The sequence below is a fragment of the Enterobacter sp. Taxon_2 genome, from assembly GCF_058355295.1.
Map to the genome: position 1 here is coordinate 3835791 of NZ_CM178024.1, position 115343 is coordinate 3951133.

Genomic DNA, 115343 nt, shown 5'->3' on the forward strand with positions numbered 1-115343 from the left:
ATCACTTCAGAACCCCACGGCACGTCAAAGCCGGTCAGCGGTGCGGTGGCAATAGGATACGGGCTTTCACGCAGCGCACCGGCCATTTCATACTCGGACTGATCGTATTTCAGCGGCGTGGCGCCCATCAGGGTGATGATCGGGTCGTTGCCGAGGGTAATCGCAATCGGCAGGTCTTCGCCACGCTCTTCCGCTTTGTGCAGATGCAGAGCGATATCGTGCATCGGTACCGGCTGCAGGCCGAGCTTGCGCTTGCCCTTCACTTCCATGCGGTAGATGCCGACGTTCTGCTTGCCGAAGTTATCCGGGTCGAGCGGATCGCGCGAGACGACGCACGCTTTATCGAGATAATAACCCCCGTCCCCGTCGTTCAGGCGGAACAGCGGCAGGATATCGAACAGGTTAATGTCTTCACCGTCCACCGTATTCTGCGCCCAGGCCGGATTGGCGCGGCGCTCTGGCGCAATCGGGAATTTATCCCAGCGGCGAATAAACTCGTCGATCTGTTTTTTTACCGGAGTGTTCGCCGGCAGCCCCATCGAAATGGCGTGGTTCTGCCAGGAGCCGATGGTGTTCATCACCACGCGGGCATCGGTAAAGCCACGAATGTTGTCGAACCACAGCGCGGGCGCGCCGTCGCCAATGCGGCCGGTCGCGTTGGCTGCCGCTGCCAGATCGGGCTCAGCGTTTACCTCTTCCTCAATTTTCAGTAGTTGCCCTTGCTCATCGAGCGCCTGGAGGAAGCTTCTCAAATCATCAAATGCCATCTTTATTCTCCTGTGAAAAATGTTTCGCCTCCCGCAGCCCGTTCCAGCGTCGCGCCTTTTTATGCTCCAGACCGAACTGGTCGAGCACGCGGGTCACAATATGCTGGGTAATGTCATCTGCGGTCTGAGGGTGGTTGTAATACGCAGGCATAGGCGGCACCATCGCCACGCCCATGCGGGAGAGCGCAAGCATGTTCTCAAGATGAATGGTGCTGAGCGGCGTTTCACGGGGAACCAGCACCAGCTTGCGCCCCTCTTTCAACACCACATCCGCCGCACGTCCCACCAGCCCTTCGGCGTAACCCGCGCGGATACCCGCCAGCGTTTTCATGCTGCAGGGAATGACGATCATGCCGTCGGTGCGAAACGAGCCGGAAGAGATAGTGGCGGCCTGGTCAGCCGGGCTGTGGACAACGTCAGCCAGCGCAGCGACGTCCTGCGCGGTGTAAGGCGTTTCCAGCTCAATGGTGGTTTTTGCCCACTTAGACATCACCAGATGGGTTTCCACCTCCGGCATGTCACGCAGTGCCTGCAATAAAGCCACACCCAGCGGCGCGCCCGTTGCTCCCGTCATTCCTACTATCAATCTCATTCATCACCTCAATAATTTGTTCGTACACGAACATTATAAATAAGCTACTCCAGGATTGTTTTTCTGACAAGATCGTTCGCATACGATCACACGAATGGCTAAAAAATGCCGCGTTAAAATTGAGAGCAATAGCGGCTATCATAGGGGGAGATTTTTTCCGTCGGAGTGTTCATGGAACTAAGACAAGAGGCGTTCCACCTGTTACGTCAGCTTTTTCAACAGCATACCGCGCAGTGGCAACATGCCTTGCCGGAACTGACCAAGCCACAGTATGCGGTGATGCGCTCCATTGCCGAGCATCCGGGCATTGAACAGGTGGCATTGACTGAAGTCGCGGTCAGCACGAAAGCGACCCTGGCGGAGATGCTCAGCCGCATGGAGGCGCGTGGTCTGGTCAAACGCGAGCACGACCCTGCGGATAAGCGCCGTCGCTTTGTCTTCCTGACGCCAGAAGGGGAAGCCCTGCTTGCAGACTGCAAGCCGGTAGGCAATGGAGTTGATGAGGCCTTTTTAGGCCGTCTAAGCAAGGCCGAACGGGAGCAGTTCTCGGCGCTCATCAAAAAGATGATGCACGATTAATTCACGCTGGTGCGCATAAAATCGATAAAGGTGCGCACTTTCGCTGACACATGCCGGGCATCAGGATACACCGCATAGATACCCTGCCGCGCAAAGGTATATTCCGGTAATACCGGGGCCAGTTTTCCAGCATCAAGCGCACCGCGTACCAGCCATTCCGGCAGTAACGCCACCCCACCGCCTGCGAGCGCAAAAGCCATAAGGGCCTGAGCGCTGTCGGCAAACAGGCGCGGCGCTTGTTTTATCTCCAGTATTTCAGGCGCACCGCTGGCATCTCTCACCTGCCAGCGCAGCGGCGAGGCCAGGCGCTCGTGGATGATCCAGTCGGCTTGCGCCAGCTGCGCAAGCGTTTCTATCGGATGGTTAACGAGCCACCCGGGCGTCGCCACAGGGAGAATAGAAAAGTGCGAAATCAGCGCGGCGTGGTTGCGCGAATCGGCAAGCGTTCCCAGCCGGATGGCCACGTCAAAGCGCTCCGAGATAAGATCGGCGTGCAGGGACGACGAAGCATGTCGTACGCGAAGATCCGGGTGCTGCTGGCTAAACCTGGCCAGCAGCGGCACCACCACCTGTGAGCCATACTCGGGCGTAGTGGTGATCCGCAGTTCGCCAGTAAGCCCCGCATGATTCGCACGGACATCATCCTGCAGCCGTTCGGCATCCTTCAGAAGCGCCACGCTGCGCTGATGAAAAAGCGCGCCCGCCTCGGTTAACGTCAGTCGACGGGTGGAGCGCAGCAGCAGCGTAACGCCCAGCTCATCTTCAAGCTGGCGAATATTGAAGCTGACGACCGCTTTTGTCAGCCCCATCGCCTCGGCGGCCGCCGTAAAACTGCCGGTGTCGGCCACCGCGACAAACATCTGCGTCCGCTGCAGGTTAATCATCATCACGCCCTTTACTGTCAAAATATTTTTGACAGTATATCGCGCTTTGTCAGGTTTATCCGTGCTTCCCGGATCGATACGATACGCCACCTCACTGGAGGATCCACCATGACGTATCGCAGCAAAGTCGCCGTTGTTTATCTGCTGGGCTTTTTTCTTGATTTGATCAACATGTTCATTGCCAGCGTCGCGTTCCCGGCAATGGCTCACGCCTTTAACGCCACGCCTTCGGCCCTTACCTGGGTTAGTAACGGGTACATTGCCGGCCTGACGCTGGTGATCCCGTTTAGCAGCGTGCTCACGCGCCGCATCGGGCCCAAGCGCGTCATTCTGCTCTCACTTTTTCTGTTCAGCGCAGCCTCCGCAGCGGCGGGCCTGTCTGCAACGCTTGAAAGTCTGATCGCCTGGCGAATGATCCAGGGCGTGGGAGGAGGCTTACTGATCCCCGTCGGACAGGCGCTGACCTGGCAACAGTATAACCCTCACGAGCGTGCCAGACTCTCCTCGGTGGTGATGCTGGTCGCGCTGCTTGCCCCGGCCTGCTCCCCGGCTGTCGGCGGCGTGCTGGTGCAGACGCTGGGCTGGCGATGGATCTTTTTCGCTACGCTACCGGTCGCTATCGTGACCTTTGCTCTGGCGTGCCTGTGGCTTAAACACGAAAAACCCACGATGAAAGCGGCCAGACTGCTAAACCTGCCCTTGCTCGCGGACCCGCTTTTGCGTTTTTCCATGCTTGTTTATTTATGCGTTCCTGGCGTATTTATTGGGGTGAGCGTCACGGGCATGTTTTATCTTCAGCACGTGGCGAACATGAGCCCAGCCGCAACAGGGATGCTCATGCTGCCGTGGTCCGTGGCATCGTTTATCGCCATCACGGCAACGGGACGTTATTTTAACCGTATCGGCCCCCGGCCGCTGATCGTCATCGGCTGCCTGTTGCAGGCCACGGGGATCCTGCTTTTGATTAACGTCAGTTCGGCTACGCTGCTGCCTGCCGTTGCGTTTACCCTGATGGGCGCGGGAGGAAGCCTGTGCAGCAGTACGGCTCAGAGCAGCGCGTTTCTGACAACGCGCCGGGAAGAGATGCCCGATGCCAGCGCGCTGTGGAATCTCAATCGTCAGCTGAGCTTTTTTGCCGGTGCCCTGCTGCTTGCCCAAGTGCTGAACCTGGCTCAGGCGTGGCTGCCACCGCTCGCCGCCTGGCACGGGATGTTTATTTTTGCCGCAGGCATGACCTTGCTGCCTGTACTGTATGTTTTTCGTCTTAACAATTCGCAGGTGCTCACCCAGCTGCGACAGGAGAATTCATGACGCCTTTCGAACACGACATTATCGACCTCCACATTGCGCTTGAAGACTGGTTAGGCAAAGGTGAAGGTGATTCCGACGCCCTGCACGCCCGTTTTCGTCCCGATTTTCTGATGATCCCGCCGGGCGGCGTTCATATCGACTATGACGGCCTTGTCAGCTTTCTGGAAAAACAGCGCGGAAGCCGTCCCGGACTGAAGATCGTCATTGATGAATTAACTACGCGCCAGGCGTGGTCTCACGGCGCGGTACTCCATTACCGGGAGACGCAAACCCGGCCGGACCAGCCCGTTAACGTGCGCTGGTCAACCGCGGTGCTCAATCAGGAAGGCGATCGGATAGTGTGGCGTCTGCTGCACGAGACGGCGACGCAACCGTAACACAAAAGAAAAAGGCCCGTCTCACGACGGGCCTTTTTTGACGAAAGGTTGCTTATTCGCGGAACAGCGCTTCGATATTCAGACCTTGCCCCTGCAGGATTTCACGCAGGCGGCGCAGACCTTCAACCTGAATCTGACGAACACGTTCACGGGTCAAGCCAATTTCGCGGCCGACGTCTTCCAGTGTCGCAGCTTCATACCCCAGTAAACCGAAACGACGTGCCAGCACTTCACGCTGTTTGGCGTTCAGTTCGAACAGCCATTTGACGATGCTCTGCTTCATGTCATCGTCCTGCGTGGTGTCTTCCGGGCCGTTGTCTTTTTCATCGGCCAGGATGTCCAACAGCGCTTTTTCGGAGTCGCCACCCAGCGGGGTGTCAACGGAGGTAATGCGCTCGTTGAGACGCAGCATACGGCTTACGTCATCAACCGGTTTATCGAGTTGTTCGGCAATTTCTTCTGCGCTTGGCTCGTGGTCCAGCTTATGGGACAACTCGCGCGCGGTGCGCAGATAAACGTTCAACTCTTTGACGATGTGAATCGGCAGGCGGATCGTACGGGTCTGGTTCATAATAGCCCGTTCGATGGTCTGACGAATCCACCAGGTCGCGTAGGTTGAGAAACGGAACCCGCGTTCCGGGTCAAACTTCTCAACTGCGCGGATGAGACCTAAGTTGCCCTCTTCAATCAGATCCAGCAGAGCCAGACCACGATTGCCGTAACGGCGGGCAATTTTCACGACCAGTCGCAGGTTACTTTCAATCATGCGACGACGCGAGGCCACATCACCACGCAAAGCACGACGTGCGAAATAGACTTCTTCTTCGGCCGTTAGCAGTGGGGAGTAACCAATCTCCCCAAGGTAAAGCTGAGTCGCGTCCAGTACACGCTGTGTGGCACCCTGCGATAACAGCTCTTCTTCAGCCAAATCGTTATCACTGGGTTCCTCTTCTACTAAGGCTTTTTCGTCAAAAGCCTCTACTCCGTTCTCATCAAATTCCGCGTCTTCATTTAAATCATGAACTTTCAGCGTATTCTGACTCATAAGGTGGCTCCTACCCGTGATCCCTGAACGAGACACCCTGGCTGGCATGCCCCGTCAAATTATCGCTGCGGCAAGTACTGCAGCGGGTTTACGGATTTCCCCTTGTAACGAATTTCAAAATGCAAGCGTGTAGAACTGGTTCCGGTGCTACCCATGGTAGCGATTTTTTGCCCCGCCTTAACTTCTTGTTGTTCCCGGACCAGCATTGTGTCGTTATGGGCGTAGGCACTCAGGTAATCATCGTTATGTTTGATGATAATAAGATTACCGTAACCGCGCAGAGCGTTACCGGCATACACAACGCGTCCGTCTGCGGTCGCGATGATAGCCTGTCCTTTACTCCCTGCGATATCGATCCCTTTATTTCCCCCTTCGGAGGAAGAGAAGTTTTCGATAACCTTGCCGTCAGTTGGCCAGCGCCATGCAGAAATCGGCGAACTGGAGGTCATACTGCTGGCAGTCGGTTCAGTAGAGCTAACCACAGGTGCCGTAACCGGTGCTGTGACAGCAGTCGCAGTCCCTTTATTATTCGGCAACATTTTGTTAGCAGTCTGATCACCTGAATCCTCAGAATACGTAATTACAGGTTGTGAAGCAACCACCGTGGTGGATTTTTGTGCAGGCTTAACGCTGTTATTCTGCGCCGTCACATCGGCCGCGGAAACGGTGTTGCCAGGGGTCAGCGGCGTGCCCGTCGCGTTACCGACCTGGAGCGTTCGCCCGACTTCCAGACCGTATGGGGCCTGGACGTTATTGCGCTGCGCGAGGTCACGGAAATCGTTCCCGGTGATCCACGCAATGTAGAACAGCGTATCGCCGCGTTTCACGGTATAGGTGCTGCCACCGGTGTAGCTGCCTTTCGGAATGTTCCCATACTGGCGGTTATAGACTATGCGGCCATTTTGGGTCTGAACAGGCTGTTCAACTGGCTGAACCTGCATTGGCTGTGTAACAGGATGTTGCACAGGCTGAATTTGTGGTGTTTTCTGCGGCGCAGCCGTCCCCATTTTAGGTGGCGGCGTGATTAACATTCCGCTGGACGTGTTACCGGAGCCGCTGTTTCCGCCGACGGAACTGACGGGCGCAGGCGCGTTGTTAGAACTTGTACAACCTGCCAGCCAGAGCGAAACCAGTGATAATGCCGCAACACGGCTGATGGTGAATTTAGGGCTTCCCGCGCTCATTTATCCCCCAGGAATGTTTTAACTACCAGTGACTTAAAATTTACCGTGATGGCACGAATCTTTCGCGCCACACCATACGCTGAATTTGCCTTAATAACCCTGGATAATTCCGAGTCTCAGGCCAACTCCCCCTTCACCAGAGGCACAAAGCGCACGGCTTCCACGGTGTCGATAATAAACTCGCCGCCGCGCCGACGAACGCGCTTCAACAGCTGCTGCTCGTCCCCGACAGGCAGAACCAGAATGCCCCCCTCATCCAGCTGCGATAACAGGGCAGCAGGAATTTCAGGCGGGGCCGCCGTCACGATGATGGCGTCAAACGGGGCGCGAGCTTTCCAACCCTGCCATCCATCACCGTGTCGTGTCGAAACATTATGTAAATCAAGTTGTTTCAGGCGACGACGCGCCTGCCACTGTAAACCTTTAATCCGCTCAACGGAGCATACATGGTGCACCAGATGCGCCAGGATCGCAGTCTGATACCCCGACCCGGTGCCAATCTCCAGCACGCGGGAGTCGGGCGTCAGCTCCAGCAGCTCCGTCATCCGCGCTACCATATAAGGCTGCGAAATCGTCTGGCCCTGCCCGATGGGCAGCGCCACGTTTTCCCACGCTTTGTGTTCAAACGCCTCGTCTACAAATTTCTCACGCGGAACCTGAGCAAGTGCTTCAAGCACGTGCTCGTCGCGGATCCCCTGCGCGCGGAGTTGTTCCAGAAGAGTTTGTACACGTTTGTTTACCATTGCGCGTTCACTCCTGCGCGATCCAGCCAGCCCGACACCACATCATGCGCGCTATACGCGGTTAAATCTACGTGCAGCGGGGTAACCGAAACATAGCCTTCTTCTACGGCGGCAAAGTCGGTATCCGGACCCGCATCGCACTTATCGCCAGGAGGGCCAATCCAGTAAAGCGTGTTGCCGCGCGGATCCTGCTGCGGGATCACCTGATCGGCCGGATGTCGGCTTCCACAACGGGTGACGCGAATGCCTTTAATTTCATCGAGAGGAAGATCCGGCACGTTGATGTTGAGGATGCGCCCGGTACGCAACGGCTCGCGGCCGAGCGCCCGCAGGATCGAACAGGTCACCGCAGCGGCGGTGTCGTAGTGCGTGTAGCCGTTCAACGAGACCGCCAGCGCCGGGAATCCCAGATGGCGCCCTTCCATTGCGGCCGCCACGGTACCGGAGTAAATCACGTCATCGCCGAGGTTAGGACCGGCGTTAATGCCGGAGACGACGATATCCGGACGCGGACGCATCAGCGCGTTCACGCCCAGAAAAACACAGTCGGTTGGCGTGCCCATCTGCACGGCAATATCGCCATTTTCAAAGGTAAAGGTGCGAAGCGACGACTCCAGCGTCAGCGAGTTAGACGCTCCACTGCGGTTACGATCGGGTGCCACGACCTGCACATCCGCAAATTCGCGGAGGTGTTTCGCCAGGGTCTGAATGCCCGGCGCGTGGATCCCGTCATCGTTACTCAGCAATATTCGCATAATCACCCGAGGTGTTGATAAGTTCCCTGACAACACTGGTGGCAAAGCTACCTGCCGGTAGCCAGAAGCGTAACTCGACGGTTACGTCATCCCACCAGTTCCAGCTTAACTGCTGCGGATAGAGCAGCATTGCGCGGCGTGCCGCGTCGACTTTTTCCCGCACCAGCAAGGATTGCAGTTCTGGCGCATCCGCTACAGCTGCTTGCTCGGCGGCCAGCGCGTCGCCCTGTGTTCCCCAGTCGCCCGTACCGGGCAGCGCGGCGGTAATCATCAGCGCTTTTGCGTCCACGCGCGACTGCACATCGGCCATTTCTTCGGCCGTTGCCACAAACCAGCTTCCGCGTCCCGCTAATTGTAGCGCATCGCCAACAACAACTTGATTCGCGTCCGGTTTTTTCAGCCTTTCGCTCACAATCTGATTAAACAACGCACTGCGGGCCGCCGACAACCAAAAACTGCGTTTATTCCTGTCCCGCACCGGTGCATCGCTTTGCGCCCAGCGCAGCGCGCCCTGCAGGTTGCTGCCGCCAATGCCAAAGCGCTGCGCGCCAAAGTAGTTCGGCACGCCGAGTTCACTGATAGCGTTCAGACGTTTTTCAACGTCTTCGCGGTGGGTCACTTCCCGCAGCACCAGCGTAAAGTCGTTACCCTTCAACGCACCCAGACGCAGTTTGCGCTTGTGGCGGGCGAATTCCAGTACCTTACAGCCTTCAAGCTCAAATTTGCTTAAATCAGGCATCGTATTACCGGGAACGCGCGCGCAGAGCCACTGTTCAGTGACGGCGTGTTTATCTTTCTGCCCGGCAAAGCTCACTTCGCGGGCATGAATTTTAAGGAATTTTGCCAGCGCGTCGGCCACAAAGCGGGTATTGCAGCCATTTTTCAGAATACGCACCAGGATATGTTCGCCTTCGCCATCCGGCTCAAAGCCCAGATCCTCTACCACGAGGAAGTCTTCAGGGCTGGCTTTCAGCACCCCGTTCCCCTGCGGTTTACCGTGCAGGTATGTCAGGTTGTCGAAGTCTGTCATTTGCTCGCCTTCACCAGCAGCGCCACGGCTTCACAGGCAATCCCTTCGCCGCGCCCGGTAAAGCCCAGCTTCTCGGTCGTCGTCGCTTTGACGTTCACGTCGTCCATGTGGCAGCCCAGATCTTCTGCAATAAACACGCGCATCTGCGGAATGTGCGGCAGCATTTTCGGGGCCTGGGCAATAATCGTCACGTCGACGTTGCCGAGGGTGTAGCCTTTCGCCTGAATGCGACGCCACGCTTCGCGCAGCAGTTCGCGGCTGTCCGCGCCTTTAAATGCCGGGTCGGTGTCCGGGAACAGCTTGCCGATATCACCCAGCGCGGCAGCGCCCAGCAGCGCGTCGGTCAGCGCATGCAGCGCCACGTCGCCATCAGAATGTGCCAGCAGTCCTTTTTCATAAGGAATGCGCACGCCGCCAATGATAATTGGGCCTTCTCCGCCAAAGGCGTGTACATCAAAACCGTGTCCAATTCGCATTATGCCTTCTCCTGATGGGTCGAACGGGTAAGATAGAATTCCGCAAGCTGTAAATCTTCCGGACGCGTCACTTTAATATTATCAGCGCGTCCTTCAACAAGCTCAGGGTGGAAACCGCAATATTCCAGCGCAGAGGCTTCGTCCGTGATGGTCGCACCTTCTCTAAGCGCACGCGTTAAGCAGTCGTGGAGTAATTCGCGGGGGAAAAATTGTGGCGTCAGCGCGTGCCATAAATCGACGCGATCGACGGTGTGGGCGATAGCCTGTTTACCCGGCTCGGCGCGCTTCATGGTGTCGCGCACCGGCGCGGCCAGAATCCCGCCAACCTTGCTTGTTTCGCTCAGGGCCAGCAGACGCGCAAGGTCGTCCTGATGCAGACACGGACGCGCCGCGTCATGCACCAGCACCCACGGCGCGTTTCCGGCGGCCTGAATGCCCGCCAGCACGGAATCGGCGCGCTCGGCGCCACCGTCAACGACGGTAATCTGTGGATGATTTGCCAGCGGCAGCTGCGCAAAGCGCGCATCGCCAGGGCTGATAGCGATGATCACCCGCGTCACCCGTGGGTGCGCCAGCAGCGCCGCCACGGCGTGCTCGAGGATCGTTTTATCGCCAATAGAGAGGTACTGCTTGGGACATTCTGTCTGCATGCGCCGGCCAAAACCTGCGGCCGGCACCACGGCGCATACGTCCGAAAAAGTTACTGCCATGTCGTAATCCTGGGCCTGATTATCGATTGTTTTGTGCTGAGCCCTGATTGCGTTTAGACGCATCCGGAACCAGACGATAAAAGGTTTCGCCCGGCTTAGTCATACTGAGTTCATTGCGTGCGCGTTCCTCAATCGCCTCTTGCCCGCCATTGAGGTCATCAATTTCAGCAAAGAGTTGATCGTTTCGCGCCTTAAGTTTGGCGTTTGTTGCCTGCTGAGCCGCGACGTCATCGCTCACCCGGCTATAGTCGTGCAGTCCGTTCTTACCGAACCACAGCGAATATTGCAGCCAGATTAGCAAAGCCAGCAACAGCAGCGTTAGTTTACCCATCCTGCCCCCTGAAAAACGGCATCATCATCCCAAGACTTCCCCAGAGCACTACGCCGGGGTAACAGAGATGCCGCAACATCGCGGGCAAATGTACCACATTTTTTCCGCAGAATCGTCCTGCACAATATCGTTACACAGTTGGTTACGGTTTGAATTATGGCTGAAGTTAGCCCATGAGCCACAAAAATAACAGACCAAACATCAGAACCACCGTCACAATCGTGACCACGGTGCTGTACAGGAGCTTGCCATTGAGCAACGAGTGCAGCGCAATGCCGACGACAACCGCCACGGGCATCAGCGCCAGAAAGAAAGGCCAGGTGTAGAGAAAGAAGAACAGCGTGTTACCGCCGTAGATGAGAAACGGGATACCCAGCGCCAGCAACCATGAGACGAAGCCGATGATGGCCCCAGGAAATGACCAGGTCGTTTCGTCGTCGGTCGCGAGCGGCTCCGACCCGGTGGTGGTGATGTAATGTTCACTGTTGCGCATAGCTAATCCTGTGACCGTGACTCATCGTTCGGGAAGACAGCTCCCGAACGATACCGTCTCAGGATCTGATAATATCGTCCCGTCTGAGCAGGTCTAATAATTGGCTTACTAAATTTGTTACCAATTGTTGACCCTCCAGGTGAATTTCAGGCGATTCAGGCGCTTCGTATACCGCGTCAATTCCGGTGAAGTTTCGCAGTTCTCCGGCACGCGCTTTTTTGTACAGCCCTTTCGGGTCGCGCGCTTCGCAAATCTCCAGCGGCGTATCAACAAACACCTCGATAAAGCGATCCTGGCCCACGCGTTCACGCACCATTTGGCGCTCGGCGCGGTGCGGAGAGATAAACGCGGTCAGCACCACCAGCCCGGCGTCAGCCATCAGGCTGGCGACTTCGCCCACCCGGCGGATGTTCTCTTTACGGTCGTCGTCGCTAAACCCTAAATCGCTGCACAGGCCGTGACGCACGTTGTCACCATCCAGCAGGTACGTGCTTACGCCCTGCTGATACAGCGCCTCTTCCAGCGCACCCGCCACGGTTGATTTACCCGAACCGGACAGCCCGGTAAACCACAGCACAACCCCACAGTGACCGTGGAGCTGTTCGCGCTGGGCGACGGTCACCGGATGAGGATGCCAGACGACGTTCTCATCATGGGCGGCCATTACTTGCCTCCCAGCAGATCGCGCGCGCCCCAGTGCGGGAAGTGTTTACGCACCAGCGCATTCAGTTCCAGCTCAAAGGCGCTGAATTCAGAGGCCACAGCAGCCTGTTTAATCGGTTCGCGGACCATACCGGCCCCGACGGTAACGTTGGTCAACCTGTCGATAAAGATAAGCCCCCCCGTCACCGGGTTCTGCTGATACGGATCCAGCACCAGCGGTTCGTCGAAGGTCAGATCGACCAGACCGATGCCGTTCAGCGGCAGTTCGGTAACCTCACGCTGGGTCAGGTTGTTGATGTCCACCTGGAATTGAATACCGTCCACGCGGGCGCGGGTTTTCTTGCCGGCAATTTTGATGTCGTAGCTCTGGCCCGACGTCAGCGGTTGCTCCGCCATCCACACCACGTCCACGGAAGCCCCCTGTACGGCGGCCAGCGTTTCCTGTGCGTCGACCAGCAGGTCGCCCCGGCTGATATCAATTTCGTCTTTCAGCACCAGCGTTACGGCTTCACCGGCGCCCGCGTCCTGCAGGTCACCGTCGAAGGTGACGATGCGGGCGATGGTCGATTCCACGCCGGATGGCAGCACCTTAACGCGCTGGCCGACCTTCACGGAGCCTGACGCGAGGGTGCCTGAGAAACCGCGGAAATCGAGGTTTGGACGGTTCACGTACTGCACCGGGAAGCGCATCGGCTGGGTGTCGACCACGCGCTGGATTTCAACCGTTTCCAGCACCTCAAGCAGCGTCGGGCCGCTGTACCACGGCATGTTCGCGCTCTGGGACGCGACGTTATCCCCTTCCAGCGCCGAGAGCGGCACAAAGCGGATATCCAGGTTGCCCGGCAGCTGCTCGGCAAAGGTTAGGTAGCTCTGGCGGATCTCCTCGAACTTCTCTTCGCTGAAGTTCACCAGATCCATCTTGTTGACCGCCACCACCAGATGTTTGATCCCCAGCAGCGTGGAGATAAAGCTGTGACGACGGGTCTGATCCAGCACGCCTTTACGCGCGTCCATCAGCAGGATGGCCAGGTCGCAGGTCGACGCGCCGGTCGCCATATTGCGGGTGTACTGTTCGTGCCCCGGGGTGTCGGCGATAATAAATTTGCGCTTCTCGGTAGAGAAGTAGCGGTAGGCCACATCGATGGTGATGCCCTGCTCGCGCTCCGCCTGCAGGCCGTCCACCAGCAGGGCCAGATCGAGTTTTTCCCCCTGGGTACCGTGACGTTTACTGTCGTTATGCAGGGAAGAGAGCTGATCTTCGTAAATCTGGCGCGTATCGTGCAGCAGGCGGCCAATCAGGGTACTTTTCCCGTCATCCACGCTACCGCAGGTCAGAAAACGCAGCAGGCTTTTATGTTGCTGCGCGTGCAGATAGGCTTCCACGCCGCCTTCGTTGGCAATTTGTTGAGCAATAGAGGTGTTCATGGCGGCTCCTTAGAAATAACCCTGACGTTTCTTCAGCTCCATGGAGCCTGCCTGGTCGCGGTCAATCACGCGCCCCTGTCGCTCACTGGTGGTGGACACCAGCATCTCTTCAATGATCTCCGGCAGCGTCTGCGCGCTGGATTCCACCGCGCCGGTCAGCGGCCAGCAGCCGAGGGTGCGGAAACGGACCATCTGTTTCTTGATCACTTCACCCGGCTGCAGGTCGATGCGATCGTCGTCGATCATCATCAGCATGCCGTCGCGCTCCAGTACCGGGCGCTCGGCGGCCAGATACAGTGGAACGATCTCGATGTTTTCCAGATAGATGTACTGCCAGATATCCAGCTCGGTCCAGTTAGAGAGCGGGAAGACGCGAATGCTTTCGCCTTTGTTGATCTGACCATTGTAGTTGTGCCACAGCTCCGGGCGCTGGTTTTTGGGGTCCCAGCGGTGGAAGCGGTCGCGGAAGGAGTAGATACGCTCTTTGGCGCGGGATTTCTCTTCGTCACGGCGCGCGCCGCCAAAAGCAGCGTCAAAACCGTATTTATTCAGCGCCTGCTTCAGCCCTTCGGTTTTCATGATATCGGTATGCTTGGCGCTACCGTGCACGAACGGGTTAATGCCCATCGCCACCCCTTCCGGGTTTTTATGCACCAGCAGCTCGCAGCCGTAGGCTTTGGCGGTACGGTCGCGAAACTCATACATCTCGCGGAATTTCCAGCCGGTATCCACGTGCAGCAGCGGGAACGGCAGCGTGCCCGGATAAAACGCTTTACGCGCCAGATGCAGCATGACGCTGGAATCTTTACCGATGGAGTACATCATCACCGGGTTAGAAAACTCGGCGGCCACTTCGCGGATGATATGGATACTCTCCGCTTCGAGCTGCCGCAGGTGTGTAAGACGTTTTTGGTCCATAACCGTTCCTTAAGCCAAATTTACGACAGAAGAACCAAAGCCTTCTGTATCGGTTGTGTGTTGGAACCAGGCGAGCGTGCTGTGCAGCTGCACCACTTCTCCCACCACGATCAGGGCGGGCATCGGGGCGTCTTTCGCCAGGGTTGCAAGTTGTTCCAGGGTGCCCGTCGCAACGTGCTGATCGACGCGCGTGCCGCGAGAAATGACGGCAACGGGCGTCGTCGCCTCGCGACCGTGCTGAATAAGCTGTTCGCTGATATCCGCCGCCTTCATCGTACCCATGTAGATCGCCAGCGTCTGGCGGCTCTGGGCGAGATGGGACCAGTCGAACGGTGTGCTGTCGGCCTTGTAGTGGCCGGTCACAAAGGTCACGCTCTGGGCGTAATCGCGGTGGGTCAGCGGGATACCGGCGTAGGCCGTTACCGCAGAGGCCGCCGTAATGCCGGGCACCACCTGGAACGGTACGCCCGCTTCGGCTGCCGCCTGCAGCTCCTCGCCGCCGCGACCGAAGATAAACGGATCGCCCCCTTTCAGGCGCACCACGGTTTTACCGGCTTTGGCGGCGTCAATCAGCATCTGGTTGGTGTCGTGCTGCGGCACAGAGTGCTCGCCAGCCCGTTTGCCGACGCAGATTTGCTCCGCGTCGCGACGGATCAGCTCGCGCACGCCGTCGGTAACCAGATGGTCGTAAAACACCACGTCCGCGTCCTGCAGCACCTGCAGGCCGCGCAGCGTCAGGAGCCCGGCATCGCCCGGTCCTGCGCCTACCAGAATGATCTCCCCGCCGGTGCTGCCGGGGTTATCCAGTTCGTCTTCAAGAATTTTCTGCGCCGCCGTCTCATTGCCGGCATGCATCAGGCTGGCAAAGCGGCCGCGAAACACGCGTTCCCAGAAGCGACGGCGTTCCGTCACGCTGGTCAGGCGGGTTTTCAGATGGTTGCGCCAGTAGCTGGCTTTCTCAGCCATCCGCCCGAGGCTGGTCGGCAGCAGCGCTTCGATTTTTTCCCGCAGCACGCGCGCCAGCACCGGTGCGGTACCGCCGGAGGAGATCGCCACCAGCAGCGGCGAACGGTCAACGATCGACGGAAAGATAAACGAGCATAAAGGCTGGTCGTCCACCACGTTCACCAAGCGGTAGCGGGCCTGAGCGGCCTCGGAAATCCGCCGGTTGAGGTCGCGATCTTCGGTCGCCGCAATCACCAGCACGACGCTGTCGATTTGTGATTCGTCAAAATCCGCTTCTGCTACTACCCGCACCTGCGCCCCTGCGCGCTGCAGAAACGCAATTTTGCGATCGGCAATTTCACCCGTGCCAACAACCAGCACCGGCTTCTCTTTTATCGCGGCAAATAAGGGCAGATAGTCCACAAGCAACAACTCACTAACAACGAGGAATAGAGGGACTATAGGGGGCGGCTTAGACCGAATGAAATTACGAATTGGAATGAGTAGTTACTCAATGGAATAACGCCGTGAAAAAGCTAATACCAAAAAGTGCTTAACACGCGAAATTTCGGGCATTTAAGAGCAATTCAAATTGTGTATGGACGATCACAGTTTCATACTAAGCGGGTTATTATTTTGCTCAGTTTTTAAGGACTCACTATGTTCTCCGCAACGCGCCACCGTATTGCTGCCCTGGCGCTCGGCGTTTGCTTTATTCTTCCTGCCCAGGCAAAAAACCAACCTTATGGTGAAATCGCCACTATGCAGGCGCGGCATATTGCCACCGTCTTTCCTGGCCGTATGACCGGTTCGCCTGCGGAAATGCTCTCCGCGGACTATCTTCGCCAGCAGTTTGCCGGGATGGGCTACCAGAGCGATATCCGGTCGTTTCACAGCCGCTACGTCTATACCTCACGAAACAAAACGAAAAACTGGCATAACGTGACCGGCAGTACGGTTATCGCGGCGCATGAAGGTACCGCAAAAGAGCAAATTATTATTATGGCGCACCTTGATACCTACGCCCCGATGAGTGACGCCGATACGGATAACAACCTCGGCGGGCTGACGCTGCAGGGCATGGACGACAACGCAGCAGGCCTGGGCGTGATGCTCGAACTGGCCGAGCGGATGAAGGATATTCCAACCCAGTATGGTATCCGTTTCGTGGCCACCAGCGGTGAAGAAGAGGGCAAACTCGGCGCTGAGAATCTCCTTAAACGCATGAGCGCTGAGGAGAAGAAAAATACGCTGCTGGTGATCAACCTCGATAACCTGATCGTCGGCGACAAGCTCTATTTCAACAGCGGGCAAAGTACGCCGGGTACCGTGCGGAAACTGACGCGAGATCGTGCGCTGGCGATTGCCCGCAGCCACGGGGTTTATGCCACCAGCAACCCCGGCGGTAACCCGGATTACCCGCGAGGAACGGGCTGCTGCAACGACGGGGAAGTGTTCGATAAGGCGGGCATTCCGGTCCTATACGTGGAAGCGACAAACTGGGCGCTGGGCAAAAAAGATGGCTACCAGCAGCGGGCTAAATCGAAAGCCTTCCCGGACGGGACAAGCTGGCACAACGTGATGCTGGATAATCAGCAGCACATCGATCGCGCGCTGCCGCAGCGGATTGAGCACCGCAGTCGTGATGTGGTGAAGGTGATGCTGCCGCTGGTGAAGGAGCTGGCGAAAGCGGGGAAAGCCTGAGGCAGTTAAGCCCGGTGGCGGCTACGCCTTACCGGGCCTACATATGGAACGAGCCTTTGTAGGCCCGGTAAGCGCAGCGCCACCGGGCAAAAAGGTTATCACCCTTCGTGCAGCCCGCACTCGCGCTTCAGCCCGAAGAATCGCGTCTCTTCTTCCGCCATTCCCGGTTCCCACTTACGCGTGGTGTGGGTGTCTCCCACCGACAGATAGCCCTGGTCCCACAGCGGATGGTATTTCAGCCCGTGCTTTTGCAGATACTGATACACCGTCCGGTTATCCCAGTCGATAATCGGCAGCACTTTAAACACCCCGCGCTGGACCGCCAACACCGGCAGGGTTGCCCGGCTGCCGGACTGCTCGCGGCGCAGGCCAGCAAACCACGTCTGTGCATTGAGCTCTTTCAGCGCCCGGTTCATCGGCTCAACTTTGTTGATCTCATTGTATTTCTCAATGCCCTCAACGCCCTGTTCCCACAGCTTACCGTAGCGCGCCTCCTGCCAGGCCGCGCTTTCCGTCGCGCGGTAAACTTTGAGGTTCAGCTTGAGCTTGTCCGTCAGCTCGTCAATAAACTGGTAGGTTTCCGGGAACAGGTAGCCGGTATCGGTGAGGATCACCGGAATGTCCGGACGGATCTGATTCACCAGATGCAGGCTGACCGCCGCCTGAATACCAAAGCTCGACGACAGCACATAGTCTCCCGGCAGGTTTTCCAGCGCCCACGCCACGCGCCCTTCGGCGTCCAGCTTTTCAAGGTGGGCATTGGTTTCTGCGAGTGCCAGAATGCGTTCGACTTTTGGCAATGCGTTAAGCGCGTTTAGATCGAGTACGGACATAAATACCTCTCGTGGTTACTCCCAGAAATCCCTTGCGGGATCGAGCACCGGGCGAATGATGCCCGCACGCACCGTAAAGTCGCCGAAGCCTTCACCCGCTTCGCGCTCTTTCGCCCAGCGCCCGACAAGCTCGTCGATGGAATCAAGTATTTCCGGCTCGGTGATGTTCTCGCGGAACATACGCGGGATGCGCGTACCGATTCGGTTACCGCCCAGGTGCAGGTTATAACGCCCCGGCGCTTTCCCCACCAGACCCAGCTCGGCCAGCATCGCGCGGCCGCAGCCGTTCGGGCAGCCGGTGACGCGCATAACAATATGCTCGTCCGGAATACCGTGTTTTTCCAGAATCGCTTCTACCTTGTCAGTAAATGACGGCAGGAAACGCTCCGCTTCGGCCATCGCCAGCGGACAGGTCGGGAACGACACGCAGGCCATTGAGTTTTCACGCTGCGGCTTCACCGCATCCATTAACCCGTGATCGCGCGCCAGCTTCTCGATCTTCGCCTTCTGGCTCTCCGGCACGCCGGCAATAATGAGATTCTGGTTAGCGGTAATGCGGAACTCGCCTTTATGGATCTTAGCAATTTCCAGCAGGCCGGTTTTCAGCGGACGGCCCGGATAATCCAGAATACGGCCGTTTTCGATAAACAGCGTCAGGTGCCATTTATTATCGATGCCTTTCACCCAGCCGATGCGATCGCCGCGACCGGTGAATTCGTAAGGGCGGATCGGCTCGAATTTGATGCCCGCACGACGCTCCACTTCCGCTTTGAACGTCTCAACGCCCACGCGCTCCAGGGTGTATTTGGTTTTCGCGTTTTTACGGTCTGTACGGTTGCCCCAGTCGCGCTGGGTGGTCACTACCGCTTCCGCCACGGCCAGCGTGTGCTCCAGCGGCAGGAAGCCGAACTCGCTTGCGGTGCGGGCGTAGGTTTTCTTGTTACCGTGCTCAATGGAGAGGCCGCCGCCCACCAGCAGGTTAAAGCCAATCAGCTTGCCGTTTTCGGCAATCGCCACGAAGTTCATGTCGTTGGCGTGCAGGTCGATATCGTTCTGCGGTGGAATAACGACCGTGGTTTTAAACTTACGCGGCAGGTAGGTCTGGCCAAGGATCGGCTCTTCGTCGGTGGTGGCGACTTTTTCCTGATCGAGCCAAATCTCCGCATAGGCGCGCGTGCGCGGCAGCAGGTGCTCGGAGATCTTCTTCGCCCACTCGTACGCTTCGGCATGCAGCTCGGATTCATACGGATTCGAGGTGCAAAGCACGTTACGGTTCATGTCGTTGGCGGTCGCCAGCGCGTCCAGCCCAACGGAGTGCAGCATCTGGTGCACCGGCTTGACGTTCTTCTTCAGAATGCCGTGGAACTGGAAGGTCTGACGGTTAGTCAGACGGATGCTGCCATAGATCGTGTTTTCACCGGCAAACTTGTCGATCGCCTGCCACTGTTTGGTGGTAATCACCCCGCCCGGCAGACGGCAGCGCAGCAGCATCGCGTGACGCGGCTCCAGCTTCTGTTCTGCACGCTCGGCGCGGATGTCGCGGTCGTCCTGCTGGTACATGCCGTGAAAACGGATCAGCAGGAAGTTGTCGCCTTTGAAACCGCCGGTGAGACCGTCATTCAGATCTTCAGCAATGGTGCCGCGCAGATAGTTGCTTTCCAGCTTCATGCGCTCGGCGTCTGTCAATTTACCTTCGACCACCAGTGGCCCTGGATGTTTTTCGCTCATTAGTAGACATCTCGCTGATAACGGCGCTCAACGCGCAGCTCACTTAAAAATTCGTCTGCCGCTTCGGCATCCATACCGCCGAATTCGGCAATCACTTCCAGCAGTGCCTGCTCAACGTCTTTCGCCATACGATTGGCGTCGCCGCAGACATAAATGTGGGCACCGTCATTGATCCAGCGCCACAGCTCTGCGCCCTGTGCGCGCAGTTTGTCTTGTACGTATACTTTTTCTTTCTGGTCGCGGGACCAGGCCAGATCGATGCGGGTCAGAACGCCTTCTTTCACATAGCGCTGCCACTCAACCTGGTAGAGGAAATCTTCAGTAAAGTGCGGGTTGCCGAAGAAGAGCCAGTTTTTACCCGGCGCTTCATCTGCCGCGCGCTGCTGCATAAAGGCGCGGAACGGCGCAATGCCGGTGCCAGGGCCAATCATGATGACCGGGGTTTCCGGGTTTGCCGGCAGGCGGAAGTTGTCGTTGTGCTCGATAAAGACGCGCACTTCGCCCTCTTCTTCCACGCGGTCCGCCAGGAAGCCTGATGCCCCACCCGTACGGGCGCGGCCTTCGATATCGTAGCGCACCACGCCGACGGTAACATGCACTTCACTCTCCACTTCGGCTTGCGAAGAGGCGATGGAGTACAGGCGCGGTGTCAGCGGACGCAGCAGACCGATCAGCGCATCGGCATCCAGCTGAGCCGGAGAGAAGCGCACCATATCGACAATCGGCGTCGTCGCGGCGTAATGCTGCAGCTTCGCTTTATCGCCCACCAGCGGCAGCAGGGATTCGCTGCGCGTCAAGGTGGCATAGTTTTCGACGATATTCGGGGTGTTCACCGTCAGTTCGAAATGCCACTGCAGCGCCTCTGAAAGCGGCTGGGTTTTGCCGTCAACGGTGACAGGCTCGTCGCCTTTCAGCCACAGCAGCTCAACCAGTTCTTTCACCAGCGCCGGATCGTTCTGATACCAGATACCCAGCGCATCGCCCGGCTGATAGCGCAGGCCCGAGTCGCCCAGATCAATTTCGATATGGCGGACATCTTTTTCTGAATCGCGGCCGGTAATTTTCTGGTTCACCGACAGGCTCGCCGTCAGTGGAGCCTCTTTGGTGTACGGGCTGGTGTGGATGTCGTTAACAGCACCCGTCGCGGTGAACGCGGCCTGCGCCGACGTCTCTTTCGGCACACGCGCTTTTAACACCTCAACGATGCGTGCACGCCATTCGGCGGCGGCGGCCTGGTATTCGACATCCGCGTCAACGCGGTCCAGCAGGCGCTCCGCGCCCAACTCCGCCAGCTTGCTGTCGAAGTCTTTACCGGACTGGCAGAAGAATTCATAGGAGGTATCGCCCAGGCCAAACACGGCAAACGCCGTGCCATCCAGCTTCGGCGCTTTTTTCGAGAACAGGAACTTGTGCAGGGCCACCGCTTCTTCAGCGGGTTCACCTTCACCCTGCGTAGAGGCAACCACCACCAGCAGTTTTTCTGACGCGATTTGTTTGAATTTATAATCCCCGGCGTTGACCAGGTTCACGTTCAGTTTGGCGGCCAGCAGGTCGTCACGCAGCGCCTCGGCCACGCGGCGGGCATTGCCCGTCTGCGAGGCGGAAATCAGGGTAATGGCCGGAATTTCAACGGCCGTTACCGGTGCACCCGCCACAGCGCCAGGCTGCTGATTGAGCATTCCCCAGAAATAACCGGAGACCCAGGCAAGCTGAGTGGGAGAAAAATCAGAGGTGGCAGCCTGAAGGCGCGCCAGTTGCTCCGGGTTCAGGGGAAGCAAATTTGAAGGTGGGGCCTGTGTTGTCATGCGTCGTTATGTTCCAGTAGCCAAGCGGACTTTAAGCGAATAAATCCAAACTGAAGATAAGGTTAACGGCGAGGATAATAACAATTAAAGAAGGGATGGAAATAATAAATAACCAAATGGACTAACCTGTTTTGGTTGTCATGCTTAGCGATAAAACCGATTAAATAACATTATGAAATAAAAGAACAAATAGCGATAAACACCCTGAATACGAGGCGGTTGCCGCTCAGAGCCGTTTTAGTTAATGCTAAAAATTGTGCTTTCCGGTACTATGCGGCGGTTTTTTCCGCATTACTGAGAGCGATCATGTCCACCACACTGTTTAAAGATTTCACCTTCGAAGCCGCCCACCACCTTCCGCATGTCCCAGAAGGACATAAATGTGGCCGTCTGCACGGGCATTCGTTCATGGTGCGTCTTGAGATCACCGGTGAAGTTGATCCGCATACCGGTTGGATCATGGATTTTGCCGAGCTGAAGGCGGCGTTTAAGCCGACCTACGATCGTCTGGATCACTACTACCTGAATGAGATCCCGGGCCTTGAAAACCCGACCAGTGAAGTGCTGGCAAAATGGATTTGGGATCAGATGAAGCCGCTGGTACCGCTGCTGAGCGCGGTGATGATCAAAGAGACCTGCACGGCAGGCTGCGTGTATCGCGGAGAATGATGCTTGCCGGGTGGCGCTGACGCTTGCCCGGCCTACAAGAGCATCGAGCCATAGGCCCGGTAAGCGCTCGCGCCACCGGGCTTTTTTTATGCAATATTCAGATACTTGTGCGTCTGCATCGACAGGCGCCAGTTGCGCGCAATGCAGGTTTCAATGCACAGGCGCGTCGCATCATCTTTCTGGCTGATCGGCTGAAGCGCAATGACGCGCTGCTTTTCATCTGTCAGCGTGGCCAGCAGTTCATCCAGCGCTTCGATATCACGCACGCGCCCTACCGGGTGCTTAATCTCATCCGCGCGTTCCAGCGCCTGAGACAGCACGTCATACCCGCCGCGCATATTCACTTTTGGCGATACCGTCACCCAGGTCGTGTGTGAACAGCGCACTTCATGGGTGCCGCTGGTTTCAATCTGGCAGCTGTAGCCGTTCTTTTCGAGCAGCTCGGTCAGCGGAGTCAGATCGTGGATGCAGGGTTCACCGCCGGTGATCACAACGTGGCGCGCCGTCCAGCCCTGACGACCAATAATGGCCAGCAGATCTTCGGAACTGCCCGCGCCCCACTTATCGCTCTCTTTGGTTTTCGCCAGAATGCTAAACAGCGACACTTCCCGATCTGCGAGCTTATCCCACGTATGTTTGGTATCACACCAGGCACAGCCAACCGGGCACCCCTGTAAACGAATGAAAATAGCGGGAACGCCGGTAAAGTAACCCTCGCCTTGCAGGGTCTGGAACATCTCGTTAATCGGGTACTGCATAGTCATCTCAGTAAAGGGGATAAACGATAAGTATCGCAGATCCCCGCCGGATGGTCATGCTCCATCGGTGCTTTGCGCGCCAATCGCCGCCATAAACCGTTCCGTGATTTGCTGTGGGCGGGTGATCGCACCGCCGACGACGACCGTATGCGCGCCCAGCGCCAGGCATCTGGCCGCGCGTTCAGGCGTATCCACGTTGCCTTCGGCAACCACGGGAACCGTCACGGCCGCCAGCACCGCTTTCAGGAACGTGCAGTCGTTGTCAGGCAATGTATGACCCTCGGTTTCCGCCGTGTAGCCGTAAAGCGTGGTGCCGACGCAGTCAAAGCCCAGCGCCTGCGCCGTCACGGCTTCGTCCACGGAGGCGATATCCGCCATCAGCAGCACCGCGGGATAGCGTGAGCGGATGCGCGAGACCAGCGTTTCCAGGGATTCTCCGCCGGGACGCTCCCGCGCCGTCGCATCAAGCGCAATGATTTCCGGAGAGACGGTCATGAGCTCATCCACCTCTTTCATCGTGGCGGTGATAAACACCTCGCTTTCCGGGTAATCCCGTTTGATGATGCCGATGACCGGCAAAGAGACCTGCTGCTTAATGGCCTCGATATCTACCACGCTGTTGGCACGAATGGCAGCGGCCCCGCCCTGCGCCGCCGCCAGCGCCATCCGCGACATAATAAACGGGCTATGCAGCGGTTCATTCTCCAGCGCCTGACAGGAGACGACCAGTTTTCCCTTCAGGTTATCCAGTACAGTTTTCATTACGATAAGATCTCTTCCACTTCGTTTTTGATAATCGTGACATGCGGGCCATAAATGACCTGAACACCGTTACCGCGCACGATAACGCCGCGCGCCCCGGTGGCTTTCAGCGCCGCGTCATTCACCTTGCTGCCGTCCTTCACCGTGACGCGAAGACGCGTGGCGCAGCAGTCCACCTCGTCCAGATTGTCTTTTCCGCCCAATCCGGCGATTACCGCAACGGCGCGCTCGCTCTGCGAGAAGGTCACTTCATTGGTCATCGCCTCCTTTTCCCGACCCGGCGTAGCAAAATCAAAGCGGTTAATCAGATAGCGGAAGGTGAAGTAGTAAAGGAAGAACCACGGCACGCCGACCAGCGGAACGAACATCCAGTTGGTTTTGGCCTCCCCCTGCAAAATGCCGAACAGCACGAAGTCGATAAAACCGCCGGAGAAGGTTTGCCCGATGGTGATATGCAGCATGTGTGCAAGCATGAACGCCAGCCCGTCAAACAGCGCATGAATGACGTAAAGCACCGGTGCAATAAACAGGAACGAGAATTCGATAGGCTCGGTAATCCCGGTCAGGAACGAGGTTAACGCGGCAGAAAGCAGCAGTCCGGCAACGCGCTTTTTGTTCTCGGGTTTTGCCGTGTGGTACATCGCCAGGCACGCGCCGAGCAGGCCAAACATCATCGTAATAAAGCGCCCGGACATGAAGCGTGACGTGCCTTCGTAAAACTGACGCGTGGTAGGATCGGCCAGTTGGGCGAAGAAGATCCGCTGCGTGCCTTCCACCAGATGACCGTTGACGATTTCACTGCCGCCAAGCGCGGTGGTCCAGAATGGCAGATAGAAGATGTGGTGCAAACCAAACGGGCCCAGCATGCGGAGAATAAAGCCGTACAGCAGGGTGCCCAGATAGCCGGTGGCATCCACCAGCCCGCCCAGACCAAAAATCAGCTTCTGGAAATGCGGCCAGACCACGGTCATGAGCGCACCGACGAGGATCGCCGCCAGGGAGCTGATAATAGGAACAAAGCGCGAGCCGCCAAAGAACCCGAGGAACTGCGGAAGCGCTATTTTATTAAACCGATGATGGAGCGTGCAGGTCACCAGACCAATCACCACGCCGCCAAACACACCGGTTTCCAGCGTCTGAATGCCCAGCGTCATGCCCTGCCCCACGGCGCCCGGGTTGTCGTGCGCCAGTTTGCCAGTGAGGATCAGCAGCGCGTTAATGGTGGCATTCATCACCAGAAACGCGAGTAATGCCGCCAGCCCGGCCGTACCCTTATCGCTTTTTGCCAGCCCTACGGCCACCCCAACGGCAAACAGCACCGAGAGGTTCGCAAACACGATGGATCCTGCGCTGCTCATGATGGTGAAAATGGCCTGAAGCCAGCCCACATCTAAAAACGGATAAGCCGCCAGCGTATTGGGATTCGATAACGCGCCGCCTATCCCCAGCAGCAGACCCGCCGCAGGCAACACGGCAATCGGCAACATAAAGGATTTGCCAAAGCGCTGCGCTTTTTCAAACCATCCCCCTGAAGAAGCCCCACTGAATATTTGCATCATTTTTTCATCCCCCATTAAACGATGAAAATTTTTACCATATAAATATTTAATAGTGAAAATTATCATCAAAAACCAGGACGACGATCATACTTTTTCAAAATGACTGGCATCTTTCCCCCGCTTTCCGCCACACTAGTCGCAGAGAAACGCATAAAGGATCGAGCATGTCAGACCATGAAAACCTGCTGCTGAAGCTACGCCAGGAGGCTTCCGGGTACAGCCCAACACAACAAAAACTCGGTGAATTTGTCCTCAGCGATCCTGCCCGGGTGCTCTACCTGACGATCACCGAGCTGGCGCGCGAGAGCCACACCAGCGAGGCCAGCGTCACGCGTCTTTGCCGCACGCTGGGCTGCAAAGGCTATAACGAATTTAAAATGGCGCTTGCGCTGGATATTCAGCAGGGCCAGCCCGCGCGTCAGGCGGGAGATGAGATTGATAACGTCGTGGATGAGTCGGTGCAGGCTTTGCAGGATACCGCCAGACTCCTCGACCGCACGCTGCTTGAAAAGGCGGCGCTGGCGCTGCACCAGGCGCAGTCGGTGCAGATTTATGGCGTTGCGGCCAGCGCGATCCTCGGGGAGTATCTGCACTACAAGCTGTTGCGTCTGGGCAAACCCGCACAGCTGTTTAGCGATATGCACCGCGCGGCCATGAATGCGACAACGCTTTCGAAAGAGACGCTGGTTGTGGCCATCTCCAGTTCGGGTTCAACGCGGGATTTACTCCACGTGGTGAAGCTTGCCCGCAAGCGCGGCGTTAAAGTTCTGGCACTCAGCAATACGCCCCGCAGCCCGCTGGCGTCCCTGAGCGACATGCTGCTGGTGGCTGCCAAACCAGAGGGCCCCCTTAGCGCAGGCGCACTCAATGCTAAGGTTGGGGTGATGCTGCTGGTCGAGCTGCTGACCACGTCCATGATTGCGCTGGATGGTCATTACGGCGACGTTAGCCAACAAACAGCCAGCGCTACGCTTCCTCTGTTACTCTAAAAATCCTTCGCAGGCTAAATAAAATAGCCTGCAATTTATGCCGTATGATTTTAGTTAAGTGGCGTTTAAATCATTTATTTGATAAATGTTTGGTGTAACAAATTATTATATTTATTACATTTTGAATTAAGTTCACCGTTCGGGAGCACCTCTATAAAAAACATTAAATTCAATAAGTTAAAATTTAAATTTTAATAGAGTGAATTTTTACCCTTCCGCTAATGTCCAAAATATCCGCCCGATTTCCTTTCCTTAAAATAAGCTTAAGATGCAGTCGGTTTCGGCGATTTATTATTTAAATGCCGTTTACTTTTGCGCGCCTACAATCCGCCTCATCAATCATAATGAGACGGTATTAATGAAGATGTTATTGATTACAGGCGTGACCGGATTTCTGGGCGGTGCAGTTCTTGAAAAAATCCTGACCAACGATCAATCCGTAGAACTCCTTTTGCTCGCGCGTGCCGGCGATCCGCAGAGCGGGCTGGAGCGCGTGCTGGAGAATATGCGCAAGTTCAACGTTCCTGAGGACAAACTGGCCTCCCTGACGGTGGATAATATCCTGATTGGCGACCTCAGCCAGCCTGAAGCCTTCCTGAACGATCCCCGTCTGGATCGGGTCACGCATGTGGTGAACTGTGCGGCCGTCGCCTCATTTGGTAACAACCCGCTGATCTGGAAGGTCAACGTTGAAGGTACGCTCGCACTGGCGCGCCGTATGGAGCAGGTCACAGGACTGCAGCGTTTCCTCCACGTCGGCACCGCGATGTCATGCACGCCGGAGCAGGATTCCCTGGTCGCCGAAAGCGCTGAATTCAGAGAGAATGCTGAACACCTGGTGGAATACACGTTTTCGAAGTCAACCATCGAACAGCTGATGCGCCAGGAGTGTCCGAACCTGCCGCTGCTCATCGCTCGTCCGTCCATCGTCGTCGGCCATACCCGTCACGGCTGCACACCGTCGAGCAGCATTTTCTGGGTCTTTAGCATGGGCCTGATGCTGCAAAAATTTATGTGCTCAATGGAAGACCGGATCGACGTTGTTCCGGTGGATTATTGCGCCGACGCGATGTTAATGCTGCTCAACAGCAACGCGCGTCCGGGAGAAGTGGTACACATTTCTGCGGGAGAAGAGAACAGCGTTCGCTTTGCGGATATCGATCAGGCAATGGCGCAGGCGCTGGAGAAAGCCCCCGTCGGTGATAAGTATGCGCAGGTCAGCTACGAAACGCTGGTCAGAATGCGTCGCGAGCTGAAACATATTTTTGGGCCGTGCAACGAACGTCTGATGCTGAAAGCCATGCGGTTATACGGTGCGTTTGCCACGCTTAACGTGCGCTTCAGCAACGATAAGCTGCTGAGCATGGGGATGCCGAAGCCACCCCGGTTTACGGATTATATCGCCCGCTGCGTGCAAACCACTCAGGGGCTGACCATTCCGGAGCAGATGGCGGTTGATTTTAAATAGCCCAAAAAAAATGCCAGTCATTCGACTGGCATTTTCGTTTTAAGGCTTAGGCTATTATGCCTGGCCTTTGATCTCTTTACGACCGTTGTATGGTGCTTTTTCGCCCAGCGCTTCTTCGATACGAATCAGCTGGTTGTATTTAGCAACACGGTCAGAACGGCTCATAGAACCAGTTTTGATCTGGCCTGCAGCGGTACCCACAGCCAGGTCGGCAATGGTAGCGTCTTCAGTTTCGCCAGAACGGTGAGAGATAACAGCGGTGTAGCCAGCGTCTTTCGCCATTTTGATCGCAGCCAGAGTTTCGGTCAGAGAACCGATCTGGTTGAATTTGATCAGGATGGAGTTAACGATGCCTTTCTCGATGCCTTCTTTCAGGATCTTGGTGTTGGTTACGAACAGGTCGTCACCAACCAGCTGGATTTTGTCGCCCAGTACTTTAGTCTGGTATGCGAAGCCAGCCCAGTCAGACTCGTCCAGACCGTCTTCGATAGACACGATTGGGTACTGTTTGGTCAGGTCTTCCAGGAAGTGAGTGAACTCTTCGGAGGTGAACGCTTTGTTGCCTTCGCCAGCCAGAACGTATTTACCGTCTTTGTAGAATTCAGATGCTGCACAGTCCATCGCCAGGGTGATGTCTTTGCCCAGCTCGTAGCCTGCAGCTTTTACTGCTTCTGCGATAACAGCCAGTGCTTCTGCGTTAGAACCCAGGTTTGGCGCATAGCCACCTTCGTCACCCACAGCCGTGTTCATACCTTTGGCTTTCAGAACTTTAGCCAGGTTGTGGAACACTTCAGAACCCATACGTACCGCTTCTTTCAGGGATTTCGCGCCAACTGGCTGAATCATGAATTCCTGAATATCAACGTTGTTGTCTGCGTGCTCACCACCGTTGATGATGTTCATCATTGGTACAGGCATGGAGTATTTGCCTGGGGTGCCGTTCAGTTCAGCGATGTGCTCGAACAGTGGCATACCTTTAGCAGCCGCAGCCGCTTTGGCGTTCGCCAGGGAAACTGCCAGGATTGCGTTCGCACCGAAGTTAGATTTGTTTTCAGTACCGTCCAGATCGATCATGATCTTGTCGATGCCAGCCTGGTCTTTGGCGTCTTTGCCAATGATTGCCTGAGCAATAGGACCGTTTACAGCGCCAACCGCTTTCAGTACGCCTTTACCCAGGAAGCGAGATTTGTCGCCATCGCGCAGTTCCAGCGCTTCGCGGGAACCGGTAGAAGCACCTGATGGAGCAGCAGCCATACCAACGAAACCACCTTCCAGGTGAACTTCGGCTTCAACGGTCGGGTTACCACGGGAGTCGATGATTTCACGACCGATGACTTTAACGATTTTGGACATTAGATTTTCCTCAGTACAAGTTAAACTAAAACTCCAGACAAACAACGCGTACCAAAGGTACGCGTTGCCGTTCTAACTTTTTTTACTTCGCCTGACGCTTCTGGTAGTCGCTGGCGGCCTTCACGAAGCCTGCAAACAGCGGATGCCCGTCGCGTGGCGTTGAAGTAAATTCCGGGTGGAACTGGCAGGCGACAAACCACGGATGGTTTGGCACTTCAATGATCTCGACTAACTGATCATCCCCGGAGCGTCCCGCAACACGCAGGCCCGCGGCTTCAATAGGTTTCAACAACATGTTGTTGACTTCATAGCGGTGACGATGGCGCTCGGTGATGACCGGCTCGCCATACAGCTTGCGAACCACGCTATCGTCAGTCAGCTGGCAGGCCTGTGCGCCAAGACGCATGGTGCCACCCAGATCGCTCTTCTCGGTACGGACTTCGACGTTACCTTCTTCGTCACGCCATTCAGTGATAAGCGCCACCACAGGGTACTTACAGTCTGGCACAAATTCCGTAGAGTTCGCGTTTTCCATTCCCGCTACGTTGCGCGCAAATTCGATCAGCGCAACCTGCATACCCAGGCAGATGCCGAGGTATGGAATATTGTTTTCACGCGCATAGCGCGCGGTGGCGATCTTGCCTTCTACACCACGGTAGCCGAAGCCGCCAGGGATAAGGATAGCATCCAGATCTTTCAGGATTTCAACGCCACGCGTTTCAACATCCTGCGAATCAATCAGCTTGATGTTCACAGAGACACGGTTCTTCAGACCACCGTGTTTCAGCGCTTCGATCACTGACTTATAGGCATCCGGCAGTTCAATGTACTTGCCGACCATACCGATAGTCACTTCGCCTGCCGGATTGGCTTCTTCATAAATAACCTGTTCCCATTCAGACAGGTTAGCTTCCGGACAGTTCAAGCTGAATCGTTTACAAATATAATCGTCCAGGCCCTGCGATTTCAACAGGCCCGGGATTTTATAAATGGAATCGACATCTTTCATTGAAATAACGGCTTTTTCAGGCACGTTACAGAACAATGCAATTTTCGCACGTTCGTTCGCCGGCACCGCGCGATCGGAGCGGCAAACCAGGATGTCTGGCTGAATACCAATGGAGAGCAGCTCTTTAACAGAGTGCTGAGTCGGTTTGGTTTTCACTTCACCTGCAGCGGCCATGTACGGCACCAGGGTCAGGTGCATGAACAGCGCGTGTTCACGGCCAATATCTACCGCCAGCTGACGAATCGCTTCCAGGAATGGCAGAGATTCGATATCACCCACGGTACCGCCGATTTCAACCAGCACCACGTCGTGGCCTTCGCCACCCGCAACAATGCGTTCTTTGATGGCGTTAGTGATGTGCGGGATAACCTGAACGGTGGCACCCAGATAATCACCACGGCGCTCTTTACGCAGAACGTCGGAGTAGATGCGGCCAGTCGTGAAGTTGTTACGACGGGTCATTTTGGTGCGGATGAAACGCTCGTAGTGGCCAAGATCCAGATCGGTTTCAGCGCCGTCTTCAGTAACGAACACTTCCCCGTGTTGGATTGGGCTCATGGTGCCTGGATCGACGTTGATGTACGGATCCAGTTTCATCATGGTCACATTGAGGCCACGGGCTTCAAGAATGGCTGCGAGGGAGGCTGCGGCAATGCCTTTACCCAGAGAGGATACGACCCCGCCGGTCACAAAAATATAGTTCGTTGTCATGCTGAACCTGAGAAGTTAGGGTGAAACGATGGAATAACCAGGACGGGAAAGTAGTATACCCGAACACGGCGAGCGCCACAAACTTTCATTCTCCGTCTCCATTCCAGGCCATGACAAACATAAGGAGTGAGAAAATAGCCCCTTTTGGGTAAATGTTTTTGACGCAAATCAAGCGCTTGTCATTTAAAAAATCACACAAATTGCGCTTGATCGCAAAATTTCGTTAGAGATCAGTTTCCTGGCGCTTTACTTCCTGCCAGACTTCTTCCATCGCTTCGAGGTCAATACCGCTCATTTCCAGGCCGCGCGAAGCGACAATCCGCTCAACTTCGCGAAAGCGGCGTTCGAATTTAATGTTGGCTTTTTGCAGCGCCGTTTCCGCTTTTACACCCAGGTGGCGAGAAAGATTGACGGTCGCAAACAGCAGGTCGCCCATCTCTTCCTCAAGCTTTGCTTCATCCACCACCGCCTGCTGCGCTTCGTGCATGACTTCATCAATCTCTTCGTGCACTTTATCCAGCACCGGGCCGAGGGAGGTCCAGTCAAAACCGACGGCGGAGCAGCGTTTCTGGATTTTATGCGCGCGCATCAGCGCGGGCAGGCTCAGCGGAATATCATCCAGCGCCGAGTGCTGAGATTTTTCCGCCCGCTCGGCGCTTTTGATCTGCTCCCAGCGGGCCAGCACCTCGGCGCTGTTCCCTGCGGTGGCATCGCCAAAAATATGGGGATGACGGCGCTCAAGCTTGTCGCTGATGGCAGCGCAGATATCGTCAAAGTTAAAGCGCCCTTCTTCCTGCGCCATCTGCGCGTAGAACACCACCTGGAACAGCAGATCGCCCAGTTCACCGCGAAGGTCGTCAAAATCTTCACGGGAAATGGCGTCCAGCACCTCGTAGGTCTCTTCAAGGGTGTACGGGGCGATGGTGGCGAAAGTCTGCTCTTTGTCCCACGGGCAGCCGTTTTCCGGGTCGCGCAGGCGTTTCATGATGCCGAGCAGGCGGTCGATTTGAGTCATAGTACTGTCCTGATGAAAAAATGCCGGGTGCGGCGTTGCCTTACCCGGCCTACGTAAGAGGATGTTTAGCCGCCGTGCAGACGACGCGCGTCAATCACATCCGGCACCTGGTTCAGCTTGCCGAGCACGCGGCCCAGCACCTGCAGGTTGTAGATTTCGATGGTCATATCGATGGTGGCAAGCTGCTCGCGGGTATCGCTGCGGCTGGCGACGCCCAGCACGTTGACCTTCTCGTTGGCGAGAATGGTCGTGATGTCGCGCAGCAGGCCGCTGCGGTCATTGGCGGTAACGCGCACCACCAGCGAGTAGCCGGCAGAATAGCTCTCACCCCAGACCGCTTCCACGATGCGCTCCGGCGCATGCGACTGAAGCTCGGCAAGCTGGTCGCAGTCGGAACGGTGAATCGAAATCCCGCGCCCCTGGGTGATAAAGCCGACGATATCGTCGCCCGGAATAGGCTGGCAGCAGCGGGCAATGTGGTGCATCAGATTGCCCACGCCCTCGACCACCACGCGGCCATTGTCTTTGCTGCGCTGCTGCGGCGCGTAGGTTTTTTGCTGCAGCTGCTTCAGCGCCGCCGCGTCCTGCTCTGCCGCGCTTGGCTTATTGAACTGCGCCTGCAGGAAGTTCACCATCTGATTCAGACGGATATCACCGCCGCCAATCGCCGCTAACAGCTCGTCAAGCTCGTTGAAGTTGTAGCGCGGCAGCAGGAATTTCTCCGCCTCTTTCAGGCTTATCCCGATATGCTCCAGCTCGTCGTCGAGGATCTGACGACCAGCAAGGATGTTCTTGTCACGATCCTGTTTACGGAACCAGGCGTGAATTTTCGAGCGCCCGCGGCTGGTGGTGACGTAGCCTAGGTTCGGGTTAAGCCAGTCCCGGCTCGGGTTGGGCTGCTTCTGGGTAATGATTTCAATCTGGTCACCCATCTGCAATTGATAGGTGAACGGTACGATTCGTCCGCCGATTTTCGCCCCGATGCAGCGGTGTCCCACATCGCTGTGGATGTGGTAGGCAAAATCGAGCGGCGTAGAGCCCGCAGGCAGGTCGACAACGTCCCCTTTCGGGGTAAAGACATAGACGCGGTCATCAAAGACCTGGCTGCGCACTTCGTCGAGCATCTCGCCGGAATCGGCCATCTCTTCCTGCCACGCAATCAGCTTGCGCAGCCAGGCAATGCGGTCTTCATGTCCTGAACGCGCCCCGCCGGACGTACCTTCTTTGTATTTCCAGTGCGCGGCGACACCCAGCTCGGCGTCCTCGTGCATCTGTTTGGTGCGGATCTGAATCTCGACCGTTTTGCCGCCTGGGCCAAGCACCACGGTATGAATAGACTGATAGCCGTTCGGTTTGGGGTTGGCGACATAGTCATCGAACTCATCGGGCAGATGACGGAAGTGAGTGTGCACTATCCCCAGCGCGGCGTAGCAGTCCTGCAGACGCTCCGCCACGATACGCACGGCGCGCACGTCAAACAGCTCGTCAAAGGCGAGGTGTTTCTTCTGCATTTTGCGCCAGATGCTGTAGATATGCTTAGGCCGACCGTAGACTTCGGCGCGCACATTCTCTTCTTTCATCGACTGGCGCAAGCCACCGACAAATTCCTCGATATAGTGCTCGCGGTCGATGCGGCGCTCGTGCAGGAGTTTGGCAATACGTTTATATTCCGCCGGGTGCAGATAGCGGAAGCAGTAATCTTCCAGCTCCCATTTCAGCTGACCAATCCCTAAGCGGTTCGCCAGCGGCGCATAGATGTTTGTACACTCTTTGGCGGCGAGCACGCGCTCGTCTTCCGGCGCATCCTTCACCTCACGCAGGTGGGCAATACGCTCGGCCAGCTTGATGACCACGCAGCGGAAATCATCCACCATGGCCAGCAGCATCCGGCGAACGTTATCAACCTGTTCTGAGGAGACGGAATCGGTGTGCGCGGCTTTGAGCTGGCGGATGGCCGCCATATCGCGCACGCCGTGGATCAGCGCGACGACGGATTTCCCGACGCTGTCGCGCAGCACGTCTTCGCTGACCACGTCCGCATCCGCGAGGGGGAACAGCAGCGCGGCCTGCAGCGTTTCGATGTCCATGTTCAGCATGGACAGGATTTCAACCATCTCCACGCCGCGCCACAGGAGAAGATCGGCGTCGGGATGCCCCTGCGTGGTGCGCAGACAATAGGCCCAGGTTTCGGTTAAGCGTTCACACGACTGCTGGCTGGAAATTCCCAGACTTGCGATCCATTTTTGTGGGTCAAACTCCCCAGCTTTATTGAGATGTGCACTTCTTACCGCAACCATTGTCCTCTCCTTTAGGGACCAGGGCCTGTCGAAGTCGACAAGCCAAACAAATTAGATGTGCTCGAACAACACCATCGATTCCAGATGACCAGTGTGCGGGAACATGTCCAGCATTGCCAGACGCTGAATCTGGTAACCCGCGCTAATTAATGCCTCACTGTCCCGGGCAAGCGTTGCCGGGTTACAGGAAACATAGACCACACGCTTTGGCGCGAGTTTAATAATATGTGCCATCACACCCGGGGCACCGGCACGCGCCGGGTCAAGCAGGATTTTATCAAAGCCCTGTTTTGCCCACGGCTGTTGGGTGACATCTTCCTCAAGATTTTGATGAAAGAATGTCACATTTTGCAAGCCGTTCTGCTGTGCGTTCTCCAGCCCTTTCGCCACCAGCGCCTCAACGCCTTCCACGCCGACGACGCTGGCCGCTTTTCGCGCCAGCGGCAGCGTGAAGTTGCCCATTCCGCAGAACAGATCGAGCACCCGATCGCTTTTCTGAACATCCAGCCACGCCAGCGCTTTCTCAACCATCTGCTGGTTAACACCGTCATTCACCTGAATGAAATCCCGCGGGCTGAACGTTAAGCGTAGTCCGTTTGACGCATACCAGGGCACCTCACCGGTAACCTGCTCAAGTATCTCGCTTTGTGGTGCAAGGAAAAGCGCCAGGTCGTGTGAATGCGAAAAGCGTTCCAGTTTTTCGCGATCTTTTTTCGACAACGGCGCGGTATGGCGCAGGACCATCAGCGGTCCATTGTTGGCCATGACCAGTTCGACATGCCCGAGATGGCGAATGCCGTCCAGCCCGGAGAGGCAGGTGCGCACATCCGGAAGCAATGCCTCAAGATGGGGCACCAAAATGGGGCACTGCTTCACATCAACGATGTCGCTGGAGCCGGCCTTGCGAAACCCCATCTCCAGCCGCTCAGTTTTTGGCTGATAGCTGAGGCTCAGGCGCGCGCGCCGACGATAGCCCCAGGGCTCATCGGCGAGAATTTCATTAACGTCATGTTTAAGCAGACGCGCCAGCGCGCGGCTTTTGCTTTTTTGCTGTAATTCTGTGCTCGCGTGCTGTTGCTGGCAGCCCCCACAAACGCCAAAATGTGGACAGCGGGGATTCACGCGCTCCGGACTATCGTTGAGGCGACGCTTAACCTGCCCGCGCGCGAACTGGCGTTTATCTTCCGTCAGCGTAATTTCTGCTCGTTCTGTTGGCAGTAAACCTGTTATAAACAGAGCCTTACCATTGTGACGTGCCACTCCCTGACCAAACGGATCAAGGTCCGTGGCTTCAACAGTGATGATTTGACGCGTCGTCACGCGTCGCTTTGCAGAGTAGAATTGCGCCATCGCCGAGATTTTTCTCACATAAACATAATTATCTTAATTGTCCCATAACGGAACGCCATGACCAACTACAGCCTGCGCGCGCGCATGATGATTTTGATCCTCGCCCCCACCGTTCTCATCGGTTTGCTGCTGAGTATCTTCTTTGTGGTGCACCGCTATAACGATTTGCAGCGACAGCTGGAGGATGCAGGCGCCAGCATTATCGAACCGCTTGCCGTTTCCAGCGAATACGGCATGAACCTGCAAAACCGCGAATCCATTGGGCAGTTAATCAGCGTACTCCACCGGCGCCACTCGGACATCGTACGCGCCATTTCCGTTTACGACGAACATAACCGCCTGTTTGTCACCTCGAATTTTCATCTCGATCCGGCGGCCCTGAAGATCCCGGACGGTACGCCGTTCCCGCGCCACCTCACCGTATTGCGGCGCGGCGATATCATGATCCTGCGCACGCCGATCGTGTCGGAAAGCTATTCACCCGATGAATCTGCACAATCCGACGCCAAATCCAGCAATAATATGCTGGGATATGTGGCGCTGGAGCTGGATCTCAAGTCGGTCCGGCTACAGCAGTATAAAGAGATCTTTATCTCTGGCGTGATGATGCTGTTCTGCATCGGCATTGCGCTGATCTTCGGCTGGCGCCTGATGCGCGACGTGACGGGCCCCATCCGCAACATGGTTAACACGGTTGACCGCATCCGCCGAGGACAGCTCGACAGCCGGGTGGAAGGGTTTATGCTGGGCGAGCTGGATATGCTGAAGAACGGTATCAACTCGATGGCCATGTCGCTGGCGGCGTACCACGAAGAGATGCAGCACAACGTTGACCAGGCGACGTCCGACCTGCGCGAAACGCTGGAGCAGATGGAGATCCAGAACGTTGAGCTGGATCTGGCGAAAAAGCGCGCTCAGGAAGCGGCGCGTATTAAGTCGGAATTCCTGGCCAATATGTCGCACGAGCTGCGTACGCCGCTCAACGGCGTGATCGGCTTCACCCGCCTGACCCTGAAAAGCGAGCTCAACCCGACTCAGCGCGATCACCTGCACACCATTGAACGCTCGGCCAACAACCTGCTGGCGATTATTAACGACGTGCTGGACTTCTCCAAGCTGGAAGCGGGCAAACTTATCCTGGAAAGTATTCCCTTCCCGCTTCGCAGTACGCTCGATGAGGTGGTGACGCTGCTCGCGCACTCGTCGCACGACAAAGGCCTTGAGCTGACGCTCAACATTAAAAACGACGTGCCGGATAACGTCATTGGCGATCCGCTGCGTCTGCAGCAGGTCATTACCAACCTTGTCGGGAATGCCATTAAATTCACCGAAAGCGGTAACATCGACATTCTGGTAGAAAAACGCTCGATCAGCAGCAATAAGGTGCAGATTGAAGTCCAGATCCGCGATACCGGCATCGGGATTCCGGAGCGCGACCAGTCGCGTCTGTTCCAGGCGTTCCGTCAGGCGGATGCCAGTATCTCCCGCCGTCATGGCGGCACCGGTCTGGGGCTGGTGATCACCCAGCGTCTGGTGAACGAGATGGGCGGCGATATCTCTTTCCACAGCCAGCCAAATCGCGGTTCAACCTTCTGGTTCCACATTAATCTGGACCTCAATCCGAACGTGCTGACCGATGGCCCAGTGACGGACTGCCTGAAAGGCAAACGTCTGGCCTACGTCGAACCTAACGCGGCGGCGGCGCAGTGTGCGCTCGACATCTTAAGCACCACGCCGCTGGAAGTGGTCTACAGCCCAACCTTCTCCGCTCTGGCCGTTGAGCATTACGACATCCTGCTGATGGGGATCCCGGTCACCTTCACCGGCGAGCTGACCATGCAGCAGGAGCGACTGGCGAAAGCCGCGTCGATGACCGACTACCTGCTGCTGGCGCTGCCTTGCCACGCGCAGCTCAATGCAGAAGAGTTGAAAAATGACGGGGCCGCCGCGTGTCTGCTGAAACCGCTCACCGCGACCCGCCTGCTGCCCGCGCTCACGGAGTATTGCCGTCTCAGCCAACATGCCCTCCCGATGATTGACGATGAGCAAAAATTGCCGATGAGCGTCATGGCGGTGGATGATAATCCGGCCAACCTGAAGCTCATTGGCGCATTGCTTGAAGACCAGGTTCAGCACGTTGAGCTGTGCACCAGCGGCGCGCAGGCGGTTGAACAGGCTAAGCAGATGCAGTTCGATTTAATCCTGATGGATATTCAGATGCCGGGCATGGATGGCATTCGGGCCTGCGAGCTGATCCACCAGCTGCCGCATCAGCAACAAACGCCAGTCATTGCAGTCACCGCACACGCAATGGCCGGTCAAAAAGAGAAGCTGCTGAGCGCCGGAATGAATGACTATCTGGCGAAGCCAATCGATGAAGAGAAACTTCATAACCTGCTGTTACGCTATAAGCCGGGTCATATTGGCGGGACGTATACGGTATCCAGCGAGCCGGTTGAAATAACCGTCAACCAGAACGCGACCCTTGACTGGCAGCTTGCTCTGCGCCAGGCGGCAGGTAAACCCGATCTGGCCCGCGAAATGCTGCAAATGCTGGTCGCGTTTCTGCCGGAAATTCGCAATAAGGTGGAAGAGCAGCTAGTGGGTGAAAACCCGGAAGATCTGCTGGAAGCAATCCACAAGCTGCACGGTAGCTGCGGGTACAGCGGCGTACCGCGGCTGAAAAACCTCTGCCAGCTGCTGGAGCAGCAGCTGCGTGCCGGTACGCCGGAATCGGAGCTTGAACCGGAGTTCCTGGAGCTGCTGGATGAAATGGATAACGTGACGCGGGAAGCGATGAAGGTGTTGGGGAGCTGAGGTTGAAGCCCGGTGGCGGCTTCGCCTTACCGGACCTACGATTGCGGGTGCGGGTGCGGCCTGATGCCCTCACCCCGCCCCTCTCCCACGGGGAGAGGGAGAACTACATCCCCTGCCCGACTTTCAGCACCGCCGCGATATTCCTTGCGGCCATCCTGACGTTCTCGCCGGCATTTTCCAGCGCGTCTTCCAGCGAGCAGATGGTGTAGATCACGCTAAACACCGCATCAATGCCGTGATCGTGAACCACACCAACGTCCGCCGTCAGGCTGCCTGCAATGCCGATGACGGGTTTGTTAAAGCGTTTTGCCACTTTCGCCACGCCCACCGGGACTTTGCCGTGGATCGTCTGGCTGTCGATGCGACCTTCTCCCGTGATCACCAGATCCGCATCGGCTACCTGATCGGCCAGGTGTAGCGCATCGGTCACGATCTCAATGCCCTGGCGCAGCTGCGCGCCGCAAAAGGCGTACAGCGCGGCCCCCATGCCACCCGCCGCGCCGCCGCCAGCAAGGTTAAGCACGTCGATATCCAGATCCCGGGCAATCACGCTCGCATAGTGCGCCAGCGCGTTGTCCAGGGTAACGATCATCTCGGGAGTGGCCCCCTTTTGCGGGCCAAATACGGCTGACGCGCCATCCTTTCCGGTAAGCGGATTCGTCACATCACAGGCGACTTCTATCCGGCATTCTGCCAGACGTCTGTCCAGCCCGCTCAGGTCGATACGCGCGAGTTTTTCCAGCTCGCCCCCGCCTTGCCCAAGAGGCTGTTCGCTGGCGTCGAGCAATCTAGCGCCCAGCGCCTGCACCATCCCTGCGCCGCCGTCATTGGTGGCGCTGCCGCCAATGCCAATGATGATATGCTTAACGCCCGCATCCAGCGCGTGACGAATCAGTTCGCCCGTGCCCCAGGAGGTGGTTTTCAGCGGATTACGCTGCGAAGGCGCAACCAGCTCCAGGCCGCTTGCCGCCGCCATTTCAATAAAGGCACTCTGCTCGTCACCGGATAAGCCATAAAACCCTTCCACGCGCTCACCCAGCGGGCCGGTCACCGGAACATGTACAATGCGTCCCTGCGTTGCCGCGATCATCGCCTCAACCGTCCCTTCGCCACCGTCCGCGACCGGCAGTTTGACGTAAACCGCCTCGGGAAAGATCTCGCGAAAACCACATTCTATCGCTGTCGCAACCTCAAGCGCACTCAAACTTTCCTTATACGAGTCCGGTGCGATAACAATTTTCATAAGCCATCCTTACGCATAGTCGTTACGTTAAGCATACACCACGTAAAAGACCGCCAATGGGAGCGGTCCCAATGCGTTTATCGTACCATGCACGGGCGTTTATTGTCGAATGTCCAGTCCGGGATCAGATACTGCATCGCCATCGCGTCGTCGCGCGCGCCCAGACCGTGTTTCTGATACAGCTCATGGGCCTTCATGACCTGATCCATATCCAGCTCAACCCCCAGCCCCGGGGTGGAAGGCACCTGCACCATGCCACCTTTGATCTCAAACGGCTGCTTAGTCAGACGCTGGTTACCTTCCTGCCAGATCCAGTGGGTGTCGATAGCGGTGATCGTGCCCGGCGCGGCGGCGGCGACGTGAGTGAACATAGCCAGAGAGATATCGAAGTGGTTGTTAGAGTGCGAGCCCCAGGTCAGGCCAAACTCATGGCACATCTGCGCCACGCGCACCGACCCCTGCATCGTCCAGAAGTGCGGGTCAGCCAGCGGAATATCAACAGACTGCAATGACAGGGTGTGTCCCATCTGACGCCAGTCGGTCGCAATCATATTGGTCGCAGTCGGCAGCCCCGTAGCGCGACGGAATTCCGCCATCACTTCACGTCCTGAGAAGCCTTGTTCAGCGCCGCAGGGATCTTCCGCATACGCCAGCACGCCTTTCAGCTGTTTACCGATCGCAATGGCCTCATTAAGCGACCATGCGCCGTTCGGATCCAGCGTCACGCGCGCTTGCGGGAAGCGTTTTGCCAGCGCGGTCACGGCTTCCGCCTCTTCCTCACCGGCCAGCACGCCGCCCTTCAGTTTGAAATCATTGAAGCCATATTTTTCATAAGCGGCTTCCGCCAGGCGCACCACCGCATCCGGAGTCATCGCCTCGTCGTGGCGGAGCCGGTACCAGTCGCATTGTTCGTCCGGCTGGTTCTGGTACGGCAACGGCGTCAGCTTGCGGTCGCCAACAAAGAACAGATAGCCCAGCATTTCCACTTCGCTGCGCTGCTGACCCTCGCCCAGCAGCGACGCAACGTTGACGCCCAGATGCTGACCCAGCAGATCCAACAGGGCGGATTCAATCCCGGTCACCACGTGAATGGTGGTGCGCAGATCGAAGGTCTGCAGGCCACGCCCACCGGCATCGCGATCGGCAAAGGTGTTGCGCACGGTGTTGAGGACATTTTTGTACTCACCCAGCGTTTTGCCCACCACCAGCGGAATGGCATCTTCCAGCGTCTGGCGGATCTTCTCCCCGCCCGGAATTTCGCCCACGCCCGTATGGCCGGAATTGTCTTTGATAATGACAATGTTGCGGGTAAAGAATGGCGCATGCGCGCCGCTCAGGTTCATCAACATGCTGTCATGGCCCGCAACCGGAACGATCTGCATGGCGGTAACTACAGGGGTAGAAAAAGTACTCATCGTTCAATCCTTTTATCAGTGACGTCCGAAAACAGGGCGCTTACGGTCAAATGTCCAGCCGGGAATAAGGTACTGCATCGGGCCCGCGTCGTTACGCGCGCCGCCCGGCAATTTTTTATACGCCTCATGGGCTTTATGGATCTGATCCCAGTCAATCTCCACGCCCAGGCCCGGCGCATCCGGTACGGCAATTTTGCCCTCTATGATTTCCAGCGGATTTTTCGTCAGGCGGGCTTCCCCTTCCTGCCAAATCCAGTGGGTGTCGATGGCGGTCGGGTTACCCGGCGCCGCCGCGCCAACGTGGGTAAACATCGCCAGCGAAATATCAAAGTGATTGTTCGAGTGACAGCCCCAGGTCAGCCCCCAGTCGTCGCACAGCTGCGCCACGCGCACTGCGCCTGAAAGCGTCCAGAAGTGCGGGTCCGCCAGCGGTATGTCGACGGCGTTCAGCATCACCGCGTGACCCATTTCGCGCCAGTTGGTGGCGATCATATTGGTCGCGACCGGCAGCCCGGTGGCGCGACGGAACTCAGCCATGACTTCACGGCCCGAAAAGCCCTGCTCCGCGCCGCAGGGGTCTTCCGCATAGGTCAGGACATCCCCCAGCCCTTTGCACAGGCTAATCGCTTCATCCAGCAGCCATGCGCCGTTGGGATCGACGGTGATCCGTGCATCCGGAAAGCGCTTTTTCAGCGCCCGGGCCGTGTCAATCTCCTGCTCGCCGGGCAGCACGCCGCCCTTCAGCTTGAAATCCTTAAAGCCGTAGCGATCCTGCGCCGCCTCGGCCAGCCGCACCACCGCGTCGCTGGAGAGCGCTTCCTGATGGCGCAGCTGATACCAGTCGTGGTCGCCCGCGGTTCGGGCCAGATAGGGGAGATCGGTTTTATTGCGATCGCCAACGTAGAACAGATAGCCCAGCACGGTGACCGCATCGCGCTGTTTACCGGGCCCCAGTAGCTCGCAGACCGGGACATTGAGCGCCTTACCCAGTAAATCGAGCAGGGCGGCCTCCAGGGCGGCGACCGCGTTGACGCGCAGTTCAAACGTCCAGGCACCTTTACCGAACGTCTCAAAGTCTGCCGACTGATTACCCTTATGCACCCGCTGAACCACCTTGTTCAGACGGGCCACTTCCTGGCCCACGACCTGCGGAATGGCATCGACCAGCGTCTGGTAAATCACCTCTCCGCCAGGGGCCTCGCCCACGCCGGTATTTCCTGCGCTGTCTTTCAGCACGACGATATTACGGGTAAACCAGGCGTTATGCGCACCGCCAATATTGAGCAGCATGCTGTCCTGCCCGGCCACCGGGATGACCTTCATCTCCGTGACGATTGGACTCGATTGCGTTGTCATCAGCCACGCTCCGCAACAGGTTTAAGTTCGACGCGTTTGATATCCCCCACCAGCACCAGGTAACTCAGCACCGCCACCAGCGCATGCACCCCTACGTAAATCAGCGCACCGTTGAACGATCCGGTGGTGCCGACGATGTAACCGATCGCGATGGGCGTAACAATCCCGGAGATGTTGCCGAACATGTTGAACAGACCGCCGCTCAGGCCGCTGATCTCTTTCGGGGCCGTATCCGCCATCACCGCCCAGCCCAGCGCGCCAATGCCTTTGCCGAAGAAGGCCATCGCCATAAATCCGATGATCATCCACTCGGCATTGACGTAGTTACAGAACACCATGGTCATGGAGAGCAACATGCCGAGCACGATAGGCGTTTTACGCGCGATGTTCAGTGACCCCGTGCGGCGCATCAGCCAGTCGGAAATCACCCCGCCGAGCACGCCCCCCACGAAACCGCAGATTGCCGGGACCGAGGCGACGAATCCCGCTTTCAGAATCGACATACCACGGGCCTGAACCAGGTATACCGGGAACCAGGTGATGAAAAAGTAGGTTAAGGCGTTAATACAGTACTGGCCCAGATAGATCCCGATCATCATGCGCGAGCCGACGAGCTGCCTGATCTGCGCCCATTTCTGGCTGAACGGGACTTTCGCCGTCGAGGATTTCTGATCCATATTGATCAGCGCGCCGCCTTCCGCGATGTACTCCAGCTCCTTTTTGTTCACGCCAGGGTGCTGGTTGGGTTCGTGGATCACTTTCAGCCAGATAAAGCTGATGATGATCCCGAGTCCGCCCATAAAGAAGAAGACGTGCGACCAGCCCACCTCATGCGTCAGCCAGCCCATGATTGGCGCGAAGATCACCGTTGCGAAGTACTGTGCGGAGTTGAAAATCGCCACCGCGGTTCCCCTCTCCTGCGCCGGGAACCAGGCCGCGACAATGCGGCTGTTGCCCGGGAAGGAAGGCGCTTCCGCTAAGCCAACCAGGAAGCGCAGCGTGAAGAGTGCCACGATAATGCCGAAGCCGCTGAAGATATCGACGAAGCCCTGCAGCAGGGTAAAGGCAGACCAGATAAAGATGGACCAGAAATAGACGCGTTTAGATCCAAAACGGTCCAGCAGCCAGCCGCCAGGAATTTGCCCGATGACGTAGGCCCATGAGAATGCGGAGAAAACGTAACCCATGCCCACGGGATCAAGGCCGATATCTTTTGCCATTTCCGAACCGGCAATCGACAGCGTGGCGCGGTCACCATAGTTAAAGGACGTGACGATAAACAGCATCACCACTATCCAGTAGCGGGCGTTGGTGCGCTTTTCAGCGCTGCTCGCCGCGTGGCTTAATGTACTCATTGTTGCACTCCTGAAACATAGCTTTCGCCAGGTTCATTCTGTACAGCACCGGTAGGGTAATCAGAATGAGATTTGTTTTGTCGTTTTGGTACGGCCTGAAGCCGTTTTATCGTGACCAGGAAAGTATATGAAGGAGTGACACCTTCTCTCACCGTGCAAAAACACAGTATTAAAGGGTGTGAGGGAGGTTGTTTAGGGCATAAGCCCAGAGGAGTGGAAGGTGGTTCACGGAAATGGCGTTTGGTGCGGAGTGTAATGCCGGGTGGCGGCTACGCCTGACCCGGCCTACCATTGGTATAGCGCAGGGTTATTTAAGCAGCGTTGCCCAGTGCTCGACCCATGGGTTTGATTCGCTTTCTGGCTCCGGGTGCTCACCCGCATCAATCAGCAGCATCTCGCCGACGCGCTGGGCGCTCTGCTCCTGCAGGAGCGCATCGAACTGCTTGCCGCCGCCGCAGAAGTTGGCGTAAGAGCTGTCGCCGAGGGCGATGATGCCGTAGTGTACATCTGGCTGATAGCCAAGCTGGTCTTTAATGCCCTGGAACAGCGGCACTATGCTGTCCGGCAGATCGCCCTGCCCGGTGGTGGAGGTCACCACCAGAATGTATTTGTCTTTATACTTTTCCCAGTCTGCCAGCTCCGGGTCTTCATAGACCGTGGCTTTATGGCCCTGGCTTACCAGAATCGCCTCAGCCTCTTCCGCGACCAGCAGCGAATTGCCGTACATTGTGCCGACAAAAATGCCTACTTCAGCCATGCTATTTTCCCATAATGAATGCGTTTACTGTTCATCCTGAACGTTGCCCGATACAAACTCAACCCTTTCATTTTCGGGGAGTTGTCCCAACCAGCCAAACTGTGACAGCGCCTGCATCCAGACGTCGTCCAGCCCCGCGCGGATAGTCAGCGGCTCGCCGGTAAACGGGTGCGTCATGCTGAGTTCGCTCGCGTGCAGCATCAGACGATGGCAGCCAAAGTGTTCGGCCGCGCTGCGGTTCTGGCGCAAATCACCGTGCTTGCTGTCGCCAATAATCGGGTGGCGCAGATGTGCAAGATGGCGTCGCAGCTGGTGCTTACGCCCGGTTTTGGGCAGAAGCTCAACCAGGCTGTAGCGCGTGGTCGGAAATTTGCTGGTGGCCACCGGCATTTCCGTCGTCGCCATGCCGCGATAATCCGTCACCGCAGGCTGCGGACCTTTGTCATCGCGGGCAAATTTATCGGCAATTTTGTCCAGTTCCTCCACCAGAGGGTAGTCCAGGGTGGCGGACTCGGTCAGCCAGCCACGCACGATCGCGTGGTAGCGCTTCTGGATCTGGTGTTGTTCAAACTGCTGCGCCAGCAGACGGCCAGCTTCGCTGGACAGCCCCATCAGCAGCACGCCGGAGGTCGGTCTGTCGAGACGATGGGCGGTAAAAACATGCTGACCAATCTGGTCGCGAACGGTCTGCATCACCACCACTTTCTCGTCGCGATCCAGCCAGCTGCGGTGCACCAGCCAGCCTGACGGTTTATTCACCGCCACCAGCCACTCGTCCTGATAGAGGATCTCAAGCGTCATGCATCTTCACCGGCAAACAGGGCATCCAGTTTTTCCAGTTCGACCAGCATCACGTCACGCGCAGGGTGCGTCGCCTCGAGCGCCATTTCATAGTAGGGAGAGACAGCAAACGCCTGCGGCAGCGGGTGACCCCCCTCAAGCAGGGCGTGCATGCGCGGAATTAACACCCACTGCAGCCACTCAAACGGGGCCAGCGTATCCAGGCAGAAGGGCTGGGTGCTCGCGAACGCTTCTGGCTGCGGCGCGGTCTCCTGCCACAGCTGATGTTGGCGCAAAAGGGCTTCGATGGCGTGCAACTGAGCACGAACGCTATCGTGTTGCGTCATAGTAACCTCAACTGAAAAAGTGAACGGCGCGCAGCATAGCATTGCGGAAGACAGAAATAAAAAAAGGGAGCACTGTAAAAACAGTGCTCCCGGTTCGTTCCGCAGCATTCCAGCTACAATTCGTGCTCCCTGCTCATCCGTGACAACTTTTCCTGAAGCCCGAAGGCCTGGTCATCCGTAAACCGATGCATCCTGCACACATCTTCCTGACGTGTTTGTTTCATCCTGAAACGTCCTGGCCTTCCAGACCCACCGACCATCCTGATCGGCTCTCGTTCTCCTTCCTGGAGGTGTCCCTTACGCATCCTGCGTAATCCACTTCGCTTCATCCTGAAGCCTTCCTGCAGCGCCATCCTGACGAGTCCTGAGTGAGATACGCCATCATCCTGATGTTCGTTTCTCGTGTCGGCGTCCTGTCGACGAAGATAGAATCCGCTATTCCGCTTCGTCTTACAACCCACCCTTTCGGGTGTGTAAGCCGTAAGAAATCCCTAAAAACGGTGCAACAAACCCGTAATCTATTGAAAAACAGAGTAATATTAATCTGAACTAAATGAGGTAATACTGAATGTTCCAGCGATCTCTCACAAACCTTGTAAGAGATCTCTCACACGCGCTATAGCATCATGGATTACAGAAGTGGCTCAAGTCGGGTGAGGAAATCCGCAAGAGAGGGGGCGAGAGTCTCGCGATTGCGGGTACCGATAGTCTCTTTAACCACTTCACCTGACAGGTTACAGACGGAGATAACGTCAAGTTCACTGTCCAGCGTGGCAATAAAGAGCGTCGGAGAAAGCTTAAGGCGCTTTTGCGTGACCAGATGACCAATCAGGTTTTCCTGAACACGCTGCAGATCGTCTTCGCTCCAGGTCTGCAACAGCGTCATCGTGATATCAGCAAAGCGCGCGGGCATATCCCCTGCGAACTGCGTGGTATAAAACGCATGAACCGCTGGTTGTACCACAATGTCCATTGCCCGTTCAACCGCATTTACATTTTGCTCGCCGGTATTGGGCTTCGGCTGCCAGATAACGTAATCCTCAAGCGAAGAGATAATGCACGGCGAGGGTACACCATATAAATCAGCACTTTGCGGCCACGAGCCCTGCTTTTCATGCCATGCGTCGCAATAGCGGGTCGTGAAGGTAGTGAGGGCATTTGCAGTTTCGATGTCCACCGATTTCTCTCTTCTTGTCAGACAGGATAAACTCAGCCCATAAGTGTACCTGTAAAGTGGCTATGAAACATGTCTTACGAAAATCATCAGGCGTTAACCGGCTTAACGCTGGGTAAATCGACCGATTACCGCGATACCTACGATGCAAGCCTGCTGCAGGGCGTACCGCGCAGCCTGAATCGCGATCCTCTGGGTCTGCATGCGGACGCATTGCCGTTTGTCGGCGGTGATATCTGGACGCTGTACGAACTCTCCTGGCTCAACGCCCGCGGTCTGCCGCAGGTGGCGGTGGGCCACGTTGAGCTGGATTACGCCAGCGTTAATCTCGTCGAGTCCAAAAGCTTTAAGCTGTATCTCAACAGTTTTAACCAGACAAAATTCAACAGCTGGGACGACGTTCAGCACACCCTGGAACGTGACTTAAGCGCCTGCGCGCAGGGTAAGGTAAGCGTTTCACTGTATCGCCTGCACGAGCTGGAAGGGCAGCCGGTCGCCCACTTCAACGGGACCTGCATCGACGATCAGGATATCGAGGTGGAGAATTATGAATTCAGCGCCGATTACCTCGAAAACGCGGCGAGCGGAAAGGTGGTCGAAGAGACGCTGGTCAGCCATCTGCTGAAATCCAACTGCCTGATCACCCACCAGCCGGACTGGGGCTCGGTGCAGATCCAGTACCGCGGCCCAAAAATCGACCGGGAAAAATTGCTGCGCTACCTGGTGTCGTTCCGCCATCACAACGAATTCCACGAGCAGTGCGTGGAGCGCATCTTTAGCGATATTCAGCGTTTTTGTCAGCCGGAGAAGCTGAGCGTTTACGCGCGCTACACCCGCCGCGGCGGTCTGGACATTAACCCGTGGCGCACCAACACCGATTTTGTGCCGGCGACGGGACGGCTGGTGCGTCAATAATATAAATATTTTCACAATATGCGCGGTATCTTCCGCGCTTTAGGTTGTGAAACGTCACGCGCCAGGGCTATTGTAATCAACAGGGAAAGACGATAATCGTCCCGTAAGGAGCTCACTTGATTACACATATTAGCCCGCTTGGCTCAATGGATATGTTGTCGCAGCTGGAAGTGGACATGCTTAAACGCACGGCCAGCAGCGATCTTTATCAACTGTTTCGTAACTGTTCACTTGCCGTACTGAACTCCGGAAGCCTGACAGATAACAGTAAAGAACTGCTGTCCCGCTTCGAAAGCTTTGATATCAACGTGCTGCGCCGCGAGCGTGGCGTGAAGCTCGAAGTCATCAACCCGCCGGAAGAGGCCTTTGTCGACGGGCGCATCATTCGTTCACTTCAGGCTAACCTGTTTGCCGTGCTGCGTGACATCCTGTTTGTTAACGGGCAGATCCACAACGCAGGCCGTTTCCAGCATCTCGACCTGGAAAGCTCAGTCCATATCACCAACCTGGTGTTCTCCATTTTGCGTAACGCCCGTGCCCTGCACGTGGGTGAAGCACCGAACATGGTCGTCTGCTGGGGCGGTCACTCCATTAACGAAACCGAATACCTTTATGCCCGTCGGGTGGGCACCCAGCTTGGCCTGCGCGAGCTGAATATCTGTACCGGCTGTGGTCCGGGTGCGATGGAAGCGCCAATGAAAGGTGCGGCGGTTGGGCACGCGCAGCAGCGTTATAAAGAGGGGCGTTTCATCGGCATGACCGAGCCGTCAATTATCGCCGCTGAGCCACCTAACCCGCTGGTTAACGAGCTGATTATCATGCCGGATATCGAGAAACGTCTTGAGGCGTTTGTCCGTATCGCCCACGGCATTATCATCTTCCCGGGCGGCGTCGGGACAGCGGAGGAGCTGCTCTACCTGCTGGGTATTCTGATGAACCCGGCCAACAAAGATCAGGTTCTGCCGCTGATCCTGACCGGGCCAAAAGAGAGCGCCGACTACTTCCGCGTGCTGGACGAGTTTATCGTGCACACGCTGGGTGAAGCCGCGCGTCGTCACTATCGCATCATCATCGACGATGCCGCAGAAGTGGCCCGCCAGATGAAGAAAGCAATGCCATTGGTGAAAGAAAACCGTCGCGATACCGGTGATGCGTACAGCTTTAACTGGTCAATCCGAATTGCGCCGGACCTGCAGATCCCGTTCGAGCCTTCACACGAGAACATGGCGAACCTGAAACTCTACCCGGATCAGCCGGTGGAAGTTCTGGCCGCCGATCTGCGTCGCGCCTTCTCCGGTATTGTGGCCGGCAACGTCAAAGAGGTGGGCATCCGCGCCATTGAACAGTACGGTCCGTACAAGATCCACGGCGATCCGGAGATGATGCGCCGCATGGATGACATGCTGCAGGGCTTTGTCGCCCAGCACCGCATGAAGCTGCCGGGTTCTGCCTATATTCCTTGCTACGAAATCTGCACCTGACGCTTAGCGATATCTCATCAAAGCCGGGTCGCCCTGTTGCGCGTCCCGGCTTTTTTTATTCCTGATGTAATTCATAGGCATCACTTATATCTTTTACAAAGTTGTCACATACGCAAACGATTACCTGCATTTCGCAACCGTAAATTATCAGCCTTAATCCAAATTACCTGCCAGAAAATACTAAAAACCCATTTCTTTACAGCGAAAGACACCTATATCACGGGGCGGTCTTTCAGCGCACATGTCGTTGGTGGTAGCCTTCGCGCCCGTAAATTCTCTTTGATGTTTTTTTAACAGATAAATGGTCTAAAGATGCCCACATCATAAGTGGATTATTGCATTTGGGATCACGATCACTGATAGATTCATAACTAGAATGTATCTTTCCGCCCGCCAATAGTTACGGGCAAAAATTATTAAAAAACCGTCACTGAACGAATTTCATATTACCGTCAGGCACTTTTTCATCGGATTTGACTAAAAACCTGACAATTCGCTTCCTCCAGGAGATACAGATGGAAACCACTCAAACCAGCACCGTTGCTTCGATTGAATCCCGAAGTGGTTGGCGCAAAACGGATACCATGTGGATGCTTGGCCTTTACGGCACAGCAATCGGCGCTGGTGTACTGTTCCTTCCTATCAACGCAGGCGTCGGCGGTCTGATCCCGCTGATCATTATGGCTATCATTGCTTTCCCGATGACCTTCTTTGCACACCGCGGTCTGACCCGCTTCGTGCTGTCCGGTAAAAACCCGGGCGAAGACATCACTGAAGTAGTTGAAGAGCATTTCGGCGTGGGCGCAGGTAAATTGATTACCCTGCTCTACTTCTTCGCGATTTACCCTATTCTGCTGGTCTACAGCGTGGCGATCACTAACACCGTTGAAAGCTTCATGATGCACCAGCTGCACATGACGCCGCCGCCGCGTGCGATTCTGTCTCTGATCCTGATTGTGGGCATGATGACCATCGTGCGCTTCGGTGAGCAGATGATTGTGAAAGCAATGAGCGTACTGGTCTTCCCGTTCGTTATTGCTCTGATGGTGCTGGCTTGCTACCTGATCCCACAGTGGAACGGTGCAGCGCTGGAAACCCTGTCCCTGAGCAGCGCATCGGCAACCGGTAACGGCCTGCTGATGACACTCTGGCTGGCGATTCCGGTAATGGTGTTCTCTTTCAACCACTCCCCAATCATCTCCTCTTTCGCTGTTGCGAAACGTGAAGAGTACGGTAATGGTGCAGAGAAGAAGTGTTCCAGCATCCTGGCACGCGCTCACATCATGATGGTACTGACCGTTATGTTCTTCGTCTTTAGCTGCGTACTGAGCCTCTCCCCGGCGGACCTGGCGGCAGCGAAAGAGCAGAACATCTCTATTCTGTCTTACCTGGCAAACCACTTTAACGCACCTGTCATTGCGTGGATGGCACCTATCATCGCGATTATCGCCATCACCAAATCCTTCCTGGGCCACTACCTCGGCGCACGTGAAGGCTTCAACGGTATGGTGATTAAATCTCTGCGCGGTAAAGGCAAGAGCATTGAAATCAACAAGCTGAACAAAATCACTGCACTGTTCATGCTGCTCACCACCTGGGCGGTAGCAACGCTGAACCCAAGCATCCTGGGCATGATTGAAACCCTGGGCGGCCCGGTCATCGCGATGATTCTGTTCCTGATGCCGATGTACGCGATTCAGAAAGTCCCTGCTATGCGCAAGTACAGCGGTCATGTGAGCAACGTCTTTGTGGTTATCATGGGTCTTATCGCAATCTCTGCGATCTTCTACTCCCTGTACACCATGTTCTGATTATCACCCGCGCCGTCTTCGGACGGCGCACTCCTCCCTCTCTGACTGAAAGCAATGGACGCATCATGATTAGCGTATTCGATATTTTCAAAATCGGTATTGGTCCTTCCAGCTCTCACACCGTCGGACCAATGAAAGCCGGTAAGCAGTTCACGGATGACTTGATTGCACGCGGCATCTTGCATGACGTTACCCGCGTGGTTGTCGATGTATACGGCTCGCTTTCCCTGACCGGGAAAGGCCACCATACCGATATCGCCATTATCATGGGCCTGGCGGGAAATCTGCCGGATACCGTTGATATTGATGCGATCCCTGGCTTCATCCAGGATGTGAATACCCACGGTCGCCTGCTGCTGGCGAACGGTGAGCATGAGGTTGAATTCCCGGTTGACCACTGCATGAATTTCCATGCGGACAACCTGTCGCTGCACGAAAACGGCATGCGCATTACCGCACTGGCCGGCGACAAAGCGGTATACAGCCAGACGTATTACTCTATCGGCGGCGGTTTTATCGTCGACGAAGACCACTTTGGTCAAACCGATAACGCTTCTGTCGAGGTGCCGTATCCGTACAAAACGGCGGCGGATCTTCAGCGTCACTGCCAGGAGACGGGCCTTTCCCTCTCCGGCCTGATGATGAAAAACGAGCTGGCACTTCACAGCAAAGAAGAACTCGAACAGCACTTCACCAACGTCTGGGACGTGATGCGCGGCGGTATTGAGCGCGGGATCACCACCGAAGGCGTTCTGCCTGGCAAGCTTCGCGTGCCGCGTCGTGCTGCAGCGCTGCACCGTATGCTGGTGAGCACTGACAAAACGACAACGGACCCAATGGCCGTCGTTGACTGGATCAACATGTTCGCCCTGGCGGTGAACGAAGAGAACGCCGCAGGGGGCCGTGTGGTCACCGCGCCGACTAACGGTGCCTGCGGTATCGTTCCGGCGGTGCTGGCGTACTACGACAAGTTTATCCGTGAAGTAAACGCCAACTCACTGGCACGCTACCTGCTGGTCGCCAGTGCGATTGGTTCGCTGTATAAGATGAACGCGTCCATTTCCGGTGCGGAAGTGGGCTGTCAGGGTGAAGTCGGCGTGGCGTGCTCAATGGCGGCGGCGGGTCTGGCCGAACTGTTGGGTGCAAGCCCGACACAGGTGTGCATTGCTGCAGAAATCGGCATGGAACATAACCTGGGACTGACCTGTGACCCGGTTGCCGGGCAGGTACAGGTGCCGTGCATCGAACGTAACGCGATTGCCTCCGTGAAGGCGGTGAACGCGGCACGTATGGCGCTGCGCCGCACCAGCGAGCCGCGCGTCTGTCTCGATAAGGTTATCGAAACCATGTACGAAACCGGTAAAGATATGAACGCCAAATACCGCGAAACCTCTCGCGGCGGACTGGCGATGAAGATCGTAACCTGCGATTAAGCCACTCAGGAAGCCTCGTTTTGCGAGGCTTCTTCCTGTTTTCCCCACCATTCATAGTTTCATGCTGCTGACAGTGTTACCCTTCCTGCATTAGATAGAAGGGAGATTATCTGTGGCCGTTCATTTACTTATCGTCGATGCACTTAACCTGATTCGCCGTATCCATGCGGTACAGGGGACGCCTTGTAAAGACACCTGTCTGCACGCACTGGAACAGCTTATCCGCCACAGTGAACCCACCCATGTGGTCGCGGTATTTGATGACGAAGCCCGCAATACGGGCTGGCGACACCAGCGTCTGCCGGACTACAAAGCCGGACGCGCACCGATGCCGGACGATCTTCACGCTGAATTGCCCATGCTGCGCGCCGCATTTGAACAGCGGGGCGTCCCCTGCTGGGGGGCACAGGGAAATGAAGCCGACGATCTCGCGGCCACCCTGGCCGTAAAGGTGGCGAGTGCCGGGCATCAGGCCACGATCGTTTCAACGGACAAAGGCTACTGCCAGCTGCTCTCCCCCACTATCCGCATTCGCGACTATTTTCAAAAACGCTGGCTGGACGCGCCGTTTATTGCCAGCGAGTTTGGCGTCTCGCCTGAGCAACTGCCGGACTACTGGGGGCTGGCAGGCATCAGCAGTTCTAAGGTTCCGGGTGTGGCCGGGATTGGGCCGAAGAGTGCCGCACAGCTGCTGAACGATTTTCAGAGTCTGGAAGGAATTTACGCCCGTCTGGATGAGGTGCCAGAAAAGTGGCGCAAAAAGCTGGAGGCGCATAAAGAGATGGCGTTTATCTGCCGGGAAATCGCAACGCTACAGACGGATTTACAGCTGGACGGGAATTTACAGCAGCTGCGGTTAGAACGTTAAAACGACGACACGGGTTTGTAGGCCCGGTAAGCGCAGCGCCACCGGGCAAAACAAAGCGCGCACTATCGCTCGTCGCGACGTCCGCCAACCGCAGCCCACCAGCGACGAATATGCACCGTCACCTCTTCGCGGTCGTGATACAGCTGACGCGCCTGGATCTCCACGTTAATACCGTGTTCATCCATCTGCTCCTGAATATAGGCCAGATTCTGCGACACTTCCTCATAGCGCTTTTTCATCGGCAGCTTGAGGTTGAAAATGGTCTCACGACACCAGCCGTTCACCAGCCAGGAGGCCATTAGCGCGGCGACTTTTGCCGGCTTCTCAACCATATCGCACACCATCCACGAGATGTTGTTACGGTTCGGGCGATAGCGGAAACCATCTTCACGCAGCCACGTGACCTGCCCGGTGTCCATCAGGCTTTGCGCCATTGGACCGTTATCAACGGACGATACCCACATATTGCGTTTCACCAGCTGATAGGTCCAGCCTCCCGGGCACGCGCCAAGGTCGACGGCGTACATGCCGTTTGCCAGACGCTCATCCCACTCATCCGCCGGGATAAAGACGTGGAACGCCTCTTCCAGCTTGAGCGTGGAACGGCTTGGCGCATCGGACGGGAAGCGCAAACGCGGGATGCCCATAAAGAAGGGAGAGTTGTTGGTAGTGTATGAATAGCCTGTATAGCAGCAGCCTGGTGCGATAAAGAAGATATGCACCACCGGACGCTTCGGCGTTTCGTAGTTCGTCAGCACGCCCGCATCACGCAGCGCCGCACGCAGCGGCACGGTGAATTTACGACAGAACTTCATCAGCTCTTTACTTTCGTTGGTATCCGCCACTTCAACGCGCAGATCGCCGCCCTTCTCCACCACGCCCTGCAGCATGCCGACAATTGGCGTGATGCGGTCTTCCGGCGGAAGATCCTTCAGCAACTCACCCGCAACAAACATCTGGCGAGCAAAGATCAGCGAGCTGAACGGCAGCTCGCGTGCCAGCTTGTCTGCGTCTTCAGGCTGATAGCATTCAAATACCACATAGCCCGCGTTCTCTTTTACGCGGGCAAAGCCGAAGACTTCGCGCTTCGCCGCTTTATCGGTAATTTCCGCGGCGCACTCTTTCTCAAACCCCGGGCGACAATATAAAACAACCTTATTCATGAACAACGCCCTTGCGTTTCAGACGGATAGCTCCGATAAACATTAATACCCAACCCGCCAGGAAGCTGAAGCCGCCGACAGGTGTAACGAACGCCCACAGGCGCAGATGTGAGAGCGCAAGGCAGTACAGGCTACCGCTGAACAACACGGTACCCAGCGCCATGAACACGCTGCTCCAGTAAAACCAGATACTGATACGGCGCTGCATCGCCACCGCCAGCCCAAAAATAGCCAGCGTATGGAACGCCTGATATTCAAGGCCGGTCTGGATCCAGCCCATCTCTACTGCGCCTAAAGACTTGCTTAAGACATGTGCGCCAAAGGCGCCCAGTGCAACAAAAATAAAGCCACTCACCGCGGCAAAAATCAGCATGAATCGGCTGGTCATGTTTAAGTCCTGAATTGATGCGTGCCCGGCACACAAACGTTATTGTTCATACCTGAAGCGGAATTTTTCTTGCTCGGTTGCCGCTTTCGCCAGTATCCACTGCCGGAAGGCGGCTATTTTACCCAGTTCTGCCTGACTGTCATGACAAACCAGATAAAACGCATTCTTGCTGACCAGTACATCATTAAAAGGGCAAACCAGGCGGCCTGCCTCAATTTCGGACTGCGCCATGACGTTGTTCGCCAACGCCACGCCCTGCCCGTGAATGGCAGCCTGTAACACCATCGCACTGTGGCTAAAGATGGGTCCCTGCTGCACGTTTATATGAGTAAGACCTAATTGACGGGTATAAGTTTGCCAGTCGCGTCGAGAGGCATCATGCAAAAGCGTATGCTGAGCCAGGTCAGCGGGTGACTTCAGCGCCTTTTCACCTGTTAACAGCAGGGGAGAGCAGACCGGCAGGAGATATTCTGCGTATAATTTCTCAACACGCAAGCCCGGCCAGTTACCGCGACCATAAAAAATGGCAACGTCCACGTCATCTGCCAGCTTATCTTCCTGACGATCTACGGCCTGGATTCGAACGTCGATCCCCGGATAAGCTGAGTTAAAGCTTGAGAGTCTTGGCACCAGCCATTGAATGGCAAAACTGGGCAATAAACTGACGGTCAGGGCACCTTTTGCACTGCGAGCCTGCAGCTTACGCGTGGCTTCCGTAAGCTGGGAAAAAATCTCTTTAATATCCTGAAAATAGCTCTGCCCCTCTTCGGTCAACAGCAACGAACGGTTGCGTCGACGAAACAGCTTAAGGCCCAGAAAATCCTCCAGAGACTTGATTTGATGACTTACTGCGGCCTGTGTCACAAAAAGCTCATCGGCTGCGCGGGTGAAGCTCAGGTGACGTGCTGCTGCATCAAAAACACGTAATGCATTGAGGGGTGGCAATCGCTTTGACATGGTTATCTGGCTTAGATGTTAACGGATTTTAACAAACAGGAAACAACGTTTAACCTATTAGTTTTTTTTATCTGAGCCATTATAATTTGTCCGTTGAGGAACTACCAGCAAATACCTATAGTGGCGGCACTTCCTGAGCCGGAACGAAGAGCTTTTTTCGGAATGCGTGTTCTGAAGGGCTTTTGGCTTACGGTTGTGATGTTGTGTTGTTGTGTTTGCAATTGGTCTGCGATTCAGACCACGGTAGCAACGCTACCAATTTTTCACTTCCTGTACATTTACCCTGTCTGTCCATAGTGATTAATGTAGCACCGCCAATTTGCGGTGCTTTTTTTTCGCCTGCGATCTGTTAATGCTCGATCTCTTTCATCTCTTTCACGTCCGTGCGGTTGATCTGCTGCTTGTTCCCGTTAGCATCTTTGTATGAAATCATCCCGGTATCGTTATCAGTAGTCGGTTTCCCTTCCGATACGATAGAACGACCATCGTTGGTGTGCATCACGTAGTTGTTACCGGAACACGCGCTCAGGGCAAAAGTAAACGCACAGGCAGAAATGATTGCAGCTGTCTTATTCATGATTATTCTCCTTTAGCAATTAATGCTATTCAAACCTCGATTTATAACAGGCTAAAACATCCGCCTAACACTATTTAGCATAACCTGCTTTTTTGGGGTCATCAGGATAAGCAGACAATTCTGATAGATATCAACCTCCTTGCCCTGCCGCTGAAATTGCGCGACGATCGCTATATTGAAATGAGGAATCCCATGAACGCTTTCAGCCCTGCGCAGTTCCGCGCACAGTTTCCGGCCCTGGCCGATGCCGGTATTTATCTGGACAGCGCCGCCACCGCCCTTAAGCCCCAGGCGGTGATTGAGGCCACGCAGCAGTTCTACAGCCTGAGCGCCGGGAACGTGCATCGCAGCCAGTTTGCCGAAGCGCAGCGTTTAACCGCGCGCTATGAAGCGGCACGCGATCAGGTCGCGCACCTGATCAATGCCGAAAGCGGGAAAAACATCGTCTGGACGCGCGGTACGACCGAGGCCATCAACATGGTGGCCCAGTGCTACGCGCGCCCGCTGCTTCAGCCGGGCGATGAGATCGTCGTTAGCGAGGCGGAACATCACGCCAACCTGGTGCCGTGGCTGATGGTGGCCGAGCAAACGGGTGCACGCGTGGTGAAGCTTCCACTGGGTGCAGACCTTCTGCCCGATGTGGCCCGTCTCCCCGAGCTGATTACCTCCCGCAGCCGTATTCTGGCGCTCGGACAGATGTCGAACGTCACGGGAGGCTGCCCGGACCTGGCTCAGGCCATTCGCATCGCCCATGCCAGCGGGATGGTGGTAATGGTCGACGGCGCTCAGGGCGTGGTGCACTTCCCCGCTGATGTGCAGGCGCTGGATATCGACTTCTATGCCTTCTCAGGACATAAGCTCTACGGGCCAACCGGTATAGGGGCGTTATATGGCAAGCCAGATCTGCTGGCAAAAATGACGCCGTGGCTCGGTGGCGGCAAAATGATTACCGAAGTGTCGTTCGATGGCTTCAACACTCAGGACGTTCCCTATCGCCTGGAAGCCGGTACGCCGAACGTGGCGGGGGTGATTGGCTTAAGCGCGGCGCTGGAGTGGCTGGCAGAAACCGACATTGTCCAGGCTGAAAGCTGGAGCCGGGGACTGGCGACGCTGGCAGAGGAAGAACTCAAAAAGCGCCCGGGTTTCCGCTCGTTCCGCGTTCAGGACTCCAGCCTGCTCGCCTTTGATTTTGCGGGCGTTCATCATAGCGACATGGTGACGCTGCTGGCCGGATATGGCATTGCCCTGCGTGCCGGACAGCACTGCGCCCAGCCGCTGCTGGCGGCGCTCGGCGTTAACGGTACGCTGCGCGCCTCGTTTGCGCCGTATAATACCCAAAGCGATGTCGACGCGCTGGTTACCGCCGTTGACCGCGCCCTTGAAATACTGGTGGATTAATGACTAGCGCTGCTTTAGCCGGACATCCGTTTGGCACGGTCATCACAGAAGAGACCTTAAAACAGACCTTCGCCCCGCTCCAACAGTGGGAAGATAAATATCGTCAGCTGATCCTGCTGGGTAAACAGCTCCCTGCGCTTTCAGACGATCTCAAAACGCAGGCGAAAGAGATCGCTGGCTGTGAAAACCGCGTCTGGCTGGGCGTGAGCGTCTCCGGCGAGAAGCTGCACTTCTTCGGTGACAGCGAAGGCCGCATTGTCCGGGGCCTGCTGGCCGTATTGTTGACCGCTGTGGAAGGGAAAAGCGCGGCGGAACTGCTGGCACATTCGCCGCTGGCGTTATTTGATGAGCTTGGGCTGCGCGCGCAGCTCAGCGCCTCGCGCGGTCAGGGATTGATCGCGCTCAGCGACGCGGTACTGGATGTCGCACGTCAGGCTCAGGCCTGACGTTCCGCCTTCGCCATCATTTTCTTAAGGGCGTGAGACACCGCCACAAAGCCGAAGGAGGCGGTCACCATGGTGGCCGCGCCAAAGCCTGAGGCACAATCCATTCTCTTTGGCCCTTCCGCCGTGCTTTTCATCGCACACACGGAACCGTCCGCCTGCGGGTAGACCAGTGCTTCGGTCGAGAACACGCAGTCGACGCCCAGCTTGCCTTTGCTGTTCTTCACCACGTTAAAGTCGCTCTTCAGGCGCTCACGCAGCTTGGCAGCCAGCGGATCTTGGATCGTTTTCGCCAGATCGGCCACCTGGATCTGCGTCGGATCGATTTGCCCGCCCGCGCCGCCCGTCGTGACCAGCGGCACCTTGTAGCGGCGGCAGTATGCGATCAGCGCGGCTTTTGGCCGTACGCTGTCGATGGCGTCAATCACATAGCTGTAGCCTTTACTCATATACTCCGCGACGTTATCTGCCGTCACAAAGTCGTCGATCACCGTCACGCGGCACTCCGGGTTGATCAAGCGGATACGCTCCGCCATGACCTCAGACTTCGCCAGGCCGACGTTATCACGCAGGGCGTGGATTTGACGGTTGGTATTGGTGACGCACACGTCATCCATGTCAATCAGCGTGATTGCGCCAATACCGGTTCTCGCCAGCGCTTCTGCCGCCCACGATCCCACACCACCAATGCCCACGACGCAGACATGCGCATCCGCAAACAGCTGCAGGGCTTTTTCACCATAGAGACGTGCCGTGCCGCCAAAACGCTGGCGCCAGGCATCGCTGATTACCACAGACATAACACCTCAGATGTAAAAAGGGTGAGGTTCTCCTCACCCTGAACAGTAATCCGTATTGCGCTCAGAATACCACAATCAGCCGCTGAATACGTTTCCGGCACCCGGTGCGGCCTTCAGTACCCACACGCGTCCGTAGTGGTTATACCAGCCTGCACGGTGGCCTGCATCCGGGCCAATGCCCTGATAGATATCGAAGTGCTGACCTTTGATCGCGCCGCCGACGTCCAGCGCCACCATCAGACGCAGCTCATACTGGCCGTTGAACTTGCCGTTGTTGTCCAGCAGCGGGACCTCTGCCAGCAGCGTGGTGCCCGCAGGAATAATCGAACGATCCGATGCCACCGACGCACGGCCAATCAGCGGTACCGCGCTCGCCCCTTTCACCGGCGCGAAGTTTTGCGGTTTAAAGAAGACGAACGACGGGTTCTGCTCCAGCAGCTCACGCACCTCGGCCTCGCTGTGCTTTTCGCCCCACTCGCGGATCGCCTGCATCGACATGTCTTCTTTCTTCACTTCGCCGCGGTCGATCAGCACCTTGCCAATACTGCGATAGGCGTGGCCGTTTTTACCGGAATAGCTGAAGAAGTTAAGCGGTGAACCGTCGCCAAAATCAATGTAGCCGCTGCCCTGAACGTCCATGATGAAGTTATCCATCAGGGAGTTGCTGTAGGCCAGAACGTAGTTTTCACTCAGCGCACCGGCGTAGATTTCGGCGCGCGACGGCAGACGACCGCGTTTTGGCGGCATACGGTAGATAGGGTACTGGAATTCGCCCTGACGCGTGTGTCGCGCCTGGATAACCGGGGTGTAGTAGCCGGTAAACTGAACGTTGCCGTAGTTATCGGCCCCTTCCATCTGCCAGGCGTCGATACCAAACTGGCGCATGTTGCGCGTATCGCCGCCCGCCCGCAGCCAGTCCTGTACCGCGCTATAAACGTTATTCTGTGCGCTATATAAACGCGGTGACGCGTTGCGGATCTGGTAGACCTGCTCGGAGAAATCACCGGCATTAATCGGTGCGCCGACAGCATCAGGCTGATTAACTAAAGAGAAAGGCTGGGATAACTTCCCGTCTTTATACTGTTGACCGCGATCGGTCGGTTTGGAAGAACAGGCCGCAAGAATCGCTACCATTGCGCCCGCCATCAGATACTTCGCCCAACGTCCTTTCATTCTGTCTCGTCTTTAAGTTGCCCATTTCCGCGTGATGAAGATAACAAACCGCCAGGGCTAATGAAATGCGATCGCATGCCCTTTGGCAAATTTTGCGCAAAAAATAGTCCAAACAGCGCCATGTCGTTCAATTTGCATACAAAATCATGATAAATGTGAAAAAGGGGTTGCATCACAAACCTATCCGAGTATAGTGCGCATCCACGGACGCGGGGTGGAGCAGCCTGGTAGCTCGTCGGGCTCATAACCCGAAGGTCGTCGGTTCAAATCCGGCCCCCGCAACCAATTAAAATTTGATGAAGTATCTTCTACGACAGTAGAAATTTTTGCGAAGTAGTTCGAATCACAGCAAGGCGACGACGCAGTGAATCCTTAGGAACTTACTCTAGTAAGTGACTGAGGTGAACGAGGAAAGTCAACGCAGATGTGGTTTGAAATACGAAGCAAAAAGACGGACGCGGGGTGGAGCAGCCTGGTAGCTCGTCGGGCTCATAACCCGAAGGTCGTCGGTTCAAATCCGGCCCCCGCAACCAATCAAATTTGAAGAAGTAAGCTTCTACAAGAGTAGAAAGACGGACGCGGGGTGGAGCAGCCTGGTAGCTCGTCGGGCTCATAACCCGAAGGTCGTCGGTTCAAATCCGGCCCCCGCAACCAACACTTCTAAAACAATAAACACCCTTAAGGGTGTTTTTTTGTATCTGTCGTTTGTGAATATGCCGGGCGTAAACCCGGCCAAAAGATCTACCCGCGCCGCGCCAGCGTCGCCCCGTCAGAGAAATACGCACGAATCCCTGCAAGAATCGACTCCGCAACCTCCTGCTGGAATTTTGCCGTCTTGAGCTTACGCTCCTCTTCCACGTTACTGATAAACGCGGTTTCTACCAGAATGGACGGGATATCCGGCGCCTTGAGTACCGCAAACCCGGCCTGTTCAACGCTGTTTTTATGCAGCTTATTGATGTTGCCCAGCTTGCCCAGTACCGCTTTACCAAACTTCAGGCTGTCGTTAATGGTCAGCGACTGCACCATATCAAACATGGTGTGGTCGACGTAGCGATCGCCGCTTTTGCCCACGCCACCAATTAAGTCAGAGGCGTTCTGGGTGTCCGCAAGGTATCTCGCGGCGGTACTGGTCGCGCCTTTGGTCGAGAGCGCAAACACCGACGAGCCGCTTGGCTGACGGCTGGTAAACGCATCCGCATGGATTGAGACGAACAAATCTGCGCGCTGCTTCTGCGCTTTCGCCACCCGGACCTTCAGCGGAATAAAGACGTCCTCATTACGCGTCATATAGGCGCGCATATTGCCTTCTTTATCAATCAACGCTTTCAGGCGGCGCGCAATTTGCAGCACCACGTCTTTTTCACGCGTACGGTATTTCCCCACCGCGCCAGAGTCTTCGCCACCGTGGCCTGGATCGAGCATGATCACAATCGGACGATCGCGCCCTGCTTTCCCCGGCTGCGGACCGCTTTGCGCAGGGGGCACCTGACGCTCCAAATCGCCCTTGTTGTAATCCTCCAGCAGGGCAAGAAGCGGATCCTGAATATCCGTCGCATTGGCCGGGTAGAGATCCATCACCAGGCGCTCTTTAAAGGTCGCAACAGGCGCCAGGGCAAATAGCTGCGGCTTAACGTTCTGCTTCAGTTCAAACACCATGCGCACGGTTTGCGGATCAAACTGCCCGACGCGCGCCGATTTAATAAACGGATCGTCACCGCGGATCTGCGCCGCCATTCCTTTCAGCACGGAGTTGAGGTTAACGCCTTCGAGATCCACCACCACACGCTCCGGGTTGCTGAGGGCAAATTGCTTATATTTCAGCACGCGATTGGATTCGACCGTCACGCGCGTATAGGTCGACGATGGCCAGACGCGCACCGCCACGACCTGGCTGGTGGCGGCAAGACCGACCTGACTGACGCTAAGCAACCACATTGCCCCGGCCCCTTTTAACAAACGGCGGCGGCTTATTGCTGAATTGGATCCCGACATGCTTCTCCCGAGCAAGAACACTGACTGATATACAAAATGTCCAGATTGACCGAAAACTTTAACGAATGACGCATAAACTGTCATCTATAAAAGGGTAAACAATCATACGCTAACGCACGGATTACTTACCAATTTCTGTGGGTCGCGGAAAATTTGCGCTTGCACACGCGACCACAATCGAATAAAAATACACAAATTACGAATAAACATTCATTAAGGGTTGTGCCATGGTGAAGGAACGTAGAACCGAACTGGTCCAGGGATTCCGCCATTCTGTTCCCTATATCAACGCCCATCGGGGAAAAACGTTTGTCATCATGCTTGGCGGCGAAGCCATTGAGCATGAAAATTTTTCCAGCATCGTCAATGACATTGGCCTGCTGCACAGCCTGGGGATCCGCCTGGTGGTGGTGTATGGCGCGCGTCCACAGATCGACGCCAACCTGGCCGCTCACCACCACGAGCCGATTTACCACAAACATACCCGCGTCACCGATGCCAAAACCCTTGAGCTGGTGAAACAGGCGGCGGGCCTGCTGCAGCTGGATATTACCGCTCGCCTGTCCATGAGCCTGAACAACACGCCGCTGCAGGGGGCGCATATCAACGTCGTGAGCGGCAACTTCATCATTGCCCAGCCGCTTGGCGTGGACGATGGCGTGGATTACTGTCACAGCGGCCGTATTCGTCGTATTGATGAAGAAGCCATTCATCGCCAGCTGGACAGCGGTGCCATCGTGCTGATGGGCCCGGTCGCTGTCTCTGTAACGGGCGAAAGCTTTAACCTGACGTCTGAAGAGATCGCCACGCAGCTGGCGATCAAGCTGAAGGCGGAAAAAATGATTGGGTTCTGCTCCTCCCAGGGCGTGGTGAACGATGAAGGAACAATCGTGCCGGAACTCTTCCCGAACGAAGCCCAGGCCCGCGTGGAGGCGCTGGAAGCCGAAGGCGATTACCACTCCGGCACCGTCCGCTTCCTGCGTGGCGCCGTGAAGGCCTGCCGCAGCGGCGTGCGCCGCAGCCACCTGATCAGCTATCAGGAAGACGGGGCATTGCTGCAGGAGCTGTTCTCCCGCGACGGTATTGGTACACAGATTGTGATGGAGAGTGCGGAGCAGATCCGCCGCGCCACCATCAACGATATCGGCGGCATTCTGGAACTGATCCGCCCGCTGGAACAGCAGGGTATTCTGGTGCGTCGCTCACGCGAACAGCTGGAGATGGAGATCGACAAATTCACCATTATTCAGCGCGATAACCTGACTATTGCCTGCGCCGCGCTCTATCCGTTCCCGGAAGAGAAGATCGGTGAAATGGCCTGCGTGGCGGTGCATCCTGATTACCGCAGCTCTTCTCGCGGTGAAATGCTGCTTGAGCGCGTGGCGGCACAGGCGCGCCAGATGGGACTGAGCAAGCTGTTCGTCCTGACGACGCGCAGCATTCACTGGTTCCAGGAGCGCGGGTTTACGCCGGTGGATATCGATTCTCTGCCGGAGACGAAGAAAGAGATGTACAACTATCAGCGCCGCTCAAAAGTACTGATGGCTGACCTGGGATAATACGACGCCCTCACCGTCCGGCGAGGGCGTCGTTCAGAGGGACTCAAATATCGCGCCCAGCCCGCTTCGACGTTCCGTACGGGTGGCAATCGCCTGCACCAGCACGCGTTCATCGGTATAGAGCGACAGGCGCTGACGCGCGCGCGTTATGGCGGTATAGATCAGCTCGCGGGTAATAACGGGGGAAAGCTGCGTGGGCAGGATCAGCGCCGCGTGGTTAAATTCGGAGCCCTGGGATTTATGCACCGTCATCGCCCAGGCGGTTTCATGCTCGGGCAAACGGCTAGGCTGGAAGGACTTCACGCTCCCGTCCGGCATCTGGAACCAGACGCGCAGTCCCTGACCGCAGTCGAGCGCAATCCCGATATCCCCGTTAAACAATCCCAGCGCGCTGTCGTTACGGGAGATCATCACCGGTCGCCCTTCATACCAGCGCGAGTGCGGGGTACGGTTAATTTTGCGTTTTTGCGCCAGCAGCTGTTCCAGCCTGTCGTTAAGACCCCGGACACCAAAGGGGCCTTCCCTCAGCGCACAGAGCAACTGATATTCGCCAAACGCGGCAATGACCTGCTCCGGCGTACTTTGCTGTTGTACGTCCGTCAGAAAGCGCTGGTACCCCTGCAGGGCGTCGTCAAGCATCGCCTGATACTCTTCCGCGCTTTGCAGCGATTTTTTCTCAATATCCTTAAAGGTTCCGTCAAATACCGCCGTGGTGGCGCGCCGGTCGCCCCGGTTCACCGCTGCCGCAAGCTGGCCGATGCCGGAGTCGCTGCCGAAACGGTAGCTTTTTTGCAGCAGACACAGGCTGTCGCGCAGCGCCCCTGCCAGTGAATGGTTTTCAGAGGTGAGCGAGCATCCGGTGAGACGGGCTAACTCCTGAGCGCGTTCAGCGGTATATCCCAGGCTGGCATAGGTGCAGATATCACCCAGTACCGCCCCCGCCTCAACGGAGGCAAGCTGGTCACGATCGCCGAGGAAAATGACGCGCGCGTGCGGCGGGAGCGCATCGATCAAACGCGACATCATCGTCAGGTCAATCATTGAGGCTTCATCCACCACCAGCACGTCAAGGTGCAGCGGATTACCGGCATGATAGCGCAGACGCTGGCTACCCGGCTGTGCGCCAAGCAAACGGTGCAGCGTGCTGGCCTCATTGGGGAAAAGCGCAAGCTGCTCCCCGGTTAGCGGCAGCTTTTGCAGCTCGCCGCCTAACGATTCCGTCAGACGTGCCGCCGCTTTACCGGTGGGGGCCGCCAGGCGAATACGGCACTTTTGCTCACCCGATAACTGAATCAACGCGGCAAGCAGTTTTGCCACGGTGGTCGTTTTCCCGGTACCCGGGCCGCCAGAAATCACCGAGATCCGTCGCGTTAAGGCCACGGCAGCCGCCACTTTCTGCCAGTCTGTCTCGTCGTCAGAGGTGAACAGCGTATCCAGCGTTTGCCGCAGCCGCGTTTCATCGCAGGGAAGCGGGGCGTTGGTCTCGCTGAAGAAGCGCGCTACCGTCAGTTCGTTACGCCAGAGCCGGTTAAGATACAAACGCTCGCCGACAAGGATCATCGGCGTCCCGGTATCGGCTCCGCTCACGGCAGGCGAGCCGAGTAATATCGCCTGCCAGTCCACTGCGTCACCCAGCAGCGCGAAGCACGCCTGTAAAACCGGAGGCATCTTCTCATCCACCGCCAGACGCGACAGCGGCAGACACACGTGCCCCTCCCCCGCGTCTTTGCTCAGAATGGCGGCGGCAAGCATGACGGCAGGCTCCTCACCTGCCACCATCATGGCGAACTGCACATCCAGGTGGCGCAGTAATCGTTGTTCAACCGCGTCCAGCAGTAGCGCCTGCATCGTCATGCCACCTCCTCCGTGCCTGCAGCAAACAGGTTATCCATTTTTTCAATCAGTTCCGCAGCCGGACGCGTGCTAAAGACGCCGGAACGCGGGTCGTTAGCATCCACGCCGCGCAGGAACAGGTAAATTACGCCGCCAAAATGCGCTTCGTAGCGGTAATCAGCCATGCGATGGCGAAGGTAACGGTGCAGCGCCAGGGTATAAAGCTGGTACTGCAGATCGTAGCGATGCATTTGCATGGCCGCGGCCATCGCGTCTTGCGTGTAGGCTTCGCTGCTTTCACCCAGCCAGTTCGATTTGTAATCCAGCAGGTAGTAGCGCCCTTCGTGGCGGAAAACCAGGTCGATAAAGCCTTTGAGCATCCCCTGCACCTGGCGGAAGTTCAGCGGCGGGCACCCGGCGGATAACGGATCGTACTCGCGGATCACCGCATCAAGCGCCTCTGCCCTGAGCGGGCTGGCGATGGGGAGATAAAACTCCATCTCCACCAGCTTATCTTTGGTAGTCAACTGGCTAAGCGAAATCCCCTGCGCGGTGAGCGGAGCATGCAGAACCGCGCGGATCCAGTCGGTGAGAACCGGCTGCCAATGCGCGTCGTAACCACCGCTCTGTAACATCTTCAGCACCCACTCTTCGGAAACCGGCTGGGTAAAATCCAGCTCTTCAAACAGGCTGTGCAAAAACGTGCCTGGAGAAGCGCCGCGCGGGAACTGGTGCGGCGTGAGCACCGGCTCAGCAGGTACGCTACCGGCCCCCGCGGCATCCACGTCCAGTTTTGGCATCAGATCCTGCGCAATACTCTGCCCGTGCTGTTGTAAACCGGAGTAGCTGGTGACGCGCCAGTCGTCGGCTATCGTACGCACAACCTGGCGGGCATGGAGCGCTGAATCACGCAGCTCCGGCATCTGCCAGCGGCTGTTGTCGGGCAGCGAAGGACTATGCAGGGCAACATGCTCAGAGCAAAGGGATTCGATGCACTGGCGCAGGCCTGCCGCGTCTTTGGGTTCACCCTGCTGAATAAGCCGCCCCAGCGCGCTCAGATGAAAATCGCTCTCCCCGCTCTTTTCGCCCCGACGCCGGAACAGAGGCGCAACGCCCAGGCTGCAGTGCCAGACCGAACGGGTCAGCGCTACGTAGAGCAGGCGTAAATCTTCCGCCAGACGTTCGGCCTCTGCCAGCTCAACGCTGGACTCAGCGTTGCTGAGATCGAGCACCGCCTCAAACGATTCGCGATCGTGGTAAAAGGCCTGATCCTGCACGCGGTAATTGGCGATAAACGGCAGCCAGACCAGCGGATATTCCAGGCCTTTTGATTTGTGAATGGTGACGATCTGCACCAGATGTTTATCACTCTCGAGGCGCATCTGCTGGCTGGACGAATTGCTGTTCGGATCGGCAATCTGCTGCGCCAGCCAGCGCACCAGAGCGTGCTCGCTCTCCAGCTGCGTACCCGCTTCCTGCAACAGTTCGCTGATATGTAAAATATCGGTCAAACGGCGCTCGCCGCCTACTGTCGCCAGCATATTCTCCGCAATGTGGCGCTGCGCCATGAGATCGCGCACCATTGCCATTACCCCGCGCTTCTGCCATTTTTCGCGGTAGCGAACAAACTCTTCGACCACGGCATCCCATGCGGCTTCGTCATTGTTCAGCGCATCAATATCCCGGGCATTCAGCCCGAGCATCGCGCTCGCCAGTGCGCTGCGCAGCGTGCTTTCCCGCTCCGGGGCCAGCACGGCCTGCAGCAGCCATAGCATCTCCTGCGCTTCCAGCGTTTCAAAGACGCTGTCGCGGTTTGAGAGGTAGACGGAGGGGATATTCAGTAACGTCAGGGCGTCGCGGATGAGCGCGGCCTCCTGACGGCTACGCACCAGTACCGTAATATCTGATGCCTTTACCGGGGTGGGGTTATCCCCCTTCCACAGCAGCGCGTCACCGCGCGCACCCGCACTGAGCCAGTCACGGATTTGCGCGGCACAGTGCTGGGCCATGGCATTTTGATAGTCGGCAACGCCGCAGCCTTCCCCATCCAGCAGCCAGAAGTTCATGGCAGGCTGCGTCTCGCCGTTGAACTCGAAGCGCAACGAGGCATTTTTCTCAGCAAACTTTACCGGCTGAAACGGGATCTCCCGGAACATAAACGCCGTATCCATGCGGCTGAAGAGCCCGTTGACGCTTTCCACCATGCCGGGAGAGGAGCGCCAGTTGGTATCGAGCGTGTAGTGCGCGTCAACCTCGCTGCGGGCTTTCATGTAGGTGAAAATATCCGCACCGCGGAAGGCGTAGATAGCCTGTTTCGGATCGCCGATTAACAGCAGTGCGGTGTCGGGCTGCTGGCGCCAGATACGGCGGAAAATGCGGTACTGCTGCGGGTCGGTATCCTGAAATTCGTCGATCATCGCCACCGGGAAACGGGTGCGGATCGCGGCGGCAAGCGCTTCACCGTTTTCACTGCACAGCGCCGCATCGAGGCGGCTCAGCATATCGTCGAAACCCAGTTCACCCCGGCGGCGTTTCTCACGCGCGACGGCTTCGCGAATTTCCGTCATGGCGCGGGTAATCATCAGATCGTTGAGCGTTAAGGGCTCCGCCAGCAGGGATTCGATCGCCACAAACAGGGGATGCTCAGGGACAATGCCGTCGGCTTTGGTCCGCTCAACCAGGAAACGTTGGGAGAATTTCTCCAGCGCGTCCGGGAGCTGGTAGCCTCGCGTCTCTTCCTGCGCCCAGGCGCTGATCTTCTCGATCCATTTCCCCTGATTGCCACGGTTAAACTTGCGTCGGTCAATCCCGGAATTTTCGATGATTGCGTCAATCTCGCCAACGGACTCAAGCCATTTTTGCTTGATGTCGGCAATCTGCGCGATGATCTTTTCATGCCGTGAGGCCAGCGTTTCATCTGCCGGCGGCGGAGATTTGATGACCGGCGCTTCCCCCTGCAGATAACGATCGATAGCGCGCAGCAGCGCCTCCGGGCCCTTCCACAACGCGTGTACGGCTTCGGCGATATCGCGCGATAACGGGTAGCAGTGGCGACGCCAGAAATCCGCGCAGGCCTGATAGCGAAGCACGGATTCATCTTCAATAAGCTGCTGTTCGAACAGCATACCGGATTCAAACGCATTCAGGCTCAGCATGCGCTGGCAAAAACCGTGAATGGTGAAGACGGACGCTTCGTCCATCTGCCGTTCGGCGAGGAGCAGCCACTGGGCTGCCTGTTGCTTATCGGCAATCTCTTCCAGAAGGCTCGCGTAGAGAGGGTTATTCGTGCTCTGACGCAGACAGGCGATGCGCAGCTCGTGGATATTGGTACGAATACGGCCCCGCAGCTCCGCGGTAGCAGCCTCGGTGAAGGTCACCACCAGCAGCTCTTCCACGCTCAAAGGGCGTGGAAAAGCTGCGTTGCCGCCAAGCCCCAGCAGCAGACGCAGATAGAGGGCGGCGATGGTGAAGGTTTTTCCCGTTCCCGCTGAGGCTTCAATCAATCGTTCACCCTGCAGAGGTAAACGTAAGGGATCAAGGGTCTCAGCGGTATCGGTCATTCTTTCTTACTCCAGGGCATAGATTGCTGCAGCGCGCTGACGCTTTTCCAGACTTTCCAGCCTTTCGGGTTCACGTACTCCGTTTTCCCGTTCTGGCTACCGGAAACCTGGGACAGGATGGTGATACCCTGCGGCTTAATGACCGCCTGATGGAAGAAGTCGGCAACCTTCTGCGGCGTCAGCTGTTTTATCTCGGCCACTACTTTATCACGCGAATCAAAATTCAGATTACCGCGATCGAAATCTTTGCTCAGCTGCGAGGCTTCTTCACCCAGCGTCTGCGGCGGCTGCATTACCTGCGCGATGACGGCCTGCTGGATCTGAGCAAACTCTTCCGGCTTCATCGCGCGCAGCTTTGCTTCCACCTGCGGGAAGAAGGCCTGGTAACGCTGCCAGAGATACGCCGGCTGTTTGTCGCTGCTTTGCAGCAGGAAGCCCAGCCCCCACTGTCGGCCGACGTTCATGGAGAAGGCAAATACCGCGTAGCCAAGCTGCTCTTCTGTGCGTAACTGGTTATAGAACCACGGCTGAATAATTTGCCCCAGCACGGCGCTCTGCGCTGAGCTGGCGAATTCATCATACCCCGTTGGCACAAAGACTGCGGCCAGCGCGGAATCCGTGCTGTTACCCGTCTTTTCAAAAATCACATTCTGTTTTTTCTCAACCAGCACGTCCTGGTTGCGGCACCACTCGTCGCCTTTCGAACCGAGCTGAGTGCGCACATTCTCCGCCAGGGTTTTGGCCTGATCCTCACTCATGTTGCCGACGATCAGGAACTCCGGACGCGTGTTGGTTTTCAGCGCGTCACGGTACGCCAGCACGTCTTTTAAGGTGATCGAAGGCAGCAGCGCGCGGCGGTCTTCTCGCTGGAAATAAGGAACCTGCGACAGCATTTGCGCCGGCATAAGCGCCAGATCGTAAGCCTTGCCCTTCTCGGCAGAATCCATCATCTGGGCGTACCACGATTTGGCCTGCTCAAGCTGCTCTTCCGTCGGCGTGTAGCTGAAATACCCTTCCAGCAGTGCCTGGAACAGCTGAGGCAAACGCTGGGTATAGCCGTTTGCATTGAGCATCAAACCGTTGTTGGCGTTGGTGGAGAAGCTGATGCCGCCCACGGCCGCCTGGTTGCTGAGCTGATCGAGCGCGATACCGGCGAGATAGTCATTGAGCGCGAACATCACCTGATTTTTGGCGCTGTTCATGGCTTTCGGATTACGCAGCACTACGCTGACATCGGCCTTTGGCTCGCTGGCGAAATAGCGGCTTGGTGTATACACCACGCGCAGCGTTGGCTCATCAATGATCAGCGCCGGGTGCGGGTAATCTTTCGTCGTTTTGGTCAGCGAGAAGTCATCCGGAATATAGGGGTTCAGCTCCGGCAGCTTCAACGCAATCTCCCCAGCCTTTTTCTGCCAGTCGGCGAAGGTCTGTGCGCTGATTTTATCTACCTGATAAGGGGCATCGACAAAGTACGCCGTCTTGTTATGCGGTTCGTTCGGGCTGATGTACCAGATGCGGGCATTCTCCGGCGTCATCATCGCCAGGCGAGCTTTTACAGCCCCGGCATCATACCGGTCGGCAATATTTACCGCATCGAGGGTATGTTCCACCGGCACGCGGATCATGGTATCCGCCAGCCACTCAACGTAATCCATGTCGCGGGTGATGGACGGGTAACGGAAATCGAGATCCAGCACGTGGGCAAGTTCATCAAAATAGCGCTTATCGACGCCTTTCTCGCGCAGTAAAGCGAGGTAGCTGAAGATCGCCGCCACGACTTCATCACGGTTGGCCTGTCCTTTGTCGGTCAGGGTGGCGGAGATCGCCAGCACGCCGCTATTGCCGTTCACAACCGGATCGGAGTCGGCGCGAATACCTTCCACCAGCCCCTGTTTTTGCAGCCAGTCAGAAAGCGTACCCGGGCTACGGTTACCTATCAGGTAGGTGACCAGCTCATCGGTTTTACTGCGAAACTGTGCGGTGTTGTTATCAATGCGGAATTCCACGCGCAGCACTTTGCGCGGCAGCGCCGGCACGTAGTGGATAACGATGCCTTTTTGCGCGTCCGTAACCACCGGGACGTTTATTTGCGGCAGGTCGATATTTTTATTCGGCACCCGTCCAAACGTTTTAGCCGCCATGTCTGCCAGTTCTGGCAACGGTTTATTGCTGTAGATGACCGCTTTCATCAGGTTGGCGGAGTAGTATTTATCGCGAAACGCGTGCAGGGCATCCAGCACCGGGCTGTTCGGTTTGTCGCTTAACGTCTCAAGGTTACCGCCGGAGAAACGCGAACCCGGGTGTGCAGGGTTGATGGTTTCGGCACTGACCTGGGCCATGCGCATACCGTCTCGCGTGCGGGCCATGGTCAGCTCGGCATTCACCGCATTACGTTCACGATCGGCGTATTTTTTATCCAGCAACGGGGCTGCGATGGAATCAGCGAGGCGATCGACCGCCCCTTCCAGCGCATCATTTTCGACTTCAAGATAAAAGGCCGTGCGGTACGGTGCCGTGCTGGCATTGTGGCTGCCGCCATGCATTTTCAGAAATTCGGACAGGCTATCTGGCTGCGGGTATTTTTTTGACCCCATCAGCGTCATATGTTCCAGATAGTGCGCAAGACCAGGATGAGCGTCAGGATCTTCCAGCGATCCAACCGGCACCACTAATGCCGAAAGGGATTTCACCGCCTGCGGATCGGAAACCAGCAGTACGGTCATGCCGTTATCAAGACGAATAGCCTGATATTGACGGGTATCTTTTTCGCTTTTACGAATAGTTTCCTGAACGGGTTGCCAACCGGAGTCTGCCTGAGTGACGGGTACCCAGAGGGCGAAAAACAAAACAAACGCTTTAAACAAGGTGCTACCTCTTTATCACGGCTACATCATTAACACATTGCGTGCTGGACACGCCAACATCTCTTTATTGGGTACATCAGTCCGTGATAAGAAGTGCATCATAAATGAACACCCCATGCTGCGCAATTTTTATACAGCACTCAGGACTGATTAAATTTAAACAACGGCAGCAGGTAGCGCTGCGCCTCTTCCGTGATAGCCTCGAAGTACTCTGGCTCAAGGGTTCGCCATAAGCGCTGATACCAGACATCTTCACCTTCGCCACGCACCATCATGTTACCTTCATAGGCCTGCATAAATTTACTGCGTGCTTTCTGCAGCGAAGCCTCATCCGTTAACATCGCATCATTCTGCGCGTCATAACAGGCTTTTATCCACGCCCCGCCACTTTCCGGCAGTAACAGGAGCGGTTTGTTCATTCCCTGACGGTAGCCCTCAATGTACAAAGAGAGATACCCTAACGCCTGCTCGGCTTCCATCGGCGGGAAGCGCCATTCCCCCTCTTTGCGCACGAAAATCCGGCTTTCGCCTTTATGCCCACCCGCACTGTAGACAAGATGTTCCAGCCAGAGTTGCAATCCCTGCGAAACGCTCAGCATTGAGGGCCGCCAGCGCAGCAGCCCGTCCGGCTGAACCTGGGTTAACCAGCCCGTGAGCTGTACCCCGTTGCAGTTGAGATCGATTTCAATACTTTTCCCCGGCTGTCGGCACGCTCTCACGCGCTCCGCCAGAGCGGTCATCTCCTGGCACTGCGCCTCCCAGACAATTTCCCCGAACGCGCCGTAGGGCAGCTGACCCGCAGCGCGGTAGCGGCGGTAAAGCTTGTCCGCATCTTCCTCTTCAACCAGCGCATTCAGCAGCTGCAGGTTTAACTGGTAGCGTTCCAGACCTTCCAGCGTAAACGGCTCTGCCTCAGGAATTTCGCTCTCTTCAGAGCGGAAGTTGACCTGCAGTCGTTGCTGGAAGAAGGCGCGCACCGGATGCGCCCAAAACCGCTGAAGCTGTTCGAAGGTCAGAGTGTCGATTGGGCGCGGATCAAGTTCCTGAATGAAATCGGTATGCGCACTTCCCTCTTTTTTCGCCGCCGGTAGCCACTCCTGTGCATAGCTCTGGCGCTCGCTGGCTGTGTAGTTCACCGGGTCAAACGGCATGCGGCTGTGGAAACAGGTGATATGGGCTTTCACCCTCTGCTCGCTTTCATCGCAGTTGCGCGCTTCATCTCCCGGCAGGTAGTGGCTCTGGCCGATATAGTCCACCAGCTCCTGCACCAGTACAGAGGGGAAACGCTCGCTGTTGTCCTGAATGGAACGACCGATATAGCTGATATAGAGCTTACTCTGAGCGGAAATAAGCGCTTCAAGGAAGAGGTAGCGGTCATCATCACGGCGGCTACGATCGCCCCGTTTTGGGTTTGCGCTCATCAAGTCGAACCCCAGCGGCGGCAGCGCGCGCGGATACACACCGTCGTTCATGCCAAGCAGGCAGACCACCCTGAACGGGATAGAGCGCATGGGCATCAGGGTACAAATATTGACAGGACCCGCCAGGAAACGCTGGCTGATTCGCTCCTGGTCAAGCCGCTGCGTCAGCTCATCCCGCAGCAGCGACAGCGGGATGGCCTCCTGATAGTGAGAATTCACGCCTTCGTCGATGATTGCCTGCCACTGGGTTTCAATCAGCGCCATGGCCGCTTCGGTGTCACTGTCCGGCAGGAAGAAATCATTAAGCAACGCCCTGCAAACCGGGAGCCATTCTTCAAGTGGACGCGGCTGCAACAGCGCATATCGCCAGCGGTTAAGCTGCATTAATAGCGACGCTAAATGCCCCACCAGTTCAGCAATTAACCCGCTGGACTCATCGTAAGGCAGCACCTCATTCCACTCGCCCTGGCTGCTCTCCATGGCGTAGCCCAGCAGCATACGCGTCAGACCAAATCGCCAGGTGTGCTGCCCGGTTGGGGGAAGCTCGAATTCCTGAACGTTATCGTCATCGATCCCCCAGCGAACGCCAGACTCATTCACCCACTGACGAAGGTAGCGCAGGCCCTCTTCATTGATGTTGAAGCGTGCAGCCAGCACGGGAACATCCAGCAATGCCAGGACATCTTCGGAGATAAACCGGCTATCCGGCAGTGACAGAAGAGTGATAAACGCCTGCAATACCGGATGCGACTGACGGGCACGACGGTCAGAGATAGCGTAAGGCAGGTATCGCTCGCCCGTCGCGCTGCCAAAGACGGCCTGAATAAAGGGACTGTAGCTGTCGATATCCGCCACCATCACCACGATATCGCGTGGCGTCAGATCGGGGTCCTCCTGCAGCATCGCCAGCAGTTGGTCGTGAAGCACTTCGACCTCACGCTGCGGGCTGTGGCAAACGTGGATCGTGACGCTGCGATCGTCAGGATCCAGTTTTCGCTTATTATCGCTGCGTTCGAACTCGTTCGCCGTCACGCCCATGACGGCACGGTTTTCCAGATCCAGAATATCTAACTGAATATTATGCAGCAGGCTGTCCGGGGCGATCTCAACAAAGGCATCCACGTCACCTTCCCCTGAGGAAGTGATGTCTGAAAGCATATGAATGTAGTCACGTCCCAGCTTCCCCCATGAGGCAAGCAGCGGATTGGGCAGGTTCTGGATACCGTCTTCATCGAAAAGCTGCCCGGCAGTCGAGCCGTCTTTAAACAGCGGGACGGCACGTTCTTCAAAAAGGCGCTTTCTTTGGCGGCTCACCAGCCGCGCAAGCCAGCGTTCGTCGAGGATATCCCCCCAGTATTGTCGGCATGGGTTGGTAAACAAAATATGGATATCAATATGCTTACCCAGCGCATTCAACGCCTTTAGATAGACAGGGGGTAATGCGGATATTCCGCAGATAAAAACGCGTGACGGAAGTCGGGCCGGGCGCTCCGACGCATTTTCAAGTATCGAGATAAACCGCTCGTAGAGATTGGCACGGTGCCACTTAGGCTGGCCCAGTTTCTCCGTATGCTCTACCAGCGCTTTCCACAGCGGGGCCTGCCATATTTGCGCCTCCGGCAGGCCTTCAACCAACTCGCCCGCTTCCCAACGAATTAACCAGTCAGAACGGTAAACAAGGTATTGGTCATAAAGATCGGCGGTGCGCGATGCCAGCTGGAACAGCTTGCGCTTGTCGGTATCGTCATTGAGGTAGTGGCGCAGCATGGCAAATTCATCGTGCTGCAGCATGTCCGGCAGCAGCGCCATCAGCTTCCAGCTCATGGCCTGCTTGTTGAAGGCGCTCTGCTCCGGGATGTCCGACAACACGCGGACAAACATCTCCCAGATAAAGCTCGCGGGCAGCGGGAAATCAATATTCGCGGCTATGCCAAATTTACGGGAAAGCGACATTTGCAGCCACTGTGCCATACCGGTGCTCTGCACCAGCACCATTTCGGGCTCAAAAGGATCGTCAAGCCGCTCGCGCTCAACGATAAATTCCATCAGTGCTTCCAGCACATCCAGACGATTTGAGTGGTAGACCCTTAACATAGACGCTCCCGACTACTGGCTAACCGGGCAATGCAGACGCGTTATCTCACCGCGCCGCCCCAGAGGAGAAATTAGTGTAACCGTGATGCTGACACATCCTGCGAGCGTTGTCTGCCCCCGACTGGCCTGCCAGCCTGCGGGGAGAACATTTGTTGAGAGCTGAGACTGATTCCAGGCATGGTGCCAGAGCTGGCGATACTGGTTAAACACGCTAAACCGCGCCGCCAGCGCCCGGTGATAACCCGACAGAGCCGTCACGACGATCACCAGCAGCATCATCGCCAGCAGGACCTCCACCATGCTAAACCCTTTTTCTCGGCTCACGGCAGCTGACATAGCGCACTCTCCTTTAATGGACAAAAATCACTCCAGCCGTGAGGCGAAAAGCGAATTTTCCCGTCGACAATCTCTCCTGCGCGCCAGAGCAGCAGGTCACTGTCTCCGGCAATCAGCTGCACACGCGCCTCACTCAGCTGGCGCAAACAGACTCGCCACGCCGATGTCTTTTTGCACTGAACCTGCAGCTCTGATGACCAGCTCTGAACCCGTCCCCACTCAAGCGCGGACTGTACCGTCGCCTGCTGCTGAAGCGAGTGGCTCTCGCCGCCAACGAGCGCGCTAAATGTTGTCAGCTGTTGATTGAGACCAGACAGGATCAGGGTACCGAGCACCAGTAAAAGCAGAACCAGGGCCAGTGAAGACATTCCGCGTTGACGATTCACAGGTTGTACCCCGTGACCGTATACAACGCCTGCCAGGGCTCCCCCTGCCCGCCTTTACGCATCGCGGCCAGTTCGATATTTACCTCTGGCGCAAAACCGGCATGTTCAACTTTACTCACCACAAAGCGCGTGATTACCAGCCTGTCCGGGTCCGTAAGCTTTTCCCATCCTTTTCCTTCACACGACGTCGCCCCACGCTGGGTTTCCAGCGCGCCGGATTCCAGACGAAAACCGGTGCTGTCATTTTCTGATGCGCTGCTATCCCAGTTGCCGTTACTGTTGGCATCCCAGCGTACAATGACGCAGCCTCCAAGCCTCGCGGTCACCAGCGCCTGTCCCTGACAGTTTCCCGCACAGTACCCCGCACGCTGAAGCTGTTTGCCCAGGGAAAACAGGTGTTGCCAGACCTCTTCCTCCAGCTCTCTCTGGCCGGATTGCAGTAAGACTGCCCGCTGCAAGCCGGGTAAAAAACGCGATGCGCTTATCAGCAAAAGGCTGCTCATCGCCGTGGCAATCAGCACTTCAGTCAGTGAGAAACCGCGCTGCCTCATCAACATGAACCTCCCTCAGAGACCTGACACATCCTGATGCGTCCTCCATTTGAGACAATAATCAGCCATGCTCCGGCACGGCTTTGAACGCGTATCCGCCCTGCCCACGCTGTATCCCTTAATCCATAAAACCCCAGCGACGGCGTGACCTCACTGACCTCGACCTCAGGCCAGAGCGGAATCAGCACAAAGGGACTCTCCTTCTTACAGCCCTGCACGGCAGAGCTCACCAGACAGTCCCCGCCTCCCACCCGCTGAAGGGTAATAAGATGGTCGCTGTTGTGCCGGTTGGCATGGTTGCGCAGAAACAGCAGGTAATCTCGCACCTGACTGGCGGTTTGCCACAGCCGCTGCTGTCGTTGCCAGCTGTCCCAGCCGTACAGACCTGAGGCGCTGAGGATAACGACAAGCGAAACGGCGACAAGCGTTTCGATAAGCGTAAAACCGTTCTCTTTTTTCATACCGGGAGTGTGGCGAAGCGCCATGAAGTTGACGAGCGACGGATCCTCGTTTTACGAGGTGTTGTCCGAAGAATTGGGAGAGTTGCAGCGCGTTGCACGCTTTCTGGATAGCGCCTCGGGAAACGGGATAAAGGCGAAAAAAACCGGCGCTAAACAGCACCGGTTGTGTCACGCTTTATCGCATCAGATAGCGACGGGGGCTTTGATGCCCGGATGCGGGTCGTAACCCTCAATCTCGAAATCATCAAAGCGGTAATCAAATATTGATGCCGGTTTGCGTTTGATAATCAGCTTCGGCAGCGCACGCGGTTCGCGGGTCAGCTGGAGATGCGTCTGTTCCATATGGTTGCTGTAAAGATGGGTATCCCCACCGGTCCAGACAAAATCACCCACTTCCAGGTCGCACTGCTGCGCCATCATGTGAACTAACAGCGCATAGCTGGCAATGTTAAACGGCAGGCCGAGGAACACGTCACAGGAGCGCTGGTAGAGCTGGCAGGAAAGCTTTCCATCCGCCACATAGAACTGGAAGAACGCGTGGCACGGTGCCAGCGCCATTTTATCCAGCTCGCCGACGTTCCAGGCGGAAACAATGATTCGGCGCGAGTCCGGATCGTTTTTCAGCTGGTTCATCACGGTGGTGATCTGGTCAATATGGCGGCCATCAGGCGTTGGCCATGCGCGCCACTGCTTACCGTAAACCGGGCCCAGGTTGCCGTTTTCATCTGCCCACTCGTCCCAGATTGAGACGTTATTTTCGTGCAGATACGCAACGTTGGTATCACCTTGCAGGAACCAGAGCAGTTCATGAATGATCGAGCGCAGGTGGCAGCGCTTTGTCGTCACCAGCGGGAAGCCTTCTTGCAGATTGAAGCGCATCTGGTGGCCAAAAATGGAGAGCGTACCGGTACCGGTGCGGTCGTTTTTCGGCGTGCCCTCATCGAGCACTTTTTTCATCAATTCAAGATACTGTTTCATGGTTCCTCAGGAAATTTGTTGCTGTGGACGACGACGATACGCCCAAATCATCATAATGGCACCCGCGACAATCATCGGAATGGAGAGAATCTGCCCCATGCTGATGTACTGTACCCACTCGCCGGTAAACTGTGCGTCAGGCTGGCGGAAGAATTCGACGATGATGCGGAACGCGCCATAGCCAATCAGGAACAGCCCGGAGACAGCGCCCATCGGACGCGGCTTTCGAATAAACAGGTTGAGGATGATAAACAGCACCACGCCTTCCAGCGCCAGCTCATACAGCTGAGACATATGGCGCGGCAGAACGCCGTAGGTATCGAAAATGGACTGCCACTCCGGATGCGATGGCAGCAGCGCGATATCTTCTGCGCGGGAGCCCGGGAAGAGCATCGTGTACGGCACGCTCGGGTCGACGCGGCCCCACAGTTCACCGTTGATAAAGTTGCCCAGACGACCAGCGCCGAGACCAAACGGGATCAGCGGTGCGATAAAATCTGAAACCTGGAAGAAGTTGCGTTTGGTGCGTTTGGCAAAAATCACCATCACCAGGATCACACCAATCAGGCCGCCATGGAAGGACATGCCGCCGTCCCAGACGCGGAACAGATAGAGCGGATCGTTCAGGAATACCGGGAAGTTATAGAACAGCACATACCCGATACGGCCACCGAGGAACACGCCGAGGAAGCCCGCATACAGCAGGTTTTCAACTTCGTTTTTGGTCCAGCCGCTGCCCGGACGGCTGGCGCGACGGCCAGCGAGCCACATGGCAAAAATGAAGCCCACCAGGTACATCAGACCGTACCAGTGAAGCGAAACAGGTCCTACTGAGAAAATGACCGGATCAAATTCCGGAAAATGCAGATAACCACTGTTCATCTGTCACCACAAGATGTTGTTATTCCGCTGAAAGTGGACAGCGGTAGAAATGCGATTCTGCTGTAAGCAGAGGCTCCAAAGTTGCGAATCATAGCACAAGGCTGGCGCGGAGGATGCGCCAGAGATGTAAAAGATGTGTATAGGGTTTTATGCGCGCTGGCGCCCTCACCCACAGGGAGAGGGCGAAAAACGATTAGCGGCCGCCGCGGATCAGACCGCCCATACCGCGTCGTTCCATAAACGCCGCGACCTGATGACGAACCTCGGTTGCCAGCTGCGCCTCAAGGCTGCGTTCAGCCAGTTCGCGGGCATCATTGATGTCGATATGCCGCAGCAGATATTTCACGCGGGCGACGGCGCGACCGTTCATCGACAGATGGCGGAATCCCAGACCAATCAGGATCGCAACGCACATGGAATCCCCGGCCATTTCACCACACAGGCGTAAATCAATACCGTACTGCTCCGCTTCACGAGCGATCATCGCTAACGCGCGAATAATCGCCGGATGCAGGCTGTCGTAGATACTGGCGACGCGAGTATTGTTACGGTCGACGGCCAGGATATATTGCGTCAGGTCGTTCGTGCCGACAGAGATAAAATCAACACGGTTTGCCAGCTGCGGCAGCATAAAGACCATAGACGGCACTTCAAGCATCACACCAATCCGCGGTTTCGGGATCGCATAGCCGATCATCTCTTCCACTTCGCGGCCAGCACGTTCGATCAGCCGCCGGGACTCGTCGATCTCATCGATGCTGGTGACCATCGGCAGCAGGATGCTGAGATTGCCCGTCGCCGCGTTGGCGCGCAGCATCGCACGTACCTGGATCAGGAAGATCTCCGGCTGATCGAGCGTAATGCGGATCCCACGCCAGCCCAGGCACGGGTTTTCTTCGCTGATCGGCATATAGGGCAGCTGTTTATCCGCCCCGACATCCAGGGTTCGCAGAGTGACTGGTTTGTCGTTAAACATCTGCAGCATCCCCTGATACTGCGCCACCTGCTCCTCTTCGGAGGGGAAACCGCTCTGCAGCATGAACGGGATTTCAGTACGGTACAGGCCAATGCCGTCGATGCGGCTGCCCAGCTTCTCTTCGTGCTCAGGGCTTAAACCGGCGTTGAGCATGACTTTGATCCGCTCACCGCTCTTCAGCTGTGCGGGCAGGTTAACGTCATCTTCAGCCAGCTTGCTTAATTCATTCTCTTCGCTGATAAGACGCTGGTACTCCTGGAGCAGAACCGGCTCAGGATCGACCAGCAGCTCACCGCGATAGCCGTCGACCACCAGCGTACGTCGGTGCAGTACCGACGGCTGAATGTCCGCCCCCATAACGGTAGGGATACCCAGCGCGCGCACCATAATGGCGGCGTGTGAGTTGGCGGCACCATCGCGCACCACCACACCGGCCAGCCTGTCCTGGGGCAGTTCAGCCAGCGTCGTTGCCGAGAGTTCGTCGGCGACCAGAACAAACCGTTTTGGCCAGGCATTCGGGCCCTGAATGGTGTCATCAAGATGGAACAGCAGGCGCTGCCCCAGCGCGCGCAGATCCCCTGCCCGCTCTTTCAGGTAACCGTCGGTCAGTGCTGCAAACTGGTCGGCAAATTTTTCGATGACCTTCTTAACCGCCCACTCCGCGACCGAGCCTTTATCCACTTCCGCAAAAAGCTCACGACGCAGACGCGCATCGGAGAGCAGGTGCGAATAGAGGTCGAAGATGGCCGCCGTCTCTTTTTGCGCGCCTGCGGCAAAGCGCTTGCTGTAACGACGAAATTCATTTGCCGCCTCTTCCAGCGCGGCGGTGAGACGCTCGCGCTCAAGGGCTTCATCAAGCGTTGAGGCTTCGTAAACCTGCTCCATCAGCGGCAGCGTAGCGTCCATCCAGCCTTCCGCTATCGCCACGCCTGGCGATGCCGGAAGGGCTCGAATGCGCGTATGGCGATACTGACCAAAAAGCGCGGCAAGCTGGGACTGGGAGAGGATCGCCGCCATCTGCGTGGCCAGCGTGACGAGGAAAGACTCCTCGCTTTCATCGTACTGACGCAGCTCGCGCTGCTGGACGACCAGCACGCCGAGCAGCTGGCGACGCTGGATAATCGGCACGCCAAGGAAAGCGCGGAAGCGCTCTTCTTTTACGGAAGGGATGTACTTAAAGCTGGGGTGTTTTTGTGCGTCAGCAAGGTTGATGGGTTCAGCCAGCCGCCCGACCAGACCCACGATACCTTCATCAAATGCGAGCGTTACGGTGCGTCCGCGTGGTTTTTTCAAACCACGGGTTGCCATCAGGTAATAGCAGCGCCGATCGTGGTCGGCCAGATACACCGAACAGACCTCGGTCTCCATCGCAAGACAGATGTCGGTGACCAGAATATTCAGCGCCTCGTTCAGACGCGGCGCGCTGGCCACCTTCTCGACTATTTCTCGCAAGCGGGTGAGCATGATTTGCGTAGCTTAACCTCTTTTACGTCGCCAGGCAGGTGCGCTCTGCGGCTTAGGCGGGATCTCCTGAAGCTGCATTACCACACTTGCAAACTCTTTCATCACCCTACGGTAAACATCGCGTTTAAATGACACGACCTGACGAACAGGATACCAATAGCTCACCCAGCGCCAGCCATCGAACTCCGGCGTACTGCTGGTTTGCATATTGATGTCTGAATCGTTGCCCACCAACTGCAACAGAAACCACTTCTGTTTCTGGCCGATACAAACCGGCTTTGTGTCCCAACGCACCAAACGTTTCGGTAACTTGTAACGCAACCAGTTGCGGGTCGAAGCCAGGATGCGAACATCTTTTCGGCTTAAACCGACCTCTTCAAAAAGCTCCCGGTACATCGCTTGTTCTGGGGACTCTCCCGGATTGATCCCGCCTTGCGGGAACTGCCAGGAGTGCTGACCATATCGCCGGGCCCACATTACCTGGCCCTGACGATTACAAATTACTATTCCTACGTTCGGGCGGTAGCCATCGTCATCAATCACCGGACTACCCCAAACTAAACCTTATATATGAATGATTGTTTCACACTACAGGGAGGCGGTAAACCACTCTCTTACAGGGCTGCAACCTAATAACATTTGAATAACTCACAAATAAGTGCTGAGTTATAAACAGATGAGTGGCAGTGAAGGGAATTTTATTCACCTTTTCTGTGGATATAGTTGTGAAGAAGTGTCTGATTACCGATGAACAACCTTAAACGCTGCCATATCCCCTCTTTCACCTGAATTCAATAATGCAATTATTTTCATATAGTTAAATGTATTTCCATGAACACAAAACAGAATAGCGTGACGATCGTCACATCAGGGATCGTCGTGCTGATGAAAGATCGAACAGCGTCGGTTTTATCCACAGATTGTGCCAATAAGTTAGTCACAATTTGTTTGAAAATTCGATTTTCATCGCACGTCAAGGCTGTAAATCGAAACAGTAGTCAGGGTTATGCCCAGTTATCCCATTTTTCTGTGGATAACATGGTGTAAGATCCTGTTCATTGTCAGTGACCAGATTTGAACAACCGGTTTTCTGACTCGGGTGAAACGATTTCAAACCCATAAAAAAACCTATAAATCATATACATGGAATATTGGTACAGAAATAGTTAAACTCTATCCACAGGGGACAATTTCTTCGTTTATTTTTTAATCAAAAGGTTACCGTCATGCATCCGCTTACACCCTTGCTCTCACCGCCGTCCAGCGAGGACCAGTTGCTCCAGCAGGCACAGCGTCTTGCGGGTTTTTCGCTTGGCGAGCTGGCGGCAATGGCAGGGCTTCCGATCCCGAAGGATCTTAAGCGGGATAAAGGCTGGATCGGCATGCTGCTTGAGCTGTGGCTGGGTGCGAGCGCAGGGAGCAAACCCGAGCAGGATTTTGCAGCACTTGGTGTGGAGTTAAAAACCATCCCAATAGATAGCCAGGGCAAGCCGCTTGAGACCACCTTTGTCTGCGTTGCGCCATTAACCGGCAACACCGGCGTGACGTGGGAAACCAGCCACGTTCGCCACAAGCTGAAGCGCGTGTTGTGGGTGCCGGTTGAAGGCGAGCGACAGATCCCCCTGGCCGACCGTCGCGTTGGCGCGCCGCTGCTCTGGAGCCCAAACGAGGATGAAGAGCATCAGCTTCGGCTGGACTGGGAGGAGCTGATGGACATGATCGTTCTTGGGCAGGTAGAGCGCATCACCGCCCGACACGGAGAAGTATTACAACTGCGTCCGAAAGCGGCCAACAGTAAAGCGCTTACCGAGGCAATCGGCGCACAGGGTGAGCCGATACTGACGCTGCCGCGCGGTTTTTATCTCAAAAAGAATTTCACCGGCGCGCTCCTGGCACGTCATTTCCTGTTAAAAACATAGTTTTTTACTTATTTTGCGAGCTCTCAAACATAATCGACTGCTTTTTAAGATTTTACTGCTTCCTCAAGTCGCCATATCGGGTTAATACTAGATTATGATTTGATACGCGCCAGATGAGGACGATAACGATGAAAAAATGGGCAGTGTTAGTTTCAGCAGTCGGTTTAGCGTTTGCCGTATCGGGCTGTAGCAGCGATTACGTCATGGCGACAAAAGATGGTCGAATGATCCTGACCGACGGCAAACCCGAAGTTGACGATGATACCGGTCTGGTCAGCTACCGCGATCAGGAAGGCAATAAAATGCAGATCAATCGCGACGAAGTATCGCAAATTATCGAGCGATAAACAGAGAGAGGTCAGTCGCTTGCTGACCTTTTTGATTTTTTTCTTCCCCTTTTGCTTCCCCTCTGCCATGTTTATATTCCTTTGTCGGGCACGCCCTGACGCGGTCTATAAGTCTACTGAGGAAGCCGGCTATGCATTATCACCGTATCCCCCACAGCGCTCTGGAAATAAGCCAACTGGGGTTGGGCACGATGACATTTGGTGAACAAAACAGCGAAGCCGATGCCCATGCACAACTCGATTACGCCGTCAGCCAGGGGATTAACCTGATTGATGTCGCGGAGATGTACCCTGTTCCGCCACGTCCGGAAACGCAGGGACTTACCGAAACCTACGTCGGTAACTGGCTGGCAAAACACGGCAACCGTGAAAAGCTGGTGATTGCCTCCAAAATCAGCGGCCCCGCGCGCAACAACGATACCGGGATCCGCCCGAACCAGATCCTCGATCGCAAGAATATCCGCGCCGCACTGGACGCCAGCCTCAAGCGCCTGCAAACCGACTATCTCGATCTGTATCAGGTGCACTGGCCTCAGCGCCCAACCAACTGCTTTGGTAAGCTCGGCTACAGCTGGAATGAGAGCGCCCCCGCCGTGACACTGCTGGAAACGCTGGAAGCGCTGACCGAATGCCAGCGCGCGGGAAAAATCCGCTATATTGGCGTCTCTAACGAAACGGCCTTTGGGGTCATGCGCTATCTGCACCTGGCGGATAAACACGATCTGCCGCGTATCGTGACTATTCAGAACCCGTACAGCCTGCTTAACCGCAGCTATGAAGTGGGTCTGGCCGAAGTGACGCAGTATGAAGAAGTGGAACTGCTCGCCTACTCCTGTCTCGGCTTCGGTACGCTGACGGGGAAATACCTGAACGGCGCGAAACCGGCCGGGGCGCGTAACACCCTCTTTAGCCGCTTTACCCGTTACAGCGGCGAGCAGACGCAGAAAGCCGTTGCCGCCTATGTGGATATCGCGAAGCGTCACGGTCTTGACCCTGCGCAGATGGCGCTGGCCTTCGTGCGTCGTCAGCCGTTTGTTGCCAGCACCCTGCTGGGCGCGACCACGATGGAGCAGTTGAAAACCAATATTGCGAGTTTCAATCTGAACCTGAGTGAAGAGGTGTTAGCGGAGATTGAAGCGGTGCATCAGGTTTATACGTATCCTGCACCGTAGCCTGAGGCTTTTGCCCGGTGACGCTTACCGGGCCTACAGGTGCACAAACGTAGGCCGGGTAAGGCGAAGCCGCCACCCGGCTATATATCAGCGGCGACGCTGCCAGATCCACAAACCCGCAATCGCCAGCGCAAACAGCCCACCAAACCCGACGCCAATCCCCACAACCGGCACGCCCACTTTTACCGCCAGCGAGTAGAGCCCCAGCATTAACAGCATTGCCAGGTTTTCCCCCAGGTTTTGTACCGCGATGGCATTGCCTGCCCCGACGGTCTGCTTGCCCCGCTCCTGCAGTAACGCATTCAACGGCACCACGAAGAAGCCCCCCAGAATACCAATCAGGATGAGGAGGACATACGCGGGCAATAACGCATGCTGCAGCGAGAAGATCAGCACCACGACGCCAATCAGGATCCCTGCGGGCATGCAGCGTGCTACCGTCTCGAGCGTTACCAGCTTCGCCGCCGCGCCAGCCCCCACCACAATGCCGATGGCCACCATCGCATTCAGATAGGTCGGCGTCGCGTTGTCAGTAATCCCCAGCGCCACCGGCACCCACAGCACCAGCAGGAAGCGCAGCGTGACGCCCGCACCCCAGAACATACTGGTCCCCATCAGGGAAAAACGCGTTTCACCGTTACGCCACAGCACGCGGCAGGCGGTAAAGAAACTTCCGGTCATCGGTTTAAAGCGCCAGGATTGCCCCGGGCGAGCCACCGGCAGCTTAGGAATAAACAGGTTCGCCACGACCGCCCCGCCATACACCGCCGCGCATACGCCCAGTGCCGCCAGGACATGCCAGTCGGCCAGCACGCCGCCCGCAACGGATCCGAGCAGGATAGCGGCAATGGTTGACGACTCCATCAGACCATTGGCTTTCACCAGCTTATCCCCGGTGGTCAGCTCGCCGAGAATGCCATACTTCGCCGGGGAGTAGGCGGCGGCGCCAATGCCCACCAGCGTATAGCCAATAAACGGATTGAAGCCAAAGCAAATGCTGGCCGCACCCAGCAGCTTGAGGCCATTGGCAAACATCATCACCCGACCTTTCGGGAAGCTGTCCGCCACCTGCCCGACGAACGGAGCAAAGATAATGTAAGCGCCTACAAACACCATCTGCAGGATCGGCTGACTCCAGTCGGGGTAAAACTCGGCTTTCAGCAGCGCCAGCGTGGCAAACAGCAGCGCGTTATCACCGAACGCAGAGAGAAACTGTGCGGCGATGACGGCCATCATGCCTTTCGATCTGAGCGATGTGTTAGTGTGTACTGACTCACGCATTTTGCTGTTCCGCCTCTTCAATCATGCCTTTCAGGGTCACGAAATCGGGTTTTCCGCTCCCCAGCACCGGGAGCTGTTTGAGGTAGCGAATATCGCGCGGCACCGCCAGTTCAGGGATACCGTGTTCACGCGCATAGCTCAGTAACCTGTCGCGCTTAAGCTCACCGTCGGTCGTAAACAGCACCAGCGCCTCGCCTTTGCTGGCATCACTCTTCACCACCGTTGCATGCATCTTATCCGCGGACACGGCCGTCGCCAGCTGCTCAACCATTTCCAGAGAGACCATTTCACCCGCGATTTTGGCGAAGCGTTTCGCGCGTCCCTGAATCTGAACAAAGCCTTGTTCATCAAAACGGACGATATCACCGGTGTCGTACCAGCCGGTTTCAATCTCGCCGTTGACATTTTCCGCTGTGGGCACCTCCAGCACGCCCGGGTTTTCCACGCGCAGATACCCGTTCATCACGTTTGGCCCTTTGAGCTGCAGACGGCCACCGTCCTCAATGCCCGGCACGGCCAGCAGACGCGCGTCCATTCCCGGCAGAATTCGGCCAACCGTACCCGGTTTCGCCGCCATCGGCACGTTAATCGAGACCACGGGCGCACACTCGGTAACGCCATAGCCTTCGAGAATGCGAAGGCCAAACTTGTCCTGCCAGATCTGACGCGTGCTCTCCTGCAGTTTTTCCGCACCGGCCACCACATACCGCACGCGATAGAAGTCATACGGATTGGCGAAACGCGCATAGTTGCCGAGGAACGTTGAGGTGCCGAACAGGACGGTGCAGTTACGGTCATACACCAGCTCCGGCACAATCCGGTAATGCAGCGGGCTTGGATAGAGGAACACTTCTGCGCCGGTCAGCAGCGGCGTAAACAGCCCCACCGTCAGGCCAAAGGAGTGGAACAGCGGCAGCGCCGACATAAAACGGTCATCCGCGGTAAAGTCAGCAATGCTTTTGATCTGCTCAACGTTCGCCAGAATGCTCTTGTGGCTGTGGACGACGCCTTTCGGGTTGCCCTCCGATCCCGACGTGAAGAGGATAATGGCGTCATCTTCCGGCTGCTGTTTGACCTGCGCCAGACGCGGCACCAGCAGGTGAGCAAAAATCCACAGCTTGTCGCCGGTGGTCACGTCGGCTTTCAGATCCTCCAGGAAGACCCAGCGTACCTGGGTGAGCTGCTCGGGAAGATGCCAGAGCTTGCCTTTGTCCAGGAACTGACGAGAGGTAAAGACGGTATTAATCTGGGCAGCGGTGATGGCGCTGGTCAGCCCTTTCACACCCGCCGTGTAGTTCATCATCGCCGGGATCCGGCCCCGGGAAACCGCGCCGAAAATCACCGCCGCGCTGATGCCCGCGTTAGGCAGCATCAGGCCAATCTTTTCGCCCTTTTTGCTGTACTTCTCAAGAATGCGCCCCACAAACAGGGTCTTGGTCAGCAGTTTGCGATAGGTATCCGGGGTAAAGTTGATGTCTTCGATGCAGTTTTTCTTCGCGCCATAGCGGTGCTGCGCGGAAAGCAGAGATTCGTACAGCGTTTCGCGCGGACGCACGGCCATGCGCGCTTCCATCATAATCTGGTGCAGCATTTCCCCGGCGATTTTACGGCGATCGCGGGCACGCGGCGCGTCGGGCATCGGTAACGACGTTGGCGGCAGAATATGCAGCGTGATTTTGGGGAACAGACGCTGCTTCACCAGTCCCTTCAGACGGCTGAAATGGGTCAGCTCTGCGCCTTCAATTCGCAGCGGCACCACGGTCGCTTTTGACTTCGCCGCCACAAACCCCGCACCGTCGTAGATTTTCATCAGCGAACCGGTCACAGAGATACGCCCTTCCGGGAAAATGACCACCGGACGCCCCTGCTCGACCAGACGCACCAGATGCTTAATCATCATCGGCTTTGTCGGGTCAAGCGGCACAAAATCAATCAGCGGCGTGAGCCAGCGCATGTACCACTGCTGGCTGATGGAGGTATAGACCGCAAATACCGGACGCACGGGCAGAAACAGCGCCAGCAGGATGCCATCTATAAAGGAAACATGATTTGGTGTGATAAGAACGCGTTCGCCGCGAAGCGCCTGGGCATCGCCAGTGACGCGGATGCGAAAGAGAATACGGAACAGTGTACGGAAGAACCCAAATAGCATCTCAACTCCCTTTGCCAGCCAGTGTGGAGGGTTGATAGTAAATGGTGGCAGATTACACGAGAAGTGATACGGGAGCGACAGCAAAAGTGGAGGCGAAAAAAAACCTGCGCATCCGCGCAGGTTGGTGCAAGAGATGAGTACGAAACCGTACTAAGAATTCTCACCAATCAATACCTCTGGGATCTCAACTGTATCAATCTCATTAACATCCTCGCCATCGGACAATCGCAACAGCCTGAGGCAAAGTGTAACCAAAGGTTCAGATTGACATTCTTCAGACATGACTGCGCGTGTAACGATTACACCGCCAGGGTTGTTCTGCGTCACGTTTGTGGAGAGCGAAAATCCGCTCCCCTTGAATGCGCGCCGCTTTTCCGCAACACTATTTGGTGTGTAAACGCTTACCCCCAATAAGAAGGTAATGAATGGCGACAATAAAGGATGTGGCCCGTCTGGCAGGTGTGTCGGTGGCAACCGTCTCCCGTGTGATTAACGACTCCCCAAAAGCCAGTGACGCATCACGCCAGGCGGTACAAAGCGCCATGGAATCCCTAAACTATCATCCCAATGCCAATGCCCGCGCGCTCGCCCAGCAGTCCACAGAAACCATTGGTCTGGTGGTAGGAGATGTCTCCGATCCCTTTTTCGGCGCGATGGTGAAAGCCGTTGAGCAGGTTTCTTATCAGACAGGCAATTTTTTGCTGATCGGCAATGGCTATCATAATGAACAAAAAGAACGCCAGGCCATCGAGCAGCTGATCCGCCACCGCTGCGCGGCGCTGGTAGTACACGCCAAAATGATCCCGGATGCCGAACTGATTCATCTGATGAAGCAGATCCCCGGGATGGTCATCATCAACCGCATTATTCCCGGCTTTGAGAAACGCTGCGTGGCGCTCGACGACCGCTACGGCGCGTGGCTTGCGACCCGTCATCTGATTCAGCAGGGCCACACCCGGATTGGCTATCTCTGTTCAAACCACCCGATTTCTGATGCAGAAGACCGTCTGCAGGGCTACTACGATGCCCTGCGCGAAAACGGACTGCCGTGCAATGACCGCCTGGTGGCCTACGGTGAACCGGATGAGAGCGGCGGTGAGCAGGCCATGACCGAGCTGCTGGGTCGCGGACGGAATTTCACGGCGGTTGCCAGCTATAACGACTCGATGGCCGCAGGGGCAATGGGGGTGTTGAACGACAACGGGATTGAGGTACCGGCAGAAATTTCGCTGATTGGCTTCGACGACGTGCTGGTCTCCCGCTACGTTCGCCCGCGCCTGACCACCGTGCGCTACCCGATTATCACCATGGCCACACAGGCCGCCGAGCTGGCGTTAGCGCTGGCGGAACAGCGCCAGCCGCCGGATATTACGCATCTGTTTAGCCCGACGCTGGTTCGCCGTCACTCCGTTGCCTCTCTTGCGGAAGCGCAAAGCGAATAACGGTAGAGGTGAACCCGCGTGTTGGGGTATTCCAGCCCATCACCGATATACTGCCAGCCGTAACGTTCGTAAAAGTCGCGGCAGGCAGACCACAGATGCAGCTCGGTGTACCCGGCCTGCGCGGCATACGCAATAACATGCTCCTGAAGCTTCCCCGCGAGTCCTTTTCCTCGCGCCGCCTCATCCACGTACAACGCCGCCAGCCAGGGATAAAGATCCTGACGCGTGATGAGATCGCAGCGCCATAATCCGACGGTGCCCAGAAGACGTTCATCCTCAACGGCAATAAACGTCATCGGCAGCGCGTCAGGCGTCTGGCTGTGATCGATAACGCTCTGGAAAAATTCACGCGGCAGGCCGTCACCGAAGGCCTGCCAGATCCAGTCGATCACCTGCTCCGCAAACTGCGGCGCGGCGTACAGCGGGAGGATCTTCATATCAGTTTCCCCTGAAAAAGAGGAACTGACTCAAACAGATAACCGTCGAAATCCGGCGCATCTTCATCAGACAGCTCCAGCAAACTTTTTTTCACATTTTCCAGATGCTGGAACATGGCCTGCCAGGCCCCCATCACGTCGCGACGGCGCAGGGCAGCAAGAATGGTTTGCCGGTCGCCGAGCCACTTCAGGCGATACGCACGACTGGCAATATGGACGTTAAACTGCTGCCACAGCGGGCTGCTGTCCATGTGGTGCCAGATACTTTCCACTGTTGCCAGCAGCATCTGATTTTGCGTTGCGCCCGCCAGCACCAGGTGAAACATCTTGTTGTTGTCCTGGCTGTTGTCGTCCGCGGCGATGGCGCGCTGCTCCTGCTCGATGATGCGGCGCAGATTATCGATATCCGCCCGCGTCGCCATTTTGGCGGCAAAAGCTGCGATGTTGCTTTCGAGCAGCTGGCGAGCCTGCAAAATCTCAAACGGGCCCACGTCGCTGTTAAGGAAACGCTCTTCCTCATTTTCATGTTCGTCGGGGATGCGCATGACGTAAACACCCGAGCCCTGACGGATATCCACCGTGCCCTGTAGCTCCAGCATCAGCAGCGCCTCGCGCACGATAGTGCGGCTTACGCCATAGGTCTCGGCAATGTTGCGCTCCGGCGGCAGGCGCGACCCAACGGGATAATGCCCCTGGATAATTTGCGCCCGTAAATCCTCGCCAATTTCCTGGTACTGTTTTTTTTCCGGCAGGATGACAGCCTTATCCACGTTTTCACCTGTTTTTTCAGTTAATGCGCAGGCCGGGCGTCCTCCCGGCCAGTTTGTACGCTATTTTATCAGAACGCTTACTTCCATTCATCGTCAACGCTGAGCGTCAGGACGCGTTCATCCCGCAACTGCCTGAACCAGGATGCCGATTTTTTGGCGCGCCGGGCGCGGTTATCCTCCAGATCAATCTCAATCAGACCATAGCGATTTTTAAAGGCGTTCATCGGCGAGACGTTGTCGGTAAAGGCCCAGAGCATATAGCCGTGGCAGTTCGCCCCCTCCTCGCGCGCCAGCAGCGTGTAGTAGAGGTGCTCGCTGATAAAATCGATCCGGTACGTATCTTCGATAACGCCGTCACGGTTGCGGAACTGCGCTTCGTTTTCAACGCCCATTCCGCTTTCCGCCACGAACCAGTCGATATTGCGGTACTCCTTTTTAATCCGCATCGCCATGTCGTAGATAATGCGCGGATAAATCTCCCAGCCGCGGGATCTGTTCATCCGTCGCCCCGGGAGCTCAAACGGCTCGTAGTAGTATGCCGGGTGGAACGGGGTCTCCGGATGCCAGGCGCGGGAAGGCGCTTTTACCCGGTGCGGGTAGTAGAGGTTGATCCCTAATTCGTCGACGGTGTTGTCGGCAATCAGCGCCAGTTCGTCATCCGTATAGGCCCACGCCACCTGGTGCTGCTCCAGCAGGGTAAAGAGCGCCTGCGGATAGCGCCCGTGCACCAGCGGGTCGAGAAAGACACGGTTGTAGAAGAGATCGTACATCTCCGCCGCCCGCACGTCGTGCGGCGCACGCGAGCGCGGATAGGTCACTTCCGGGTTGAGAATACAGCCTACGGAGCCTTTATACCCTTTCTCCCGAAACAGCTTCACAACCTTCGCCGTCGCCAGCACCTTGTGGTGATTCCACTGCATCCAGGTGCCGGTGTTCTGCTCGTACGGCCAGCGCAGCGCATCCAGATAAACGCGGGTCTGCACCACAATCGGCTCATTGAAGGTAAACCAGCGGGTGACGCTGCCGTGAAAGCGTTCAAACACCTTTTCCGCGTAGCGGACAAACAGTTCAACCACATGCTTCGACGCCCAGCCGCCGTATTTTTCAAGCAGCACGCCTGGAAGCTCGTAATGCTCAAGGCAGATCATCGGTTCAATACCCTGGCGGTGCATTTCATCGAACAGGGCGGCGTAATACGCGGCGTACTCCTCATCTATCGTCACGTTTTCATAGTCGGTCAAAAACCGTGACCAGTTTATCGAGGTCCGGTAGTGCGTCAGCCCCGCCTGCTTCATCAGGGCTACATCTTCGCGGAAGCGGTTGATAAAATCGGTCGCCACCGCCGGCCCATAGCCGTTGTGCCAGACGTGACGATCGTTTTTGTACCAGAGATCGATCCACGAATCCTGGCCCGGTTTTTTGCCGCTCCAGCCTTCGGTTTGCCAGGCTGACGCCGCTGCGCCGAGAATAAAATCCTGCGGCAGGGTTATCTTTTTTATGCTCATCATCACCTCAGGCGTTATCGGTAGCTTGCTGCAGCGCGGCCTGATCCGCACGGCGTGAGGCAATCTTCACAAACGGCAGATAGATAATGACGGCAGTGACAATGCAAATAAGCTGAGTTATCACTGCCCCCATTGAGCCTGCGGTGGAAAGCCAGGCGTTAATCAGCGGCGGTGTGGTCCACGGCACCATCACGACGGCTTTGCCGGCAAAACCGGTTACCGTCGCAAAGTAACCGATAGAGCCAGTAACCAGCGGCGTAATGATGAACGGAATGGCAAGGATCGGGTTGAGCATGATTGGCATACCGAAGATCACCGGCTCGTTAATGTTGAAAATGCCGGGGCCAATAGAGAGCTTGGCGATCTCCTTCATCTCTTTACGTTTGGTGGCGATCATCACCGCGATCAGCAGGCCGATGGTCAGCCCTGACCCCCCGATGCTCATATACACGTCCCAGAACGGCATAGTGATGATGTTCGGCACCTCTTTGCCCTGCTCAAAGGCGCTCATGTTAACGGTGATCGCCCCCAGCAGCAGCGGCTCGCGGATCGGCTTGATCATCTGGTTGCCATGAATTCCAATCACCCAGAATAGCTGGGCGACAAACATCAGCAGCAGAATGCCCGGCAGGCTTTGCACCACGCGCTCCAGCGGCTGCTGCACCACCTGGTAGACCGCGTCGTAGAGATACATGCCGGTAAGCTGGTGGAAAACGAAGCCAAACGTGGCAATCGCCGTGGTGGTGATAATCGCCGGGATCAGGGCCGAGAACGATGCCGCCACGTTAGGCGGTACGGTATCCGGCATCTTAATCTTCAGCCCCTTGCGGTTTTCCAGCCAGCAGTAGACCTCGACGGAGAGAATGGCGATAAACATGCCGAGGAACAGGCTGCGGGTGTCGGAGAACTGGCGCAGCAGCACGTCTTTCACCACGTGCATTTCGCCGTCCACCAGCATTTCCACGGTGGTCGGCGTCACGCAGATGAAGCAGATCACCGCCAGCAGGCCGGGGAACAAGGATTTGATCCCGTTAATCCGCCCCAGCTCCACGCCAATCAAAAACACCGCGCCGATGTTGAGGAAGTTGAGCGTGGCGTAGTTTAACGCACTGGTGATCGGCTTTAGCGCGGCGAGAAACGACAGCGACTGGAAACTCGCCAGGCCGTTTTTCGGATCCAGCACCATGTTGGAGATCAGCACGGAGAATGCCCCAACGATGATGACCGGCATTAAGGTAATAAAGGCAGACTTGATCGCCATGATGTAGCGATAGCTGTTGAATTTGGTGGCAAAACTGCCCAGAGCGTCGATCAGTTTTTCCTGTAATGCCATAGGGTAATACCTCAGTAAAAGGGCTTTTATTGAATAAGGTGTACAGCCGGATACTATTGGCATACCAAAAATAGCTTTATGGGGCTTTCCGTTCTGTGATTAAGCTCTCAACGGAGCAAGAGGTATTCCAGATGAGTATTTTTGACCATTTTGGCATGCCACTTAACGACGATAATTCCGTGCTGTCAGGTCGTTGCCAAAAAGCGTGATCGTGGCGGAGTTTTTGCGCTTCCCGCATCGCTTATACGGCGTAAGCTCTGTGTTAAACTGCAGATCATTACGTGAAAGCAGGAATGTAGAATGGTAACAATGCTGGATGTCTCACTGCGCGCGGGCGTGTCTAAGGCCACGGTATCGCGCGTGCTGAACGGCACGGGTCAGGTTAAAGAGAGTACGCGTCAGCAGGTGTTTGCGGCGATGGAAGAGCTGGGCTATCGGCCGAACTTTCTCGCGCGCTCGCTGGCTAACCAGACCAGCAACAGCATTGGTCTGGTCGTCTCGACCTTCGACGGCTTTTACTTTGGCCGCCTTCTCCAGCAGGCGTCGCGGCAGACCGAAACCCACGGGAAACAGCTTATCGTCACCGACGGTCACGACGCGCCGGAACAGGAAGAACAGGCGGTGCAGATGCTCGCCGATCGCCAGTGCGATGCCATCGTGCTTTATACGCGCTATATGAGCGAAAAAGCGATCATCAAACTGATGAACACCGTAAAAACACCGCTGGTGGTCATTAACCGTGAAGTGAGCCAGGCGCCGGATCGCTGTGTGTTCTTCGAACAGCAGGATGCCGCGTTTAAGGCCGTGGATTATCTGATCGAACAGGGCCATCGGGAGATCGCCTGTATCACCGTCCCGATCCATACCCCAACCGGGAAAGCGAGGCTGATGGGCTATCGCAAGGCGCTGGAAAAGCACGGCATCCGTCTGGACGAGCGTCGGATAAAGTACGGCGATGCGGGAATGACCGGGGGATATGAGCTGTGCAAGGAATTGATTGCCGACGGTGTATCGTTTAGCGCCCTGTTTGCCTGTAACGACGATATGGCGCTGGGCGCGTCCAAAGCGTTACACCAGGCGGGGCGTAAAATCCCGCAGGATATTTCACTGTTCGGCTTTGACGATGCCCCTAGCGCGAAATGGCTGGAACCTGCGCTCTCGTCGGTTTATCTGCCCATCGACAATATGATTGTCACGGCCATCGATCAGGCGATCCGGCTGGCAAAAAACCAGCCGGTCGATGCCATCCCACCGTTTACCGGCACGCTGGTCTTACGCGATTCGGTCACGACGGGGCCGTACTTACATCAGATGAGCTCTAACGCCAGCAGTTCCTGAATGGTCTGGCGGCGGCGGATTAACCGCGCCTTGCCGTTATCAAACAACACTTCCGGCAGCAGCGGGCGGCTGTTGTAGTTAGATGACATAGACGCCCCGTAAGCACCGGTGTCGTGCAGCACAAGATAATCACCCGGTTTGACCTCTGGCAGCGCGCGGGTCTCCACTTTGCCGCCCTCCAGCTGGGTAAACACGTCACCCGATTCGCACAGCGGCCCCGCAACGACCGTCTCAACGCGTGGTGCCTGCGATAAATCGCGGCCGTCGGCAGCCAGGGCGGTAATGTGGTGATAGCTGCCGTACATGGACGGACGCATCAGATCGTTAAAGCCTGCGTCAATCAATACAAAGTGGCGAGACCCCATCTCTTTCACGCTGCGCACCTGCGAAACCAGCACGCCGGCTTCCGCCACCAGGAAACGGCCCGGCTCAATTTCCAGTTTTACCGCGTGGCCCAAATGCGCGGCGATTTGATCGCGCGCGGCGCTCCACAGACCGTAATAGTGATCGGTATCAATCGCCTCTTCCCCTTCGCGATAAGGAATGGAGAGACCGCCACCGGCAGAGATCGCCTCCAGATCCTGACCGAAGTCGACAACCTGGCGCACCATCGCGCCGCACACCTGCTCCAGGTGGCCGTAATCGACGCCAGAGCCAATGTGCATATGAATCCCCACCAGCTTCAGGCCGTAGCGCTGTAATACCGCCAGCGCGGCAGGCATATCGGCATACCAGATCCCGTGCTTGCTGTTTTCGCCGCCGGTGTTAGTTTTTTGGCTGTGGCCATGACCAAAGCCCGGGTTCACGCGCAGCCAGACGCGATGGCCGGGTGAAACCTCGCCCAGTTGCTCCAGCATATCCACAGAGCCGGCATTCACCGGGATCTGCAGCTCGTGGACGCGCGCCAGCGTCGCATCGTCGATCACATCGGCGGTAAAGACGATCGCGTCACCGTCGGCTTTCGGATCGTATCCGGCCGCCAGCGCGCGCTCGATTTCGCCGAGTGAAACGGAGTCCACCTTCACGCCCTGCTCACGCATCAGGCGCAGAATGTGGATATTGGAGCAGGCCTTCTGGGCAAAACGCACCACGTCAAACTGATGCAGGGCGGCGATCTTCTCGCGAACGATCTGCGCGTCGTAGACCCACACCGGGCAGCCAAATTCGGCGGGCAGGCGCAGCAGGTTGTCGGCGTTCAAATCGGTATCAGTCTGGTTCAGCGGGCGTGGCATGGTCTTCTCCGGGTAAATGCGTTTTCATGATTACGCCACAGCACGAAGAGAATAAAAAATATCGTTTTATCGCGAGTCTATGCAAAAATGATATGGTCAGTTCTCTGCTTTCAGGTGCCCTATGCCCGCCGTCAATTTACGCCATATCGAGATTTTTCACGCCGTGATGACCACCGGTAATCTCACCGAAGCCGCACAGATGCTGCATACCTCGCAGCCGACGGTGAGCCGCGAGCTGGCGCGCTTCGAGAAAGTGCTGGGGTTGAAGCTGTTCGAACGTACCCGGGGCAGGCTTCACCCGACGGTACAAGGGTTACGCCTGTTCGAGGAAGTTCAGCGCTCCTGGTACGGGCTGGACAGAATAGTGAGTGCCGCGGAAAGCCTGCGCGAGTTTCGTCAGGGCGAGCTGTCGATCGTCTGCCTGCCCGTCTTTTCGCAATCCTTTTTGCCGATGCTGCTGCAACCCTTTCTGGCCCGATACCCGGAGGTCAGCCTCACCATCGTGCCTCAGGAATCACCTCTGCTTGAAGAGTGGCTTTCGGCTCAGCGCCATGATTTAGGCCTGACCGAAACCCTCTCCACGCCAGCGGGAACGGCGCGCACGGAGTTGCTCTCGTTAGATGAAGTGTGCGTTCTGCCCGCCGGGCATCGGCTTGCCGGTAAGGCGGTGCTTACACCGGAGGATTTCCACGGGGAAAACTACATCAGCCTGTCGCAGACCGACAGTTATCGGCAGCTGCTGGATACGCTGTTTTCCGAGCATCAGGTCAAACGCCGAATGGTGGTAGAAACGCACAGCGCGGCCTCGATTTGTGCGATGGTACGCGCAGGCGTCGGCGTCGCGGTGGTGAATCCGCTCACGGCGCTGGATTATGCGGAAAGTGGGATTGTTGTACGTCGGTTTAGTGTCTCAGTTCCTTTCACCGTTAGCCTAATCCGCCCACTGCATCGTCCGGCATCGGCGCTGGTGGAGGCGTTCAGTGAGCATCTGCAAGAAGGGTTAAGTCTGTTGGCTGACCAGCTAAATAAGATGTTGAATCAGACGCCCCACTGAACAGCGGGCGTCTGAAAACTCAGTTAAAACGTTTCGCGATGGCCGCAACACGCTCGCCGAATTTCACAGCGGTTTGCAGATCGCCACTGGCAATGGCGCCAGCATCAGCATCTGATGGAGACTGCACCAGCAAACCGACTGAACCGCCCAGATTATTAATATCCTGACGGGTTGCCGCGAGAGTATTTGACGGCGGCAGCCCCAGGCTCACCCAAATCCCACCGTGCTGAGAGGCCAGCGTTTGCAGGTATTGTAACGACACCTGCTTATCACCGTTCAGGCTGGCGCTGTTGCTGAAGCCCGCGAACACTTTGTCCTGCCAGCTACGCACGAACCAGGCTTTTGAGGTCGCATCAGCGAATTTCTTAAACTGCCACGGTACGCTTCCCATGTAGGTTGGCGCGCCAAAAATAATCGCTCTGGCATCGTTAAGTTTTTGCCAGTCGCTTTCCTGAATATCGCCATTGCTGTCAATGGCGATCAGCTCAGCCTGCGCGCCCTCGGCGACTGTTTCAGCAACGCGTTTGGTGTGGCCGTAGCCAGAATAATAGATAACTACAACGCCCATGATAGTTCTCCTGATGCAATATTGCCTTGTGAGTCAAACGATTAAGACGACTTTAAAATTGCTCTGCGAGCCCGTTGCCATTTTCGGTTCCCTGGTATCAAATAGAAACCTTACGTCGTTTTATACACGCAAACGTTCACGGGCGTAAGAAGGCACCTTTATCTCACCTGGTTACCTTGAGGGAACCACCATGACCCAAACAGCAGTTCTGAAAAAGGAAATGCCTCCTTACAACGTGTTCGATGAACGCTGCCCGACCCGCGGCGTGCTGACGCGTATCGCCGATAAGTGGGCACTGTTAATTCTTGCGCGCCTTGAGAATGGACCGATGCGCTTTAGTCATCTTCAACGTGATATTCAGCGAATCACCAAAAAGGTGCTGACCCAGTCTTTACGCAAACTGGAACGTGATGGGCTGGTGTCGCGAAAGATATTCGCCACGGTACCTGTAACAGTCGAGTACAGCCTGACGCCGCTTGGCCAGACGTTAACCGAAACGGTGACGGTGCTTGCGCACTGGGTGGAAAATAATATTGATGCCATTGTGGCGGCGCAATCCGCTTATGACGCCGCCAACACGTAAACCTAAACCGGGAGCTCAGGACAACATAAACGCCACGGCATCAGCGGCATGAATTGCAGTGGTATCAAATACCGGGAGAGGGCTTCGCTCGACGGGTACCAGCAAACCAATCTCAGTGCAGCCGAAGATCACCCCTTCGGCCCCCTGCTGCCTAAGTTTATCGATAACGCTGACGTAATACGCGCGGGAAGCTTCGCTGAAGGTACCGAGGCAGAGCTCGTCAAAGATAATCTGATTGATGCGCGCCCGATCTTCTTCATCCGGGATCAGGCTTTCTATCCCAAATTCACTGTGTAAACGTCCGCGATAAAAATCCTGCTCCATGGTGTAGCGTGTACCCAAAAGCGCTACGCGGCGCATTCCGGATGCCGCAATCGCACGCCCGGTCGCGTCCGCGATATGCAGAAACGGCAGCGAGCAGCGGTCTTCAATATGCGACGCCACCTTGTGCATGGTATTGGTACAAAGCACTATCCCCCTGGCGCCGGCGCGCTCCAGTCCCAGCGCCGCCTGAGCCAGGATCTCTCCGGCTTTATCCCACTCACCGCTCGACTGGCAGGCTTCGATTTCATGGAAATCAACGCTGTGCAGCAGCAGACTTGCGGAGTGCAGACCACCCAGACGCTGCTTTACCCCTTCATTAATCAGACGGTAATAAGGGATTGTCGATTCCCAGCTCATACCACCTAACAGGCCGATCGTTTTCATCATCCCTCCTTTTCGTTGATTTCTTCTTTTAACATAACCGATGCCAATAAAAAAAGGCGCTCAATTTAGCGCCTTTTTAAACTGCAGGGTTTATTCCGTCACCGGCTCGGGGAGTGGATTACGGGTGAGCATCGCCTCGCGCAGTAAAACGATACCGCAGGCAAACAGGCCCCCCAGGAGCGCCGCCAGAACAACAATCAGTGCCTTGCCTGGACCATCCTTTTTCACCGGCATGGAAGGAGTGAGCTGGTACCGGAATGGCTCAAGTTTAACATCAGCAAAGGAGAGCTTTTTCAGCTGTGCCAGATAGTATTCCCGGTTCTGAAAGTCCGCATTCAGTTCAGTCACGTCCTTCAGATTTTTTTCAATCTTCAGTTTTTGCGCGATACCGTCAGCACCGAGCGCAACGGAATAATCCGGGTCATCCTTTACGGCCTGCCCGTTGCTGTAGACCGGCTTCTTGATACCGGCGGCATTCGCCACTTCCAGGGAATAATTCAGTCGCTGCAGGTTGGTATTGTGAACATTGGTCAGACGAACACGATCCAGTTCCAGCTGCTGCTCAACAACGTTCGTTTTCAGGGCGATCTGGTTGCGGATATTCTGCACCGTCTCTTTTTCGACGATAGCCACGATATAATTGATATACCCCTCCAAAACGGTTTGCGCATCGCCTGCTGTTGGCGCAGTGAAGCTCAATGTCCAGGAGACAAAAGGCACTTTATCCGCGTCTTTTCCCTGATCGTCATTCACCGCTTTCATTCTGTCTGAGATGTTGACTATCGCACGATGCAGATCGAGCGGATCCACCTCAACACCTTTAAGCTGCGATATCACATAAGGAGAGGATTTCATGTACTCTTCGAGCAATGTCTGCGACTGAAACTTTTTAATAAAGAGATCAAAAATTTCTGGACGGGTAATTTTCACGTCCACGTCAAGCACCTGCAGGGCAACCAGCATCTGGCGCAGCGGATTCCACTGCGACTGTTCTGCCGGGGTGATCACCGCTTTACTGGTCCATTTCTGCGGCAGTAAAAATGAAACGGCCAGCCCCACCAGCGCGAAAGCAAAGACGATGGCGACGATACGTTTTTTCGCCGCCAGAAGGACCTCAAAAAGTCCCAGAAGATCGATCTCTTTTGCGCTTACAGCCGGGCCGGCATAACGGGGAAAGTCGAGGTCCGTGCTTTTTTTGAAATCCATTTCTGACATAGTGATTCTTCTTTTTCCGGATGCAACGCATCTCTTAACATTGATGGCGGTGGTCCGATAATACATCAACATAAGAAAAATCCTAATGCCTGTTCCCTCTCTATGTCTACTCCCTACCAAAGTTAGTGGTGATCTTAGTCACATTTTTATTGTGATTAAGCCACCTTTCCCTTTCCAGTTGCGGCACGTATTAAAACCTTCGGACGGGCAAAAAATCATCCGCCGATGTTCCGCAGTTTCTCTCCAGCCATCAGCTTGCGCTCGATGTGTTCCAGCGTCACGCCTTTGGTTTCCGGGATCAGCCAGAACGTGACGCCAATAAATGCCACATTCAGTACCGTATAGAGCCAGAACGTTCCCGCTGCGCCAATCGCGTCCAGCAGCGTCAGGAACGTCGCACCGATGATCATGTTCGATACCCAGTTGGTTGTCGTGGAACAGGTGATGCCAAAGTCACGGCATTTGAGCGGCTGAATTTCGGAGCACAGGATCCACACCACGGGCGCGGCGCTCATCGCGTAGCCAGCGATGCACATCATGGTCATCCCGACAGAAAGCCAGGAAAGTCCGCTTGACGCCGTGCCGTTATCAAATTGCATCAGGCAGTAACCGAGGATCAGCGTGCCGAGCGCCATCACGCTAAACCCAATCTTCAGCGCAGGTTTACGGCCGGCTTTGTCCACGGTGAATACCGCAATAAAGGTGGCGAACATGAAGGTCAGCCCGACCACCAGGGTGGCGATCATCTGCTGTTCCGTGGTGGTGAACCCGGCCATTTTAAAAATACGCGGCGCGTAGTACATGATGATGTTCATGCCGGTGAACTGCTGCATCGCCTGCAGCAACATGCCGAGGAAGACCGCCCGGCGCACGTTGCGGTTGATCTTAAATAGCGCCCAGCCACCCTGCTTCAGCTTCAGGCTTTCGCGGATCTCGTTCAGCTCTTCGCGCGCTTTCTCCGAGGTATCGCGCAACATGCGCAGGACCTCTTCTGCCTCCACGTGGCGCCCTTTTTGCGCCAGCCAGCGCGGACTGTTCGGCAGGAAAATCACTAAGACAATCAGCACCACCGCTGGCAGCGCCAGCACGCCGAGCATCGCGCGCCAGTTGCCGCTGTAGCTGAAGTAGGTGTCAGACAGGAACGCCAGCACAATACCCAGCGTGACCATCAGTTGATACATGCTGATCATCTTGCCGCGCACGTTCTCACTCGCCATTTCGGAGAGATAAAGCGGCGCGGTGTAGGAGGCAATCCCCACCGCCACGCCCAGCAGCACGCGGGAAAGCAGCAGCACTTCTACGTTTGTCGCAAACGCGGAGCCGATCGAACCCGCGACGAACAGGATCGCCCCGACCATCAGGCTGTATTTGCGCCCCAGGCGGAACGATAGCCAGCCGTTAAATAGTGCCCCGATGGCCGCGCCGAGCATCATGCTGCTCACCACCCACTCCTGCAGACGGTTACTGAGGGTAAAGTGATCGGTAATAAACGGCAGCGCTCCGGCAATGACGCCGATATCCAGTCCAAATAACAGGCCCGCCACGGCGGCGGCAATAGAGACAAACTGGTTCATGCGCCGGGTATCACGCAGCGCAGCGGGCATTAAGGTAGAGTCATTGATAGATGTCATATTTTTCCTGCCTCAACAGCAAAATTCGTTAACTGAAATTACGAGAAAGCGAGAAAAAGTGTCAGGCGGGAATTCGTGAAGATATGGATTATTTCGCTATGGCATAGCGATCTGTGATGGACATTACAATTTCAACTAATGCTGAAATAGCCACGTTTTTTATTAATTACCTAATATTTAAGCAATAAAAATGTGATACGCGTCATTTGTGAATTCTCAGTATGGATTTTTCATCTTATGTCATATGGATAATGGTAATTTTTAGCCAAAAAAAACCTCCACCCGAGGGCAGAGGTTCGTCATGCAGGTGGAATTAACGTGCCAGCCAGCCGCCATCGACCGCCACGGTGTAGCCGTTGATGTAATCCGATGCCGACGAGGCCAGAAAGACCACTGGCCCCATCAGATCGCGCGGAAGACCCCAGCGCCCCGCCGGAATACGGTCGAGGATTTCCGCGCTACGCTGCTCGTCTGCACGCAGCTGCTGCGTGTTGTTGGTCGCCATGTAGCCCGGCGCAATCGCATTCACATTGATGTTGTGTTTCGCCCACTCGTTTGCCAGAAGGCGGGTCACGCCCATCACGGCGCTTTTGGACGCGGTGTAAGACGGCACGCGGATGCCGCCCTGGAACGAGAGCATGGAGGCAATATTCACGATCTTGCCGCCGTTCCCCTGCGCGATAAAGTGCTTTGCCGCCGCCTGGGACATGAAAAATACGCTCTTGATGTTCAAATCCATCACGTCATCCCAGTCGCGCTCGCTGAAGTTGATCGCATCTTCGCGGCGAATCAGCCCGGCATTGTTGACCAGAATGTCGATATGACCGAATTCCGCCACCGCGCGATCCAGCAGTTCAGGAATGGCATCGATTTTACGCAGGTCGGCGGTCAGGCTCAGGAAACGGCGCCCCAGCGCCGTCACGCGTTCGAGGGTTTCAGTCGGTTCAACGATATTAATTCCGACGATATCGCAGCCCGCTTCCGCCAGGCCTAACGCCATCCCCTGCCCCAGCCCGGTGTCACAGCCGGAAACCACAGCCACTTTCCCCTGCAGAGAGAATGCATCCAGAATCATGTTTATTCCTTACTCTTTCAGAGCCTGTCACTCACAGGCAGGTTTATGCTTCACTGCCCGCGACTAGCGCAAATCGCTGACCGCAACATGGTCCATATCATCGAAGACCTGATTTTCGCCCACCATTCCCCAGATAAAGGTGTAGGCTTTCGTCCCTACGCCGGAGTGAATAGACCAGCTCGGTGAAATCACCGCCTGCTCGTTGTGCATCACGATATGGCGCGTTTCCTGCGGCTGTCCCATCATGTGGAACACGCAGGCGTCTTCCTCCATGTTGAAGTAGAAGTAGACCTCCATTCGGCGCTCGTGGGTATGGCACGGCATGGTGTTCCACAGGTTACCTGGCGCAAGCTCGGTCAATCCCATGCTGAGCTGGCAGGTCTCCAGCACGTCCGGCACGAAGTATTTATTGATGGTGCGGCGGTTGCTGGTGAGGTTGTCGCCCAGCGTCACGGGTGCGACGTCTTCCGGGGTCACTTTTTTGGTTGGACAGGTGGTGTGAGCCGGCGCGCAGTTGTAGTAAAACTTCGCAGGCTTGCTGCCGTCGATGCTGGCAAAGACCACGTCTTTCGCCCCTTTACCCACGTACAGCGCCTCGCGATGGCCAATCTCATAGCAGTGTCCGTCTACGGTGATGGTGCCCGGCCCGCCGATGTTGATCACCCCCAGCTCGCGACGCTCGAGGAAATAGCTCACGCCCAGCTGTTTACCGACCTCGCCGCCCACGGAGACGGTTTTCGTGACCGGCATAATGCCGCCCACAATAATACGGTCGATATGGCTGTAAACCATGGTGTACCTGTCGGCCTCGAATATCTGCTCGACTAAAAATGCCTTGCGTAGCCCCTGAGTATCCAGCGTTTTGGCGTGCGCGCTGTGGATGCTTTCTCTGACGTCCACGGTAACCTCCAGATGTGGTCATGCCCGAAGGCAGAAATAAACGAAACAGCGTTCCGTTTTTCATATTGAACACATACTATCGGCATAAAGCGGGCTTTTCAATTATATTTAAAACAACGTTTCATTTTTATTTTTGTTTATGACGAAAATGATGTTCGGATCACAATTAAACCGTCGGGAGAAAAAGGGCGCGAAAAAAAACCTCCCGGAGGAGGTCATTTTCAATAAGGAGAAGTTAGCGTTCGATGGCCAGCGCCACCCCTTGCCCGCCGCCTATACATAGTGTGGCAATCCCTTTGCGGGCATTGCGCTTTTTCATTTCGTGGACCAGCGAAACCAGGATCCGGCAGCCGGACGCCCCGATCGGATGGCCCAGCGCGATCGCGCCGCCGTTAACGTTGACCCGAAGGGGATCCCACTCCAGCATTTTTCCGACGGAGATCGCCTGCGCGGCATAGGCTTCGTTCACTTCGATCAGATCCACATCCGAAAGCTGCCACCCGGCACGCTCCAGACAGCGGCGAGTCGCGTAGACCGGTGCGATCCCCATTAACGCAGGATCAACCCCCACGCTGGCGAACGCCTTAATCCGGGCCAGCACGGGGAGATCGAGTTCAAGGGCTTTGCTTTCGCTCATCATCATCACGGCGGCAGCGCCGTCGTTAATGGAAGAGGCATTTCCCGCCGTCACCGAGCCCTGCATTTCAAACGCAGGATTCAGCCTCGCCAGCCCTTCAGCACTGGCGTCGGTGCGCGGCTGTTCATCGGTATCCACGACAATAAACTCACCGCTCTGACGCTGCGTGCTGACAGGGACAATTTCGTCGCGAAAACGACCGGAATCAATCGCCGCACGCGCTTTTTGCTGCGAGCTCAGCGCGTAGGCATCCTGCACCTCACGGCTGATGCCGTACTCGCGCGCCAGGTTTTCCGCCGTCACGCCCATATGATAGTCATTGAACGCATCCCACAGCCCGTCATGCACCAGGCTGTCGAGCAGCTGACTGTTGCCCAGCTGTGCGCCAGTACGGCTGTCGGTCAACACGTGCGGCGCGCGGCTCATATTCTCCTGCCCGCCCGCAATGATCACGTCCGCTTCACCACACTGAATGGCCTGCGTCGCGAGATGCAGCGCTTTTAATCCTGAGCCACAGACGTCGTTAATGGTGATGGCGGAGACGGTATTGGGCAGCCCGCCCTTCAGCGCCGCCTGACGCGCAGGGTTTTGCCCGGCACCGGCCGTGAGGACCTGTCCCAGGATCACCTCATCAACTTCATGTGCTGCGATCCCGCTACGTTCCACCAGCGCTTTCACCACCACGCTTCCCAGGTCAACCGCCGAGTGACGCGCAAGCGCTCCCTGAAAACAGCCGATAGCTGTACGCAACGCACCCACTATTACGACATCTTTCATCACGACCTCTGTGTTAAATGACATGACGATAGTAGAGGATTGTTACTGGCAATTATCTTAATTGTTTAAAAATAGTGAGTTTAATCACAAGGATCAGCGCGCATCCTGCAGATACTGCCGCAGCCAGCTTCCGGCAACGCCGGGAGGGGATCGCTTATTCCACAGCAGATCGATGCCGATCGCCCGCGGCCAGCCGGGAACATTGAGCTGTACCAGGGATTTCGCGGCGGCAAACTCATCCACCAGCGCGCACGGCAAGACGCACCAGCCAAATCCCTGAACCGCCATACTCAAGAGTAACAGGTAATTCGGGGCTGACCAGACGGGCCCGCGCGCGATCTCCGCCTCGCGCTCCAGATAGGTGCTCAGCCGCAGCTCTCGCCAGCCGTGCAGCTCGTCACGCTGAACGTCATGTTGTCCGGCCAGCGCATGTGTGGTCGCGACATAGATCGCCATGCGGGTCTGCATCGGCAGCCGGATGGCGCCGATATCCGTAGGATAACCGTCTCGCGCTTCCGTCAGGCCAATCTGCGCGCGCTCCTTTTGCAGCAGATCGATCACGTCCTCCTCCTCGCCAATCAGACATTCGAATTCCGTATGGGGAAAGCGCGCGTCAAACTGTTTCATCATCTCTTCCAGCACGTCCGGGTTAAGGGTATCGGAAAGGACAAACGTCAGACGCGCCTCCGTTTGCGCCGTTAACGACACCGCCAGCTCGTCCAGCCGCGTGCTGGCGGCCAGGATGGCCTGCACGTAGCCCAGCACCTGTTCCCCCTGGGCCGTTAACACCGGCTGGCGCGCCGAGCGGTCAAACAGCTCGAAACCGAGATCGGCTTCAAGATTGGCAATGGACGTGCTGATCGTCGACTGGCTTTTACGCAGCCGGCGGGCGGCCGCAGAAAAAGAGCCCGCCGCAACGGTCTCGACAAATGCATTAAGGGCTTCGGGTGAATAGCGCATAACCTATCTGTTTTAGCGATGGATACTATCTTTAATATATCAGCTTTAGCGATGAAAATAGGCTGCATCAACGCCCATACCGGCGAATTAATGAGGTCTATGACTATGCAACATCAGGATGCACTCCAACGTAAACTGCCGGAGCGGATCTTTCATGCTGTCTGTTTTGAAGGGATTGCGACGGCGATCCTCGCCCCTACGGCGGCGTGGCTCATGCAGCGTTCCGTGGTGGAGATGGGTGGGTTGACCATTATTCTGGCCACCACCGCCATGCTGTGGAACATTATTTATAACTTCGGCTTCGACCGTTTCTGGCCGGTTCAGCGCGTCAAACGTACGGCAAAAGTGCGTGCGCTGCATGCGCTGGGGTTCGAATGCGGGTTTATTGTGATTGGTGTGTCGATTGTCGCCGCCGTGCTAGGCGTCACCCTGCTTCAGGCATTCACTCTGGAAATAGGTTTCTTCCTGTTCTTCCTGCCGTACACCATGTTCTACAACTGGGCATACGATTGCCTTCGCGATAAATTTCTTAAGCGTCGCCAGCAACGGCGCGCCCTGGCAGGCTAAACCGCCTCTGGCCGGACGCCCGTTCCGGCCAAACTCCTTCGAAGCAACTGCGCTCTCCGTGCATAACTATGGTAAATTGCACTCCATTCCGATGGTTTGATAGTTTATACGTTGCTCTAATGTCGAAAATTTGGTCAAAAGATGAGACTCTCTGGAGTTTCGCTCTCTACGGCACGGCCGTGGGCGCAGGAACGCTCTTCCTGCCCATTCAGCTGGGCTCCGCAGGCGCAATCGTCCTGTTTATTACCGCCCTCGTGGCCTATCCCTTAACCTACTGGCCGCACAGAGCGCTGGCGCAATTTATCCTCTCGTCAAAAACGAAAGGCAACGAAGGGATCACCGGCGCCGTTTCGCACTATTACGGCCGGAAGATCGGCAACCTGATCACCACGCTCTATTTCATCGCCTTCTTTGTGGTGGTGCAGATTTATGCGGTGGCCATCACCAACTCGTTAACCGAGCAACTGGGAAAACACCTGACGGTGGATACCGCCGTTCGCGTGCTGGTCAGCCTGGGCGTGGTGCTGGTCCTGAATCTGATCTTCCTGATGGGACGGCATATCACGATAAAAGTGATGGGCTTCCTGGTGTTTCCGCTGATTGCCTATTTCCTGTTTGTCTCGCTCTACCTGATCGGCAGCTGGCAGCCCTCGCTGCTGACCAGCCAGATGGCCGTCGATCGCCACACGCTGCACCAGGTCTGGATTTCGATTCCGGTGATGGTGTTTGCGTTCAGCCATACGCCGATTATCTCCACGTTTGCCGTTGACCGTCGCGAGAAATTTGGCGACGGCGCCATGGATAAATGCAAGAAAATCATGAAGGTAGCGTACCTGATTATCTGCCTGAGCGTGCTGTTCTTTGTCTTCAGCTGCCTGCTCTCTATTCCGCCGTCGTACATTGTGGCCGCCAAAGAGGAAGGGGTGACGATCCTGTCCGCGCTGTCGATGATGCCTTCTTCACCGGCGTGGCTGGGAATTTCCGGGATTGTCGTGGCGATAATTGCGATGTCGAAATCGTTCCTCGGCACCTATTTTGGGGTGATTGAAGGGGCGACGGAGATCGTGAAGTCGTCGCTCAATCAGGTGGGCGTGAAAAAGAGCCGCGCCTTTAACCGCGCGATTTCCATTATGGGGGTGTCGTTAATCACCTTTGCCGTCTGCTGCATTAACCCGAACGCCATTTCGATGATTTACGCCATCAGCGGCCCGCTTATCGCCATGATCCTGTTTATCATGCCGACGCTGTCGACGTATCTGATCCCCTCCCTGAAACAGTACCGTTCCATTGGCAACCTGCTGACGCTGATCGTCGGGGTGCTGTGCGTATCGGTGATGTTTGTAGGCTAATCCCTTTTCATGCCCGGCGCTCTGCCGGGCAGGCCATTAAGTTTTGGCCTGCTGCTTACAGCGGAAAAGGCCTGTCCTGCACCACCGTTTTCATCACCAGCGTAGAGCGAAGATGCTGCACGCCAGGCATGGCGGAAAGCTTCTCGTCATAGAGCTTCTGGAAAGCGGAGAGGTCGCGGGTCACGACGTGCATCAGATAATCGGGATCGCCAAACAGACGCTGCGCCAGCACGATCTGCGGAATTTCCTCCACCGCCGCTTCAAACGCGCTAACCGCCTTTCGGTCCCCCTCTTTCAGCGTCGCAAAGACGATCGCCAGGAAGTTAAACCCCATTTTAGCCGGATCCAGGCTGGCACGGTATCCCGTTATGGCCCCGCTTTGCTCCAGCGCCCGCACGCGTCGATGGCACGGCGAGAGGCTCAGATTCACTCTTTCAGCCAGCTCGGTAAGGGATAAGCGGCCATCTGACTGTAGCTCAGCAAGAATTTTTCGATCGATGCTATCCATGTGGAAGATTTTCTCAATTTAACCGTGTTATGAGCATAACATTGAAAGCCTATTTCGCAGGGTTAACGATATTCTTTTTCGCAACGTTTGACGCACTGCGGGAGTTTTCAGGACGATGGAAATGAGTATTGTGGCCGGCTTTTGGGTGGTTTCTTTTCTGCTTATCATGACCCCGGGGGCCGACTGGGCCTACGCCATTAGCGCCGGGATCAACGGCCGCCGCGTGGTACCGGCGGTTATGGGGCTGATGTCCGGGCATCTGCTGGCCACGTTGATTGTGGTGGCAGGCGTGGGGGTACTGATTGCTCAACATCCGCTGGCGTTAGCCGGGCTGACCGTGGCGGGAGCGCTGTATCTCCTGTGGCTTGGCATAACGTTGCTGCGTCACCCGGCCGCACCGGAAAAGACCACCCAACACGCGGGAAACTGGACGCAGTGGGCGGTGAAAGGGCTCTGCATTAGCGGCCTAAACCCGAAAGTTTTTTTGCTGTTCCTGGCCCTGCTTCCGCAGTTTACAGACCCGACCGGAAGCTGGTCGATAGCGATGCAGATGTCTGCGCTTGGGATCATGCACCTTATCACCTGTACGCTGGTCTATCTGCTGGTGGGGTATGGTTCGAAAGCGGTGCTGGCGACCCGACCACAGGCGTCGCGTCTGGTGAGCAGGGCATCGGGAGGGTTGATGGTGCTGATAGCGCTGGTATTGCTGTTTGAGCAGGTGAGATAAAAAAACACCGGCCATCGCCGGTGTTATTTACGCCCGAATATCGTCATATTCGCGCGTTTTATCAAACTCATGCTTCGCGAACGGGCACAGCGGAATAATTTTGCGGTTCTCACCGCGCATCTTCTCCACCACTTTCGCCACTAGCTGTTTACCGACCCCCTGCCCTTTCAGGCTCTCATCCACATCGGTATGCTCAATGATGCTCAGGTGCTCGCCGGTCGGCACGAAGACAATCTCCGCGACCTGATTACCGTTCGCATCATTCACGTAAAACTTGTTATGGCCTTCCAGAATATCCATGGTTCCTCGCTTATTTTTGGCGATACTTCAGCGCACCGCTCGGGCAGGTATCAATTACGCGGACAACCGTTTCAACGTCCACTTCATCGGGAATAATCCACGGTTTACGTTTCAGATTAAACAGCTTTGCGCTGCCACGCACGCAGTTACCGGAGTGTTTGCAGATCCCGGTGTTGAAGTAAACGTCAATTTTCTCGCCGGTATAGGCCCGGTAACCCGCATCCAGTAGTTCTTTATCCATGACATTGCCTCTGTAATTATTATCGTGCTGAATGAAGCATAGCCTTACGGGATCCTGATGGCTATATACCCGTCATACTTCAAGCTGCAGGTGCGTTGGCTGCACTCACCCCAGTCACGTACTTATGTACGCTCCCGGGGATTCGTTCCCTTGCCGCGTTACTCGGCCTGTGGCCTCGCCCCTTCGGGGCCAGCGCAAGCGCTGTTCAAAACGGCAAGCCGTTTTGTCCCGCAACTCGAATTATTTAGGCTATAACGCCGAAAACGAAAAGCCAGGTCACAACTCTTTTCTCGCCAGATTGCGTCCACTACTGGCGCATGTCAGGCTCGGCAAATGTCACTTTTACATAACTTCCGCAGGTTGAATGAAACGCAGACTCTCTTTTCAGGTAAAGCTGTTTTTAGCGCTGGTGTGCTTCTCCTGCCTGCTGTTAGTTCTGCTGGGAACAATCCTGTTTCATTTTATTGACCGACAGCTCCATCACGATCTCGGCCAGCGCGCCCGGGTTCAGGCCAGCCAGATCGCGCTGATGCCGGGTCTGGCGGCAATGGTTGCGGCCAGAGATATCCCCGGCATCGCCCGGTTAATTCAGCCCCTGCGCGCCGAAAGCGATGCCAGCTACATTGTGATTGGCGATACCGAGGAACAGCACCTCTATCATTCGGAATCCCCGGAGCGCATTAATTTACCGATGATCGGCGGGGATAATGCGGAGGTGTTAAAGGGTAAAACCATTATTTCCGTGCGTCAGGGTGGGATTGGCGTGTCGCTACGCAGCAAAGCCCCCATCTTCAATGCGCAGCATCAGGTGATCGGTATTGTCTCGGTCGGCTATCTGACCTCCTATATAGCCAATATTAATGCCCGCATTCTCTGGCAGTCCGGGCTGTACGGCGCGGGTCTTCTTCTGCTGCTGTTTATGTTCTCCTGGCTGTTTACCCGCAATCTCAAAAAACAGATGTTCCGACTGGAGCCGAAAGATATCGCTCAGCTGGTTTTACAGCAGCGCGCGCTATTAGAAGCCATGTATGAGGGGGTATTTGCCGTCAATGAAGAGAAGCAGTTGATTTTAATTAACCGCGCCGCACGAGAAATGCTGGATATTCGGCAAAGTGAGAAAGAACTTATCGGCAAACCGCTGGAAGACGTTCTGCAGACGTCACCGGGCTTTTTATCTCAGCGCTACGCCTCGGTGAGCAGCGGCCGCCACGACCAGATTGCCGTTCTTAACCAGCGCGAGGTGATCGTCAACCGCGTGGCGATTGAGGTCGAACCCGGCGTTGAAAGCGGCTGGGTCTACAGCTTTCGCGACAAAAATGACATCAACACCCTCAGCAGCCAGCTCAGTCAGATCAAGCGCTATGCGGATAACCTGCGCATTATGCGCCACGAGCAGCTGAACTGGACCGCCACGCTGGTGGGATTACTGCAGATGAAACACTATGACGAGGCGATCCGTTACATCCAGGTCCAGTCCGAAGGCGCGCAGCGCGTGCTGGATTTTGTCTCCGCCCGCTTTTCCTCTCCCGCGCTGTGTGGTCTGCTGTTAGGAAAATACGTCAGCGCGCGCGAGAAAGGGATCGAGCTGCTGTTTGACCCCGCCTGCCAGCTCACCCGCATGCCCGCCACGCTCAATGAAACGGAGCTGATGTCGGTTATTGGTAATCTGCTGGATAACGCGGTGGACGCAACCCTTAAGGCACCGGTCCCCGCGCCGGTGGAGCTTTACATTTCTGACCGTAACCAGGAGCTGCTGATCGAGGTGGCTGACCGGGGCTGCGGGGTGGAGGATGCGATGAAGCCTCATATTTTCCGACAGGGATTCAGCAGCAAACCGGACAGCGAAAACGACATTGTGGGCACCGAGCACGGTATTGGCCTGTTTCTGGTGGCAGGATATATCGACAAGGCTGGCGGCAGTATTGAGATTGCCGACAACACGCCGCAGGGTACTATTTTTTCTGTGTTTATTCCGAATGGGCAAAAGCATGACCCGAGCACTTGATGTTGTGATCGTTGAAGATGAGCCGCACCTGGCGGAGCTGCATCGCGAGTATATCGAGCAGAATTTTCATTTGCGCGTGGTGGGCATCGCCGCGTCGATTGAGCAGGCATGCAGCCTGATTCGTCAGCATCAGCCGCGGCTTATCCTGCTGGACAACTATCTTCCGGACGGTAAAGGCGTGGAGCTCATCGATAACCCGCTGCTGAAAAGCTACGAATGCTCGGTGATCTTCATCACCGCCGCCAGCGATATGCAAACCTGCAGCCACGCCATGCGCAGCGGCGCGTTTGACTACCTCATCAAGCCCGTCTTTTTCCAGCGCCTGCACGCCTCGCTGGAACGGTTTATGCGCTTCATCCACACCGTGCAGCTGGTGAAGGTGGTCGACCAGCATGCGCTGGATCGCCTGTTTAATCTGCCTGCCGCGGAATCCTCAGCTACGCCGTCCACGAAGGGTATTGAGCCCCAGACGCTGGAACGCATTAAACGCCTGTTCGCCGAACATCCCGACAATGCGATGTCGGTTGAGGAGGTGGTGGAAAACGTGGGGATCAGCAAAACCACGGGGCGTCGCTATCTTGAATACTGCGTGGAGAGCGGGTTAATCAACGTCGAAATGTTGTATGGCAATATTGGTCATCCACGCCGGTTATACCGTAAAGCCCCCGATAAACCGTAATCCAGAACCGTTCGTAAGCTAACGTTCGCGGATTTTATGGTGTTAATTGCTGAAACGACGGCGACAATCACACTTCGGAATCATTGCCCTCGCCTCCCTATTGTCGGAGGCGCGCTTTACGCTATGTTGACAATTAGTTCCTCAAATGTAACTAAAAGGTTAACTATAATGTCGAACACGTTCCGAATTTCTCTGCTTACCGCTACTGTACTGTTCTCTGCTTCTGCACTCTCTGCCCTGCCGCAGGGTTATCCTGCTGAGTATCAAAAAGTGGTTGATGCCGCCACGAAAGAGGGCAAGGTTGTCATCTATTCCACCACCGACATCAAAGCTGCCGGCCCGCTGATCCAGGGCTTCGAAAAAACCTACCCGGGCATTAAAGTCGAATACAACGACATGAACAGCACCGAGCTGTACAACCGTTTCATCAGCGAACAGGCTTCCGGCGGCGTGAGCGGCGACGTGGTCTGGAGCTCCTCGATGGACACCGGCCTGAAGCTCGCCACCGACTACGCCATGGAGTATAAATCTCCGGAGCAAAGCCAGCTGCCGAAATGGGCGGTCTGGAAAGATAAGGCCTACGGCACCACCTATGAGCCGGTGGTCTTTATCTACAACAAGCGTCTGATCCCGGCTGGCGACGTGCCGGATTCTCACGCCGCGCTGGCGAAGCTGATTGCCAGCCAGACGGACAAATTCAAGAACAAAGTCACCACCTACGATATCGAAAAATCGGGTCTGGGCTTTATGCTCTCGGTGCAGGATCACAACGCCGATCCAAACTACTTTAAGACCCTGGCCGACGTCGCCAAAGGGGGCCTGTCGGTGCAGTCGTCTACCGGCACCATGATGGAGCGCGTCTCCTCCGGTGAAAACCTGATTGGCTTCAATATCCTCGGTTCCTATGCGGAAGCACGTGCGAAGAACGATCCGTCGCTCGGCATTGCCTATCCAAAAGATTACACCCTGGTGCTGTCGCGCGTGTCGTTCATCAGCCAGCAGGCGCAAAACGGCAATGCCGCGAAGCTGTGGCTGGACTACGTGCTGTCTGAACAAGGGCAAAACATTCTGGCCAATCAGGCTGACATCCCCTCCATTCGTAACGATATCGAAGGCAAGAACGATATCGACGGCCTGACAAAAATCCTCGGCAACGCGCTGAAGCCGATCCCGGTTGATGAAACCCTGCTGGAATACCTGCAGCCGAAAAAACGCCTCGAGTACATCAAAGAGTGGCGTACCGCCGCCGGTAAATAAGCGTCTGAGCGCGGCGCTGGTCGCCGCGCTTCCTTATCGACTGAGTTCGTTTTTCTGGGCTGCAATACCAGGGATACCCCATGAATACATTACGCAGAAAGTGGCAAAGCCTGCCGCGAGGCATCGTCGTGCTGATAACCGCCCTGGTTATCTACACGCCGCTGTCGTTTATCGTGATCCAGAGCTTCCTGTCCGCGCCGTTCTTTTCGCCGTCAAAAGAGTGGAGCTTTGAATCATTTGATTTTATTTTCACCGATCCTGATTTTTATAAGGCCCTGAAAAGCGGCTTTATTCTGGCTTTCGGGCTGGTCTTTATCTCTATCCCGCTGGGCGGCGTGCTGGCGTTTCTGATGGTGCGTACCGACCTGCCCGGTCGCCGACTGATTGAGCCGCTGATCCTGGTGCCGATTTTCGTTTCACCGATGGTGCTGGGCTTCGGCTACGTGGTGGCCGCCGGTCCGGTGGGCTTTCTCTCCCAGTGGGCAGAGGCGCTGATTGGCTTTGTGCCGTGGAACATCTACGACATGTCGAGCATTGTGGTCATCGCCGGCCTGACGCACGTCCCGCACGCCTATCTGTATATCTCGTCAGCGCTACGCAGCGTGGGCTCCGACGTGGAAGAAGCTGCACGTACCGCGGGCGCGTCGCCCTGGCAGGTGATGACCTCCGTCAGCCTGCCGATGGTGCGCCCATCTATTCTGTACGCCACCGTGCTGCTGTTCTTCCTGGGGCTGGAAGTGTTCGGCCTGATGCTGGTCCTCGGCGACCCGGAAGGCAACATGGTGCTTGCGACCTATCTCTATAAGCTGACGAACAAGATGGGCACCCCATCTTATAACCTGATGGCGGCGGTTGCCGTGGTGCTGATCTGCATCACCATCCCGCTGGTGATGCTCCAGCGTCGACTGATGCGTACCGCCAACCGCTTCGTCACCATGAAAGGCAAGGCCTCGCAGGCCCGCGCGCTACCGCTGGGTAAATGGCGCTGGGTGGCTGGCGCGGTGATTGCCTTCTGGCTCACCGTCACCATCGGCGTTCCGCTGCTCGGCGTGGTATTGCGCGCGTTTATCTCCAACTGGGGCGTGGGCGTTTCGCTGTGGGACGAGCTTTCTCTGAACACCTTCCGCACCATCTGGGCGCAGCCCAACCTGCTGCGCGCCATCGTCAACTCCATGGCGATTGGCGTGATTGGCGGCGCGCTGGCCGTGGTGTGTTACCTGTTTGTCGGCATTGCCATGCACCGCAAGCCTGATAACACCACGCGTTTCCTGGACTACAGCGTGCTGGTGCCGCGCGCCGTGCCTGGCCTGCTGGCGGGTCTGGCCTTCCTGTGGGTGTTCCTGTTCCTGCCGATGTGGCTGGATAACTCCCTGAAATCCGGCTGGCTTTCCGGGTTCGCCTGGACCGACTGGATGCGTGAAAACG

At 56.3% G+C, this 115343-nt stretch carries 102 protein-coding genes and 3 tRNA genes (2 of these 105 cut by a window edge); 33 read left to right on the top strand and 72 right to left on the bottom strand.

The genetic code is table 11. The features are described 5' to 3' along the window. Together AC4IC4_RS18160 and AC4IC4_RS18165 are read right to left on the bottom strand one after the other, a co-directional pair. On the bottom strand, positions 1-767 hold the 5' portion of the coding sequence (locus AC4IC4_RS18160; protein WP_491471648.1) for a non-oxidative hydroxyarylic acid decarboxylases subunit C. Its footprint begins 661 nt before the window's first position; the window shows 767 of its 1428 coding nt (coding positions 1-767); its start codon is at positions 765-767; its stop codon lies beyond the left edge, outside the window. Then, positions 757-1359, bottom strand: coding sequence for a non-oxidative hydroxyarylic acid decarboxylases subunit B (locus tag AC4IC4_RS18165; RefSeq protein WP_024909248.1), 603 nt, complete (start codon positions 1357-1359; stop codon positions 757-759). Before AC4IC4_RS18165 ends, AC4IC4_RS18160 begins: the two co-directional genes overlap by 11 nt. A gap of 171 nt (positions 1360-1530) precedes the next feature. Here AC4IC4_RS18165 and AC4IC4_RS18170 point away from each other — a divergent pair, with 171 nt between their 5' ends. Next, positions 1531-1938 (top strand): MarR family winged helix-turn-helix transcriptional regulator, encoded by a 408-nt coding sequence (locus AC4IC4_RS18170; RefSeq protein WP_491471649.1) that lies wholly within the window; start codon positions 1531-1533, stop codon positions 1936-1938. Here the strand turns inward: AC4IC4_RS18170 and AC4IC4_RS18175 are convergent. Beyond that, on the bottom strand, positions 1935-2822 hold the full coding sequence (locus AC4IC4_RS18175) for a LysR family transcriptional regulator (protein WP_208763928.1): 888 nt from the start codon (positions 2820-2822) through the stop codon (positions 1935-1937). The genes AC4IC4_RS18170 and AC4IC4_RS18175 overlap by 4 nt on opposite strands. Positions 2823-2930: 108 nt before the next feature. On the opposite strand from AC4IC4_RS18175, the gene AC4IC4_RS18180 reads away from it, so the two are divergent. Continuing rightward, a complete protein-coding gene (locus AC4IC4_RS18180; protein ID WP_491471650.1) occupies positions 2931-4133 on the top strand; it encodes an MFS transporter in 1203 nt (400 codons plus the stop codon). Beyond that, positions 4130-4510, top strand: coding sequence for a DUF4440 domain-containing protein (locus AC4IC4_RS18185; RefSeq protein ID WP_417927798.1), 381 nt, complete (start codon positions 4130-4132; stop codon positions 4508-4510). Before AC4IC4_RS18180 ends, AC4IC4_RS18185 begins: the two co-directional genes overlap by 4 nt. A 52-nt stretch (positions 4511-4562) precedes the next feature. Here AC4IC4_RS18185 and rpoS read toward each other — a convergent pair whose 3' ends face one another. The 13 genes from rpoS to cysG all read right to left on the bottom strand — a co-directional run bounded on the left by rpoS (position 4563) and on the right by cysG (position 15651). Continuing rightward, positions 4563-5555 (bottom strand): RNA polymerase sigma factor RpoS, encoded by a 993-nt coding sequence (rpoS, locus tag AC4IC4_RS18190; RefSeq protein WP_008499600.1) that lies wholly within the window; start codon positions 5553-5555, stop codon positions 4563-4565. A 59-nt stretch (positions 5556-5614) separates the two neighbouring features. After that, the gene (gene nlpD / locus AC4IC4_RS18195; protein WP_491471651.1) at positions 5615-6739 is read right to left on the bottom strand and encodes a murein hydrolase activator NlpD; all 1125 of its coding nucleotides are present in this window, start codon (positions 6737-6739) and stop codon (positions 5615-5617) included. Positions 6740-6855: 116 nt separating this feature from the next. Then, the gene (locus AC4IC4_RS18200; protein ID WP_023333224.1) at positions 6856-7482 is read right to left on the bottom strand and encodes a protein-L-isoaspartate(D-aspartate) O-methyltransferase; all 627 of its coding nucleotides are present in this window, start codon (positions 7480-7482) and stop codon (positions 6856-6858) included. Beyond that, the gene (gene surE / locus AC4IC4_RS18205; RefSeq protein WP_021241911.1) at positions 7476-8237 is read right to left on the bottom strand and encodes a 5'/3'-nucleotidase SurE; all 762 of its coding nucleotides are present in this window, start codon (positions 8235-8237) and stop codon (positions 7476-7478) included. Before surE ends, AC4IC4_RS18200 begins: the two co-directional genes overlap by 7 nt. Beyond that, positions 8218-9267, bottom strand: a complete 1050-nt coding sequence (truD, locus tag AC4IC4_RS18210) for a tRNA pseudouridine(13) synthase TruD (RefSeq protein ID WP_463727276.1) — start codon at positions 9265-9267, stop codon at positions 8218-8220. Before truD ends, surE begins: the two co-directional genes overlap by 20 nt. Beyond that, positions 9264-9743, bottom strand: coding sequence for a 2-C-methyl-D-erythritol 2,4-cyclodiphosphate synthase (gene ispF, locus AC4IC4_RS18215; RefSeq protein WP_008499607.1), 480 nt, complete (start codon positions 9741-9743; stop codon positions 9264-9266). Before ispF ends, truD begins: the two co-directional genes overlap by 4 nt. Beyond that, positions 9743-10453, bottom strand: coding sequence for a 2-C-methyl-D-erythritol 4-phosphate cytidylyltransferase (gene ispD / locus AC4IC4_RS18220; protein WP_024909255.1), 711 nt, complete (start codon positions 10451-10453; stop codon positions 9743-9745). The genes ispF and ispD overlap by 1 nt, the downstream gene beginning before the upstream one ends. Before the next feature lie 19 nt (positions 10454-10472). Further along, on the bottom strand, positions 10473-10784 hold the full coding sequence (ftsB, locus tag AC4IC4_RS18225; RefSeq protein WP_008499609.1) for a cell division protein FtsB: 312 nt from the start codon (positions 10782-10784) through the stop codon (positions 10473-10475). 166 nt (positions 10785-10950) lie between these two features. Next, a complete protein-coding gene (locus tag AC4IC4_RS18230) occupies positions 10951-11277 on the bottom strand; it encodes a DUF3561 family protein (protein WP_008499610.1) in 327 nt (108 codons plus the stop codon). 58 nt (positions 11278-11335) lie between these two features. Then, positions 11336-11941: an adenylyl-sulfate kinase gene (gene cysC, locus AC4IC4_RS18235; protein WP_491471652.1), complete on the bottom strand. Its 606-nt coding sequence runs from the start codon at positions 11939-11941 to the stop codon at positions 11336-11338. Continuing rightward, entirely contained in the window at positions 11941-13365 is a 1425-nt protein-coding gene (gene cysN, locus AC4IC4_RS18240; protein WP_491471653.1) for a sulfate adenylyltransferase subunit CysN, read from the bottom strand. Before cysN ends, cysC begins: the two co-directional genes overlap by 1 nt. 9 nt (positions 13366-13374) lie before the next feature. After that, positions 13375-14283, bottom strand: a complete 909-nt coding sequence (cysD, locus tag AC4IC4_RS18245; protein ID WP_006811770.1) for a sulfate adenylyltransferase subunit CysD — start codon at positions 14281-14283, stop codon at positions 13375-13377. A 9-nt stretch (positions 14284-14292) separates the two neighbouring features. Next, positions 14293-15651 (bottom strand): siroheme synthase CysG, encoded by a 1359-nt coding sequence (cysG, locus tag AC4IC4_RS18250; RefSeq protein WP_024909258.1) that lies wholly within the window; start codon positions 15649-15651, stop codon positions 14293-14295. Between the two features lie 237 nt (positions 15652-15888). Between cysG and AC4IC4_RS18255 the strand changes: the two genes are divergently transcribed. Further along, the gene (locus AC4IC4_RS18255) at positions 15889-16932 is read left to right on the top strand and encodes an aminopeptidase (RefSeq protein ID WP_090418468.1); all 1044 of its coding nucleotides are present in this window, start codon (positions 15889-15891) and stop codon (positions 16930-16932) included. A 98-nt stretch (positions 16933-17030) separates the two neighbouring features. Here the strand turns inward: AC4IC4_RS18255 and cysH are convergent, their stop codons facing one another. From cysH to cysJ, 3 genes are read right to left on the bottom strand one after another with little or no spacing between them, the layout of a single operon-like run. Continuing rightward, positions 17031-17765 carry a phosphoadenosine phosphosulfate reductase gene (gene cysH, locus AC4IC4_RS18260; protein ID WP_024909260.1) on the bottom strand — a complete coding sequence of 245 codons (735 nt, stop codon included), beginning with the start codon at positions 17763-17765 and terminating at the stop codon, positions 17031-17033. A 15-nt stretch (positions 17766-17780) separates the two neighbouring features. Further along, positions 17781-19493, bottom strand: a complete 1713-nt coding sequence (gene cysI / locus AC4IC4_RS18265; protein WP_032648087.1) for an assimilatory sulfite reductase (NADPH) hemoprotein subunit — start codon at positions 19491-19493, stop codon at positions 17781-17783. Continuing rightward, a complete protein-coding gene (gene cysJ, locus AC4IC4_RS18270; RefSeq protein WP_248165702.1) occupies positions 19493-21298 on the bottom strand; it encodes an NADPH-dependent assimilatory sulfite reductase flavoprotein subunit in 1806 nt (601 codons plus the stop codon). The genes cysI and cysJ overlap by 1 nt, the downstream gene beginning before the upstream one ends. Positions 21299-21604: 306 nt before the next feature. Here cysJ and queD point away from each other — a divergent pair, with 306 nt between their 5' ends. Further along, entirely contained in the window at positions 21605-21967 is a 363-nt protein-coding gene (queD, locus tag AC4IC4_RS18275) for a 6-carboxytetrahydropterin synthase QueD (RefSeq protein ID WP_014885039.1), read from the top strand. An 86-nt stretch (positions 21968-22053) separates the two neighbouring features. Here the strand turns inward: queD and queE are convergent, their stop codons facing one another. Genes queE through AC4IC4_RS18290 form a run of 3 tightly spaced genes read right to left on the bottom strand, consistent with a single transcriptional unit; the run spans position 22054 to position 25046 of the window. Next, entirely contained in the window at positions 22054-22725 is a 672-nt protein-coding gene (gene queE / locus AC4IC4_RS18280) for a 7-carboxy-7-deazaguanine synthase QueE (protein WP_023333236.1), read from the bottom strand. Between the two features lie 54 nt (positions 22726-22779). Next, positions 22780-23487 (bottom strand): N-acetylmannosamine-6-phosphate 2-epimerase, encoded by a 708-nt coding sequence (locus AC4IC4_RS18285; RefSeq protein WP_370884431.1) that lies wholly within the window; start codon positions 23485-23487, stop codon positions 22780-22782. Continuing rightward, positions 23487-25046 (bottom strand): maltose/glucose-specific PTS transporter subunit IIC, encoded by a 1560-nt coding sequence (locus AC4IC4_RS18290; RefSeq protein WP_090418480.1) that lies wholly within the window; start codon positions 25044-25046, stop codon positions 23487-23489. The genes AC4IC4_RS18285 and AC4IC4_RS18290 overlap by 1 nt, the downstream gene beginning before the upstream one ends. Positions 25047-25210: 164 nt before the next feature. On the opposite strand from AC4IC4_RS18290, the gene AC4IC4_RS18295 reads away from it, so the two are divergent. Continuing rightward, positions 25211-26035 carry a MurR/RpiR family transcriptional regulator gene (locus AC4IC4_RS18295; protein WP_024909265.1) on the top strand — a complete coding sequence of 275 codons (825 nt, stop codon included), beginning with the start codon at positions 25211-25213 and terminating at the stop codon, positions 26033-26035. Between the two features lie 358 nt (positions 26036-26393). Beyond that, positions 26394-27503 (top strand): SDR family oxidoreductase, encoded by a 1110-nt coding sequence (locus AC4IC4_RS18300; RefSeq protein ID WP_032648092.1) that lies wholly within the window; start codon positions 26394-26396, stop codon positions 27501-27503. 54 nt (positions 27504-27557) lie between these two features. Here the strand turns inward: AC4IC4_RS18300 and eno are convergent, their stop codons facing one another. From eno to rlmD, 5 genes are all read right to left on the bottom strand, one after another. Beyond that, positions 27558-28856, bottom strand: a complete 1299-nt coding sequence (gene eno / locus AC4IC4_RS18305) for a phosphopyruvate hydratase (RefSeq protein ID WP_024909267.1) — start codon at positions 28854-28856, stop codon at positions 27558-27560. Between the two features lie 82 nt (positions 28857-28938). Further along, complete coding sequence (gene pyrG / locus AC4IC4_RS18310) at positions 28939-30576, bottom strand: glutamine hydrolyzing CTP synthase (protein WP_032648095.1); 1638 nt, start codon at positions 30574-30576, stop codon at positions 28939-28941. A gap of 223 nt (positions 30577-30799) precedes the next feature. Continuing rightward, on the bottom strand, positions 30800-31591 hold the full coding sequence (gene mazG / locus AC4IC4_RS18315; protein WP_491471654.1) for a nucleoside triphosphate pyrophosphohydrolase: 792 nt from the start codon (positions 31589-31591) through the stop codon (positions 30800-30802). Positions 31592-31656: 65 nt separating this feature from the next. Beyond that, positions 31657-33888, bottom strand: a complete 2232-nt coding sequence (relA, locus tag AC4IC4_RS18320; RefSeq protein WP_024909268.1) for a GTP diphosphokinase — start codon at positions 33886-33888, stop codon at positions 31657-31659. A gap of 51 nt (positions 33889-33939) precedes the next feature. Next, positions 33940-35238, bottom strand: a complete 1299-nt coding sequence (rlmD, locus tag AC4IC4_RS18325; RefSeq protein ID WP_491471655.1) for a 23S rRNA (uracil(1939)-C(5))-methyltransferase RlmD — start codon at positions 35236-35238, stop codon at positions 33940-33942. 57 nt (positions 35239-35295) lie between these two features. Here rlmD and barA point away from each other — a divergent pair, with 57 nt between their 5' ends. Next, positions 35296-38055, top strand: coding sequence for a two-component sensor histidine kinase BarA (barA, locus tag AC4IC4_RS18330; protein WP_024909270.1), 2760 nt, complete (start codon positions 35296-35298; stop codon positions 38053-38055). A 103-nt stretch (positions 38056-38158) separates the two neighbouring features. Here the strand turns inward: barA and AC4IC4_RS18335 are convergent, their stop codons facing one another. The 8 genes from AC4IC4_RS18335 to syd form a co-directional block, all read right to left on the bottom strand. Next, positions 38159-39298 (bottom strand): glycerate kinase, encoded by a 1140-nt coding sequence (locus AC4IC4_RS18335; protein WP_491471656.1) that lies wholly within the window; start codon positions 39296-39298, stop codon positions 38159-38161. 77 nt (positions 39299-39375) lie between these two features. Next, the gene (gene gudD, locus AC4IC4_RS18340; protein WP_491471657.1) at positions 39376-40713 is read right to left on the bottom strand and encodes a glucarate dehydratase; all 1338 of its coding nucleotides are present in this window, start codon (positions 40711-40713) and stop codon (positions 39376-39378) included. 15 nt (positions 40714-40728) lie between these two features. Continuing rightward, on the bottom strand, positions 40729-42069 hold the full coding sequence (locus AC4IC4_RS18345) for an enolase C-terminal domain-like protein (RefSeq protein ID WP_491471658.1): 1341 nt from the start codon (positions 42067-42069) through the stop codon (positions 40729-40731). Beyond that, positions 42069-43424 carry an MFS transporter gene (locus tag AC4IC4_RS18350; protein ID WP_491471659.1) on the bottom strand — a complete coding sequence of 452 codons (1356 nt, stop codon included), beginning with the start codon at positions 43422-43424 and terminating at the stop codon, positions 42069-42071. The genes AC4IC4_RS18345 and AC4IC4_RS18350 overlap by 1 nt, the downstream gene beginning before the upstream one ends. Positions 43425-43731: 307 nt before the next feature. Next, positions 43732-44181, bottom strand: a complete 450-nt coding sequence (locus AC4IC4_RS18355; RefSeq protein WP_032648107.1) for a flavodoxin — start codon at positions 44179-44181, stop codon at positions 43732-43734. Positions 44182-44205: 24 nt separating this feature from the next. Next, positions 44206-44982: a tRNA pseudouridine(65) synthase TruC gene (gene truC / locus AC4IC4_RS18360; RefSeq protein ID WP_024909276.1), complete on the bottom strand. Its 777-nt coding sequence runs from the start codon at positions 44980-44982 to the stop codon at positions 44206-44208. Beyond that, a complete protein-coding gene (locus AC4IC4_RS18365) occupies positions 44979-45308 on the bottom strand; it encodes a YqcC family protein (RefSeq protein WP_023309024.1) in 330 nt (109 codons plus the stop codon). The genes truC and AC4IC4_RS18365 overlap by 4 nt, the downstream gene beginning before the upstream one ends. A gap of 631 nt (positions 45309-45939) precedes the next feature. After that, positions 45940-46485, bottom strand: a complete 546-nt coding sequence (syd, locus tag AC4IC4_RS18370; RefSeq protein WP_032648111.1) for a SecY-interacting protein — start codon at positions 46483-46485, stop codon at positions 45940-45942. Between the two features lie 69 nt (positions 46486-46554). Between syd and queF the strand changes: the two genes are divergently transcribed. The 5 genes from queF (at position 46555) to xni (ending at position 52990) form a co-directional block, all read left to right on the top strand. Then, the gene (queF, locus tag AC4IC4_RS18375) at positions 46555-47397 is read left to right on the top strand and encodes an NADPH-dependent 7-cyano-7-deazaguanine reductase QueF (protein ID WP_021241894.1); all 843 of its coding nucleotides are present in this window, start codon (positions 46555-46557) and stop codon (positions 47395-47397) included. Between the two features lie 116 nt (positions 47398-47513). Continuing rightward, positions 47514-48878 carry a nucleotide 5'-monophosphate nucleosidase PpnN gene (ppnN, locus tag AC4IC4_RS18380; RefSeq protein WP_008499641.1) on the top strand — a complete coding sequence of 455 codons (1365 nt, stop codon included), beginning with the start codon at positions 47514-47516 and terminating at the stop codon, positions 48876-48878. 515 nt (positions 48879-49393) lie between these two features. Next, positions 49394-50689 (top strand): HAAAP family serine/threonine permease, encoded by a 1296-nt coding sequence (locus AC4IC4_RS18385; RefSeq protein WP_024909280.1) that lies wholly within the window; start codon positions 49394-49396, stop codon positions 50687-50689. 65 nt (positions 50690-50754) lie between these two features. After that, entirely contained in the window at positions 50755-52122 is a 1368-nt protein-coding gene (sdaB, locus tag AC4IC4_RS18390; protein ID WP_491471660.1) for an L-serine ammonia-lyase II, read from the top strand. Between the two features lie 112 nt (positions 52123-52234). Next, on the top strand, positions 52235-52990 hold the full coding sequence (xni, locus tag AC4IC4_RS18395; protein WP_491471661.1) for a flap endonuclease Xni: 756 nt from the start codon (positions 52235-52237) through the stop codon (positions 52988-52990). Positions 52991-53052: 62 nt separating this feature from the next. On the opposite strand, the gene rlmM is transcribed toward xni, so the two are convergent. The 4 genes from rlmM to AC4IC4_RS18415 all read right to left on the bottom strand — a co-directional run bounded on the left by rlmM (position 53053) and on the right by AC4IC4_RS18415 (position 56075). Then, a complete protein-coding gene (gene rlmM, locus AC4IC4_RS18400) occupies positions 53053-54153 on the bottom strand; it encodes a 23S rRNA (cytidine(2498)-2'-O)-methyltransferase RlmM (protein WP_023309030.1) in 1101 nt (366 codons plus the stop codon). Continuing rightward, on the bottom strand, positions 54146-54541 hold the full coding sequence (locus AC4IC4_RS18405) for a DUF423 domain-containing protein (protein WP_023309031.1): 396 nt from the start codon (positions 54539-54541) through the stop codon (positions 54146-54148). The genes rlmM and AC4IC4_RS18405 overlap by 8 nt, the downstream gene beginning before the upstream one ends. A 39-nt stretch (positions 54542-54580) precedes the next feature. Further along, complete coding sequence (gcvA, locus tag AC4IC4_RS18410; protein WP_024909282.1) at positions 54581-55498, bottom strand: glycine cleavage system transcriptional regulator GcvA; 918 nt, start codon at positions 55496-55498, stop codon at positions 54581-54583. A gap of 349 nt (positions 55499-55847) precedes the next feature. Then, entirely contained in the window at positions 55848-56075 is a 228-nt protein-coding gene (locus AC4IC4_RS18415; protein ID WP_008499648.1) for a YgdI/YgdR family lipoprotein, read from the bottom strand. A 192-nt stretch (positions 56076-56267) separates the two neighbouring features. Here AC4IC4_RS18415 and csdA point away from each other — a divergent pair, with 192 nt between their 5' ends. Together csdA and csdE are read left to right on the top strand one after the other, a co-directional pair. Beyond that, complete coding sequence (gene csdA / locus AC4IC4_RS18420) at positions 56268-57473, top strand: cysteine desulfurase CsdA (protein ID WP_491471662.1); 1206 nt, start codon at positions 56268-56270, stop codon at positions 57471-57473. Next, entirely contained in the window at positions 57473-57919 is a 447-nt protein-coding gene (gene csdE, locus AC4IC4_RS18425; protein ID WP_491471663.1) for a cysteine desulfurase sulfur acceptor subunit CsdE, read from the top strand. The genes csdA and csdE overlap by 1 nt, the downstream gene beginning before the upstream one ends. Here csdE and tcdA read toward each other — a convergent pair. After that, on the bottom strand, positions 57910-58716 hold the full coding sequence (tcdA, locus tag AC4IC4_RS18430; RefSeq protein ID WP_006811804.1) for a tRNA cyclic N6-threonylcarbamoyladenosine(37) synthase TcdA: 807 nt from the start codon (positions 58714-58716) through the stop codon (positions 57910-57912). The genes csdE and tcdA overlap by 10 nt on opposite strands. 75 nt (positions 58717-58791) lie before the next feature. Next, positions 58792-59889 carry a murein transglycosylase A gene (gene mltA, locus AC4IC4_RS18435; protein ID WP_021241890.1) on the bottom strand — a complete coding sequence of 366 codons (1098 nt, stop codon included), beginning with the start codon at positions 59887-59889 and terminating at the stop codon, positions 58792-58794. A 208-nt stretch (positions 59890-60097) separates the two neighbouring features. Here mltA and AC4IC4_RS18440 point away from each other — a divergent pair. The 3 genes from AC4IC4_RS18440 (at position 60098) to AC4IC4_RS18450 (ending at position 60543) form a co-directional block, all read left to right on the top strand. Continuing rightward, positions 60098-60174 (top strand) — tRNA-Met (locus AC4IC4_RS18440). Between the two features lie 171 nt (positions 60175-60345). After that, positions 60346-60422: transfer RNA gene (locus tag AC4IC4_RS18445), tRNA-Met, on the top strand. A gap of 44 nt (positions 60423-60466) precedes the next feature. Next, a tRNA-Met gene (locus AC4IC4_RS18450) sits at positions 60467-60543 on the top strand. Positions 60544-60630: 87 nt separating this feature from the next. On the opposite strand, the gene amiC is transcribed toward AC4IC4_RS18450, so the two are convergent. Then, positions 60631-61884 carry an N-acetylmuramoyl-L-alanine amidase AmiC gene (gene amiC, locus AC4IC4_RS18455; protein ID WP_032648118.1) on the bottom strand — a complete coding sequence of 418 codons (1254 nt, stop codon included), beginning with the start codon at positions 61882-61884 and terminating at the stop codon, positions 60631-60633. Between the two features lie 227 nt (positions 61885-62111). On the opposite strand from amiC, the gene argA reads away from it, so the two are divergent. After that, complete coding sequence (argA, locus tag AC4IC4_RS18460) at positions 62112-63443, top strand: amino-acid N-acetyltransferase (RefSeq protein ID WP_008499655.1); 1332 nt, start codon at positions 62112-62114, stop codon at positions 63441-63443. A 33-nt stretch (positions 63444-63476) separates the two neighbouring features. On the opposite strand, the gene recD is transcribed toward argA, so the two are convergent. From recD to rppH, 12 genes are all read right to left on the bottom strand, one after another. Then, complete coding sequence (gene recD, locus AC4IC4_RS18465; protein ID WP_491471664.1) at positions 63477-65297, bottom strand: exodeoxyribonuclease V subunit alpha; 1821 nt, start codon at positions 65295-65297, stop codon at positions 63477-63479. Beyond that, a complete protein-coding gene (gene recB / locus AC4IC4_RS18470) occupies positions 65294-68836 on the bottom strand; it encodes an exodeoxyribonuclease V subunit beta (protein WP_491471665.1) in 3543 nt (1180 codons plus the stop codon). Before recB ends, recD begins: the two co-directional genes overlap by 4 nt. Then, entirely contained in the window at positions 68833-71700 is a 2868-nt protein-coding gene (gene ptrA, locus AC4IC4_RS18475) for a pitrilysin (RefSeq protein ID WP_491471666.1), read from the bottom strand. The genes recB and ptrA overlap by 4 nt, the downstream gene beginning before the upstream one ends. Before the next feature lie 140 nt (positions 71701-71840). After that, entirely contained in the window at positions 71841-75215 is a 3375-nt protein-coding gene (gene recC, locus AC4IC4_RS18480) for an exodeoxyribonuclease V subunit gamma (RefSeq protein ID WP_491471667.1), read from the bottom strand. A gap of 12 nt (positions 75216-75227) precedes the next feature. Then, positions 75228-75551 (bottom strand): prepilin-type N-terminal cleavage/methylation domain-containing protein, encoded by a 324-nt coding sequence (locus tag AC4IC4_RS18485; protein WP_024909292.1) that lies wholly within the window; start codon positions 75549-75551, stop codon positions 75228-75230. Beyond that, positions 75536-75937: a DUF2509 family protein gene (locus AC4IC4_RS18490; protein WP_491471668.1), complete on the bottom strand. Its 402-nt coding sequence runs from the start codon at positions 75935-75937 to the stop codon at positions 75536-75538. The genes AC4IC4_RS18485 and AC4IC4_RS18490 overlap by 16 nt, the downstream gene beginning before the upstream one ends. Further along, positions 75934-76494 (bottom strand): prepilin peptidase-dependent protein, encoded by a 561-nt coding sequence (locus AC4IC4_RS18495; protein WP_491471669.1) that lies wholly within the window; start codon positions 76492-76494, stop codon positions 75934-75936. Before AC4IC4_RS18495 ends, AC4IC4_RS18490 begins: the two co-directional genes overlap by 4 nt. Further along, the gene (locus AC4IC4_RS18500; RefSeq protein ID WP_248165685.1) at positions 76488-76949 is read right to left on the bottom strand and encodes a prepilin peptidase-dependent protein; all 462 of its coding nucleotides are present in this window, start codon (positions 76947-76949) and stop codon (positions 76488-76490) included. Before AC4IC4_RS18500 ends, AC4IC4_RS18495 begins: the two co-directional genes overlap by 7 nt. A 183-nt stretch (positions 76950-77132) precedes the next feature. Next, positions 77133-77927, bottom strand: coding sequence for a thymidylate synthase (gene thyA / locus AC4IC4_RS18505; protein ID WP_014885081.1), 795 nt, complete (start codon positions 77925-77927; stop codon positions 77133-77135). Positions 77928-77933: 6 nt separating this feature from the next. Further along, the gene (gene lgt, locus AC4IC4_RS18510; protein WP_023309046.1) at positions 77934-78809 is read right to left on the bottom strand and encodes a prolipoprotein diacylglyceryl transferase; all 876 of its coding nucleotides are present in this window, start codon (positions 78807-78809) and stop codon (positions 77934-77936) included. Between the two features lie 193 nt (positions 78810-79002). Then, positions 79003-81249 (bottom strand): phosphoenolpyruvate--protein phosphotransferase, encoded by a 2247-nt coding sequence (ptsP, locus tag AC4IC4_RS18515; RefSeq protein ID WP_024909296.1) that lies wholly within the window; start codon positions 81247-81249, stop codon positions 79003-79005. 12 nt (positions 81250-81261) lie between these two features. Beyond that, on the bottom strand, positions 81262-81792 hold the full coding sequence (gene rppH / locus AC4IC4_RS18520) for an RNA pyrophosphohydrolase (protein WP_013098553.1): 531 nt from the start codon (positions 81790-81792) through the stop codon (positions 81262-81264). Between the two features lie 683 nt (positions 81793-82475). On the opposite strand from rppH, the gene mutH reads away from it, so the two are divergent. The 3 genes from mutH to AC4IC4_RS18535 all read left to right on the top strand — a co-directional run bounded on the left by mutH (position 82476) and on the right by AC4IC4_RS18535 (position 84687). Continuing rightward, positions 82476-83168, top strand: coding sequence for a DNA mismatch repair endonuclease MutH (mutH, locus tag AC4IC4_RS18525; protein WP_491471670.1), 693 nt, complete (start codon positions 82476-82478; stop codon positions 83166-83168). A 128-nt stretch (positions 83169-83296) separates the two neighbouring features. Continuing rightward, positions 83297-83515, top strand: a complete 219-nt coding sequence (locus tag AC4IC4_RS18530; RefSeq protein WP_008499668.1) for a YgdI/YgdR family lipoprotein — start codon at positions 83297-83299, stop codon at positions 83513-83515. Positions 83516-83646: 131 nt separating this feature from the next. Continuing rightward, positions 83647-84687, top strand: coding sequence for an NADP(H)-dependent aldo-keto reductase (locus AC4IC4_RS18535; RefSeq protein WP_491471671.1), 1041 nt, complete (start codon positions 83647-83649; stop codon positions 84685-84687). A gap of 87 nt (positions 84688-84774) precedes the next feature. Here the strand turns inward: AC4IC4_RS18535 and lplT are convergent, their stop codons facing one another. Next, positions 84775-85968, bottom strand: coding sequence for a lysophospholipid transporter LplT (gene lplT, locus AC4IC4_RS18540; protein WP_024909299.1), 1194 nt, complete (start codon positions 85966-85968; stop codon positions 84775-84777). Continuing rightward, complete coding sequence (aas, locus tag AC4IC4_RS18545; RefSeq protein WP_491471672.1) at positions 85961-88120, bottom strand: bifunctional acyl-ACP--phospholipid O-acyltransferase/long-chain-fatty-acid--ACP ligase; 2160 nt, start codon at positions 88118-88120, stop codon at positions 85961-85963. The genes lplT and aas overlap by 8 nt, the downstream gene beginning before the upstream one ends. Positions 88121-88545: 425 nt before the next feature. Here aas and galR point away from each other — a divergent pair, with 425 nt between their 5' ends. Beyond that, the gene (gene galR / locus AC4IC4_RS18550) at positions 88546-89562 is read left to right on the top strand and encodes an HTH-type transcriptional regulator GalR (protein WP_491471673.1); all 1017 of its coding nucleotides are present in this window, start codon (positions 88546-88548) and stop codon (positions 89560-89562) included. Here galR and AC4IC4_RS18555 read toward each other — a convergent pair. The 4 genes from AC4IC4_RS18555 to AC4IC4_RS18570 all read right to left on the bottom strand — a co-directional run bounded on the left by AC4IC4_RS18555 (position 89523) and on the right by AC4IC4_RS18570 (position 93607). Further along, positions 89523-89999: a GNAT family N-acetyltransferase gene (locus AC4IC4_RS18555; RefSeq protein WP_024909302.1), complete on the bottom strand. Its 477-nt coding sequence runs from the start codon at positions 89997-89999 to the stop codon at positions 89523-89525. The two genes, galR and AC4IC4_RS18555, sit on opposite strands and share 40 nt — an antisense overlap. Continuing rightward, positions 89996-90769 carry a GntR family transcriptional regulator gene (locus tag AC4IC4_RS18560; protein WP_024909303.1) on the bottom strand — a complete coding sequence of 258 codons (774 nt, stop codon included), beginning with the start codon at positions 90767-90769 and terminating at the stop codon, positions 89996-89998. Before AC4IC4_RS18560 ends, AC4IC4_RS18555 begins: the two co-directional genes overlap by 4 nt. A 77-nt stretch (positions 90770-90846) precedes the next feature. Beyond that, a complete protein-coding gene (locus tag AC4IC4_RS18565; protein ID WP_024909304.1) occupies positions 90847-92274 on the bottom strand; it encodes a glycoside hydrolase family 1 protein in 1428 nt (475 codons plus the stop codon). A gap of 7 nt (positions 92275-92281) precedes the next feature. After that, a complete protein-coding gene (locus AC4IC4_RS18570; RefSeq protein ID WP_024909305.1) occupies positions 92282-93607 on the bottom strand; it encodes a PTS sugar transporter subunit IIC in 1326 nt (441 codons plus the stop codon). A gap of 300 nt (positions 93608-93907) precedes the next feature. On the opposite strand from AC4IC4_RS18570, the gene AC4IC4_RS18575 reads away from it, so the two are divergent. Continuing rightward, positions 93908-94945: a LacI family DNA-binding transcriptional regulator gene (locus AC4IC4_RS18575; protein WP_024909306.1), complete on the top strand. Its 1038-nt coding sequence runs from the start codon at positions 93908-93910 to the stop codon at positions 94943-94945. Here AC4IC4_RS18575 and lysA read toward each other — a convergent pair. After that, complete coding sequence (gene lysA / locus AC4IC4_RS18580) at positions 94915-96177, bottom strand: diaminopimelate decarboxylase (RefSeq protein ID WP_491471674.1); 1263 nt, start codon at positions 96175-96177, stop codon at positions 94915-94917. The two genes, AC4IC4_RS18575 and lysA, sit on opposite strands and share 31 nt — an antisense overlap. A gap of 121 nt (positions 96178-96298) precedes the next feature. Here lysA and AC4IC4_RS18585 point away from each other — a divergent pair, with 121 nt between their 5' ends. Continuing rightward, positions 96299-97231 carry a LysR family transcriptional regulator gene (locus tag AC4IC4_RS18585; protein ID WP_491471675.1) on the top strand — a complete coding sequence of 311 codons (933 nt, stop codon included), beginning with the start codon at positions 96299-96301 and terminating at the stop codon, positions 97229-97231. A 19-nt stretch (positions 97232-97250) separates the two neighbouring features. Here the strand turns inward: AC4IC4_RS18585 and AC4IC4_RS18590 are convergent, their stop codons facing one another. Next, the gene (locus AC4IC4_RS18590) at positions 97251-97799 is read right to left on the bottom strand and encodes a flavodoxin family protein (protein WP_491471676.1); all 549 of its coding nucleotides are present in this window, start codon (positions 97797-97799) and stop codon (positions 97251-97253) included. 190 nt (positions 97800-97989) lie between these two features. Here AC4IC4_RS18590 and AC4IC4_RS18595 point away from each other — a divergent pair, with 190 nt between their 5' ends. After that, complete coding sequence (locus AC4IC4_RS18595; protein ID WP_081758216.1) at positions 97990-98382, top strand: winged helix-turn-helix transcriptional regulator; 393 nt, start codon at positions 97990-97992, stop codon at positions 98380-98382. A 15-nt stretch (positions 98383-98397) separates the two neighbouring features. Here AC4IC4_RS18595 and AC4IC4_RS18600 read toward each other — a convergent pair whose 3' ends face one another. From AC4IC4_RS18600 to AC4IC4_RS18630, 7 genes are all read right to left on the bottom strand, one after another. Beyond that, entirely contained in the window at positions 98398-99090 is a 693-nt protein-coding gene (locus AC4IC4_RS18600) for an aspartate/glutamate racemase (RefSeq protein ID WP_024909311.1), read from the bottom strand. Between the two features lie 90 nt (positions 99091-99180). Continuing rightward, on the bottom strand, positions 99181-100305 hold the full coding sequence (gene wzz(fepE) / locus AC4IC4_RS18605; RefSeq protein WP_491471677.1) for an LPS O-antigen length regulator Wzz(fepE): 1125 nt from the start codon (positions 100303-100305) through the stop codon (positions 99181-99183). A 215-nt stretch (positions 100306-100520) separates the two neighbouring features. Next, positions 100521-101936, bottom strand: coding sequence for an arabinose-proton symporter AraE (gene araE / locus AC4IC4_RS18610; RefSeq protein WP_024909313.1), 1416 nt, complete (start codon positions 101934-101936; stop codon positions 100521-100523). Between the two features lie 313 nt (positions 101937-102249). After that, complete coding sequence (kduD, locus tag AC4IC4_RS18615; protein ID WP_032648156.1) at positions 102250-103011, bottom strand: 2-dehydro-3-deoxy-D-gluconate 5-dehydrogenase KduD; 762 nt, start codon at positions 103009-103011, stop codon at positions 102250-102252. Positions 103012-103074: 63 nt separating this feature from the next. Next, positions 103075-103911: a 5-dehydro-4-deoxy-D-glucuronate isomerase gene (gene kduI, locus AC4IC4_RS18620; RefSeq protein ID WP_491471678.1), complete on the bottom strand. Its 837-nt coding sequence runs from the start codon at positions 103909-103911 to the stop codon at positions 103075-103077. A 235-nt stretch (positions 103912-104146) separates the two neighbouring features. After that, complete coding sequence (locus tag AC4IC4_RS18625) at positions 104147-105325, bottom strand: acetyl-CoA C-acetyltransferase (RefSeq protein WP_024909316.1); 1179 nt, start codon at positions 105323-105325, stop codon at positions 104147-104149. A gap of 93 nt (positions 105326-105418) precedes the next feature. Beyond that, the gene (locus AC4IC4_RS18630) at positions 105419-106285 is read right to left on the bottom strand and encodes a LysR family transcriptional regulator (RefSeq protein ID WP_491471679.1); all 867 of its coding nucleotides are present in this window, start codon (positions 106283-106285) and stop codon (positions 105419-105421) included. A gap of 105 nt (positions 106286-106390) precedes the next feature. Between AC4IC4_RS18630 and AC4IC4_RS18635 the strand changes: the two genes are divergently transcribed. Beyond that, the gene (locus AC4IC4_RS18635) at positions 106391-106852 is read left to right on the top strand and encodes a multidrug/biocide efflux PACE transporter (RefSeq protein ID WP_024909318.1); all 462 of its coding nucleotides are present in this window, start codon (positions 106391-106393) and stop codon (positions 106850-106852) included. A 119-nt stretch (positions 106853-106971) separates the two neighbouring features. Then, positions 106972-108201 carry an amino acid permease gene (locus AC4IC4_RS18640; RefSeq protein ID WP_491471680.1) on the top strand — a complete coding sequence of 410 codons (1230 nt, stop codon included), beginning with the start codon at positions 106972-106974 and terminating at the stop codon, positions 108199-108201. Between the two features lie 55 nt (positions 108202-108256). Here the strand turns inward: AC4IC4_RS18640 and AC4IC4_RS18645 are convergent, their stop codons facing one another. Then, complete coding sequence (locus AC4IC4_RS18645) at positions 108257-108709, bottom strand: Lrp/AsnC family transcriptional regulator (protein WP_029742214.1); 453 nt, start codon at positions 108707-108709, stop codon at positions 108257-108259. A gap of 115 nt (positions 108710-108824) precedes the next feature. Between AC4IC4_RS18645 and AC4IC4_RS18650 the strand changes: the two genes are divergently transcribed. Then, positions 108825-109436, top strand: coding sequence for a LysE family translocator (locus AC4IC4_RS18650; RefSeq protein ID WP_491471681.1), 612 nt, complete (start codon positions 108825-108827; stop codon positions 109434-109436). A 27-nt stretch (positions 109437-109463) separates the two neighbouring features. Here the strand turns inward: AC4IC4_RS18650 and AC4IC4_RS18655 are convergent, their stop codons facing one another. After that, on the bottom strand, positions 109464-109736 hold the full coding sequence (locus AC4IC4_RS18655) for a GNAT family N-acetyltransferase (RefSeq protein ID WP_008499687.1): 273 nt from the start codon (positions 109734-109736) through the stop codon (positions 109464-109466). Positions 109737-109746: 10 nt separating this feature from the next. After that, a complete protein-coding gene (gene yjdI, locus AC4IC4_RS18660) occupies positions 109747-109977 on the bottom strand; it encodes a 4Fe-4S mono-cluster protein YjdI (protein ID WP_008499689.1) in 231 nt (76 codons plus the stop codon). Positions 109978-110341: 364 nt separating this feature from the next. Here yjdI and AC4IC4_RS18665 point away from each other — a divergent pair, with 364 nt between their 5' ends. The 4 genes from AC4IC4_RS18665 to AC4IC4_RS18680 all read left to right on the top strand — a co-directional run. Beyond that, positions 110342-111982, top strand: coding sequence for an ATP-binding protein (locus AC4IC4_RS18665; protein WP_248272375.1), 1641 nt, complete (start codon positions 110342-110344; stop codon positions 111980-111982). Continuing rightward, positions 111966-112661 carry a response regulator gene (locus AC4IC4_RS18670; RefSeq protein WP_491471682.1) on the top strand — a complete coding sequence of 232 codons (696 nt, stop codon included), beginning with the start codon at positions 111966-111968 and terminating at the stop codon, positions 112659-112661. Before AC4IC4_RS18665 ends, AC4IC4_RS18670 begins: the two co-directional genes overlap by 17 nt. 168 nt (positions 112662-112829) lie before the next feature. After that, positions 112830-113918: an ABC transporter substrate-binding protein gene (locus AC4IC4_RS18675; RefSeq protein ID WP_048990722.1), complete on the top strand. Its 1089-nt coding sequence runs from the start codon at positions 112830-112832 to the stop codon at positions 113916-113918. A gap of 80 nt (positions 113919-113998) precedes the next feature. Further along, positions 113999-115343: the 5' portion of an ABC transporter permease gene (locus tag AC4IC4_RS18680; RefSeq protein ID WP_023294491.1), read on the top strand. 425 nt of this gene lie beyond the right edge of the window; the window shows 1345 of its 1770 coding nt (coding positions 1-1345); the start codon lies at positions 113999-114001; the stop codon falls past the right edge of the window.

Excerpts from the sequence above, each read along its gene's own strand:
- AC4IC4_RS18590 (WP_491471676.1), bottom strand. The coding sequence starts at position 97,799 with ATGGGCGTTGTAGTTATCTATTATTCTGGCTACGGCCACACCAAACGC.
- AC4IC4_RS18535 (WP_491471671.1), top strand. The coding sequence starts at position 83,647 with ATGCATTATCACCGTATCCCCCACAGCGCTCTGGAAATAAGCCAACTG.
- AC4IC4_RS18585 (WP_491471675.1), top strand. The coding sequence starts at position 96,299 with ATGCCCGCCGTCAATTTACGCCATATCGAGATTTTTCACGCCGTGATG.
- queF (WP_021241894.1), top strand. The coding sequence starts at position 46,555 with ATGTCTTACGAAAATCATCAGGCGTTAACCGGCTTAACGCTGGGTAAA.
- cysC (WP_491471652.1), bottom strand. The coding sequence starts at position 11,941 with ATGGCCGCCCATGATGAGAACGTCGTCTGGCATCCTCATCCGGTGACC.
- AC4IC4_RS18230 (WP_008499610.1), bottom strand. The coding sequence starts at position 11,277 with ATGCGCAACAGTGAACATTACATCACCACCACCGGGTCGGAGCCGCTC.
- rlmM (WP_023309030.1), bottom strand. The coding sequence starts at position 54,153 with ATGAATAAGGTTGTTTTATATTGTCGCCCGGGGTTTGAGAAAGAGTGC.
- ispD (WP_024909255.1), bottom strand. The coding sequence starts at position 10,453 with ATGGCAGTAACTTTTTCGGACGTATGCGCCGTGGTGCCGGCCGCAGGT.
- AC4IC4_RS18675 (WP_048990722.1), top strand. The coding sequence starts at position 112,830 with ATGTCGAACACGTTCCGAATTTCTCTGCTTACCGCTACTGTACTGTTC.
- AC4IC4_RS18595 (WP_081758216.1), top strand. The coding sequence starts at position 97,990 with ATGACCCAAACAGCAGTTCTGAAAAAGGAAATGCCTCCTTACAACGTG.
- AC4IC4_RS18200 (WP_023333224.1), bottom strand. The coding sequence starts at position 7,482 with ATGGTAAACAAACGTGTACAAACTCTTCTGGAACAACTCCGCGCGCAG.
- AC4IC4_RS18570 (WP_024909305.1), bottom strand. The coding sequence starts at position 93,607 with ATGGCATTACAGGAAAAACTGATCGACGCTCTGGGCAGTTTTGCCACC.
- sdaB (WP_491471660.1), top strand. The coding sequence starts at position 50,755 with ATGATTAGCGTATTCGATATTTTCAAAATCGGTATTGGTCCTTCCAGC.
- AC4IC4_RS18385 (WP_024909280.1), top strand. The coding sequence starts at position 49,394 with ATGGAAACCACTCAAACCAGCACCGTTGCTTCGATTGAATCCCGAAGT.
- recD (WP_491471664.1), bottom strand. The coding sequence starts at position 65,297 with ATGACGATGCAGGCGCTACTGCTGGACGCGGTTGAACAACGATTACTG.
- AC4IC4_RS18170 (WP_491471649.1), top strand. The coding sequence starts at position 1,531 with ATGGAACTAAGACAAGAGGCGTTCCACCTGTTACGTCAGCTTTTTCAA.
- AC4IC4_RS18365 (WP_023309024.1), bottom strand. The coding sequence starts at position 45,308 with ATGACGCAACACGATAGCGTTCGTGCTCAGTTGCACGCCATCGAAGCC.
- AC4IC4_RS18180 (WP_491471650.1), top strand. The coding sequence starts at position 2,931 with ATGACGTATCGCAGCAAAGTCGCCGTTGTTTATCTGCTGGGCTTTTTT.
- AC4IC4_RS18285 (WP_370884431.1), bottom strand. The coding sequence starts at position 23,487 with ATGAAAACTGTACTGGATAACCTGAAGGGAAAACTGGTCGTCTCCTGT.
- AC4IC4_RS18640 (WP_491471680.1), top strand. The coding sequence starts at position 106,972 with ATGTCGAAAATTTGGTCAAAAGATGAGACTCTCTGGAGTTTCGCTCTC.
- truD (WP_463727276.1), bottom strand. The coding sequence starts at position 9,267 with ATGACAGACTTCGACAACCTGACATACCTGCACGGTAAACCGCAGGGG.
- nlpD (WP_491471651.1), bottom strand. The coding sequence starts at position 6,739 with ATGAGCGCGGGAAGCCCTAAATTCACCATCAGCCGTGTTGCGGCATTA.
- AC4IC4_RS18575 (WP_024909306.1), top strand. The coding sequence starts at position 93,908 with ATGGTAACAATGCTGGATGTCTCACTGCGCGCGGGCGTGTCTAAGGCC.
- amiC (WP_032648118.1), bottom strand. The coding sequence starts at position 61,884 with ATGTCGGGATCCAATTCAGCAATAAGCCGCCGCCGTTTGTTAAAAGGG.
- AC4IC4_RS18485 (WP_024909292.1), bottom strand. The coding sequence starts at position 75,551 with ATGTCAGCTGCCGTGAGCCGAGAAAAAGGGTTTAGCATGGTGGAGGTC.
- gudD (WP_491471657.1), bottom strand. The coding sequence starts at position 40,713 with ATGAGTACTTTTTCTACCCCTGTAGTTACCGCCATGCAGATCGTTCCG.
- AC4IC4_RS18670 (WP_491471682.1), top strand. The coding sequence starts at position 111,966 with ATGACCCGAGCACTTGATGTTGTGATCGTTGAAGATGAGCCGCACCTG.
- cysJ (WP_248165702.1), bottom strand. The coding sequence starts at position 21,298 with ATGACAACACAGGCCCCACCTTCAAATTTGCTTCCCCTGAACCCGGAG.
- AC4IC4_RS18415 (WP_008499648.1), bottom strand. The coding sequence starts at position 56,075 with ATGAATAAGACAGCTGCAATCATTTCTGCCTGTGCGTTTACTTTTGCC.
- AC4IC4_RS18600 (WP_024909311.1), bottom strand. The coding sequence starts at position 99,090 with ATGAAAACGATCGGCCTGTTAGGTGGTATGAGCTGGGAATCGACAATC.
- cysI (WP_032648087.1), bottom strand. The coding sequence starts at position 19,493 with ATGAGCGAAAAACATCCAGGGCCACTGGTGGTCGAAGGTAAATTGACA.
- AC4IC4_RS18175 (WP_208763928.1), bottom strand. The coding sequence starts at position 2,822 with ATGATTAACCTGCAGCGGACGCAGATGTTTGTCGCGGTGGCCGACACC.
- AC4IC4_RS18405 (WP_023309031.1), bottom strand. The coding sequence starts at position 54,541 with ATGACCAGCCGATTCATGCTGATTTTTGCCGCGGTGAGTGGCTTTATT.
- AC4IC4_RS18565 (WP_024909304.1), bottom strand. The coding sequence starts at position 92,274 with ATGAGCATAAAAAAGATAACCCTGCCGCAGGATTTTATTCTCGGCGCA.
- AC4IC4_RS18665 (WP_248272375.1), top strand. The coding sequence starts at position 110,342 with ATGAAACGCAGACTCTCTTTTCAGGTAAAGCTGTTTTTAGCGCTGGTG.
- AC4IC4_RS18355 (WP_032648107.1), bottom strand. The coding sequence starts at position 44,181 with ATGGCTGAAGTAGGCATTTTTGTCGGCACAATGTACGGCAATTCGCTG.
- queD (WP_014885039.1), top strand. The coding sequence starts at position 21,605 with ATGTCCACCACACTGTTTAAAGATTTCACCTTCGAAGCCGCCCACCAC.
- csdA (WP_491471662.1), top strand. The coding sequence starts at position 56,268 with ATGAACGCTTTCAGCCCTGCGCAGTTCCGCGCACAGTTTCCGGCCCTG.
- kduD (WP_032648156.1), bottom strand. The coding sequence starts at position 103,011 with ATGATTCTGGATGCATTCTCTCTGCAGGGGAAAGTGGCTGTGGTTTCC.
- mazG (WP_491471654.1), bottom strand. The coding sequence starts at position 31,591 with ATGACTCAAATCGACCGCCTGCTCGGCATCATGAAACGCCTGCGCGAC.
- AC4IC4_RS18300 (WP_032648092.1), top strand. The coding sequence starts at position 26,394 with ATGAAGATGTTATTGATTACAGGCGTGACCGGATTTCTGGGCGGTGCA.
- AC4IC4_RS18530 (WP_008499668.1), top strand. The coding sequence starts at position 83,297 with ATGAAAAAATGGGCAGTGTTAGTTTCAGCAGTCGGTTTAGCGTTTGCC.
- AC4IC4_RS18185 (WP_417927798.1), top strand. The coding sequence starts at position 4,130 with ATGACGCCTTTCGAACACGACATTATCGACCTCCACATTGCGCTTGAA.
- aas (WP_491471672.1), bottom strand. The coding sequence starts at position 88,120 with ATGCTATTTGGGTTCTTCCGTACACTGTTCCGTATTCTCTTTCGCATC.
- gcvA (WP_024909282.1), bottom strand. The coding sequence starts at position 55,498 with ATGTCAAAGCGATTGCCACCCCTCAATGCATTACGTGTTTTTGATGCA.
- surE (WP_021241911.1), bottom strand. The coding sequence starts at position 8,237 with ATGCGAATATTGCTGAGTAACGATGACGGGATCCACGCGCCGGGCATT.
- AC4IC4_RS18290 (WP_090418480.1), bottom strand. The coding sequence starts at position 25,046 with ATGATGCAAATATTCAGTGGGGCTTCTTCAGGGGGATGGTTTGAAAAA.
- AC4IC4_RS18495 (WP_491471669.1), bottom strand. The coding sequence starts at position 76,494 with ATGTTGATGAGGCAGCGCGGTTTCTCACTGACTGAAGTGCTGATTGCC.
- truC (WP_024909276.1), bottom strand. The coding sequence starts at position 44,982 with ATGACGCTTGAGATCCTCTATCAGGACGAGTGGCTGGTGGCGGTGAAT.
- yjdI (WP_008499689.1), bottom strand. The coding sequence starts at position 109,977 with ATGGATAAAGAACTACTGGATGCGGGTTACCGGGCCTATACCGGCGAG.
- lgt (WP_023309046.1), bottom strand. The coding sequence starts at position 78,809 with ATGAACAGTGGTTATCTGCATTTTCCGGAATTTGATCCGGTCATTTTC.
- pyrG (WP_032648095.1), bottom strand. The coding sequence starts at position 30,576 with ATGACAACGAACTATATTTTTGTGACCGGCGGGGTCGTATCCTCTCTG.
- AC4IC4_RS18500 (WP_248165685.1), bottom strand. The coding sequence starts at position 76,949 with ATGAAAAAAGAGAACGGTTTTACGCTTATCGAAACGCTTGTCGCCGTT.
- AC4IC4_RS18630 (WP_491471679.1), bottom strand. The coding sequence starts at position 106,285 with ATGCGCTATTCACCCGAAGCCCTTAATGCATTTGTCGAGACCGTTGCG.
- ispF (WP_008499607.1), bottom strand. The coding sequence starts at position 9,743 with ATGCGAATTGGACACGGTTTTGATGTACACGCCTTTGGCGGAGAAGGC.
- relA (WP_024909268.1), bottom strand. The coding sequence starts at position 33,888 with ATGGTTGCGGTAAGAAGTGCACATCTCAATAAAGCTGGGGAGTTTGAC.
- rpoS (WP_008499600.1), bottom strand. The coding sequence starts at position 5,555 with ATGAGTCAGAATACGCTGAAAGTTCATGATTTAAATGAAGACGCGGAA.
- thyA (WP_014885081.1), bottom strand. The coding sequence starts at position 77,927 with ATGAAACAGTATCTTGAATTGATGAAAAAAGTGCTCGATGAGGGCACG.
- araE (WP_024909313.1), bottom strand. The coding sequence starts at position 101,936 with ATGACATCTATCAATGACTCTACCTTAATGCCCGCTGCGCTGCGTGAT.
- AC4IC4_RS18335 (WP_491471656.1), bottom strand. The coding sequence starts at position 39,298 with ATGAAAATTGTTATCGCACCGGACTCGTATAAGGAAAGTTTGAGTGCG.
- ptsP (WP_024909296.1), bottom strand. The coding sequence starts at position 81,249 with ATGCTCACCCGCTTGCGAGAAATAGTCGAGAAGGTGGCCAGCGCGCCG.
- AC4IC4_RS18295 (WP_024909265.1), top strand. The coding sequence starts at position 25,211 with ATGTCAGACCATGAAAACCTGCTGCTGAAGCTACGCCAGGAGGCTTCC.
- AC4IC4_RS18645 (WP_029742214.1), bottom strand. The coding sequence starts at position 108,709 with ATGGATAGCATCGATCGAAAAATTCTTGCTGAGCTACAGTCAGATGGC.
- AC4IC4_RS18655 (WP_008499687.1), bottom strand. The coding sequence starts at position 109,736 with ATGGATATTCTGGAAGGCCATAACAAGTTTTACGTGAATGATGCGAAC.
- cysD (WP_006811770.1), bottom strand. The coding sequence starts at position 14,283 with ATGGACCAAAAACGTCTTACACACCTGCGGCAGCTCGAAGCGGAGAGT.
- AC4IC4_RS18345 (WP_491471658.1), bottom strand. The coding sequence starts at position 42,069 with ATGACAACGCAATCGAGTCCAATCGTCACGGAGATGAAGGTCATCCCG.
- eno (WP_024909267.1), bottom strand. The coding sequence starts at position 28,856 with ATGTCCAAAATCGTTAAAGTCATCGGTCGTGAAATCATCGACTCCCGT.
- galR (WP_491471673.1), top strand. The coding sequence starts at position 88,546 with ATGGCGACAATAAAGGATGTGGCCCGTCTGGCAGGTGTGTCGGTGGCA.
- AC4IC4_RS18165 (WP_024909248.1), bottom strand. The coding sequence starts at position 1,359 with ATGAGATTGATAGTAGGAATGACGGGAGCAACGGGCGCGCCGCTGGGT.
- cysN (WP_491471653.1), bottom strand. The coding sequence starts at position 13,365 with ATGAACACCTCTATTGCTCAACAAATTGCCAACGAAGGCGGCGTGGAA.
- AC4IC4_RS18555 (WP_024909302.1), bottom strand. The coding sequence starts at position 89,999 with ATGAAGATCCTCCCGCTGTACGCCGCGCCGCAGTTTGCGGAGCAGGTG.
- AC4IC4_RS18350 (WP_491471659.1), bottom strand. The coding sequence starts at position 43,424 with ATGAGTACATTAAGCCACGCGGCGAGCAGCGCTGAAAAGCGCACCAAC.
- barA (WP_024909270.1), top strand. The coding sequence starts at position 35,296 with ATGACCAACTACAGCCTGCGCGCGCGCATGATGATTTTGATCCTCGCC.
- mutH (WP_491471670.1), top strand. The coding sequence starts at position 82,476 with ATGCATCCGCTTACACCCTTGCTCTCACCGCCGTCCAGCGAGGACCAG.
- csdE (WP_491471663.1), top strand. The coding sequence starts at position 57,473 with ATGACTAGCGCTGCTTTAGCCGGACATCCGTTTGGCACGGTCATCACA.
- AC4IC4_RS18255 (WP_090418468.1), top strand. The coding sequence starts at position 15,889 with ATGTTCTCCGCAACGCGCCACCGTATTGCTGCCCTGGCGCTCGGCGTT.
- cysH (WP_024909260.1), bottom strand. The coding sequence starts at position 17,765 with ATGTCCGTACTCGATCTAAACGCGCTTAACGCATTGCCAAAAGTCGAA.
- lplT (WP_024909299.1), bottom strand. The coding sequence starts at position 85,968 with ATGCGTGAGTCAGTACACACTAACACATCGCTCAGATCGAAAGGCATG.
- argA (WP_008499655.1), top strand. The coding sequence starts at position 62,112 with ATGGTGAAGGAACGTAGAACCGAACTGGTCCAGGGATTCCGCCATTCT.
- queE (WP_023333236.1), bottom strand. The coding sequence starts at position 22,725 with ATGCAGTACCCGATTAACGAGATGTTCCAGACCCTGCAAGGCGAGGGT.
- lysA (WP_491471674.1), bottom strand. The coding sequence starts at position 96,177 with ATGCCACGCCCGCTGAACCAGACTGATACCGATTTGAACGCCGACAAC.
- AC4IC4_RS18650 (WP_491471681.1), top strand. The coding sequence starts at position 108,825 with ATGGAAATGAGTATTGTGGCCGGCTTTTGGGTGGTTTCTTTTCTGCTT.
- AC4IC4_RS18635 (WP_024909318.1), top strand. The coding sequence starts at position 106,391 with ATGCAACATCAGGATGCACTCCAACGTAAACTGCCGGAGCGGATCTTT.
- tcdA (WP_006811804.1), bottom strand. The coding sequence starts at position 58,716 with ATGTCTGTGGTAATCAGCGATGCCTGGCGCCAGCGTTTTGGCGGCACG.
- ftsB (WP_008499609.1), bottom strand. The coding sequence starts at position 10,784 with ATGGGTAAACTAACGCTGCTGTTGCTGGCTTTGCTAATCTGGCTGCAA.
- AC4IC4_RS18625 (WP_024909316.1), bottom strand. The coding sequence starts at position 105,325 with ATGAAAGATGTCGTAATAGTGGGTGCGTTGCGTACAGCTATCGGCTGT.
- recB (WP_491471665.1), bottom strand. The coding sequence starts at position 68,836 with ATGACCGATACCGCTGAGACCCTTGATCCCTTACGTTTACCTCTGCAG.
- rlmD (WP_491471655.1), bottom strand. The coding sequence starts at position 35,238 with ATGGCGCAATTCTACTCTGCAAAGCGACGCGTGACGACGCGTCAAATC.
- recC (WP_491471667.1), bottom strand. The coding sequence starts at position 75,215 with ATGTTAAGGGTCTACCACTCAAATCGTCTGGATGTGCTGGAAGCACTG.
- mltA (WP_021241890.1), bottom strand. The coding sequence starts at position 59,889 with ATGAAAGGACGTTGGGCGAAGTATCTGATGGCGGGCGCAATGGTAGCG.